The sequence below is a fragment of the Alteromonas sp. IB21 genome, from assembly GCF_016405965.1.
GTDB lineage: Bacteria > Pseudomonadota > Gammaproteobacteria > Enterobacterales > Alteromonadaceae > Alteromonas.
The window spans coordinates 1-115,343 of record NZ_JAEFCD010000008.1 but is presented as its reverse complement, the minus strand read 5'-3'; the positions used below and the strand labels follow the sequence as shown (position 1 = coordinate 115,343).

Here is a 115,343-nt window from a genome sequence, read left to right as displayed (position 1 = left end):
GTTGACCGTTAAACGTCCATTTAATCTCATATTCTAGTTCGTGTGCATCTAAAATGGCAGTAACCCGTTCAATAAGGATTTGATCAGTCACCTCGGTTGAAAAGCGGAAGTTAAAACATACGTGGAGTTCACCAGGTATAACATTACCCGCACCTGTACCTGCGTGAATATTAGAAATTTGGAAACTTGTAGGTGGGAAAAAATCGTTGCCGTTATCCCAGTGAGATTTAGCTAACTCATCAAGGGCTGCCATTGCGCTGTGCACCGGGTTTTTTGCCAAATGAGGGTAGGCAACATGGCCTTGAATGCCATTAACAACCAAATCACCCGTTAACGACCCCCGACGACCGTTCTTAACGATATCACCTACTTCATCAGTAGACGACGGTTCGCCAACAATACACCAATCAATTTTTTCATTGCGTGCTTCAAGGGTATCGATAACGCGAGTGGTACCGTTGATAAAAGGCCCTTCCTCGTCACTGGTAATCAAATAGGCGATACTGCCTTTGTGGTCGGGGTATTTATTTACAAACTCGCGAGTAGCTACCAGCATTGCCGCAAGGCTACCTTTCATATCGGCTGCGCCGCGACCATGCAAATAACCTTCTATCTCTGTTGCGGTAAACGGCGGCGTTTTCCACGCATCTTCAGGGCCGCTCGGTACTACATCAGTATGCCCAGCGAAACAAAAAACCGGGCCCTCCTTTCCTCGGCGAGACCAAAGGTTGGTTGTGTCCTCAAACACCATGGATTCATTGTTAAAACCCAGTGCGCCCAAGAATTCCCCCATCGCTTCTTGGCAGCCAGCATCCTCTGGGGTTACAGAGCGGCGATTAATTAATTGCTTAGCAATATCAATAACAGAGTCGTTTAACAAAATATTTCCTCATATTGTGCCGGTTTGAAGCCAATGTGAAAGGTGTCGTTGTGCAAAAGAATAGGGCGCTTCACCATTGCTGGGTGCAGTTCAAGCAAAGCGAGGGCTTTATCTTTATCCAGAAACGCCTTTTCTTGTTCGTCTAATTGACGATAAGTGGTGCCGCGTTTGTTTATCATAGCTTCCCAGCCCAACTCGGCTTCTGCTCGTACTAGAAAATTGTTATCAATACCGTCTTTGCGATAATCGTGAAATGAAAACGTAATCTCATTCTCGGTTAACCATTTTTTCGCTTTTTTTATGGTGTCGCAGTTTGGGATCCCGTAAAGGATAGTGCTCATGATGAATTCTTCCGTACTACTTAGTTGTATTTACAAAGAAGGCACTATTTTCAACAGTGCCTATATTGGGCGCTAATCTAAAGATGACTGATACTGTATAGAGATAACAAAGCTCCTTCTAAAGCAGCGCACCGAAAATTCGTTTACCTTTTGCTACATCATACAAGCTGTGAGTACGTTGATAAACTTACTTACCATGTATTTTTAACGCAGAGGCATTAAGACATGTTGAACTTTGCGTTACGAATTTACGACTTAATGGACTGAAAATATCAACACGCACTAGAGGTAGAGGGTGAAAAGAACGTCGGTCCCGGCTTCTACAAATCGTTGTCTGGTAGGCACCACACCGAGAAGTGCTTGTGAATTAAGCACGGTTAGCACACATATATTGCTTACGCCCCGTTGTTTTAGCCACGCAGAATTTACAGTAAAAAGGGGATGTTTGTTCGAAATGGCGTCACCTGGTTTTAACGAACAACCAAATTGCGCGCCGTGAAGATGACTTGTGTCGCCGCCATATTTCACTCTACATTTAAGACCCGCTTTTGACTGTATATCAATAGCGTAGTCTAAGGGAGTCACGCTCAGCACTTTTCCATCAAATGGTGATACTACGGTATTAGAAGTAGAAGTTACCGCAGCGCCAGGTCCCATGTAACCTTTTTTGAAAAAGGGCTCATCTACTTGTGAAATAGGTACAACCTGACCAGAAAATGGGCTTAGGGTATGAAATTCTTTGGTGAATTTATCTGGTGCGTTCTGAAGTTGTTTGGCGTTCACAGATCTAATGGTCCTCATTTACCGAGTAGCCCGCTTCTTTTAACGCACTTATCGCGACGCTTAACTTTTTATCTTTAACAAGAAAAAAGTCAGTTTCGAAAGTTGATACAACAAATATTGCCACTTTCGCCGAGGCAAGTACCTCACCAATTTGCGCCATTATGCCTACCATAGATAGTTGTAACGGACCCAAAAGCTCTAACGCTCGCCAACCCTCGTCACTATCAAGTGAATCAACTTCGACGGAGTCGGGAACCACAATTGATAGCTCGTCCTCTGTTTTCCCCAAGAAAAAAAGCGGGCTATTGAGAACAGAAGCTGGAATATTACTTTGGGGATCTAAGCTATGAATAGTGAATAATGATTCTCTGACTAAAAGTGTTTGTTTGGGCATGAGAAACCAAGAAAATGAAAACGTCGAAGATGTTCACATTAAACCACTAACTGTGGCTAACTTCTACGTGTTATCCACTTAATCTGTGGATAAGTTTGTTGAGTAGTTTGGGGTCTTATTGTAAGTGTTTGTTATTAAATGATAATTTAAACTGTACAAACAATGCGCAGTGGATAACATTCTTGATTTTACAAGCATTTTCCACAGGCTGTGTCTACCATTAAAATAAAAAATGTTTAGTCTTTTTGCAATTTCTTCCCTTGACAATAGTCGCTTTTTTCAAAAAATCGAGCTAGAAAAAAACCAGATGCTTTATTGATCTAGATAAAAAACACCTGCCAGGCCGTCGTCAATTGTAAAAATTGCTAAGTGCGATCTGATAATAGTGACTACACAGTGAATATTTGTTGGCTTATGCAATTTTTCACTAAAGGCACTTTAAATATTTGCGAAGCGCTAGTTCAAAAACGATTGCCATTGTTTGCGCTATATTTATATCTTGAACTCTTACTGTTTATCTGAGGAATGCAAATTATGGCCGATTCATCATGGTGCGATATCACCACAGAAAACGCAGCCGAACTTGTGGGCTTTTATGAAGCCGTGATGGGCTGGACAAAAGAAGCAATAGACATGGGAGGCTACAATGATTATGTAGTGATGAAACCTGATGGCACGCCAGTAGGGGGAATCTGTCATAAGCAGGGCGTAAATGCCGACTATCCTAGCGGGTGGATAAATTATTTTACCGTTGAAAGTTTAGAGATCGCTCTGGCTGCAGTAGTGGAGAATGGCGGGGCCCAAATGGGTGAAATTCGACATCATGGGAACGACAGCTTTTGTGTAATTGCAGATCCAAGCGGGGCAGCCTGCGCGCTATATGAGAAAGGATAAAACTGAGGGCAGGACAACGTAGCCAAAAACTACTTGTCCTTCCTTCGATATTTTCACTCTCTAATGAAGGTTACTTGTTTAATACGCCGCGGTTAACCTGGTCGCGCTCAATTGATTCAAATAACGCTTTGAAATTACCTTCTCCGAAACCTTCATCTTGTTTACGTTGGATAAACTCAAAAAACACCGGCCCGAACACTGTCTCAGAGAAAATCTGAAGCAAAAGGCGTGGCTCGCCATTTTCTGTCGTGCCGTCTAACAATATGCCTCGTTTTTGAAGTTCATCGACATTTTCACCGTGCCCTGGAAGGCGCTCTTCAAGCATGTCGTAGTAAGTATTCGGCGGAGGCGTCATAAATTTCATGCCTTTCGCTCTGAGCTTATCTAAGCACGCCACTAGGTCGTCACAGGCGAAGGCAATATGCTGGATCCCTTCACCGTTATACTTCATCAAGAATTCTTCAATTTGACCACCACCACCCATGGCTTCTTCGTTCAACGGTATACGAATTTTGCCATCAGGCGCTGTCATCGCTTTAGACAATAGCCCTGTATATTCGCCCTTAATGTCAAAATAACGAATTTCTCTGAAGTTAAATAGCTTTTCATAGAATCCAGCCCAAAAGTCCATACGCCCACGATATACATTGTGAGTAAGGTGATCGAGCGTATGAAAACCACAGCCTTCAGGATGACGGTCGACGCCTTCAATCCAGTTAAAATCAATATCATAAATGGTATTTTCGCCTTGATACCTATCGATTAGGTACAGCATAGCGCCGCCAATACCTTTAATGGCCGGAAGTTTTAACTCCATCGGGCCAGTATGTGTGTCCATAGGCTGTGCGCCACGTGAAAGGACTTCCTTATAGGCGTGCTGAGAATCTTTTACGCGAAACGCCATGCCACACGCAGACGGTCCGTGTTCTTCCGCGTAATACCCCGCATGGCAATTTTTTTCGTAGTTGCTTAGTAAGTTGATATCACCTTGACGCCAAAGCTCTACATCTTTCGACTTGTGGCGGGCAACGCGAGTAAATCCCATTGCTTCGAAAATAGGTTCTAACATTCCTTTCTTAGGCGCCGTGAATTCCAAAAACTCAAAACCGTCTAAACCGATGGGGTTTTCAAATAAATCAGCCATAGCGTTACATCCTCAACGTAAAACACATTTTATAATTGTTACCTGATTGTAAGTGTGCAGTGAAAAACCAAGCAATAGCGGGTACGACAACGGATTTTTATGCTGGAAAGTACAACTGTAACGATTAGTTTTCAGTTGCTGCCTTAGCGCGCGTTAACGTATTCATAGTTTTATCTAAGGCTATGACAAAGCTTAGAAAATCTCTATTTGGCTTGCAGTCGAATGTGTTCATAAAACAATACATCTAACGGTGATTTTTACTTCTCACCGTCATAGTACTTTTTAAGGCCTTTCCAACAGGCTAGATAATCGCGCTGGCGTAAATCACTGTTCATGGCAAACTCGGTTGGCGCTATGGCGTATCGAGACTCGAACATAAACGCCAATGTATTCTCATAACGCTGAGGAGCTAGCGAGGCATTTGACGCTTTTTCAAAAACCTCTGCTTCTGGGCCGTGAGGGGTCATGCAGTTGTGCAGGCTCATACCGCCTGGCAAGAAACCGTGTTCTTTCGCGTCGTACGTCCCCTCTATCAACCCCATAAACTCGCTCATAATATTTCTATGATAATAAGGAGGACGGAACGTATGCTGTGCAACCATCCACCTTGGCGGAAAAATTACAAAATCTACGTTTGCCGTACCCTCAAGTTCCGAAGGTGAAGTAAGTACAGTAAATATAGAAGGGTCGGGGTGATCAAAACTTACGGTGTTCATAACGTTGAACCGCGAAAGATCGTACTTATAAGGCGCAGAATTTCCTACCCATGCCACTACGTCGAAAGGTGAATGGTCAAGCTGTGCTTCAAACAGATTGCCACAGAATTTATTGATCATGGTATGCGGCGTATCGTTATCTTCAAACCATGCGGTGGGGTAGCAAAAATCTCTTTGATTAGTGTAGCCATTTGCGCCAACGGGGCCGCGTTCTGGTAAAACAAAAGGGTGCCCGTAGTTTTCACAAATATAACCTCGTATGGGACCATCTAGCGGATTGATAGCAAAGCGCACGCCGCGAGGAATAACCGCAATTTCACCTACCGAAACATGTAGCTTTCCAAATTCGGTCGTCATTTCCATCTTGCCAAGCTGGGGGACGAAAAGCATTTCACCGTCCGATGAATAAAACACGCGATTGTGCATGTTGGCGTTGGCGCTGTAGCAGTGAATGCCCATTCCTACTTGAGTTTTGGCATCGCCATTGGTGGCAATGGTAACGAGAGAATCAACAAAATTAGTATCTTGCTGTGGAAGAGGAATCGGGTCCCATCTAAGCACATTAGGAGGACAGGGAATATCAGTCTCAGGTGCTGTACGAACTAAGCCATTGTCTATTCTAGTAAAGTCTCCCATGGCGATAGATGGGCGCAGTCGGTATGTCCAGCTTCGGCGGTTTTCAGCTCTTGGTGCAGTGAAAGCAGTGCTGCTGAATTGTTCAGCGTATAGCTTATAGTTGACCTTCTGTGGGCTGAATTGTCCTTTAGGCAGCGCCCCAGGCAAGGCTTCGGTTTCATGTTCATTATTAAACCCGGTTAAATACGATAAGTTTTCCATAAAGCTTTCCACTGTTAGGCCAAGAAGGCAGCTATGCGCTGAAATTAGTTACAAATGAAACTATATGAACTAGGCTAGAGGTAAATGAAATGTAAATCAATAATGATGGGCAGGCAGCTTCTGGGTTTACCTTAGGTATTGGTAAGTTAGGTTTACAAAGATATCAATCGTGAAGTGATATCAATCAGTGCTTCGCTCAAACCAAAGACATGGAAAAAATGGTTAACGCCCAGTGTTGTTGCGGTTATATGGCTCAAAGGCTCCAAGGTTCTGGAGCTCTAGGGAGCGTGAGCAATTATTACTGCAAAACATACCTAAACGTCAGTCAGTGGATTAAAAAGTCAGGGGTAACACGGTGCAGTTAAATGACATGCTTGCCTACAAGGTCGCTATGTTGGCTAGCGACTTAAGCGGGTCTCTTGCGAGAGAATATGAAGCCTATCAACTTACCATGCCAGAGTGGCGAGTTATGGCAACGCTAGGTGCATGCCTTGAGGACTCTCAAAATCAGTATAAAACGGCGAAAGAGATAGCCCATGCTACCCGCTTAGACAAAGTGCAGGTATCTCGTGCAATAGAACGGTTAAATAAGAATGGCGCGGTGATAAAAAAGCTGAGTAAAAAGGACAAAAGGTCTAGCCTAATCGCGCTATCAAAGGATGGAAAAGCAATGTATGGGCAGATAATTCCTCGCGTAGTGGAATGGCAAAACAAACGACTAGAAAATATCACTGATGATGAGTATCGCGTATTTCTAAAAGTGATAGATGCGCTCACTCCTTAGTTTACCGTGTATAGGCTTTATCGATGTGGTCTGAGCAGGGTATGAGGAAAGGCGTTGACGGTTACTTTTGCCCATTTTACTGTTAAATTCCACCGGATTAGATAAAACAACAGGTTTTCTAGCCTGTTAGCAGCAAGGAATGTAAGTGGCACCTTTAGACATATATGCAGGAAAAACAGCACGTGAAGTAATAATGAAAAACGGCTTTCGTCCGGAACTATTTAATTACTTTTTAGGCGCTTCAGGTGGACCGAAATGGTTTTCTCTTGCAGGTTTAGACCGTGTACTGTTTCCCGAGTGGTTTGCTAACATCGAACATCAAATTCACGTGATAGGTTCATCTGCTGGCGCGTTTCGTGCGATCTGCGCGGTGCAAAATGACCCACTTGCCGCAATTAACCGTCTGGCATCGTCTTATTCAACCACCACGTATAGCGATAAACCAACGCCAAGGGAAATTACCGCTAAAGCAGAAGACCTGTTGAAAGAAATGGTAGATGAGAAAGGAAAGCAAGAGGTATTGTCGAATCCCCGATTCAAAGCTCACCTTATTGTGGCAAAATGTTTAGGCGCCACCCGCTTTGAAAGCAAATTTAGGCAACTTTCCGGCCTTGCAATGAGTGCCGCAGCTAACACGGTAAGCAGGAAGAACCTTTCTCGCTTGTATACGCGATACGTTTTCTCTACGCCCGATACAGACTTTGCCATAAAAGACCCTTACGGGCTGCCCACGCAATACCACGATTTAACCATAGGCAATATTCATAGCGCTTTATTGGCATCAGGCTCAATTCCGGTAGTTATCGAAGGGGTTCAAAATATTGAGGGCGCCCCACCTGGGATGTATAGAGATGGTGGGATAGTCGATTATCATTTTGATCTGTCGTTTGGGCCAGATGAAGGTTTAGTTTTATATCCCCACTTCTACGATAAGCCGATCCCGGGTTGGTTTGATAAGGGGTTAAAAGGCAGAGTGCCACACCAATCTAGCTACGACAACGTGGTCATGCTAGTTCCGTCCGCGTCGTTTGTTGCTAATTTACCCTACAGTAAAATACCTGATCGCAAAGATTTTGAGGTGCTTGACGCAGACACCCGCATTAAGTATTGGCAAACGGTGTTAAAAGAAACCGATAGGTTAGGGGAATACTTTATGCGCGCAGTAAATGACGGCACGCTGGTTGATTCAATTAAACCATTACCTTTTAAGATGAGGTAAATAAAAGCCTCAAACCAGCAAAAAACAACCGAATTGCTGTCAAATTAGTCACTTGAACGTTGTTTTGTGAAGTTTTCCTTGCAGGTGGTGCCTGCGCTAAGTATTATACGCGGCGTTGTTAGGCATTCGCCTACCTCTTCGGTGTGACAACATCCAATGCGTCTATAGCTCAGTTGGTTAGAGCGCTACCTTGACATGGTAGAGGTCGCCTGTTCGAATCAGGCTAGACGCACCATCTATGTCATAGCTTTACAAGCACAAATATCAATCAAACACATACTTTGTAACACTTCCGCAGCACTGATTTCTCGAATTCCAGCTCTCATTTTAAAGCTCAGTTTCTGCTAGTTAGTTATTTATAGACTACACTTAATCCATAACAGTTACTTTTTTCTTCAGATGCTGTTGCGTTGTTCAGTACGCGAGGGAGTAAGATGAGTTTAACGGAATATAGAGAGCCCGCTCCATTTTCAGAACATGATTCAGCCGAAAGACGGTTCTTACAGCTTATTAGTGCTCTTCCAAAAGTTTCAGTTCAAGGTTATGACAAAGAACGTAACGTCATCTACTGGAATAAATCCAGTGAAGATATTTACGGCTACAGCGAGTGTGAAGCCATAGGCCGCAAACTTGAAGACTTGATCATTCCAGATTTTATGAAAGCAGATGTGATTAATTTGCATCAACGCTGGATTGAATTCGGTGAAGCGATACCTTCCGAAGAATTGGTGTTGAAAAAAAAGGGAGGGGAGCCTGTACACGTTTTTTCGTCTCACGTGATGCTAAAAGAAGATACCGAATCCCCCGAAATGTATTGTGTCGATATCGATTTAAGTGAGCAGCATGCTGTGCGTCAAGAGCTAGAGCGCATGGCATCGACAGATTTATTGACAGAACTACCAAACCGCCGACTACTAAAGCAATTCCTTGCAAATGCAATAAGTGAAGCATCGACAAATAACTTAAGCTTTGCGCTGTTTTTCATTGATTTAGATATGTTTAAAGAAATCAATGACACCCTCGGGCACACATGGGGAGATGAACTTCTGCGCGCTGTAGGAGAGCGTTTATCTGACTGTATAGACGGTGAGGGTTTGCTGACTCGGTTTGGGGGAGATGAATTTGTTTATGTTGCTATCAACATAAATGATGAGAGTGATTGTGAAGATATCGCAAAAAACCTTTCTTATTGTTTTAAACAAAGCTTTCAGCTAAGCACTGAAAATATTCATATTACCTCTAGCATCGGCATCAGTTTGTATCCTAAACATGGCCAAGAAATTGATGACCTGCTTAAAAATGCAGACGTCGCTATGTATCAAGCTAAGGCTGAAGGGCGTAATCGCTATCACCTCTTCACCCATGCATTAAGTCAGCAATTGCGTCAGCACAGAAGTATTGCGGCAAACCTACGTACATCGCTAAGTCATAACGAGTTTGAACTGCTTTACCAACCTCAGTTCGATTTAAAGACAGGTAAAGTGGCTTCATGTGAAGCGCTATTGAGATGGCGACCACAAAATGAAAAACTGGCAGTGCCGCCTAACATCTTTATTCCTATTGCTGAACGCAGTGATTTAATCGTGCAGATTGGTAATTGGGTGCTAGAAAATGCTTGTCAGCAGGCGAGAGCATGGAAAGAAAAGGGGATTGAGGTTCGTATTGATGTAAATGTTTCTGGTAAAGAGCTAGAAAAAACAGCGTACTTTGAGCGCCTTGCGGATTGCCGAAATCAATATCATTTATTGCCCAAGGATATTGGTTTAGAGCTCACTGAAAATATCCTTATAAAGTCAGACAATGCAATACTAGAAAACCTTCGACATCAACGAGACTTAGGCGTTGAGATTTCTCTAGACGATTTTGGTACAGGTTATTCATCGCTTAGTTACTTAAAGCACTTTCCCGTTAGCCATTTAAAAATCGACCGCTCCTTTTTAAAAGGCGCGCCGGAAAAAGCCTTTGACAGTGCGTTAATGGAAGCAATAGTGAATGTTGGTCATAAGCTGGATTTGTTCATCGTTGTTGAAGGTGTTGAAACAGAAAAACAGTCCAACTATTGCAAATCGCTAAATGTAGAGTTTGTGCAAGGCTATTTGTTTTCTAAGCCTATAAGTGCTGACGCGATGGAGGCGTTACTTAAAAAGCAAAGATAGTATGCTAGCGCTTCTCATATTCTTCGCTACATCATATGTCGCAATGCTAATGAAAAGCGCCAGGGCGACTTCGTTAGATGAAGGCTGTTTAAAGGTTAGTAAACATTCCAAAGCGCTGGTTTAGCAAAATAATAGCCCTGCTGATGTTCAACACCCAGCTTAGTGAGCGCTATCGATTCAGCTTCGGTCTCTACCATCTCCGCAATGACTTTAATATTGAGGTTCTTCGCTATGCTGATAAGGCTAGAAACAAAGAGTTGATTATCTTTATTAGTGTGAATGCCCTGCGTAAGCCTTCCAGAAAGTTTAACGAATTGAGGTTGAATTACCCTTAATCCAGAAAGCGATGCGAAGTTATCGCCAAAATGCTCTATGGTAATTCTGCATCCAAGTCCCATCAGATGGCGGCAAAGCAACTCTGTGTACTCTCTTTGCTGTATCAAGGCTGCATCTTCAATTTCAAAGAATAACTTGGAGCAGAGATTTTCTCGCAGTGTTAATTCTTTGACCAACCACTCTCTGAACTCACGATTAGCAATGGACGTGATACTTAGATTTATCGCAACTTGTTGGGAAGTCACTTCCATCTTCTTAAAAACGATATGTGCCACTAGCTTATCGACTTGCGGAATGAGATCTAACCGCTCAGACGCGGGAATAAGCTGGGACATAGGTATAACATCGTTTGTCTTTTTATCTTTAAACCGCCCTGACGTCTCATAATAAGCGGGCATATTTTTTTCGATATCCATTACGGGCTGTATCATGATATCAGCATACTGCTGCGAAACGATGTGATTAAGTCGCTCACGCCACTGCGAATTACTGTGTACATGGGCAATGTCAGAAGCCAATTGCCAGCCACTTTGGGTCTTCATCGAAGCAATTAGTGCGCTATCAACACTTTCCATGACCTGTTGCATAGTCATCGAGCCGGTAAACCGCGTAACGCCAATCCATGTAGCCTTGGTGCCGTCCCTAAGTGGAGTAACGCTTGCGCATTGCGTAGAAATGTTCGTGAGGACCAAGTCTCTTGTTGGCTTTTCCATTGGCTCGCTAATTAGCGCAAAATCGCCGCCTGATAAGCGAAAAACGAAACGAATACTGCTGTTATTCTTTGTTTCTTCCATCAGTATATTGGTTATGGCTTTGACATAGTTGTCTCCGGGCACCATACCTAGCTTGCTGTTTATGCTGGCGAGTTGTGCTAACCGAACAACGATGAGTTCTTTTTCTTGCGACGTTGCGTTTTCATTTAGCAGCGCTCGCATGTGGCGTTCAAAAGCACCTCTATTTGAAAGCCCGGTTAATGCGTCTTTGCTTGCTTCTTTTTTAAATAGTTCAGCTTGGCGTGTTAAGTCGTCAAACTTCGAGGCGAGGGTGGCTGCAAGGTTATTAACGGTAATGCTCAGCGATTCGAAATCTTTAGCTTTAGTTTCGGCGTCAGGTGATGTGAAGTTATGACTGCCCATGTCATTGAGCTTTCGAATAATATCGTTGATAGGACGCAATGCCGATTTGGCTAACACCGTGACGAGTAGATAAACGAGAAAGGAAAGCGCTACAAACATAACGGCATTTTTAACCACAACCGCAGAAAACTTGGTGTAAACAGCGTGCTTATCTGATGTGACAACTAAATAATCATCATTATTCGGTAAAGCGACCCGTTTATTAAATGCAGGCGTTGTGTCGATTAACGCAAACCAAGATGGGATAACGTTTGTAGATGCGTTTTCATGTCTAACGCTAACATTGCCTTGTTTGTCCACAATGTTGGCAGATGCGATGTAGGGGCTGTCTGCTAAATTCTCGGCCAAAGCATTTAATATCACCGAACGCGTTTGCGAAGAGGCGGACGTCGTATTTACTGCTTTCGTGTAGCTAGCCAGGGCTTTCTCAGTATCATCGCTAATTAACGTTGACGTGTCTGACTGAAGTACACGTAATTCGGCCACAGACAACGCAATAAACGCAAAAAACAAGAGGGCAATAATGCCCCAGTTAATTCGACTAAATAGCTTCATTGTTAGCAGTCATCTCCTTTAACTGAGATATTGATATACGGCTTTAAAAACACGAAGAGCTAAGTGATGTCTCTATTGTAGCTATTGCAAAGCTCGCGTGCTATTTACTCTAGCGCTATAACAAATGTATAGCAAAACATGATGTTAAGCGAGTGATAATGACGCTGTAAACTCAAGTTGTCTAATTTAAATCACACCCTGTGTTAACGCTTAAAAAGAGGTATTTATTGAGCGAGATGTAACGACAAAGCCAGCGTCATGAAGTGACATCAGTACGCTGGCTTCAGTTTGTGTTTTTTGCTTTCGCATCCACTTCAACCGCGCGTGGAAGCTTATAAGCAAATGCTCATTCAGACTTAATACCATGAAATGTACAGTGCAGCACAGGCAAAATAAGCAGTGTCAGCACTGTCGCAACGGTTAATCCAAATACAATGACGACCGCCATTGATGCGAAGAACGCATCTGAAAATAGCGGGATCATACCTAAAATAGTGGTAATGGCCGCCATCGAGACGGGGCGTACACGGGATACTGACGCGGTAACAACTGCTTCAAACGCGCCGCTATCGCCCTTAGCCTGCACATTTATTTCTTCCATTAATACGATGCCGTTTTTGAGCACCATACCAATAAGGCTTAAGCTGCCTAGCAGTGCCATAAAGGTAAAAGGCGCACCAACCAACACTAAGCCGCCAATGATGCCGATAGTGGTAAGGGGAATAACGCCCCAAATGGCTAACGCTTGGCGAAGCCTGCCAAAGAGGAGTACCGTAATGATAAACATGCCTAGTATACCCATTGGCATGCTTGCGAAGAGGGCGCTTTGTGCATCGCGGGATGTTTCGTATTCGCCGCCCCATTCAATGCGGTAACCGTCAGGCAGCTTAAGTTCTTCCACTAAAGGGCGAACTTTAGCTTGCACGCTAGCTGCGGTCTCGCCCGATAAGGGCATGGGTTCGGCATAAACCGCGAGCATACGCACTCGGTTACGGCGCTTGATAATGGGGTTATCAAGAGACACATCAACGTTACTGATCACGTCGGCCATGCTGATGTATTTACCTTGTTCTTGGCTCCATACGTTAAGCGAGGCAAGATTATCGATATCATAACGTTGGTTTGGATCGTTGCGCATCACGATTGGGATCAAATCGCTACCTTCGCGATAAAGCCCAACCGTTTCACCCTCGTTGTTAAGTAGAAATGCAGTGTGAACAGCATCGCGTGTAACGCCAATACGTCGGGCTTGCTCTTCTAAAAATACAGGTTCGACAAAAGGGACTTTATTGCTCCACGACAGGCGCACGCTGTCCATGGTTTTTTCAGCTTGAAATATGGCTTCAATGTCGCTGCTGATTTCACGTAAAACCTCAGGCTCAGGCCCGTATATTCTTGCTTCAATCGCCGCTTTTGCAGATGGACCTACTTGAAGCGCTTTTACTTTGTACTGAACGTTAGGGAAGTCTTCACGCACTAACTCAATGATTTCTCGCATACGCGCATCGCGAGACTCTACCGTATTTGTCTCAATAATGAGCTGACCATAACTGGCATATCTATCCTCAGGTGCATAGGTAAGAGTAAGCCGCTGTGCACCACCGCCTATTACGCTTGTTACATTGGCGATGTCCTTCATGTCTAACACTTTGGACTCTAAGCGTCGTATTGACTGCTCGGTGGTTAAAATATCGCTACCTTCAGGCAACCATAAATCAACAAAGAAAAGCGGAGTTGACGAATCTGGAAAGAACGCGTTTTTCACGAATTTGCCTGATGCCATGCTGCCAACTAACGCAACAAGTACCAGCGCGATAGTAATGTAGCGGTGATTAATCGCAGCAGTCAGTACACGCTTGTATACCGTGAAAATAATGCCCTTGTATGGGTCTTCATCACTAGCGCCACGCTCTTTTTCAGTTTTAAACAGCAAGTCGAAAAAGAAGGGGGTAATCGTTAGCGCGGTGATCCAGCTTAAGAAAAGCGAGAAGCACAGGACCCAGAAGAGGGAGCCAACGAATTCCCCCGTGGCATCTGGCGATAGACCAATAGGGGCAAACGCCGTTATGGCAATGACAGTCGCACCTAAAAGCGGCAAACCGTTTTGCGAAACTACGTCTTTGGCTGCTTGAAGTTTAGTTTGCCCTTTTCTAACCCCAATTAACATGCCTTCCGTTACTACAATGGCGTTATCCACTAACATGCCTAAGGCAATAATAAGCGCACCAAGTGATATTTTCTGTAACTCAATGCCTTTTACAGACATCAAAATAAAGGTGCCAAGGATGGTTAAAACTAAAATAAGGCCCATCAGCACGCCACTGCGCCACCCCATGAAAAGCAGTAATACAAAAATAACGATGGCCACTGCTTCCACAAGATTGATGAGGAAGCCAGTAACAGAATCGTCTACCACGGTTGGCTGGTTATATACGGTGTTTAGCGTCATCCCTAATGGCATACGCTGCTCGAGTTCCGCAATCTTAGTATCTAATCGCTTACCTACATCAACCACGTTTACTGCTGAAGCGAATGAAACACCGATAGATAGGGCGAGTGTGCCTGAACTGTGATAAAGAAGAGATGGCGTGTCGTTGAGTTTTCGCTCAATGGTCGCGATATCTGTTAAGCGAATAAGGCCACTTGCAGGTGAGCCAATCACTACCTGGCCCAAGGCGTCTAAGTTGTTAAACTCGCCGGTTGGCTGAATGGACAGGCGTTTACCCTGTACTTTTATTGAACCCGCATTGCCTACCACGTTCTGCGCGGTTAAAAGCCCAGCAATTGACTCAGCCGATACGTTAAGGGCTTTCATTTTATCGTGATCTATCGAAACAGTAATTTGCTCGTTAACCGTGCCTGCAATAGAGACTTTTTTTATCCCTTCAACCAGCTGTATTTCACGCTGCATTAAATCGGCAAAGTCTTCCATTTGCTCAAGCGAATAATCTTCACTTTTTAAAGTAAGTAATAAACCAAATACATCGCCAAAGTCGTCGTTCACGATGGAGGTACTCGTCCCTGGAGGCAGCGACGCTTGTGCATCTCCAACTTTGCGGCGCAAATTGTCCCAATACTGTTCTAAATCTTTTGCCTGAACACCGCTTTTAAGCTCAACAGTGATCTGTGAAAGACCTACCATGTTGACTGAACTGATGCGCTTAACATTAGGTATCCGCTGAATAGCTTTTTCAAGTTGCAGCGTGACTTCCTCTTCAACCTGTTCAGGTGTCGCGCCCGGATATTGCGTAATAACAAGGGCATTTCGAATAGTGAACTCTGGAAATTCAAGCTGACCTAAGCCTAAAAAGGTAACTACGCCGCCCACACCCAAAATGATGGCGACCATCCAGCTAATAACCTTTTGACGAAAAAAATACTCGACCATGATTTACAGGCCTCCTTCTTTCGTCCACTCCGTAACAGCCTGGCCCTCTTTAACGAGGTGAGCACCAGCGGCGACGATTTTATCGTCATCGTTTAGCGGACCTTCCACCAATAAGCCATTAGAAATGCCGCGGGTTATCATCACTTCAACGGCTTCAACCGTTCCCTTTCTGCTGTTGTTATTGTCGGGTTTAAAACGCCATACTATTGCTTTATCTGGCTCTGCGTTATCGGTAACCACTGCGCCAAAAGGCACCAGCCATAGTTTTGTATCAGACTCGATAAGCTTAGACATGTCCAATAACACGGTTGCACTCATACCCGATAATACGTTGATGTCGTCAGGCTCAGGCAGAGTAATGGTGACTTCGTAGCTAAGTTCGCCTTGTCGTGTGGTGCTTTCGTGATCTTTGTACATGGCCGGATAGCGGTTTTCTGGCATGCCGGAGAATGTAACCCACGCCATCTCTGATGCACTGTTTTCTCTTGCGCGAGAGCGGTCAATCATACGCATTTTTTGTTCTGGCAACTGAAACGTCACGTCAATAGCGCCGGGCAAGTGAAGCTCAGCAATGGTTTGTTGAGGCACAATGACCTGATAGTTTTCCACGGGCACTGACGCAATGAGACCGGCGAATGGAGCGCGAAGTTCAGTGTAGCTTAACTGGTCCTGTGCATTGGTAAGGCTGGCTTTAGCGGCCAAAAAGTTTGCTTTGGCTTCATCAAAGGTAGAGCGGCTTACCGCCCCTTTTTCAACCGAGGCCTCCATGCGTTCAAACATGGCTGAAGTCACGTCAAACTGAGATTGTGCTGTAGCAAGTTGGGCTTTGGCGTCTCTGTCATCAAGTCGCGCTATGAGCTGATTTTCCTTAACCTCTTCGCCCGCTTTTACGTTGAGTTCTTGAAGCTTTCCGCCAATACGAAATGAAAGATTTGAATATTCCGCAGCTTCCACTTGGCCGGGGAATTTAGCGATAGTTTCGTCTGAATGTTTTACGTTATAAAGGGTTACCGGTGTCGAGGAAGCCGCTTTAGGCGGGGTTGGCGCATCTTGACAGGCACTCAATCCTGCAAGGGCTAAGAAAGCAATCACAGCGGGTATGGCTAGGCTGCGACAACGGCTTTTTTCAGACAACATGGTACTCTCCATTCAAATAAATTACGTTTGCTTCAGCTGCATTTCTCGAAGGGATATTAATGTGTATCGATCAATCCCTGTTCAATCCACGCAAGCGAGTAATAGACGATACACGCTGCGCTATTTGTACATACAGGTTATAGCGTTATTTTCCCAATTCGATCAGGTGAAAATTAACTTTTATTCACAGCTTCGATATTTTCGTTATTTTCAATTTGCCTTTACGTTCTAACAATTCTCTCTTAACGCCCTTCAGTGTCATCCGGCTTTTCATCTGGCGCACGCTTCTCCGCATAACCTTCAGGCGGAGGTGTCCAGCCACGCATCCTAGAATGTTTGTCGTGTAAGTTTGCTTTGAGGGCTTTTTCGATAAGTGATTCAAGCTCAATAAAGAGTTTAAGGTAGTTGTTATCAACTCGTTCACCGCTGGCATCGTCTGCCCAGGCATGATAAAGCACGTCATTTTGCTGAGACTCGATATTTTTATAAGCCATTTTTTGACGCTCAACATGAAAAGGGTGAATGTTGAGAGAACGCAAAGCTTCAGCGCCCATTTCCAGCGCACTATGATAGGTTTCTGATACCACATAGTCTGCACCGAGTTGACGCAGTCGATAACCGTGACCACGGTCGAAGGCGCGGGCAAGGACTTTTACATTCGGGTAAGCATGTTTGGCGTATTTCACCATCTCTGCTGCCGTTTCCCGGTCATCAATAGCAATCACTAATAAAGCGGACTCGTGCGCTCCTGCGGTATGTAAGATATCGGGTTTAGATGCATCGCCAAAAAACGCTTTGGTACCAATACGACGAATAAGGTCTATTTGCTCAGAACGAATATCGAGTACAACGGTTTTGACATCGTTTGCAACGAGCAGACGGTTGATTATTTGACCGAAGCGTCCTATCCCAGCAATAACAACGGTACCTTTTTCATCAATCTCATCGTCAGAGCGCGTTGACTTCGCATTTTTATAGCGGGGAATAATCGCCTTATCAAACAAAATGAAGAGCCCGGGCGTTAAGAACATAGAGATGGCGACAACCAACGAAAGGATCGAAATGATATCACTGGGTAGCACGTAATTTTGAGAAGCAAAACTGAGTAAAACAAAGCCAAATTCCCCGGCTTGAGCAAGACTCAGTGTAAACAGCCACTTGTTGGTGCCTTCAATCTTAAAGATTAGTGCAACGATAAAAAGTACAATGGCTTTAGATAACATTACCGCTATTGTTAACCCTGCTATCAACATGGGGTTTTCAGAAAGCACAGAAAAATTGATGCCGGCTCCAACGGTTATGAAGAAAAGCCCCAGTAACAACCCTTTAAATGGTTCTATATTGGCTTCCAGTTCATGTCGGAACTCACTGTTAGCGAGTACTACACCCGCTAAAAAAGCCCCAAGGGCAGGTGATAAGCCAACAAGCCCCATTAACGCCGCAATGCCGATAATGAGCATAAGGGCAGTGGCGGTAAATATTTCCCGTAAGCCCGAAGCCGCAACATACTTGAAAAGTGGGCGGCTTAAGTAATGAGCGCCAATAGTGAGAAATGCGACAGACCCGATAATAACAAGCCCCGAGGCCCACGGGGCAAGCCCTTCAACCAGATTAAAACTGTCGTGGGAGCTAGCGTTACCTCCATGTTCAGTGCCTGCGTTTATCAGTTCGGGAATGGCAAGGAGCGGAATAAACGCGAGCATGGGAATAACCGCAATATCTTGAAACAATAAGACGGAGAAGGCGCTTTTACCCCCTTCAGTCTTTTGAAGCCCTTTTTCTTGAAGTGTTTGTAAGACAATAGCGGTTGAAGAAAGGGCAAAAATAAGGCCAATGGTGAGCGAAATACCGAATGGCTGGTGCAACCACATGGCTGTTGCGGTGATGAGGGCTGTTGTCAGACCTAATTGCAAGCCGCCTAAGCCAACCAACTTAGACTTCATCGCCCAGAGAGAGCGCGGTTCAAGCTCAAGACCCACCAGAAAAAGCATCATTACAACGCCAAATTCAGCAAAGTGTTGAATGGCGACCGTTTCATCGCCAACAAGGCCGAATATTGGGCCTATAACGAGCCCTGCAATGAGATAACCTAATACAGACCCTAATCCAAGGCGTTTCGCAATGGGTACGGCTATTACAGCGGCAACCAGGTAGATAAATGCGTATAAAAAATAGCCCGTCACGTTATTCTCCCTGCGAGGTACAAAGGTCAGCAAGATTTTCGATATGCTGTGCTTTTTCTATATCAAGGCTATTGGTTGTCAGTTTATTCAATAGGGTGGTCCACTTGCCCCTATGCTCATAAACTCGCGCCTCTTCTTGAGCGGTTCTAGAGCCGAAAAGTGCAAACGGAGCAACATAGGTCATTTGCGTGATCTGAGTCATTTGTTCGAGGGGTTGAAGCAATTGCCTTATCGTGTAGTGATTAAAACCATCGCTTTGATAGGCTTCTTCTTTTCCGCCAGCGCTAAGCGCGCAGAGAAATATTTTGTCTTTAAGTGCGGTGCCTTCATGGCCGTAAGCAAAACCATATTCTAACACCAAATCCTGCCACTCTTTCAAAATGGATGGCGTTGAGTACCAGTAAAGGGGAAAAAGAAATACGATCACATCGTGATCGATTAAGCGCTGCTGTTCTCGCTCAATATCAATATTAAAGTCGGGATATTCTGCATATAAATCGACGGCTGTGACGTGCCTGTTTAATTTGGCCTCGTGAAAAAGGGGAACATTCACCTCAGATTCAGTCTGTGCAGGGTGGGCAAAAAGCACGAGGACCTTTTTACTGCGTTTTGTCTCTTCAATAGTACTTTTGTCGCTCATAAACTGCACTCGATATTATTCAACTTAAACGGCCTAGTTTACCGGCCTTGTACGTACGCCAAAGAACGAAACCTTTTGGTGTCTTAATACTATTATCCACATGCAACACAATATTTAGAGCAATAGTGAATGTCTTTTTCTACAAAGTTATAAGATTACTAAAAGTAATTAGGTTGAAAAAAGTAACCTAGTATCCATTATTCAGTTAACGATACATCGACGTCTTAGACAGAACGGTATTTTTTCACCTTTATGAGGACTGTTAGTTTTTCTTAAACATTAAAACGATACAATCTCTGAGAACAGTATAACCATGAAAATGACACTTAAAACACTCACACTTACATTACCTTTAATTTTTTCACTTTTAATTTTTTCGCTTTTCGCGCCTAAAAGTTACGCTTTATCGCAAGGAAGCGAGTTAAAAGCCGGTGCGGCAGTTTGGAACCTATTCGACGATGCCGACCGCTATGCCATTCACGTCGCTTATATCCATAAGCCTCTAGCGCAATTTTATGATTTAAGACCGACGGTACTTTTAATTAATGCAGATCAAGGTCAGCACTATTTTGCAGCGGGCATTGCCAAAGATATTTACCGATACAAGGATTTTTCAATTCGCGCTGCGTTTCACGCAGGTATCGTTGATGAATCTGAAAACTTAGGTGATACCGTCGAGTTTTATTCTTCAATTGCTGGGCTGTATAACGTTTCCGAATTATTGTCATTTGAAGCTGAGATTGGGCATATTTCTAACGGTGGCTTAGGGGATAGAAACCCAGGTTCTGAATCTTTCGTTTTAAGTGCGCACTATCATTTCTAAACTGATCTTCTCGCTTCGCGTAGCTCAAAAAAAACAACCCGCGATTTCGCGGGTTGTTTGATTTACATTCTAGGTACATTGTCTAAAGCACATTGACCGCAGTAAATTGCCAGAAACGCAAAATGCGTGACCGTACCAGTAACATGTTAGGCACTAAGCGCCTCAGTAACATGGGAAGATAACATAGGAAGGTGACGCAAACGCACCCCCACAGCCTGATAAACCGCGTTACCCACAGCAGGTGCGACACCTATAACACCAGGCTCACCTAAGCCCACCGGGAACTCGTCGCTTTCAACGAATTCGATATCCATTTCAGGTACATCTTTCATTCGAAGCGGTTGATAGGTGGTAAGGTTTTTCTTCGCAACATAACCGTTCTTTATTTCGTTATGCTCGAACAGTGCTAGGCTAGTGCCCCATAGTAAAGAGCCTTCCATTTGTGCCATAGCACCATCTGGGTGAACCACGATACCAGCATCAGCCACAACCCAAAGTTTTTTAAGTGTGATTTTGCCCGACGCCTTATCGACATGGACGTGGGCAGCGGTAGCTAACCAAGCAGGCATAGTACGCTCTTGCCCTGCGGTGACGCTATAGCCAATGCCTTCGTTCTCAGCTAGCTTTACATTTGCGGTCTTGCTCTTAAGGATTTCAAGGGTGTTGGCCAACCGTTTAGCTCCGCCAACACTTTCAGGCGCTTTGCCTGCTTGTTTACCTTTACCATCAAGCATGGCAAGTCTGAAATCGACAGGGTTTTGCTTAGCCTCATGAGCCACTTCATCGATAAAGCTTTCCAGTCCCCACACTATCCATCCTTGGCCCACTGAACGTAGCCAGCCGGGAGTGAAGGTGTTTTGCGCTACTTTGTTATTAATAACCCGTGCTCTGTGATGCTCCATACTATACCAGTGGTCTGCGCCGGAAGCTGAAAACGGGTCTACTTTTCCTTTTCCATCCACGCCGTCGGGCATGAAGCTAGGTGCCATAGCGAGAGTCGGCCAGCCAGCGGCTAGCGCATGTTCCATTCCTAAAAACTTGCCAGACTCATCAAAAGCAGCGTTAAAGAGCGATGTAGACGCAGATCTCGGTTGGTCGAACATTGCGTCGTCAGGCCGCATAAACAACATTTTCACAGGTTGACCTGCCGCTTTCGCTGTAAGTACTGTAGGAATAATCCAGTCGCCAAAAAGACGGCGACCAAAGCCACCCCCTAAGTAATATTGATGAATCACAACCTCAGAATCAGAGACACCTGCCGCCTTGGCAACGGCCGGTAGCGTAAGGCCCTGCCACTGATTTCCCGTGTGAATATGCCACTTTCCGTCTTTAAACTCGGCAACGGCGTTTACGGGTTCAAGTTGAAAGTGACTAGCAGTGGATGTGGTGTACATAGCCTCGATAGTATTCGCCGCTTTTTGTTGCGCTTCTACAATATTACCCTCATCGACGAAAAGTGTACCCTCATTACGGTCTCTACAAATTCGCTCGCCTTCTTTTTGAATATCAGCTTCATTGACGTTAACTGTTTTACCGGCGTTGTATGTCACCTTAACCATGTCCACGGCTTTAATAGCAGTAGGGTAATCGCTGGCGAGAATAGCTACCCACCCCTCAACAGTATTCGATGGGTCAGACAACACTTTATAGCCTTTATAGCCAGGCAGTGATTTAGCTTGGCTGTCGTCTACATTCGTTACCGTGCTTCCATATCGCGTAGGCGGAAGGATAGGGCGAGCGTAGAGCATATTGTCGACTTCAACATCAATACCATACACTGCAGTTCCATCGGTTTTAGGTGGGATATCCAGCGCTTTATAATCGTTACCTATGCCAATAAGGTGCTTCTTATTGCCAGGCTTGATTGGTAACGCCGACAACTCATCCGCTGAAAATGTCTTGTCAATATTTCCTTTAGCAACAATATCGCCGTAGCTTATCTTCTTGCTGCCGGACACGATAAACCCTGATTTTGCTTCGCAGCTAGATTCTGGAACACCAAGCAGTTCTGCGCCCGCGCGAACTAACACTTGCCGGCCGGCAGCGCCAGCTTGAGACATGGGTTTATAGGTTTGAAAAACTGACCAAGAGCCGCCTGTGACCATATAGCCCCACTTCGGATCTGTATCAACGTGAACAATAGCAACTTTATTCCAGTCACATTCCAGTTCGTCAGCTAAGATTCGAGCGATGGCTGTGCCAACATGCTGGCCCATTTCTGCTTTAGCAATGTTCACTGTAACTTTGCCGGTGGTGTCCATTTCAAACCATACATTAGGCGCAAAGGTTTTTGATGCTAGCGCTTCTTTTGCAGATAACAAAGAAGGGAGGGCTGAAGCACCAAAAGCCATGAGTAATGAGGTTTTCACCGACCCTACCATAAAAGAGCGGCGAGAAAGGCTAACCATGTCTTTCTTTTCTTTAGAAATATCTCTTATGCTCATGCGTTTTCACCTTCTTTCGGTGCGTTTGGATCAAAATATTCTACAGAAGAGGTTGCGGCGCGTTTTATCGCTTTTTTTATTCGAGTGTAGGCCATGCAGCGACAGTAATTTGAATTCATATGGTTGACAATTTCTTCGTCTGTCGGATTAGGATTGCTTTTAAGAAGGGTTGCAGCCTGCATAATTTGACCAGATTGGCAGTAACCACATTGGGGAACCTGCTCTTCGACCCAAGCAGACTGAAGTGGGTGCTCACCATTCAAGCTTTCTATGGTACTGACTTCTTTGCCATTGGCCGCGGAAACCGGATATGAGCATGAACGAATTGCGTTACCATCAATATGAACAGTGCAAACTCCGCACATGGCAACGCCACACCCAAACTTCGTCCCTTTAAGCCCAAATTCGTCTCGTATTACCCATACGAGTGGGGTATCTGCGGCAGCATCCGTCTGCACTTTATTTCCATTCAATATAAATTCAATCATGATCGTTATTACCGAGAAGTTAGAGTTAAAGGCAGTCTCACCAAGATAGGTTTGATTAGCCCGCTTGGCATACCAAATTACTACAGCGCTTAATGCTAAATTTTTCGTTGTTACCTGTGTTTATTAACAAACGACGCCGGTTTACGGCAAAGCTTGGCTTCAAAATTAAAATGATGTATTGGAGACCGTTACTCTCAAAGCTTTTGAAAAGATCTATTTTCGATGCTTGTGAGGGTTTCAAAGCTTATAAAAAATCTGTGTACTATGGCTTTAAGTTGCTTATCAGGCATGCACCTTTTTAAAAAATACAAGACTAAAAAGCGAAAGGAGTTAGCCTTTGGGTTAGCTTTTAAGCATGGTATAGTTTAGTAACCTTGTTTAATTTAGCAATCAGTATACTTTTGGTTACTGGTCGCTCTTTTAAAGGACATGAATGAAAACTGAGATCAAAACAGATGCCAAGGGTAAAAAAACGGTACTAAATACGTGTACTGAACCCTGTGCTATTGAGCGTGGAATGCGGTTAATAGGTGGAAAGTGGACAGGCTCAATCATCTATCATCTTAAAGATGAACCGGTTCGCTTTAACGACTTGTGCCGAATGCTTGGTGGCGCAAGCCGTAAAATGATCGATCAGCGCCTAAAAGAACTTGAAAACAATGGAATGGTTTTGCGCAGCGTTATTGATACCCGACCCATTGCTGTCACTTATAGTCTTACTGAATTTGGTCGCTCCGCGTTAGACATACTCGAACAGCTTCGCGTGTGGTCTGAAAGTCACTCAGATAATTAAAACGAGTGCCTATGCGGTGCGTTCGTGATGCACCGCTTCTTTTAGTCGTGCTTCAAAGGGCAGATTCTATAAAACGTATCTAAGCCTTTTTCTTAGGGACATTTTTTAGCGGAAAAATAAAACTAATCTATAATTAGTTATACGAAAGTATAATCCGTGATCACATTGTGTGACCACTCACTTAAGAGGCGATGGAATGCAGCCACGTAAAGGGGACTGGCCCCATGTTTGAAAAGACTTTTCACTTCTGTCCTGTGGGGTTAGCCCACGTCAGTGTGGACGGAAGCTTTATACGTGTAAACAAAAGGCTTTGCGATTTCTTAGGGTACGCAGAACATGAGCTTACAACGCTTACTTTTCAAGAGTTAACCGCTCCAGAATATTTAGGTGAAGATTTAGATTACCTTGAAAATTTGTTAAAAGGGAATATCGACAATTATTCGCTTGAAAAGCGATACATAAGACGAGATGGAGAGCACGTTTGGGCGAAGCTTACCGTTTCTCTTATCAGAGACAAAAATAACAACCCCGATTACTTCATTTCTGTTGTAGAAGATATCGACGATAAAAAGCGTATTCAGTCAGAGCTTTTTCAAGTTGATGCGCTGTTTAGCAAAATAGTCAGTGCTTTTTCAGACAGAACGTTCATATGGGTGGCCACGCCTGATCTCAGCAAAATGCAGTACGTTAATGAGGGTTATGAGAACATTTATGGTCGTAATGAGTATGAACTGTACTGTCATCCAATGCGATTCCTCGATTATGTCCACGATGACGACAAAGCCAGAGTATTAAACGTATTCAACCGTCGCCCACTTCAAAATTGGGATATTCAATATCGGATCTATGACTCGAAAGGTGAAATAAAGTACCTTCATGATAGAGGAAGTCTTATTTTCGATGATAGAGAAAGAGAATCCCGTATTCTGGGTACGGCAGATGATATCACGCGAGAGAAAGTTCAACAGCAAGCGCTAATGAGTGCTGTAACCAAGCTAGAGCACCTTTCAAAAACTGACTCCCTCACAGGGCTGGCCAACAGACGAGAAATTTTTAGTCAGTTAAGTGATGAGATAGCGCGAATGGATAGAGGTCAACAAACCTCCACCCTTGTGTATATAGACCTTAATAAATTTAAAGAAATAAACGATAAGTACGGTCACAAACTTGGAGATAAGGCCTTAGTCACATTCTCAGAGTCAATGAGCCAGCTACTAAGGGATAGTGACCGGTTTGGCCGTATTGGTGGCGATGAGTTCGTTATTTTGCTCTATGGAACAAGTGGGAAGGAAGCAGAAGCATTTTTTGAACGAGCTGCACAGTGCAAGTTTCAAATAAAGGTAAGCGAAAGCGAAGTTGTCCCTATCGAATATAGCGTGGGGTGGGTCGAGTGGCATGAAGATATAACTTCGGTTCAGGAGTGGTTAGACCGAGCTGACGAGGAAATGTATGGAAAAAAGCACTGTCGGCAAGCCGAAATAATAATTGATAAAGCGGTATAGGTAAGTAGAGCGTACCTACACCGCTTTTCGGTGAGCCTATCGTTTCTGTGCAAACCATTTAGCGATGTCCTGACGCTCGGCATCAGTCATCTGGGTTTTGTTTAAAAACGGCATATCCTTGGTCACCGTGGTTCTGCGAACCAGCTGCGGTGCAAACCGCTCAATGTCTTCCCATGTATCGAGCACCACGCCCAATGGGGCGACTTTGAAGATATCATCCGTTGGCGTTCGTGAATGACAGCTCACACAGTGTGTTGCTACCAAACTCGCCACCCTCTCATCACTAACCACCATGCTAGTGTGTGAGTCACCGTTTTCATTACTCATTCCATCTCGATTAGATGAGGTATGCATTGCATCGAGCTCAGCATTATTTGGCGAATGGGCAGTGTCATGACCAAACGTTGTCTCTAAAGAAGATTGCGGCCAAGACACCCACAGTGCTATCGCGAGCATCGCTGCTGCACCAGAAACTAAAATACTTGGTTTAGTGGTGCCCACGTGACGCAAATTAAAGAAATGTCTTATCCACGCAGCTGTCGCCATGATGGCAATAAGTACCAGCCAGTTTTGTGGATGCTGGTAAGTCATGGGATAGTGATTGGAAATCATGATAAAAAGCAGGGGTAAGGTGAAATAGTTATTATGCACCGAGCGCAATTTAGCGCTTGCTCCCCAGCTTGGGTCAATGTCTTTTTTATCTGCTACAGCTGCCACCATCTTGCGCTGGTTCGGCATAATATTAAAAAACACGTTACCAGCCATAATAGTGCCGATAAGTGCACCAACGTGGATATAGGCGCCGCGACCGCTAAACCACTGAGTAGACAGGTAGCTAACAACGCAAATAAGCGCAACTAATCCAATGCCGAAGGCGAGTGGGTATTTTGCCAATGGACTACGACAGGCAAGCTCATACAAGGCTAGACCACCAAAGATTAACCCTAACCCCAAAGATATTGCCGTGGCTGGCGACATGGCATTGACCGATGGGTCTATAAGGTAGGCGCTGGCTCCAAAGTAGTAAACGATAATAAGAAGGGCGAAGCCCGATAGCCAAGTCGTATAGGCTTCCCACTTAAACCAATGCAGGGTCTCTGGCATTTTCTCTGGGCCATAAGCGTACTTGGCGACTTCGTAAAATCCTCCGCCATGAATAGCCCATAAATCGCCTTTGATCCCCTTGTCTTGCTTCCACTTTGGTGGCGTACGTAAGTTATTGTCCAGCCAAATAAAGTAAAACGACGCGCCAATCCACGCCACACCTGCGATGACGTGAAACCAACGTACAAATAAACTAATCCAATCTAGCCACGGCATTATTATTCTCCTTATTTAGGGTATAAAGCCCTACTGTAGCCTGTTACTTTAATCTTCTTTTTTATAGCGGCAGGTTCCGTTTATCCACGTTTGGTCGATAGCACGGTCGTCACCTAAAATACTCAACGCAAAAAATACGTCATCAAACTCAGCGTCTTCTTTTATTCTTAAGCGCGTCAATTCATCGAACCTCGGCTCAACAACAATAAAGTCGGCAGTAGACCCTGGATTTAAATTGCCTATTTCATGATCAAGGGCATGAGCCACGGCGGCACCTTGAGTCATCAGATAAAATCCTTCTAACGGGCTGATGGGCTCATTACGTAATTGACTGACCTTATAAGCGTCGCCATAGGTTTTGAACATATTAAATGTAGTGCCCGCGCCCACATCGGTAGCCATAGCAACATGAACATTATTGGCCCGTGCCGCGGTCATATCAAAAAGGCCGCTGCCTAAAAATAAGTTCGATGTTGGGCAAAAGGCAATAGTTGCACCACTTTCACCTAATCGCGCCCATTCAGTTGGCGTAAGGTGAATACCGTGTCCGAAAACGGAGCGCTCTCGCACTAAGTTATATTTGTCATAGACATCTAAATAACCATCAGCTTGAGGGAACAAGCTTTTTACCCATGCAATCTCATCTAAATTTTCAGATAAATGCGTTTGAATAAAAACGTCGGAATACTGCTCGGCAAGTTCACCTAGCGCAGCAAGTTGGGCTTCTGTGCTGGTGGGAGCGAAACGAGGGGTTAGTGCATAACGGCTACGGCCTTTGTTGTGCCAAGTTTCTATGAGCTGCGCACTATCTGCTTGTGCAGTTTCAGCGTTGTCGCGAAGCTCGCTAGGACAGTTTCTGTCCATACACACTTTGCCTGCCACAATCGCCATATCAATCTCGCTCGCTGCGCTAAATAGTGCATGGCAGCTTTCCTTATGTACGGTGGTAAAAACAAACCCAGTGGTGGTGCCATTTCTCAATAGCTGGTTTAAGAAAGCTTTGGCTATAGTTGTGGCGTGTGCACTATCTGCAAACTGCATCTCTGTGGGAAACGTGTAGTTTTCGAGCCAGCTCAACAGCTGTTCTCCATAGTGAGCAATGCTCTGGGTTTGAGGATAATGCAGGTGACTGTCTATCAAACCCGGTAATATCCATTTGCCCGAAAAGTCGGACACAGTGGCGGCTGGATAGCGGTCAGCTATTACGTGAAATTCGCCAATGTCTTGTATTTCGTTGTCATTAACTAACAAACCACCGTCTTTAAAAATAGCGATGTCATTGTCGAACTGAGTAGTTTGTTTTGGAAAGTGCGCAATGCTTGCACGAAAAAGCTGCATATATACTAGCTGCCTCTGTAGCTGCTGAACCCAAATGGAGAAATAAGCAGCGGCACATGATAATGGCCGCCATTCTCAGTAAGTTCAAACGTAATATCAATGTGTGGGTAAAAGCTACTGCCGTGGGTTTCAATTAAATAGGGCTTGCAGTGAAAGCGCAGGGTATAAACACCTGCCGGGAAGCCATTATCATTGTTTAGCGCCCAGTTTTTGAAACGACCGTCATTATCCGTTTCACCCGACAGCGTAGTACCGTCTGGCAGCGTTAACGTTAGCGCAATCCCTTTAGCTGGCTTGCCTAATGTGGTGTCGAGAACGTGGCTTGAAAGCGTATTCATATTTTATTCCTTACTTCTATTTTTCTGCGCGTTTAGCTAGCGTGCATTATAAATCTCGTAGCATCACCAAAGATGAGTTAGATACGCTTTATCATTCCAGCGCTTTGTTAATTCGTAACAAGGTTATTTTAAGTTGCTCTGCTGCGGCGTTACGTATTTCTTCTTGGGTTGAGTTAGGCAGGCGCGCCTGCAGCGCTTCTAGCATGGTGTGCGCAGAAAGACCGGTGGCGCAAATAATAAAAATAAATCCGTGTTTATCTAAATAAGCGTGGTTAGCTTCTTTAAGCTGATGCAGTACAGACTCTGATGCACTGGCTGTCCCCGACTGTTCGCCTGCTGCAATGGCTTTAGTGTTGGCAAATTTTTTGCGAAGAGAATCTACATCACCGATCATAGGATGTGCGGTAAATGCCTCTAAATAGTCATCGTGACTGCATTTTGTCCACGCTTCTTTCGCCTGTTCAGTCAGTGCCTCAACATCTTGATAGGGGCGGGCGTTTACCATGTGGTAAATCCATACGTTTGATGCGCAACACTGTTCAAACCATGAAAATGCTTCATCAGCGGTTAATCCGTTTATATCATTCAACGTCACTGATTGTGCTCCTTTTTTCGCTATTGGGTAGCGCCTGTTCTTTGCTTCTACTAACTTTGTTTACGGTGGCAGACTTGCTATTGACCTGGCTTGTTGTGCTGTCAGCGTTTTTTGAAACACCTGCTGATTTCGCCTTGTTACCATGAAGCTTTGCAATAAGTTGGGCAGCAATGGAAACGGCAACTTCAATAGGTTGTTTACCCGGAATGTCGCGATTGCCAATAGGCGTAACGAGTCGTGATAGTGCACGTTCGTCAAATCCTCGCTGCGTAAGCTTTGTGATAAAACGTTTAGCTTTAGTATCTGAGCCTATTAAGCCTACAAATGACAAAGACGGCAGCTTCAGCGCCTGTTCCGTAATGCGATAATCTAGCTGGTGGTCGTGGGTTAATATGACAAGCCAGCTGTTTTCATCAAGATGTCGCACCTCGCTCTCTGGCGCTTGCTCTACCACTTTTAGTACATTGGCCGGGAGTGAGGCTGGGAACAAATCATCGCGACTGTCTATCCAAGATATGCGCACAGGAAGTTGTGCCAAAATCGGCACTAGGGCTTTCGCTACATGGCCTGCGCCAAAAATGGCGATATGCTGTTGATGCACATTGCAAACGTCAAACAGTACTTTCACCGCACCACCGCAACACTGGCCTAACGCGCTGCTTAATGGATAGCTGTGCAGTTCCGTGCATGGCTCGCCTTTGGCCAGAAATTCCCGGGCTCTTGCAATAGCATCAAATTCAAGATGCCCGCCCCCTATAGTGTCAATACTGGTTGAAGCGGTAACCACCATTTTGCTTCCCGGTTCACGGGGGGTCGAGCCTGCAGTACTTACCACTGTAACTAAGACATAGCCTTCGTTGCGCTCTTGGCATTCGGCGATTCCCTCATGCCAGTATCTAGCGCGAAAAGACGTAGCTGCCGTAGACTTCGTCATACGGCACCGCCTCGGCTATCTGCCTGCTGAATAGCAGCAACAGCGTTTAAAACGCGTTCAGGTGTGGCTGGGGTATCCAGTTGCGGGTCAATAGTGTAGCCCGACAAGCTTGAAATCGCGTCTTTCAGAGCGCACCACACTGAAATAGCCAGCATAAATGGGGGTTCACCTACGGCCTTCGAGTGATAGATGCTATCCTCAGCATTTTTTCTGCCAAATAACTTCACGTTAAATTCCTTTGGCGTATCGCCAATGGCTGGAATTTTATAGGTGGCCATGTTTTCGCTAATTAATTTGCCGTTTTCGCTCCACTTTAAGTCTTCTGTGGTAAGCCAGCCCATCCCTTGAATAAATGCGCCTTCTATCTGACCGATATCAATAGCAGGGTTAAGGCTGTTGCCCACATCGTGTATCACGTTCACTTTATCTACCGTGTATTCGCCGGTAAGCGTATCGATAGAGACCTCGCTCATCGACACACCATAAGCAAAGTAGAAAAACGGTCGGCCTTCGCCGGTATCGCGGTTGTACTGAAGCTTAGGTGTTTTGTAAAAGCCGCTTGAAGACAGCGAAACGCGCGCAAAGTACGCCTTTTGAACAAGTTCCGCAAAACCTATGCGGTGTTCACCCAAAATGACATAACCGCTGCTAAATCGTACGTCTTCCGCTTTAGCTTCTTTATCGAGGCTTGTCGCAAAGCATTCAGCTAAACGGGCTTTAAGCGTAATACAGGCATTTTGTACGGCTTTGCCGTTCATATCTGTGCCGCTCGACGCCGCCGTCGGCGATGTGTTGGGCACTTTGTCGGTTCGCGTGGAGGTCACTTCAATCATATCTAGACCTACGCCGAATTCGTTCGCCGCAATTTGGGCTATTTTTGTATGCAGGCCCTGGCCCATTTCCGTGCCGCCATGGTTTACTTGAATACTTCCGTCGGTGTAAATATGAACAAGCGCACCTGCTTGGTTAAGATGTTTAGAAGTAAAGGAAATACCAAATTTAACCGGCGTTAGTGCAAGCCCTTTTTTAATGACCGGACTTTCGCGATTAAACGCGCTAATCGCTTCTCGACGCTGCCAATAGTGAGCACTTTCTTCTAACTCGGTAATCATTTCTGGCAAAAGGTTGTGTTCTATCGCCATACCATAGGGTGTAGTGGTACCTGTTGTAGGGCCATATAAATTACGTTTTCTAACAGAAAGGGGGTCGCTGCCGATAGTACGCGCTATTTTATCCATCATAGCTTCGGCCATGATCATCCCTTGCGGGCCGCCAAAGCCGCGGTAAGCGGTATGCGATACCATATTAGTTTGAAGACGGTGGCCTACTATGTCGCTATTGCCCAAGAAATAGCCGTTATCAACATGAAACATGGCTCTATCTACAATTGCATCAGACAAGTCAGGAGAATGCCCACATATACCGTTAATGGTCATACGGGTAGCCTCAATTTTACCCGTATTGTCGAACGCCACATCAAACGCATTTTCAAAGGGATGGCGCTTTCCTGTTACATGCATATCGGTAAAGCGGGGGAGACGAAGCTTTACCGCGCACTTGTTGCGCGATGCAAGAAGCGCTGCTATGCAGGCCCACTGCGCCGCCTGCGTTTCTTTTCCGCCGAAGCCGCCGCCCATTCTACGCATGTCTACCATTACGCGATGTAACTTAACGTCAAGCACTTCTGCAACCAGCTTTTGAACTTCACTTGGATGCTGACTCGAGGTATATATTTTCATGCGATCTTCTTCATCAGGGATCGCGAGGCTCACTTGACCTTCCAGATACATATGTTCTTGACCGCCAATGCTGAGCGTACCCGATGCTTGATGATTCGCGTTAGCGATGACGTCATCGACGCGCTCAGAGTGTTGGCCGAATCGATGTGATGGGCGCACGAACGTCTGCTGCCGATGTGCTTCATCTGCACTAAGCACTGGCGCGACTTCAGTAACATCAATTTTGCCCTTTAACGCCGCTTGGCGGGCTAACGTGACGGACGTCGCCAAAACAGCAAACACCGGCTGGCCAAAAAACTTAATTTCGCCGTTAGCCAGTAACGGGTCGCCTTCGAATACGGGGCCTATGTCTTTATGACCAGGAACATCGTCAATAGTCACTACATCAACTACGCCTTCGCTCGCGCGCACGGCATCAAGGTTAATGCTATTAACAGTGCCTCTGGCGCACTGGCTTAGACCAACTGCAGCATAGAGCGTACCTTGTGGCTCAATAATATCATCAACGTAGTTGGCAAGGCCTTGTACCTGGCGCTCAGCACTTTCGTGTTTTCTTGACGTGTGAACAACACCTTGAGTCGTATTTTCCGTTGCTGGGAAAGGGGTATTAATTAACTTACGCATGTTGCACCACTCGTGTTTCTATTTTGCTCACCGACTGCTGTTCTAACCAGAAGCGGTGCCATAAGTTGGCTAACACCGTTTTGCGGTACTCAGCGGTGGCGCGCACATCATCGATAGGCGCGAAGGCATCGAACAGTATTTGTTTCCCTAAATTTAAGCATTCTTTGCTCGAAAATTGTTTGCCTACAAGTGCACTTTCAAGCGCGCTGCAGGTTATGGGTGTTGCGGCAACGCCGCCAAAGCCACTGCTTATCGCCTCTACTTTGCCATTTTCAATGGTGACATTAAACACGGCACATACCGCTGAAATATCATCTTCAAATCGCTTAGAAATTTTATAAGCAGCTAAAGTTTGATTAGGTTGTCTTAGGGGAATTTCTATTGCGCTGATCCATTCACCCTGCGCTAATTGCGTTTCTCTATAACCAGTAAAGAACGCGCTAATGGGAAGGGGGCGCACTTCATTGCCATTGTCTAAATGCAGCGTTGCGCCAAGGGCAAGTAAAAGTGGCGGCATATCGCCTATAGGTGAAGCATTCGCTACGTTTCCACCAATGGTTGCCTGATTACGAATAGGTAATGACGCAAAACGAGTAACGAGTTCTGCCACTTGTGGAAAGGCTGCTAACAATTCTGGTGCGACATCACTGAGCGGAAGTGCTGCACCGAAAATAATAGAATGCTCACTTTTGGTGCGTTGTTTAAGTGCATCAACGTGCGTCAGGCTAATTAATGTATCTACTTTTTTAAGCTGCTGTGTGAACTGCAAACTTAGGTCAGTGCTTCCTGCTACTAACTGCGCATCTGGATAGGCGGTGATCAGCGCTTTTAATTCTTCGCGAGAGGACGGTGTATGAATGTTGCCTGTACCCGTTGGGGCAGCGCTCTCAAACGACACTAATGTCGCCAAGGTTTTTTCTTGAGCCGCGGTAAATTTATCATTTGGCGTGTGTTCGCATACAGCCAGTGTGGCGTCGATAATGGGGCGGTAGCCTGTGCATCGACACAAGTTGCCAGATAAAGCGTGTAGTACATCATCTCTATTTGGTTTGCTATCACTATGATATAGCGCAAACATAGACATGATAAAGCCAGGGGTACAAAAACCGCACTGAGATCCATAGTGTTCAACTAAAGCCTGTTGAACAGGATGCAAGTGTTTACTATCGCTTAAATGTTCAACAAATATAAGTTGTTTACCGTGTACTGCACTCATTAAGGTAATGCAGCTGTTCACCGTTCGGTAATGAAGCTTGGTCTCATCGTTGGTAATCACAGGCTCCGCGAGTACCACAGTACATGCGCCGCAATCACCTGCCGCACAGCCTTCTTTAGTGCCTGTTTGTTTGCGATGTTCGCGAATAAATTGCAGAAGGGTGAGGTCGGCTCGCGCTTCATTAATCTCAACGATATCGTTATTTACTAGAAAGCGAATCATACTCACACCTTCTTTCTATGTTCATTCTTGTATCCATTAATATAGCTGTATTTTTTCAATAAAAGTAGACCACATGGTCAATTTTTTGCTTATAAAAAAAGGCCGGGTTATAAAAGGCCAAGATTTTGCACAAATAAGTAGAGGGTAAATAAACGCTTCAGCAACCCTCACTTTTGCATAGTTAATAAAGACGAGGCAAGATTCGTGCAAGGTTTTAAAAAACTGTACAAGTCGAGCTTTAGTATAATAAACACCTTAGTTGAGTGGCGTGTATACTCTGTAGCATCGCATTGTCAATAAATGCTAACCTATCGAAATACGTGCAGCATTTGCTGTACCTGTGTGCTTGCAAGGTAATTTGCAAAGGAATTGAAAGAATAATGATGAAGGTAAAAAGTGTCGACGCTGGCGTAGGCGCTATGAATAGAAAAAAAATACTCCAGGCCGCCGAGAAGTGCTTTGCGCAATTTGGTTTCAAAGGAACTGCCGTTCAAAAGATAGCCGACGAAGCAGGGCTGCCAAAGACCAATGTTTTATATTACTTCAAAACCAAACAAGAACTTTATGTTGCAGTTCTAGAAGAAACCTTGTCACTGTGGAACTCGCGTTTTGATAAAGCCACGGTAGAAGATGACCCGGCAGAGGTATTAGCAAATTACATTGCTGAGAAAATGGAAGTATCGCGAACCCATCCTTTGGCGTCGAAAATTTTCGCGATGGAAATAATTAATGGTGCACAGAATTTAAGTGGGTACTTTGACGAAGAGCACGCACTTTGGATGAACGGGCGACTTGCCGTCATTGATGCCTGGGTTAACGCGGGTAAGCTTCCTCCCATTGAAGGTGAATATTTACTTTACACCATCTGGGCAAGTACTCAGCACTACGCTGATTTTTCTGCGCAAATCACTCGTCTTCGCGGTAAAAAAATGACCAAAGCAGATTTTGAAGACGCCACAAAGCAAGTCGTCAAGCTTGTGCTTGGCGGTTGTGGATTGTCTGTGCCTGACAGTTTCGAGGTGTAGTATGACAGAGTCTGTATATCCCCGCGATCTCGTTGGATATGGCCAACATGTCCCTCATGCAAACTGGCCAGGCGGAGCAAAGATAGCCGTTCAGTTCGTATTAAACTATGAAGAAGGTGGTGAAAACTGTGTGCTTCATGGTGATGAAGCGTCAGAGATTTTCTTATCTGAAATTATTGGTGCACAAGCTTATAAAGATCGCCATTTAAGTATGGAATCAATTTATGAGTACGGCAGCCGCGCTGGATTCTGGCGTTTGCATCGCTTGCTTAATAAATACCAAATTCCTGTTACTGTATTTGGCGTTACCATGGCGATGCAGCGTCACCCGGATGCGGTAAAAGCCATGATGGATTCAGGATGGGAAATTGCTAGCCATGCCATGCGCTGGATACATTACCAAGACATGAGTGAAGAGCAAGAGCGCAAACAAATTGACGATGCGATTATGCTTCACGAGCAGTTAACAGGTGCAAAGCCTGTAGGCTGGTACACTGGAAGAACGAGCCCTAATACGTTAAAACTTATCGCAGAAAGAGACGATATTTTATATTGCGCTGATTCTTACGCTGATGATTTACCCTATTACGACTGCCATTATAGTAAGCCACTGTTGATGGTACCGTACACGTTAGATACCAACGATATGCGGTTTGCAACACCTCAAGGGTTTAATAGTGGGGAGCAATTTTTCGCTTACTTAAAAGATGCGTTCGACGTGCTATATGAAGAAGGGGATGAAGCGCCAAAAATGCTGTCGATTGGCTTGCACAATCGCATTATAGGGCGGCCTGCGCGTTTGGCCGCGCTGAAACGTTTTATCGAATACATCAAATCTCATGATAAGGTATGGATAGCAACGCGAGAGCAAATTGCTCGCCATTGGCTAGCGACTCATCCTAAAGAGGGGAATGACAACCTGCCTGTTTAGCGTTTAAAGTACCCGGATATATTCGAAGTATACTGAACAAACGTTCGCGAGTTCGGCAGGTCGCTTGCGGATTCGCTTTACAAAGGACAAAAATATGAAAACAAAACTAGCCATTATTGCTTTAAGCGCATTAGCCCTGACAGCTTGCTCAAAGCTGACGAAAGAAAATTACGATAAGTTAGAAATGGGGATGACTCAGGACGAAGTTGAAGCCATTTTAGGGTCTGCCGACAACTGTGGCAAAACAATGGGCACTATGGCATGTACGTGGGGCAACGAAGACAGCAAGCATGTGAAGATTGTATTCATGGGCGATAAAGCCGTTACCTTCACGTATGACGGTCTAAAGTAAGCGTGTAGCCTGCTTTAATTACTACGCTTAAAAAGGTGGCCTTGAAGCCACCTTTTTTGTATCCAACGGGCAGGGTTGCGCACGCTATACCCTGTAAACGAAGGTGACTTATTTCAAATCGAGTAGATATCTAAGTAAGAAAACAATAGCTAATCCGTAGGTGAGCGGCGTAACTTCTTTAAATTTGCCTGTTCCAACCTTAATTCCCACGTAGGTTATAAAACCGAGGGCGATACCTTCGCTGATACTGAATGTGAGCGGCATTGCAATGAGTGCCACTGATGCGGTAGCCAGGGCCCCCAGGTCATCAAAATCGACTTGTCGAATAGACTCCATCATCAAGATCCCCACCATAAGCAGGGCGGGGGTCGTCGCCATAAGCGGAATTACCTTCATCAATGGCGTCAAAAAGAGTGATAGTAAAAAGCACACTGAAACCACCACTGCTGTCAGGCCAGTTCTGCCGCCAGCAGAGACCCCAGTAGCGGATTCTACATAACTGGTTACCGGTGATGTGCCCACTATTGCACCTGCAACACTTGCTGAGGCATCGGCGGTCATGGCCGCACCAATTTTAGGCAGTTTGCCCTCAGGCGTTAAAAGGTTCGCTTTGCGAGAGACACCAATTAACGTCCCAATGGTATCGAACATATTGACAAACATAAGTGCAAAAATAAGGTCCCAGGTCTCTGCCAGGTGATCGATAGGATACCAAAAATCCATTGCCATAAAGGTATTTGAAATAGATTCTGGCATGCCTACAACGGCGGCGGGCGTTGCCGTTAATGTGCCGTTTTCTGTTGGTATAAAGGCGCCAATAAGCGTGAGGGTTACAATTGAAATTAAAATAGCGCCAGTTACGCGCTTAACCATCAACACAATGGTAAATATAATACCTACCAAAGCCAGCATTACAGCGGGTTCTGAAAGGTCGCCAAGCTGAACAAAGGTCGCAGGGTTATCAACGATCAGACCTGCATTTTTGAGACCGATAAAAGCGATGAACAAGCCTATTCCGCATTGAACCCCTATTTTTAGCGATGGCGGGATTGATTCTGCGATTTTAGTTCGAACACCCGTAAGTGAGAGAAGTAGAAAGAGAATACCGTTCCAAAACACAATGCCCAACGCGGCTTCCCACGGCACTTCTCGGCCAAGGCAAATAGTAAAGGCAAAAAACGCATTTAACCCCATACCTGGCGCCAGTGCGATAGGGTAGTTTGTCATGAGCGCCATCATTAGCGTGCCAATACAAGCTGCCAATGCTGTAACCGTAATTAATCCCTCAACGGGCATACCGCTGAGCCCTAAAATGCCAGGGTTTACAACAAGTATGTATGACATGGCTGCGAACGTGGTAAGTCCTGCAATAATCTCTGTTCTTACCGTGGTTCCGTGTTCCTGCAGCTTAAATAGCCGCTCAATAACGTTGTTAGACATCAAGAGTTCTCTGTATAGGTTTTACTAAGTGTTTTGTGCATGGAAAGCAATAAACTGACCAGTTAGTCAACTTGTTGGTGCGTTTTGTGCTAACTTACAATGTAGTACAGTGATCAAGTAATAATCACGTGTGACTTAACGTCACTAGCCAGGCAGCCCAGGAGCAGCCATGCGGTTTAGAAACAACAAAAACAATGTTAAAAAAACCGCAAACAAAACCTAAATGAGCAATAGAACTCGTTTACAGATAGCATTAAAGATAAACTAATACGCACTAAACTAATGCGATTGCATCGTTATAGTGCAATTAAGTGAGGGGCCATGTCGCTGTCATCAATAATTAACAATATTCCAAAGGCCGAATTGCATCTGCATATTGAAGGAAGCTTAACGCCTGAACTCATGTGGCGCCTAGCTAAGAAACATAGTGTAACACTACCCTATGCTAACGTGGAAGAGATAGAAGCGGCGTATAACTTTGAAGATTTACAGAGTTTTCTAGATTTATATTACGCAGGGGCAGGGGTGTTAAGAGACGAAGAAGATTTCTTCACCTTGATGTGGGAATATTTATCGCGATGTTTTGATGACAATATCGTTCATACTGAAATCATGTTCGACCCACAAACACACACGGAAAGGGGCATAGGTTTTGACGTCTTCATGTCAGGGTTTCTGCGGGCAATGGCCAAGGCCAAAGAAGAGTATGGTATCAGTAGTTATCTGATTATGTCTTTTCTGCGCCATCTATCTGAAGACGATGCAATTATAACATTGGAAGAGGCTAAGCCTTATCACGAACACATAACGGCCGTGGGATTAGATAGCTCTGAACTCGGCCATCCGCCTTCAAAATTTGAGCGTGTGTTTAAACAAGCAAAATCTCTTGGTTTTAAAATTGTTGCTCACGCTGGAGAGGAAGGACCTGCGTCTTACATCTGGGAAGCCATTGAATTGCTTAATGTTGACCGCATTGATCACGGTGTGCGTTGTCAAGAAGACGATGCATTGATGGCACATTTAAAAGAAAAGCAGATACCGCTTACTGTTTGTCCGCTAAGCAATCTGAAACTTTGTGTGATAAATGATATGAAAGAGCACAATATTATTGAGCTGTTAAATGCAGGATTGCTAGTAACGGTGAATTCGGACGACCCGACTTATTTTGGGGGCTTCCTTAACGATAATTTTAATGCGTTACATCAATCACTGAATTTGGATGAACACACGGTAAGAACCCTCGCCGCCAATAGTTTTAAAGCGAGCTTTTTACCTGAAAATATAAAAACTTATTTTATTGATAGAGTCTTTAACGGGTAAAGAGTCTTCAACGGCTAAAGAGTCTTTAACGGGTAAAGAGTCTTCAACGGCTAAAGGAACTTCAACGGGTAGGGAACTTCAACGTTTACGCTTTGCCAGCCATCATATGCTTCGCCACATGAGGATGAATTGGAGTGAGTCCAGATTTCATTCCTAGAGGTTTGAACACCTTGTCGATAATACTTTTTACTTGGCTACCTTTGTCTTGTTCGATATCCGTCAACGTACGACGGCTCACTCCGACTAACGATGAAGCTAGCGTTAGCAACTTTATGCCTTCGACTCATTCTGTTTACTACATCTACGTTCAAGCACGCATTACTTCAATCGTTTTCTTGATAAGAGCATCCAAGTCATTCATATCTTCGTGTAGCCCACTGATGTTATTCTGTTTAGCTTTTAGTTCAATTGCCGCCGCTTTGCCGCGAATAGCATCAGCACCCACATCACCAGCTACCCCTTTCATAGAGTGACTATTGAATCGCACAGCCTCTAGTTCCATATCAGCCACCGCTTGCTTTAGTGACTCATGTTTTTGCTCTATTTGCGCTAAAAACATGTCAACGATACGGTTGAGTAATCCTTCATTTCCACCAAGACGACTTATTGCAGCATCTCTATTCCATAACTGCTCTTTTGAAAGGGTCGCGTCATCGCTTAACGTATGCATTTTTATCACCAACCAATTTACTTGTGACAATCTTTCGTTATTTGCATCGTTGAGTCAATGGTTTAGTCGCCAACATGTATTGATTAATAAAGCAAATATACTAAAGGCTAATTTTACTTTACGTATCTCCGATAATAGTTAACATTGACACGCTACGATTGTCTGCGTTGAAGTATGCGCTCATCTAAAATATTGTCTTTTCGATAGATTTGTTAACGTATGATGTTAAACTCAGGCGTAATAGCATTGTATTTTTTTGAAGTAATGTTTTCAGCGAAACCTTACCTTTTCTTCGGTATACGCGACCTAAATTAATGAATTTACAAGAAATAAAGCCCTATACAGAATGTAATGTTCTTATCGTTGATGATGAGCCGATAAGTCGCATGCTGTTAGAGTCTATATTAGAGCATGTGTTCAATTGTGAAACGGCGGACTCAGGTCAAGAGGCGCTTTCATACTGTGCTAAGCATTCACCCGACTTGGTGTTATTAGATATGAATATGCCTGATATAAATGGCTTAGAAGTATGTAAGACCCTTAAACAGTCACCCTTGACCAGCCACATCCCTGTAATTTTTGTCACTTCCACAATGGATGTTGAAAGTGAAAACGCGTGCTGGGAGGTTGGCGCGTCCGACTTTGTTATGAAGCCAGTCAACGCGTCTACGCTAACACATCGCATAAAAACGCATATTCAGAACAAGCTTCGTACTGAGTATTTAGAAAAAATGACGTTTCACGACCAGCTTACAGGTTTATACAATCGTACCTACCTAACCAAAGAAATCCCGTTACTGATAAGACAAGTCGCGCGAGATAATGGCATGGTTGGGGCAATAATGATCGATATTGATTATTTTAAGCTCTTTAACGACAACTATGGGCACCTAGAGGGCGACCTCTGCCTTCAAAAAGTGGCAAAAATTATTTCAGAAACCGTAAAACGCCCCAAAGACGCGGTAATCCGGTTTGGAGGAGAAGAGTTCCTAGTGATTTTGCCTTATATCGATTACCAAGGTACAAAGATTGTCGCACAGCAGCTAGTCGAAGCAGTATCTAACGCTAACATTCCCCACGGCAAAGGCATCGATGAGCGAGTCTCAATAAGCGCTGGGTATGCGGTTTGGAAGGCGACTGATGTTATAGACGACGATTACTCTGCGCTTATAGAAGATGCGGATATTTCCCTTTTTGAAGCCAAAGAGCTTGGCAGAAACCAGGCTAAGGGATAGGTTTACTGAGCGTTAATATGCAACATTGACTTACGGGCTCTAGTAGCAAATAAACATTCTTAAAATGGGTACGATTTATCTATCCTATTGTTTAATTTCCTTCACTACCAAGCCACGCTATCATTACCATAACGTATGAATATTTCATATTTGTCGCATTTTGACGATTGGTGGCTACTTTGGACAACGAGTGTTAGGCGTAGGAATCGAACGATGATTTATTTTGACGAGCAGTCGAGTGTAAATATTAAGTTAGAAGAGCAGCTTAAAACATCTTTATCCAACCTTGTTCAGCGTGGGTGCGATACCTTGGGTGTGTTCCAAGGTTTGCTAGTGCAAATCGAAGATGAGGCCGTAGACGTTATTATTAAAGCGTCATCTGCTTATCCGCCTAATTTTAAAACATTGCCATCGTTTGCATCCTGCATTCCTGTAGAAAATAGTTTTCCAGTTAACAGCATAAAAGCCTCTTCGGGGTTCAAGCAATGGTTTTCAACCTATTTTAACGCTGAAAAGTATATTCGCGGCCGCGTGCATAATTTTGATGGGCACCACATGTTTCTCGTGTTTATTAATGCGTGTCCAGAGCTCCCCATTAACCTTGAGAAAGTCGCGTTATTAGACGATTGCTTAGCTGTCACCTTAGAAAAATTTCAGTTAGAAAAAGGGGAGTCTCACCAGAATACCTTGTATGAAAAGCTACAAAGCGTTGCGAGCATAGGGACGTGGGAGGTAGATCTTCGCAATAATGCGCTCTCTTGGTCATCTCAAACCCGGCGTATCCATGAGGTAAGTGACGATTTCAAGCCTACGATGGAAGATGCAATCAGTTTCTATAAAGAGGGCTTTAATAGAAATGAAATTAATCGCATCGTTTCGCATACTATCGAGACTGGGGAGCCTTGGTGCGCAACACTTGAGTTGGTATCTGCCAAGGGAAATCCAGTATGGATAGAAACTCACGGCATGGCAGAGTTTAAAAACGGAAAGTGTATTCGCTTATTTGGTACCTGCCAAAATGTGAACAAGTCAGTGCAGCTGAGACTGGAACTTGACGCCCGCCGCAAAGAAGCCGAGGCCGCTTCAAAAGAACGAGGGCTGTTGCTTTCAAGGATTAGTCATGAACTAAAGACGCCTCTCAATGGCATCACTGGCATGCTTCAAGCTATTAGGTTTGAAAAGAAAGACAATGTCCGCATAAAAAAAGCGGACATTGCCTTGCACAGCGCTGACCGTCTATTGTCTTTGATTAATGATGTGCTCGACTATACCTCCATAATCAATGGCGAGTTTTCGCTAAGTTACAGTGATTTTTGCGTGCGCTCACTGGCTGAAGATATCGTTGACGTGTTTAAGGGGCGATGTGCGGAAAAAGGAATTAGGCTGTATGCCGTTTTGTCATTTGACGACAAAACTTACGTAAACGGAGATGCCGCAAGGATCAGTCAAGTGCTCACTAACTTGTTGTCAAACGCCGTCAAATTCACGTCTAAAGGCTACATCTCTGTTCAAGTCACGCTTAAGCAGCAAAGCAATATTCCTGTTTTACTCGCCTCGGTGGAAGACTCGGGCGTGGGTATGAATGACGATATTTTGTCGCGGATATTTAGACCGTTCCAGAACGATAGAGCAAGTGCGTCTGAAGAGTTAAATGGCAATGGTTTGGGTTTGTCGATAGTCAACCAGCTCATTGACAAAATGGGTGGGGAGCTAGAAGTTCGCTCAAAAGTTGGTATAGGCACATGCTTCGATATAGCGATACCTGTTGAAATGGCATCGTTAGAAAAAGAGGTGAAAAACGATGTTGAGCTTTCATCTGAGCTTTTAAACATACCGCTCAATATACTGGTTGTTGACGATAACGATATCAATCGCCTCGTGCTGGCCTCAATGCTTGAAAGATTTAACTATGTGCCAGACGAAGCTGACAATGGCGAAGTAGCCGTCGAAATGGCCCGAGCTAAAAGATATGACCTTATTTTTATGGACTGCGCGATGCCAGTGCTTGATGGGATGAGCGCAGCCAAAATCATTAAGCAAGAAGGGCTTTTATCAGAACATGGAAGAATTGTTGCAGTAACCGCTAACACCACAGCTGAAGATAAAATTAGCTGTAGCGAAGCGGGAATGGCTGATTTTCTGTCAAAACCCGTTGTTCAAAATGATGTGACGATGCAGGTTAGAACGACGTTAAACGCAAAATCTATCACCGCTTAATTTAAAGTAGGTTGACATTAAGCGGCTTATACGTTCACTGCACCTTAGGTATTGAATGTTGTACCTCATTCCAGTGCTTAACGATGTAGTCGGTTACTTGAGAGCCCACCCGGTATGCTGCTTCTATCGCTGCGCCCATCGCCGCATAGCCATCCCCTGAACTTTCGCGTTTGAGATTCTCAGCAGCGCTTAAACCTGGTGGCTGCATCGTAAAATTGCTTGCAGTACGTAAAATGAGTAGCCGCTCTTTATCTACAAGCCCTGCATTATCGAGATAAGTTAAGCTTTGAAGCGTGGCGGAATCTTCCATTCCTGACGTAACGAAATTGCCTTTACCTTTCGTCCAATAGGCGACCCAATCATTCGCCCATGCATTAAGTTTCTCGCCGTGCCAAAACGTAGAGGCAGATAAATGGGCGCCCATAGAAACACTTGGTAAAGCCTTTGCTTGCGGTGAATGTGTATACTTTGCTCTTAAACTGTCCATTGCTTCGTTGTTTAAAAGCTTGGTATCTTTTGTAAGCGCGAAAGCCCATTTAGCGAGAGGAATATTAAGCGCGTATACTTCGCCATTAGGACTATTGTTTAAATCTACAGCGTCAGCGTTTTCATAGGGAGCATGGGTAAACAACGGGAAGTATCCCGTTTCCCAGTTATCGGGTATTTCTCGTGCGTCGATTTCATGGGCTAAATCACCATCTACAACATAATCGGTCCAAATAGCACTCCCAATGGTGTTGTCGGCAGGGTCCACGCCCGCAATACCAGCCACCAACCAATAGGCTTGGCTAAGATCGAACCGCTTATCTAAACCTAACGACATAATGGCTGCAGAAGCCCGCGCAATTCCCATCCCTGTCACCAGCCCAATTACACCTGTTTCTTTATTAGCGTAGATATCATGGAAGCCGTGTGGGACAGCATATCGCGTAGCTAGCGCTTGCCTGGTTTTCCATAGCTGAAACTCACCAGGTGCATCGCCTTCGTCCTCACCAATTTCAAACATACTCACGATGACCACCTTCACTTTCAGCGGTTGTGTGGCAGGAGCGTTAACCTCGGTCGACGCTGCGGTAAGCGAAAAGCTAAGCAGTGCGGTAAAAATGATAAGAGGATTGAGGAAATTAACAGGTTTATGAAAAGAAATATGCATGGAGAAAATCCTAAAAAAGAGCCAAGCACCGAAGTGACCTTCAGACAGTGTGCTGGGCTCCCTAGTAAAAGTGAGGAGACAAACTGTAAGTGGTTGTCGCGCTAACGTCTATGCTATAACACGACAACCTTCTCAGTTTTGACTACCTAGAACGAGTACGTGAATTTCGCGTTAAAGTGACGCGGCAATTCAGGAAGTACAATTTGGCTACCAAACAGGTCAGGGAAGTTAGAACGGAAATAACGCTCATCCGTCAAGTTCTTAACCGTTAAGTTTAATGCCCAGTTTTCGGCTTGATAAGATAAGCCTGCATTTACAAGTGTGTAGGCAGGCAAAGTAACCGCAGCAGAGAAGCCTGACGCCACTTCTTCAACATCGACAACACTCACGTTAGCTGCATAGCCATTTTGGAAGTCATATGTAGCTGTAAGTGTGTAAATATTTTCAGGGATACCTGCCTTTCGGCCATCCGTGTTATTGAAACCTTCGCCGATTAGGTTTAAACCAATAACATTACCACCAAAGATCAAAGACGGGTCTTCAAGGTTAACTAGGTCTTCAGCACCCAAGAATCCAAACTGATTACCGTTTTCAAGCGCCGTTAGGTTAATAACTTTGATATTGGTATAACCCGCCGACACAACCAAGTTGTCGTTCACTACCCAGCGAAGCTCAAACTCGGTACCTTTATTGTTAGTGGTGTTGTTAGTAACCGTATTTTGTGCGTTAAAGTCGGTACGTTCCTGTTCAAATGAAGAAAGTGCGAAATATAACGTGTCTTCTAACAATGAACCTTTAATACCGAACTCAATAAGTTCAGATGTGTCAAAGGCGCTACCGTCACCTAGCTGTCCTACTCCAATTTCAGCGCCTTGACCTGCAACTAGCGTCGCTTGCTCAGCCGCAGTGATATATGGAATTAGGCCAAATTCGAACTCGTATGAAATACTCGCATTCCACGACCAACCGTCAACGGTTTCCTCAGCATACACGGGCGTTTCCTCGCCCGTTGCACCGAGCAGTAGATCAGTGCGTGAGGTACTTTCGATGTCAATGGTGTCATAACGTACACCAAGAACAAGGTTTAAGCCCCAATCCCATGTTAAATCGGTCATTGCCGCGATACCTAAATCTAGGTAATTACCCACATCGTAGTTATCGTAGTTTTTGCCTGAACGGGTAGACAATAGGCGACGGTCCAGCGCAGAAGATGGCATCGTTAGGTCGCGACGGTTAAAGTACTCATAAGTAAAATCATCACCGTGCTCAAAATCCGTGTAACGTACTGATGGCGAGAATTGGAACTGAGCGAGTAAGCCGTCGTTTTCATATTCTGTGGCAAAAATAAGCTTGTCTTCTACCACCCAACTATCGTGGAACTGAGAGAATCCATAGGCATTTTCATTGATATTGTCGTATGCATCATAGAAAAGCTGGTTGCGAATTTCCCAGTTATCCGTGTAGTAAATAGTGTCGAAATAAAGTGTAATAGCTTCGTTGCCTAATTGGTCATCAGGTGCAACAAGCACTTGGTTGCCGCTAAGCGTTGTAGTACCTACGTTTTGTAGCTGCATGAGCGCAGTAGCTTCATCATCTGTAAAGCTTGACGCCGGTACATAGAAGAAACTTTCGCCGGCAATGTTTACTGCGCCGTATTCTTCGTGACTAATTTGGCCATCGCCGTCGGTATCTAGCGGTTGCGCTGTACCTGTAATGTAAGTACCGTCATCTACCAGTTCTTGCGTTAAGCGGTTCCAGCCGGCTACTTGGTTGCCATCGTAGTCATGGTACATACCGCCGAATTCAAAGCGTAAGCTGTCTGTGATATCTACGTTGAAAGAGGCTTGAAGCACCGTTTGATCGGTTTGCGTATTATCGTAGTAGCTATCTGAGTTCTCTAGCTCACCATAAATGTAATAGCCCATCTCTTTACCAGCAACGCTTGCTGGGCCGCCAACTTCGGCGGTTAGAATGCTTTTATCCCATGAACCTGTGGTATAAGAAAGGGCACCGGTAGGGGCATCTAAATATTGCCCACCAGATGCGCGAGCAGATTTGGGGTTGAAGTTTAGGTAACCGCCAATTTTAGATGGGCCATAAATAGGAGATGCCGGGCCTCGAACGATATCAATGCGGCTTGAAGCGCCAATAGGGGTAGGGTAGTTACCCGGGTTATCCAAGCGTTTTACACCACGAAAATAGGTTTCACCCGGTGTACCACGTACGTCAAGTGAGCCGGCTACACCGAAGAAAGACTGTGTGAATGTACCTGGTGCAAACGCGACTAGCTCATCGATATCAGAAACGTTGAAACGCTCCATTTGCTCTTGCGAGATAGTTGAGGCCGAACGCGGTGTTTCTAGAATAGATTTACCGAATCCGAATACAGACTCAACGTCTTGGCCTGGTAAGCTGCCTAGCGACCCAGTTACCTGGATTTTCTCGACATCTTTTTCTTTAACCTCTGTCTCTTCTTGCGCAAATGCTTGAGATGACAATGCGACCGCCGTGGTCATCGCAAAGGCTTTTGCAAGAGGAGATAATTTGAATGTAGTGTTTTTCATGGTTTCCTCATTATTTTTATTTGCCCTTTTTTAGGGCTTTATCAACGCGACATTTCTGTTGCGCCTTGCTGTAATGCAAGAGGGTTAGCAGGATAAATGCCAACTACTTAACCAGTTGGTCAGCTTTTATCCTGTTCTTAAGTTGCTGAATTATATGGGTTTAAAAATATAATATTGTTCTTATATTGTTATTTTTATGTTAACTAATAAGGGCTTGACGATTTATGCACTCTTACGGTGATTTTTATCGCGTTTTTGCACTATAAAGGGAAAAGGGGACATCTTGTCGATGGTGATTGCCCAGTATGGCTGTAATAGGTTTGGAAACCGATCGGCTGTTGTTAACCTCGAGGCCCGCATTACCTGTACTGAAAGCGTTCGAGCTTTGTTTATCTTGGCTTATCGCTTTCGAGCGTTTTACATTTTTTAATTGGCTTTCAGACGACGATTCTTTTCCTGATTTTTGGGGAATTTTACCGGGCAAGGTTAAATCTAGTATGACAGCGGTCAGTCCCGCAGACGTAACCGGAGAAAGTAGTATGTTTTCAAGCCAATTGGGTAGTTCAGATAACGCTTGTGGCACCATCATTACGCCAATGGCCATGCCCAAAGCGCAGGCGGTGACCAGGCTACTGCGTCTGTCAAGCGCATAGTTAGCCAGTAGTTTTAATCCGCCTACGGCTACCATGGCAAACATAACGAGGGTCGCGCCGCCCAAAACCGGCTTTGGAATGGCTTGTAAAACGCCGCCGACGATGGGAAAGCAGCCAATAAACACAAATAGCCCTGCTACGAAAAAACCGACTTTACGACTGGCTATCCCAGTGAGTTGAATCACGCCGTTGTTCTGCCCAAATGTGGTGTTGGGAAAAGTATTGAACATACCGGCAAGCAAAGAATTTACGCCATCACCCAAAATGCCGCCTTTGATTCGACGTAAATACACAGGGCCACTTACAGGCTGCTTACAGAAAAGGCTGTTTGCCGTAAGATCGCCTGCCGTTTCTATTGCGCTAAACAAGTAAATGAGCGCGATAGGAAGGAATAAATTGATGTCAAAAGCGATGCCAAAGGCAAACGGAGTGGGAATGGCCAAAATAGAAAGTGAAGATAAGCCGTTAAAATCTAGCCCTTTGGTGAAAGCGATATAAATTGCGCCTAAAGCCATGCCGATAAAAATAGCACTTAACCGAAGCCAGTGATTCGTCGATGCATTTAAAAATACAATAATCAATAAGACACCCAGACCTACAATCAAATTGTCGGTACTGGCAAAGTCCTCAGCATTAAACCCGCCCGCAAGGTCTGTCATTCCTACGTTAATTAAGCTTAGGCCTATTGCCGTAATAACAATGCCGGTGGTAAGGGGGGTGATAATGCGTTGTAGTCGGTTTACAAAAAGACTAAATACAATTTCTACCAGTGCGCCCGCCATCGTAAGCCCAAATAGCAGTGCTAGCACGTCCTCAGAGGTTCCGCCATTTGCTTTAACCTGACTCCCGGCCAAAATTAATGCGCTGATAAATGCGAAGCTGGTGCCTTGAATGGCCACAAGACCACTGCCCACCGGGCCAATTCGTTTAGTTTGAATGGCTGTACCAATGCCGCTTACAAACAGCGCCATACTAATGAGATAGGGCGTGTGTTCAGTCAGACCCAGCGAGGATGTGACAATGAGCGTAGGCGTAATAACCCCAACGAAACTGGCTAATAAATGCTGAAAAGCGGCCGTAAGAGAAGGCAGCAAAGCGGGGCTGTCGTGTAAGTTGTATATTAACTCGCTGTTACTGGAAGACATGCTTCTTCCCTCTCTCCATGCGAAAGGTGGATAAAACGGGAATGTTGCAAGATGCTGACCAAGTGGTCTGTATGTCAAAGGCGTTTTAACTGTATGATTTAACTGTAGTTAAATGATTGGCTTGTTAATGTAAAAGAGCGCTCTTGATTGAGAAGCCCCATCTTGGTGCTAAAACAAAAAAATGCGCCAATCTGGCGCACTTTCGCTATAAGCTAACAAGCAAGTTAGAAGATGCTATTTATTTGAAACGTTTCGAGAAAGCCTATTGGTCGACACGCATTGGTGTCGATGAGGAGTTCACAGCGTAACGCCTTCACCTAAGGTAACAAATATCGAATGGCGCACTTCGTTATACATGGCGCGAGAACAATGGCCTTCACCCTCTGTGTCCTCTAGTAACAATACGTCGCCAGCGCCAAATACGTGGCGTTCGCCATTTGACACAGTAAATTCCGCTCGGCCTTTTAGAATAAAAAGCAGTTGACGAGCAGGGGCCGGATGCCATTTAAAGTCATAGTCTGCCGGCGTTTCGCGAAAGATAATTTTATCTGCACCAAACTTCTCTGAAAGCATCCCAATAGGGCCTCCGTCTTTAAGCGCAATTTCTACTTCACCAAAGTGGCTTTTGCCTGCTTCATCGTTGTAAATCCTTGTTATTTTCATTATTAACCCTTTAAAACTATAGTGGTTCAATATTGAGCAAAAGAAGACCTCACACACCTGTACAAACACAGTCCATGCATTTGATGAGGCAAATCATTGTTTCAAGTTTACAAAATGCTGCTCAACCCATGTTGCAGCTAAGCATGTTGTAACGTGCTAATGGTCTTATAGAGTACAGATAAACTAGCGGCCACATCATCGTGAGTTATCGACTCAGCCGGGTGGTGGCTAATGCCCCCTTTGCAGCGAGTGAACAGCATGGCGACAGGACAAATATCTGCCATCGCCATCGCGTCGTGCCCCGCACCTGATGCAAGTACCCGAGGAGAAATTTGACTTTCCTGAACACCACGCACAAGCGCTTGTTTGAGATATTCATCGCAGTGAACCGCCGGCGCGCTGTGGGTCTGTTCACGACTAAGCGTTAACTGTCTTCTTTGCGCAATCTCATCAAACTTTTGCAATATTTCTGCCAATACAGAATCTCGTAGATTATCGTCTTCACTGCGAATATCTAACGAAAAGCGGGTGCGACCTGAAATAACATTTACGCCGTTGGGGGCGTTTTCAAGTTTACCTACTGTCGCCACTACGCCAGGGCGTTGCAGGCTGATTTTTTCAACCGCTAATAACATTTCTGCACTGGCACAAAGGGCGTCTTTTCGCATCGACATTGGCACTGTGCCTGCGTGGCCGGCCATGCCCTCAACAGTGAAATTAAAACGTTGTGCACCTGCAATTGCACTGACTACGCCCACGGGCAAGTTTTCTTGCTCTAAAACAGGGCCTTGTTCTATGTGTAACTCCAGGTAGCCTAAGATATCAGTACGAGCGATAGCGGCACTGTTTACCGCGTCGAAGTTCAAACCAAAGTTCGCCATGGCTTGTTCAAGGCTTATTCCGTTTTCATCTTTCAAAAAGCGCCACTGGTCTTCCCATTTTCCGGTTAGTGCTCGACTACCTAAAAGCGTGGTGCCAAATCGTGTACCTTCTTCATCACAAAAGCCCACAATATCGATGTGAAAAGGAAACTTGGTTTGTGTGCCATCGAACATGGCGACCAGCGAAATAGCTGCAACAACACCGAGCATTCCGTCGTATTTACCGCCGTTGGGCACGGTATCTAAATGGCTACCTAATATCAGCCGAGGAGCGTTTGGTACGCTTGAAGTGTAGCGCCCCCAAATATTACCTACTGCGTCTTGCCACGTTGTCATGCCAGCTTCAATCATCCAGCCCGAGGTCAGTTGATTGGCAAGTCGATGTTGTTCGGTGAGATAGCGCCTGTCTAGACAGGAAGGGTTTTGGCTTAAGGTGCCTAGTGTTTCGCACCTTGCCATAACCTGAATTGCTAATTCAGCAAATTCACCCATTCGTCACTCCTGCAAACTTGGCATCTGCATATACGGCCAGTGCTGCATCTACTCCTTTGCCTGCTGGCGCCTTGAATCCTTGCATGCGCAGCACGGTTTCAAGAGATTGAAGCGTGTGCAGCACGGCATCTTCTCGGGCGTTGTAGCCCATGGTACCAATACGCCAGATTTTGCCTTTTAAAGGGCCAAAGCTGGTGCCTATTTCAATGTTGAAACGCAATAGGAGGGTTTCGCGTACCTCTTCACCCTGTACCTCGTCTGGAATATATACGCCCACTACGTTGTACATTTTGTGCTTCAAATCGCCAAAAGGTTTAAGCCCCATAGCCTGAACACCGGCTAGCATGGCATCGCCAGCGACCTTGTGTCGGGCAATCACGTTTTGCTGGCCCTCTTCAAGATGTAGGCGAGCGCACTCGCGGGCGCAATACAGCATACTGGCTGCTTCGGTGTGGTGGTTTAACCGCTCTTCACCCCAATAATCCATGATCATGGGCAAATCAAAATAGTTTGAACGAATTTTCGGCCCGCGGGCTGATTCGTGATGCGCGTCGCGAATCCCGGCTTCAACGTGATGACGAGTACGCACGGTTTTCACGAACTTATCGCTAAGCGTAAGAGGTGCACTACCTGATGGGCCGCCTAAGCACTTTTGCAGACCAACGGAGACGGCGTCTAATTTCCATGCGTCGACATCAAGCGGGTTGCCGCCTATAGAAGCTGTGGCATCGCAATAGAACAAAACGTTATGCGCCTCACAAATAGCGCCAATTTCGGCCAAAGGTTGAAGCATGGTCGTAGACGTATCACCTTGAACAATAGCCAAGAGCTTCGGTTTCACTTCTTTTACCGCGGCTTCAATTTGCTCAGGCGTGAATACTTCGCCCCACGGCACTTCTATGGTGTGCACTTCTGCATCGGCGCGCTCGGCAATTTCAGCAAGCAAATGCCCGAAGCGTCCGAAAATAGGCACGAGAACTTTATCGCCCGGCTCTATAGCTGACACCAATACGGCTTCAATGCCAGCGCGCGACGTGCCGTCAACCAAAAAGGTTTGCTGATTTTTGGTGTTAAAAACATCGCGGTAAAGCTGCATGACTTCATTCATGTAGCCGGTCATTACCGGGTCGTATTGCCCCACGAGTTGCGTAGACATAGCGCTTAAAACGCGTGGGTAGCAGTTGATGGGGCCTGGGCCCATGAGTAAACGCGGAGGCGGAGATAGTGGTGCCAAAGCGCCGTAAGATGTTCTTTTAGCCATTTCGTTAGACATTAGAGCACTCCTAGATAAGCACTTGCGCTAACATGCGCAAGCCAGTAATGATTAAAACGACGGCGAAGATTTTTTTAAGTAGCCCCGCATCCAGCTTGTTGGCAATGCTTGCGCCTACCGGCGCAAACAGCACGGTTAGTGGCACAATACAGGCGAAACCCAACAAGTTTACGTAACCGAAGGTGGCATATGGCGCATCTGCAGGAGTTGCACCCACAAAAAGTAAGGTTAACGCCGCAGGAAGGGAGATAATTAAGCCTACTGCCGCGGCTGTACCCACTGCTTTGTGAGCGGGATAGTTACAAAAAGTCAGAGTAGGAACAGTAAGTGTTCCACCGCCAATACCTACCATAGCGCTGAACAGGCCAATGCAGCCGCCCATAATTGATTGCCCGACGCGTCCGGGAAGGCCCTTAAACAACGCGTCTTTTTTCCCAATAAGCATGTTGATAGCGGAAAGCGTTGCAATTACGCCAAACAGTAAAGTGAGAAACCTAGGGTTAACGACGGTTACTAAATAACTTCCCGCCAGTACGCCGATAAGTATGAATACGGCCCATGCCTTAAGTAATCCGAAATCTACGTTGCCTTTAGCGTGGTGAGCGCGAATAGAGCTTACTGAGGTAGGCACAATCGTTGCCAGCGAAGTCGCCGTTGCTATAACCATTGCGCTTTCTGGGGATACTCCCAAAGCTTGGAACAAAAAGAACAGCACCGGCACAATAACTATGCCGCCACCTACACCGAGCATACCCGCTAACAAACCTGCAAATACGCCAGTGCCTATTAAAGACAATATAACCGTAAGGTTATCCATTAAAAACTGCATGAAATTTATTACTCGATTAAATGATTAATTGATATTTCTTACCTAAGCTCATGGACAAAAGTAAGCTGTGCTAGCGATGTCCTAAATAAGCTTTACCGTCGCTACGTGGGTCGCTGGCGCCGGTCACCGTGCCTTCAGTGTCGCGAATAATCGCGCCCGCGTGACCCATTAGCTCGTTGCATGGATCTACCGTCACCATGTCATGGCCACGAGCGACCAGGCTTTCACCTACGTATTCAACAAGGTCTCTTTCTGCTTTTAAGTTGTGACTTTGATCGCCCCAAGTTCTGCCAAGCAGCCAACGGCCCAATGAAATCGCCTTGGCGATAGGCTGCCCATGATAGATGTGGCGAGCAAACAAGGCGGCTTGAGTTTGCGGCTGTCCTTCACCACCCATAGTGCCGTAACTCATTCGGCGACCATCAATGAGCTCAGCGAATGCCGGGTTCAATGTATGAAACGGTTTTAACCCCGGCGCTAGGTACTGATTACTAGAAGGATCAAGTGAGAAAGAGGTGCCGCGGTTGTTCCATACAATGCCGGTTTGCGGGCTGACCACGCCTGATCCAAACTCCCAATAAAGCGACTGAATGTAGCTTACCATCCGCCCTTGTGAATCACAGCACCCCATCCATATCGTATCGCCGTGTTTTGCTTCATGGGGCCATGGCAAGGCTTTATCTAAAGAAATGCGCTTCGCCATTTCCTCTAGCGCATCGTCACTCAATAGGCTTTGTAAACTTACAGGCGTACGCGATGGGTCAGTCACATTTGCGTTACGCGCAATAAACGCTTGCTTGGTACACTCAATGAGTAAATGCACCATATCGGCATCGGTACTGCCAAGATGCTGAACTTTGTCGTAGAGCGCTAAAATAATTAATGAAGCCACACCCTGGGTAGGCGCTGGCAAGTTATACAGCTTACCCTTGCTGGTCGATACCGATAAAGGTTCAACAATTTTTGCTTCGTAATCTTTAAAGTCTTCAAGGCGAATAGGGGAGCCAGCGGCTTCTAAGTCTTCAGCAAGTTGTGCTGCAAGTTCACCGTGATAAAAATCATCTAAGCCCTTTTCGGCTAAATGCGCTAAGGTTTCAGAAAGTTTAGTGAGCTTAAGTATCTTCCCTTTTTTAAGGGCTTTGCCTTTTATCAAAAACTGCGCAAAATTTTCATCAAGACTTAACTCATCGAACGTTTTGTTACTTGCATCAACCAAGCTCTGCGTGACTTCTATTCCCCAATTGGCTTGGCTTATAGCGGTATCAAACAATGTGCTCAACGGCATTCCACTTTGCCATTCGTGGCTTATCTCAAGGGCTTTTTTCCAGCCGGCTACTGCACCGGCCATAGTAAGCGCAGACTTACCGCCTCTGCTTGGAATTGCATCTAGACCCTCGTAAAACGAAGGGGTTGCACCTTTCGCAGCAACGCCTGACGCATCAATGCCAACGGGGGGCTTGCCTGGTTCGCTGATAAGCCAAAAACCATCGCCACCCATGCCATTCATATGTGGATATTCAACGGCTATAGAGGCCGCGGCCGCTACCATTGCTTCAATTGCTGTACCGCCTTTTTCTAATATATTTAATCCGACTTGAGATGCGGCATAGTGTGGGGCGGTAAACGCGATGTTTGGTTTTTCACTCATTGTTATATCCTTTGAAAATTTAGCAACGGCAGTCAACTTGTTATAAACACTGCATAACATTCTTCTTTTTGCTTTCTAAATTAGCGAGAAAGCCCATTAAGCGTGTGCGATACACGTTTAGCCAGTGGTTAGCTTTTTTGCTAACGCGAGAAGTGCAAGATCGTTGCCTTTTTTGCCCACAAGCGATAAACCGCATGGAGCGTTATGTAGGGTGAATAAAGGCATATGTAGCTGAGGTAACCCAGCAAGCCCCGCTATTGCGGTAAGCGCAAGAAGCGCGTTCCTATCATTTGCCAATGTTATTTCATCGGCGTCGCATCGAGGTGCAACGCCTGGTGTTGTGGGAATTACCAATACATCTATATGCTCGAAGAGCATATTTAGCTGGTTAATCAACACTTGTTGCTGCGCTTTGGCTTGTTGTACATCCTGTGGTGTTATGGTTTTACACCAACTCAAGCGCAACATAATATCGTCGGCGATATCGGGTTGAGTTGTCTCAATCCATTCGCCGTGTTGCTGCCAAATTTCAGCACCTTGTAATGTGCGAAAAGTCGCAGCGGTTTGTAATAATTGAAGATCTAACTGATCGGCAGATATCGCCACGTGCTGATTGTTTTCTGCAAGCTTACGTAACCATGTTTTACACAGTGCCTCATGTGCCGAGTTCTCAAATAAATGAGTAGCTACCCCAAAACAGGGGTCATCACCAATTGCTGTCTGCTTTTCGTTATCTATAGAAGCACCAGTTGCAGACGCACCGGCTATGCATACGTCAGCGACCTGTTGCAGTGTATCAAGATCTCTTGTCATCCATCCGATTGTGTCGAATGAGGGTGCAAGCGCGACCATATTGTCGCAAGGTATGAGCCCATGAGTAGTTCTAAGCCCCCATAGACCTTGGTAACTTGATGGAACGCGAATGGAGCCGCCCGTGTCTGTTCCAAGTCCAATGTCTGCTAGGTGAGCGCTAACCGCCACAGCTGAGCCTGACGAAGAACCGCCAGGAATATGGCCCGGTGCAACGGGGTTTACCAGCTTAGAATAATGCTTGTTCTGACCATGTAAACTGTAGGCTAGCTCGTCGGTAATGGTTTTACCTTTGAACTTGGCGCCAGCATTAAGCAGGCGAGCTACACAACAATTCGTAGTTTCTGGTACCGCATGAGTGGCTTCCCAGTCTGGGTTGCCAGCTGCCGTGGGCAACCCTTTTACATGAAACAAGTCTTTTACCGCTAAGCCGAGCCCATTAAGTAATGCGTCGTCTGTGGCAACGTCTTTGGCATTACCGCTGCTCTTAAACAACGAGTTTTCTAATGATTTAATTGCCTGCTCATATTGCTTGTCGCAGGGCTTTATTACAAAGGGTGAGCTCACAGCGCTTTCTTATTATCATGTTTTGAATTTTATTCTTCACTCTATGAAACATATGTTTCATAAAAAAGTCAAGGGGAAACGTTCGTTACTTTGCTCTGCAAGCACCTGGGATAAAATACGATAAATAGGAAAAAGAGCAGACGAGATAGATGGCGAACAAGAAAAAAGTGCTGTTGAGGCGGTGATTAAACCTCAAAAACCGTTAGGCGCGCTCTTTAGAAAGGCGATTTCTTCCGGTGTTGATGTACGACCTAACACTTCGTTTCGGTGGGGATATCGACCAAACCGTTCTATTATATTTTGGTGTTGCTGCTCGAATAGGAACGCTTCTTCAAGACCTTCTTGAGAAAACAATTCTAGCGCCACATCGTGAATAGCGAGGGATTCACTATGCATAAAAGGCATGTAAAGGAATGTACGCTGCTGTGGGGTAAGCACTTTATCGGCTTCAACGCTTACCGCTTCTTGGGCCAATACCAAGGCAATCGTGTCAGCGCTGTAAGCATCGGCATGGCCGCGAAATATGTTTCTGGAAAACTGGTCAAGAAGGAGGATTTCTGCAAGACGACCGGTGGGGGTTGCACGCCAAGGCCAAAGCTCGCCCTTTAACGCTGCTAAACGCAATGTAGAAAACCGAGACGTAATGGTTTTATCAACCGCAGTATCTTCTTTAAACCATTGTTCGGGCGAAAGTTCTCCGAACCAAAAATCTAACACACCGTTAGCTTCTTCCATGATCACTTGTGTTTTATCCATATCTACTCCAACAACACGTCCAAAGCAGCAAAATTAACGTTAATTTCACTTATACCTAATTTTTAGCTAGAAAGTTCCTTTTTTCTTGAAAAGTAAAGAATACCTGCTAAGGAATTTAGTGTTCGGATAGTATTGCTCAAAAAGTGTACGAATGGAAGCGTCAGCGTTTAGGATTTTCTAATTCATCCATCTGGATATAAATGTCGGTAATGGCATCCACTCGGTTTGCAGCTTCACTACCTAATACTTCGTAAGTTAAGTTACACAGCGAGGCCACAAGGCTCATGGGCGCCGCGTAGCTGTCAAAGGGTGAGTCTCCGCCAATATGGGTTATCAGCAGGTGATCAACATCTTGCCGGTAGCCTTGCCCCGTTGGGTCGGTAATAAGTACCGTTTTGCAATGTTTAATACTATTTAGAACATATTTAAACTGGCGCGTCCTACGGCGAAACCCAAATAAAACCACAACGTCATTTTCAGTTAAGTCGATAATATCTTCACTCAACGTTTGACCAGGCTGAGGCAACACGCGAACCGAAGTACGAATTTGTTTTAGCTGTTGTCTGAAATGAAGAGCAATAGGATAGGCGTTTCGAAACCCTATTAATGTGACTTGTTGAGCCGTGGCAAGTATTTCTGCTATCTCGTTTAACGCAGCAGGTGACGTGCCTTCAAACGTGCTCGCCAGATTTTTGCTGTCGCTTTCGTGCTGCAATACGCCACTTGAAGGGCTAACTACGGGAACGCCTTGCTCCCTTAGCTGCACCAGTGCGTCTTTTGCCTGCTGGTGAGAATCGAAACCTAACTGACGAAAAAACCGACTTACCGTTGCCTTCGATGTACCTGTTTTTTCAGCAATAAGTGATATGGATTGGCTAAGCACGGCAATAGGGTTTTGCTGAATATAATGCGCAATAGACTGGCCTGAAGGAGAGAGAGAGGCGTAGTGTTTTTCAATTTGTTCTAAAACGTCGCTAGGGCTGTTTTTTGTCATTAGTTTCGCCTTATACATCTTGTGCAATTATTTCACGACTTTTGTGCGTTATACAAACACTAACTGAGTTTGCGGCTCCTGCTACCTCTAATTATCAGATTTAAATTCAGCGAACAGTGTTTTTTCCAACCTTACCAGCCTTCTCTTAGCTACTATTTAACGCTGTGCGTAATCGAAAATTTAATGAAATTAGAGGCTTACTTATCAGCTCTGGTATATAGGCTAAAGTTGCAATCAATTAATTCACTTTACCTGCCATTTTGGCACTACAATTTCATAGCACAGACAGAATATTCATAAAACTGTCATCAGTTGGTAATCAATTTGTTGTTCTGCACTTGCCTGTTAATAGATTAACAGGGGGCGAACGGCTAGCGTTTTTAGAAGGGGGGGAGTTGTGGCAAAGCTGTGGTCAGAATTGATCTTGCTATTTGTAGCGCTGCCCTTTGCCGTGCTGTACTGGATTAAACATTTCGCGGACTACCTCATGCCAATTTTGGGCATAATGGGGCTTTGCTGTTTGGCTATCTTGTTAGCAGACAAACAATTTAAGCGCATTAAGTTATGGCATTGGGACGACTATAAAATTCATTTGAAAAGCACGCTTAGGCTGTTTTTACCTTGGGCTAGCCTGCTTGCGCTGGTGGTCTATTTTTTAAAGCCAGAACTCTTTTTACATTGGCCCCTGAACCAACCCTGGATGTGGGTGGCCACGCTGCTTATTTACCCGATAGTATCGGTTATTCCCCAAGAAATTATTTTTCGCACTTACTTTTTCCATCGCTATAAGCGCATCTTACCCTCTAAGTATGCACGCTGGGCATTAAGTACTTTTCTATTTGGCTTAGCACACTTGGTTTATGGAAACTGGGTTGCAGTGGTGGTGTCTTGGATTGGCGGCGCTATTTTTGGCTATCGCTACATGCATACCAATTCTACGCCAGTGGTGGTGATTGAGCATGCTATCTGGGGAAGTTTTCTTTTCACAATAGGGTTGGGATCTTATCTCGTCGTAGCGGCGTAAAACGTTTTATAAACGCTTGTGCATTTGCGCTGGGAATTCCTGTTCGCATATCGCTTTGATAGTCAGGCTAAGCGGTGTCCGCCTAGGGTTATTTGAAGCCGCAACAACATGCGAATGCAACAACATCGTACCAAGGAACTAGGTTATGTTATCAACGCTATTATCAATTCAGTGGCTTTCGCCTTTCGCTACGTTTTTGCAAAGTGATGAAGGCGGTGGGGTAACCAGTTTATCTAACGCCCAATCTTTACTGTCAGAGCTCTGGAGTAACTTTGTCTATCGTTTGCCCGGGTTAGCCCTTGGTGTGGTAGTCATGCTGGTGTTTATATTGCTGGCACCTTATGTTGCAAAGGTTCTGGTAAAGCCGCTTACCCGAACCACGACGTCACCGCTGTTGCGGTCAGTTATTCAGCGAAGTATAAGTTTAGTACTCATTTTGCTTGGCATTTATTTGTTTTTGTTTTTAGCAGGGCTAACAGGGTTTGCGATTGCAGTGGTAAGTGGAACGGGCGTTGTTGGCCTTATACTCGGGTTTGCGTTTAGAGATATTGCCGAAAACTTTATTTCTAGCTTGTTGCTTACTATTCAACGCCCCTTCAAAATTGGCGATATTGTTCAGGTTAATGACTTTACCGGCATTGTTCAAAAGGTTACTGCCAGAGCCACAACGCTGGTAGATTTCGATGGGAATCATATTCAAATTCCTAACGCCACTATTTACAAAGGCGTTATCAAAAATCTTACCGCTAACCCGCTAATGCGGGGGCAATTTATTGTGGGTGTCGGCTATGATGCAGACATCCAGCATGCGCAACAAATGGCACGTCAAATCACGATGGGGCAAGAAAACGTACTACGCGACCCCGAACCACAAATACTTATCGATGAGCTTGGCTCATCTACTTACAATTTAAAAGTTTACTTTTGGGTGGATGTAGAGAAAACCAGTGTGGTTAAAATGTCATCGGTGTTAATGCGTAATATTACGCTAGCCTTTCTGGATGCGGGCATTAGTATGCCTGACGATGCGCGTGAAATTATTTTCCCTCAGGGCCTTACCGTAAAAGGGGTGAACACTGCAAAAATCGAAGGCATTAACGAAAAATATGAGAGAAAAGAAAAGCCAGCGTCTCAATTCTCATCACAGAATGATACTTACGGCCAGCCGAATGACGAGATTGAAAAGCGGAAAGGCAATAGCGGAGACGGGCACAAAGACGAGAACATTGACGATAAGGCAGAAGATGCCGTTGCGGTAAACGCAGTTAACGCCGATGCTCACAACAAGAGCAAAGATACGCAGCACGCAGCGTCAAGTGCTGCTAAAAATTTGGTTAAGGCTCAGCAGGGGGAAGACGACGTAACCTCTGACGCGCACGAAATAAGAGAGCAGGCACGAAAATCAAGAGATCCTGAGGCAGGGGAGAATATTCTTTAGCCAAACAAGCCGCTTTCACAGCGGCTTTTCGATTTCTATAGCTGTACCTGTACCTACCGCTTTACCAGTCACTTTACCTTGTGATGCGCTTCTCTGGACGCGTCTGTGTACAGCCTTCCAATGTTTTCTTTAATGTGTTTTGTGCAACATAGCGTCGAGTTTTATCAGACAGGGGCAACAGGCGATAAGTTACAGCGACCTAAAAACTCTTGCCAAAGAGCCACGTGCGCTTGCATCGCCTGGCTGTATTGTTTGAAGCCTTCTTTGCTTTGTGATTCGATATAGGCTTTAAGGTCGACATGCAGCGATGGGTCACTAAGCCACGCATCCCATAAGGGCATAAGCTTGTAGTGATATTGGTTAACTAAGCTCCCTACTGGCTGAATTTGCTCGATGAAGAAGAGATAAAACACATTGCGCAGAATTTCTGCCTGATCGCTGGCTCTGCCATCAGGGCAACTCACAGCAGCAAGCTTGGCGCTCAGTACGGGGGTAAGTTCAGATAGTGCATAGGTCAGAGTTTGCTGTGTTTGCCACAGCGTGGCCGGTAAACGCGCACTGCGTATAATTTGCAATTGCTCCTCTAACTCAGTGCTATCAATGGGGTTTTCGAGGCTTTCTGCGCTGTTTAATGTATCTACGAAGAACAGCGCGTTTACACTTGATAACGCGTCTTTATTGTTTTCAACAGATAGCAAGCGTTCTGGTGTATTAAGGGCCAGGCGCAACTCTTGGCTTGCCTGAATGAGATTTCCCCATGTCTTGGCGTAATCTAACGTTTTTTGTTCGCGCCAAGACGCGATTGTATTGGCGAGTTGAGTAGTGGCATCATTTTCTGTCTCTTTGAGTGCTGCTTCACAGTCTTTTAAAACGGTAAGCAATTTACTTTCATGCACCAACCTTTGTGAAGGTAGCTGACTTTTGCCTAGCGAAGTATTGCGCTCTGCCACCACAGTTCCTAACTCACAGTCTTGTAACGCATAGAACTCCCGTAAGTTTATACTTATGCCTTCAATAGTGTGCTTAAGGGTAGCTGAGTCGGTTAACTTAGGTAATGGCGCTACAATACCCTTCTCGAATGACGCCGGCAGAGGCATGTCGAGTACTCGGGAAATGCGTTCGGCGTAGTCCTCCAAACTGTGTTTGACGGTAGTGCCTCCAAAGCAGCCTATCAGTGATAGCGCAGCAATGCTAACAGCACCGCAACGTATTACCGCGTTAAGCGCAGGTTTTTTCATGCCGATGCTCCTGTGAATAGGCTACGTCCACCGTCTACAAAAATAATCTGGCCGGTGACATAAGATGCCGACACTAAAAATGAAAGCGTTTGAGCAATATCGTCAGGTTTGCCCAGTTCGCCTAAAGGAATACTCGACAACAACTTGTCTTTTTCATCGTCTTCCATTTCCCTCTCTGGCCAGAGTATTGCGCCAGGACCTATACCATTTACACGAATGTCGGGTGCTAAATCTATCGCCAGCGATTGGGTGAGCGAAGCAAGCCCAGACTTCGCCAGTAAATAAACACTGTGTTTAGGCAATGGGCGGTCAATGTGCATGTCTACCATATTAACAATGCAGCCTTTCGTTTTTCTAAGCGCAGGGGCTAACGCTTGAGATAAAAACAGTGGGCCTTTTACATTGCTTCCCACTAACGACAGCCAGTCATCTTCAGAAATGCTGCCAATTGGAGTCGGGTAAAAACTCGACGCATTGTTAACAAGCACATCCAGCTGTCCCCACACGCTTACTGCATTATCGCTTAGGGCCTTTACCTCTTCGCTATCGCATAAGTTAGCCTGCAAGCAGGTGGCAGACTCGGGGCGGATGTCATTGAGTTTTTGTGCAAGGGTGTGTGCATCGTCTTTTGAATGACCATAGTGGATAATCACGCGAAAGCCTTCGCTGTGTAATCGCGATGCCATAGCTGCACCAATACGCTTCGCTGCCCCGGTAATCAGTGCAACAGGGCCTGAGTCTGTCATAATTTAAGTCGCTCTCTATTTCAAATTCGCGTTCGGCGGTTATAGCGTCGTTAGGACCTATAGATATCGTCTAAAAGCTGTTTTGCTTGTGCTATGTAATGCGCGCCGAATAATAACCCGTGATTTAAAATATGGTAAAGCTGGTAGATTGGTTTTCTTAATTGGTAATTTTTTTCGATAGGCGAATGTGTATGGTAGCCATCAAAGAAAGATTGGGGGAAGCCTCCGAACAATTCTGCCATGGCTAAATCCGTCTCGCGGTCCCCTACGTAAACGGCGGGATCATACAAAATAGGCCCTTTACTATTAAAGCCAGCATTTCCCGTCCATAAGTCGCCGTGTAAAAGTGAAGGGTGAGGTTGATGCAGGCTAAGCAGGTGCCGCACGTGAGTAACAATACCGTCAATATCGCCCTCTTTTTTGCTCCAAAGCCCTGCTGAGGATAAGCGCTCGAGCATACTGCCAATGCGCTTTTCCGCGAAAAAGTCTGCCCATGACGCCATTCGACCGTTAGTTTGCACGTTTACACCAATATAATTGTCGTGAGGCCATCCATAGCTAGTGTAAGCGTTCAGGGCATGCAATGACGCTAACTGTTGACCAAGGGTAAAGTAGCGCTCGGCGCTAGGTTCAACAAACCGAATATGTGAAAGCACCAAATATTCCATATTGGGTGTTTCGTTAGTAGTTATGCCGTGGCAAATAACGCGGGGGGTAGCAATAGTTTGTGAGCTTGCTATTGCGTTAAGCCCTTCAGCCTCAAGGAAGAGTTGCTGCGTATCGTCGTAGCGTCTTGTTTTAACAAAATAGCGATGTGTACTGTCTTTAATAATAAAACTGTCGTGGGTATCGCCGCCGCTTACGCGCTCAGCTTTCTGACAGCTAAAAAATTGCTGTGTTTCGTCTGAAATATGCTCGCTAATAAAATGCCACATATAAACGCTCTGTACGCACTGTGTTTAACAGGCTTAGGTTTTTAACAGGTTTTAATTTTCACTGATTTCGTTTTCATAAGTAGTGAGTTCCATTTCACAAATAAGTGCGACCAAGGTATTTCTGCAATCGTCAGATACAAAAAATCACCACATAAGCATAGCGTCAGAAAGACTTTTCGCATTTATTTGAAGTATGGGATAAGAAAACAACAAATGCACAAATCCGAATCCAAAATTTTTATTTTAAAGAGCGAACAGGCATTATTTAGCTAAACACGGCTCTTGAATATTGAAGTTGCCCCTACACTAGTTATAATCCACCCCTTGCTTTTACGTAGAGCAACGTACGAGTGCCAACGCGCACAATTAACTTTTTCAAAAAGATGCATGTGGCGCAGAGTAGGCGTCACCACTGTAAAGGAATTAAAATGCCTGTAATTACCCTTCCTGATGGAAGCCAACGCGCTTTCGATAACGCTGTTTCTGTACTAGAGGTTGCAAACGACATTGGCCCTGGTTTAGCCAAAGCAACCATTGCAGGAAAAGTAAACGGCGAGTTAGTAGACGCCGTTGATATGATTGACGCAGACGCACAACTTCAAATTATCACTGCAAAAGACGATGAAGGTTTAGAAATTCTTCGTCACAGCTGTGCGCACTTGTTAGGCCACGCTATCAAACAACTTTGGCCTAACACCAAAATGGCTATCGGCCCAGTTATCGACAACGGCTTTTACTATGACGTTGATATGGAAGAGAGCCTGACCCAGGAAGATTTAGCCAAATTAGAAAAGCGTATGCTTGAATTGGCGAAAACCAATTACAACGTAGTTAAGAATAAAGTGAGCTGGCAAGACGCTCGCGATGCGTTTGAAGCGCGCGGCGAAAGCTACAAAATGGAAATCCTCGATGAAAACATCAGTAAGGACGACCGCCCAGCACTTTATCACCACGATGAATACACCGATATGTGTCGTGGCCCGCACGTTCCTAACATGAAGTTCTGCCATCATTTCAAACTTATGAAAGTAGCAGGCGCATACTGGCGTGGCGACAGCGACAACAAAATGCTACAGCGTATCTACGGCACAGCGTGGGCTGACAAGAAGCAACTCAATTCTTACTTACAGCGCTTAGAAGAAGCTGAAAAGCGCGACCACCGTAAAATCGGTAAAGCGCTTAATCTGTTCCATTGGCAAGAAGAAGCGCCGGGCATGGTATTTTGGCACAACGATGGCTGGTCTATTTACACCGAGCTAGAAGGCTACGTGCGTAAAAAGCTGCGTGAATATGGCTACGACGAAGTAAAAGGCCCATTAATGATGGACCGCTCTTTGTGGGAAAAATCAGGTCACTGGGACAAGTACGCTGAAAACATGTTCACCACTGAGTCTGAAAAGCGTGAATATGCCGTTAAGCCAATGAACTGCCCAGGCCACGTACAAATTTTCAACCAAGGTTTGAAATCGTACCGCGACTTACCGCTTCGTATGGCTGAGTTTGGCTGTTGTCACCGAAATGAACCATCGGGTGCACTTCACGGTCTTATGCGTGTTCGTGGTTTTACCCAAGACGATGCTCATATCTTTTGTACAGAAGAACAGATCCTAGATGAGGTAAGTGGCTGTATTAAAATGGTGTATGAGACATACGCTGCGTTTGGTTTCGAAAACATCAAAGTCAAATTATCTACTCGCCCAGAAAAGCGTGTAGGTGCTGACGAGATTTGGGACAAATCAGAAGCTGCGCTTGCGGATGCACTTAAAGCCAATGACATCGAGTTCGATTATCAGCCTGGAGAAGGTGCGTTCTACGGACCGAAAATTGAGTTTACACTGCACGATTGCTTAGACCGTGCATGGCAGTGCGGAACCGTACAGCTAGATTTCTCAATGCCAGGTCGCTTGGGTTCAACTTATGTAGCTGAAGACGGTGAGCGCAAAGTGCCGGTAATGATTCACCGCGCTATTTTGGGTTCACTTGAGCGTTTCATCGGTATTTTAACCGAAGAATTCGCAGGCTTCTTCCCACTGTGGTTGGCACCTCAGCAAGTTGTGGTAATGAACATTACTGACAAACAAGCTGAATATGCATCAGATTGTGTAAAAAAACTGCACGATTTAGGGTTTAGAGCAAAGTCTGACTTGCGAAATGAGAAGATCGGCTTTAAAATCCGCGAGCACACATTAAAGCGTATTCCATATATGCTAGTTGTGGGCGATAAAGAAATGGAAGCGGGTGAAGTAGCAGTGCGCTCTCGCCGCGGTGACGACCTAGGCAAAATGCGCCTAGAAGACTTTATTGCCATGGCTCAACAAGAAGTTGTAGAAAAGACAATTAAATAGTTGAGCAATTTGTGTATAATGCACAACAAGGTGTCTGCTTTTGGTTTTATTTTCCGATTCATACGAATCACCCAAAAGCAGGCAGAAGAATTAAATGTTTGGAGGAATAGCACATTAAAGGCGCTAACAATAAGGCTCAGGGCGACAAAGCCCGCATTAACGATGAGATTAAAGCCAGAGAAGTAAGATTAATTGGCAAAGACGGTGAACAGGTTGGTGTGGTTTCGCTAGCAGATGCTACGCGTGCCGCTGAAGAAGCGAGCCTAGATCTAGTAGAAATCAGTCCGAATGCCGAGCCGCCAGTCTGTAAAGTTATGGACTATGGCAAATTCCTCTTCGAAAAAAGTAAAGCTCAAAAAGAGCAGAAGAAAAAACAGAAGCAAATTCAGGTCAAGGAGATTAAATTTCGCCCTGGCACTGATGAAGGCGATTACCAGGTCAAACTGCGCAACCTGCGTCGCTTTCTTGAAGGTGGTGATAAAGCCAAAGTTACGATCCGTTTCCGCGGACGTGAAATGGCGCACCAAGACATCGGTATCGACCTACTAAACCGCGTTAAAACGGATTTAGAAGAAGTCGCTACATGCGAGTCTTTCCCACGTCGTGTGGAAGGCCGTCAGATGATCATGGTGCTCGCCCCAAATAAGAAGTAGTAACGGTCTAAAGTTTTAAGGAATCTGCACCCTTAAACACCTTGCTGCTAAACATTAACCGGTATGACGTGACTGCAACACAATAAATACCGATATTAACAATGCGGAGTTTTAGCAATGCCTAAAATGAAAACTGTAAGCGGTGCCGCCAAGCGTTTCAAGAAAACGGGTTCTGGCCGCTTTAAAAGCAAACAGTCTCACTTACGTCACATTTTGACTAAGAAGAGCTCTAAGCGTAAACGTCACCTTCGTGGCAAAAAACTGGTTCATGACTCTGATACCAAATTGGTTCAGCGCATGTTGCCTTACGTATAAGACTTAGGAGACTGATTAATGGCTAGAGTAAAACGCGGCACTATCGCACGTGCTCGTCACAAAAAAGTCCTCAAGCAGGCAAAAGGTTATTACGGCGCACGTTCACGTGTATATCGCGTAGCGGTACAAGCTGTAACTAAAGCTGGTCAATATGCTTATCGTGACCGTCGTCAGCGCAAGCGTCAATTCCGTCAACTATGGATTGCACGTATTAATGCTGCTGCTCGTCAAAATGGTATGTCATACAGCCGTTTCATTAACGGTTTGAAGAAAGCGTCTGTTGAAATCGATCGTAAGATCCTTGCCGACATCGCAGTACATGACAAAGCAGCTTTCAGCGCATTAGTCGAAGCGGCTAAAGGCGCATTAGCTTAATTATTAACTAATTAAGTTTAAGTTCTTTCGGAAAAAGGCGAGCAGGATGCTCGCCTTTTTTCGTTTTCTCGCCTCTGTTTTCTTCAAACGCTTAGACAACGTCTTTCAAATAGCATCTTTTACAAGAAAATTTGTCAATATCAGCCATATAGGCTAGCCCTTGTATCTGTCACTCGTGTAAACTACCGCTTTTATTTCAGGCAAGCCTTAGCGCACAGAAAAATTCTTCCTATGCTTTGGCCATGCAGTCATCATGTAAATTGAGGAAAACATGGAGCTTGACGCTATTATCAATCAGGCACAAAGCCAGATTGACGCTGCACAAGATGCAGCCACATTAGACCAAGTTAGGGTCGAATTCATGGGTAAGAAAGGTAAACTTACCGACTTACTTAAAGGGCTTGGAAAGTTATCGAACGAAGAACGTCCTGCCGCAGGCCAAAAGATTAACCAAGCTAAGCAGGTTATTCAGCAAGCTATTTCTGCAAAAGGTGAGTTTTTACGCACTGAAGAGCTTAACAAAAAGCTAGCCGAAGAAGCCATTGATGTAACTTTGCCTGGTCGCACTGAAAAGCCAGGTAACTTGCACCCGGTTAGCCGCACTATTGCGCGTATTGAATCTTTCTTTGGTGAGCTTGGTTTCTCTGTTAAAACCGGCCCTGAAATTGAAGATGGTTTTCATAACTTCGACGCACTGAACATTCCTGCGAATCATCCAGCGCGTGCCGATCACGATACCTTCTATTTTAACCCAGACATGATGCTTCGTACGCAAACCTCTGGTGTTCAAATTCGTACTATGGAAGCGGAAAAGCCGCCGTTGCGTATTATCTCGCCAGGGCGCGTTTACCGTAACGATTACGATCAAACCCATACGCCAATGTTCCACCAGGTGGAAGGTTTAATGGTTGATAAGAACGTTAGCTTTACCGACCTTAAAGGTATTTTGCACGACTTCCTACATCACTTCTTTGAAGAGTCACTAGAAATTCGCTTCCGTCCGTCGTACTTCCCGTTTACAGAGCCTTCAGCTGAGGTAGATGTTATGGGTAAAAACGGTCAGTGGCTTGAAGTACTAGGCTGCGGCATGGTGCACCCAAATGTACTTAAAGCTGTGGGTATCGACCCTGAAGAGTACACAGGTTTTGCCTTTGGTATGGGCGTAGAGCGTTTAACTATGCTTCGTTACGGTGTTAACGACTTGCGCGCGTTCTTTGAAAACGATCTTCGTTTCCTTAAGCAGTTCAACTAAGGCAGAGAGTACACATGAAATTCAGTGAAAAATGGTTAAGAGAGTGGGTTAACCCGTCGCTGTCGGCACATGAGCTGTCTGAACAGTTGAGCATGGCTGGCCTGGAAGTAGACGGCGTTGAGCCAGTAGCGGGCGATTTTAAAGGCGTGCTAGTAGGTGAAGTAGTGGAGTGCGGTCAGCACCCGAACGCCGACAAACTGCGCGTAACCAAAATTAACGTAGGTGGCGATGAGCTACTTGATATCGTTTGTGGTGCGCCTAACTGCCGTCAGGGCATTAAAGTAGCGGTCGCGGTTGTTGGCGCTGTGTTGCCAGGCGATTTTAAAATTAAGAAAGCGAAGCTTCGCGGCGAGCCATCATTCGGCATGCTATGTAGCTTCTCTGAGCTAGGTATTAGCGACGACCACGACGGTATTATCGAGCTTCCAGCCGATTCACCTATTGGCGAAGATATTCGCGATTACCTTGGTCTTGACGACAACGCCATTGAAGTAGACCTTACACCAAACCGTGCAGACTGTTTGGGTATTCGCGGTATTGCTCGTGAAGTTGGTGTACTAAATAACCTTGACGTGTGCGAGCCCGAAGTAGCAGCGGTAGAGGCGACTATTGATGATAAATTATCAATTACGTTAAGCGCTGATGACGCATGCCCCCGTTACTTAGGCCGTGTGGTTAAAGGCGTTAACGTAAATGCGGCATCGCCACTGTGGTTAGTTGAAAAGCTTCGTCGCTGTGGTATTCGCAGTATAGACCCCATTGTAGATGTGACTAACTTTGTATTGCTAGAGCTTGGCCAGCCAATGCACGCGTTTAACCTTGCCAGCATTGAAGGCAACATTAACGTGCGTATGGCGAATGAAGGCGAAACGCTGACGCTGCTTGACGAAACCGAAGCTAAGCTGCAAAGCAATACGTTAGTTATTGCTGATGACAACAAAGCGTTAGCGATGGCGGGTATTTTCGGCGGCCTTCACTCTGGTGTAACAGACGAGACTCAAGATATCTTGCTTGAAAGTGCGTTCTTTAGTCGCGATGCGATTATGGGCCGCGCTCGTCAGTATGGTTTGCACACCGATGCGTCGCACCGTTACGAGCGTGGAGTAGACCCACAGCTACAGCGTAAAGCTATGGAGCGCGCTACTGCACTAGTTCTAGAAATTTGTGGTGGTAAAGCTGGCCCTGTGGTTGAAGCCGTGGCTGAAGACAAGCTACCTAAGCAAGCAACGGTTACGCTTCGTCGCGAACGCTTAGCTCGCGTGCTAGGTATTAGCATTGACGATGCAAAAGTAACGGAAATGCTTACTCGCCTTGGTTTAGACGTAACGCAAACCGAAGCAGGTTGGGAAGCGGTTGCGCCAAGCTATCGTTTCGATATTTCAATTGAAGAAGATTTGATTGAAGAAATTGCGCGTGTTTACGGCTACAACAACATTCCAAACGTTGCGCCACAAGCCACCTTGGCCATGTTGCCTTCTCAGGAAGCCAAGCTGCCGCTAAATACCATGAAGTCGTTGCTATTAAGCCGTGGCTACAATGAAGCGATTACTTACTCGTTTGTAGACCCGAAAATACAAAACGCGTTATTCCCAGATGTGAAGGGCATGGTATTACCACACCCAATTTCATCTGATATGTCGATAATGCGCGTTAGTTTATGGCCAGGTTTATTGGGTGCTACTGCGTATAATCAGAAGCGTCAGCAACAGCGCGTTCGCCTGTTCGAAACAGGATTACGCTTTATTCCTCAACAAGATGCGCCAAATGGTGTATTGCAACAACAAGTAATTGGTGGTGTAGTAGCAGGGCGTCGTAATGAAGAACATTGGGACTTGGGCGACAGCCCGGTTGATTTCTTCGATGCAAAAGCAGACGTTGAAGCGCTACTGGCGCTTACAGGTAAAACCGGTGAGTTCCAATTCGTAACAGGGCAGCACAGCGCGTTACACCCTGGTATGACTGCAAAAATTTTGCTTAATGATGAAGAAGTTGGCTATATTGGTGCTATACACCCGCAGTTTACTAAATTGCTTGGTGTTAACGGCCGTGTATTTGTGTTCGAACTGGTGGTAGATGCCATTACTGAACGCAATTTACCGTCAGCCGTACCAGTATCGCGCTTCCCATCAAACCGTCGTGATATTGCTATCACGGTTAAAGATGAAGTGCGTGTAGGAAATGTACTTTCTTACATAGAAAAAATTGGCGTAAATCAACTAGTTGCTCTAAACTTGTTCGATGAGTACAAAGGCAAGGGAATTGAGCCAGGCTACAAGAGCCTTGCTTTGTCACTTCATTTACAAGATCCGGATAAAACCTTGGAAGAAGCTGAAATTCAGCAAGCCGTAGATACTGTGGTTAAAGGTCTGGAATCTGAGTTTGGGGCCGCGTTAAGAGAGTAAACTATGGCATTGACCAAAGCCGAGATGGCTGAACACCTATTCGAGAAACTAGGCATTAACAAGCGTGATGCAAAAGATCTGGTAGAGCTTTTTTTCGAAGAGATTAAAGGCGCTCTGGAATCTGGTGAGCAAGTAAAACTGTCAGGTTTTGGCAACTTTGACCTGCGTGATAAGAACGAACGTCCTGGCCGTAATCCTAAAACCGGTGAAGACATTCCTATTAAAGCGCGTCGAGTGGTAACCTTCCGCCCGGGTCAAAAATTAAAAAGCCGAGTTGAAAACTCTGAGCCTGTCGACCAATAATCTTTAGGTCGTTACAATATTGAAAAAAGAGCGAGGTCTCTCGCTCTTTTTTTGTATTGCTTCTTTTTTAACAGTGCACCCGCACTGAATTTCATATGCAATCTGTTTGGAGGAAAGTGTGAAAAAAGCACTTGTTGTTCTTGCTATTGTTATCGCCGCTGTTTTTTCTTGGTTTGCTTATTTGTCGCTAGATGCCGACCAACGTGACCAGAGCGCAGCTGAAGTGCCATTAATTACGGTAATGGAAATTCTTCACGCCAGCGATTTACAAGAAGGTGTTAAGCAGGCGGTGAAAAACGAAAACGCCGAAGGGGTAGACTCTTGGATGAAACAAGCCCGTGAAGTAGGGCAGGCCGCTAATTTATCTTCAGAAGATATGGACTACCTGCGTTCAGATACCGCGAAAGACTATGTGATTTTCAATGCTAAACGTCAGTTGTATAACGAAGCGTTTGAAGCTCGCTATTACGCATTGGAAGACGTAGAGCCGCTAAAAGCCCAATACCCTGAAGCCAAAGACTTATTCCCTCGCACCGATGCGCTAATTGAGAAGCGCGATGCAATTATTCAGCAAATTGCTGTAGCTATTTCGGGTAGTGAGCAGCCCGATGAAGCAGCACTTGAAGAAGCACGCAAGCAGTGGCTAGCGCAAGCGAGTAAGTAGGCAGCTTTTAGGGCTACTCTTCTCTATAGAGTAGTCTATCTCGCCTTTCCACCGCATTCACAACTCTGCGTTGTAATGGCTGCAACTCGCTGTAAGTAGTTAATCTATAAAACTAAATTTTACCTGCATATCACGGCCTGGCTGCTGGTCGTATTAGAATCAAATTTTAAACCTCTAAAAACTATACCCTAGACCAACTTCATAGTCTTCTCCACTTTCCATACTATATATTTGTTGAAAATTAAATTGAATGTGTACGCTAATTGTCGTACATTGTTGGGTGTCTTATGGGGTATAGGGAAGTAAAGCGGCAGGTCATCGACTGCTTGAATAAGGGACGCATTTCTCATGAGCAGAGAAACGACATCGACGTTAAAAATTTATTGGCAATTGGGCAAGTGTCACTTGAGGAGGTCGCTGTAGTCATAGGTCGAAGTCGAGGGAACGATTATTCTTCCAGCCCTCATCATTTTGATGCCAGTATTACGGTGCACATAATCAAGACCAATCAAGCCGGTCAGAGTTGGTACGTTAAATGGTATTTCGTAGAGCCGAATAGCGTTTTTATAAGCGTTCATCATTGAGGAAAAGGTATGAAAATTTTCAAAGTGGGCGAGTCGCAAAAAGCGGCATGTAATCATTGCCAATCATTTGAAAATGCAACATTTCAGTTAAGGGATGTTCCTTTCAGTGATGGGAGAGGGATAGTGAAAAATGTCTTGGTGGGAGTGTGTGACAAGTGTAACAGCGTGACCGTGTTGCCCCATCAATCCACACCTGCAGTTAAACGCCAATATGAAGCTAAGCGCAAACCTGTTGAAGGGCGATTACCTGCCCATTTGATCGACATACTGAATTTGGCGACCTTGGAAATTGGTGCAACTACAGATTTTGTTCCAAGCATGATGAAATATTACATTCACACATTGTCTGAAGATGAAAAGTCAGCGAAAAAAATAGCGAATTACCTCCAAAGTGATTTGGCAACGGGCAAATCAGAGAAGCGTTTGTCGTTAAAAGGACGCAAAATTTTCGAAGACATTGAGCACCTTAAATCACTAACGCATATAGAAAACACAACTGACTTACTTAAAGGTATTATTTTAAAGATCAACGACGATGTGCTAGTTAAAAAAAGACTAAAACCAATTACGAACCTAAGAAATATAATGGCGGCAGTTGCATAATTAAACGCCTTGAATGTTGGTCTTTGGTTAAGTTGCCAATACACTAAGTGTTGACATTAAATTAACTCAACTAACCTACCGAGATATCCGCAAACTTAGCACCGGTAAGTACTGCTAAGTCGGTGGGAGAAAGCGCCACTTCTAACCCTCGTTTTCCCGCACTAACGTGAATAGTTGAAAGGCTTTCAGCGCTTTTGTGAATAACGCTGGCTAACCGTTTTTTTTGCCCTAATGGGCTAACGCCACCTAGCACATAACCTGTTGCTACCATCACCGCGTTGACCTGCGCCATTTCTACTTTTTTTACACCTAATGCTTTTGCCATTTTCTTTTCACTTAGCTTGGTGTTTACCGGTACAACGGCGACAGCCAGTTTATTAGTGTCTGTGCTAACCACTAAGGTTTTAAATACAGTTTCGGCATCAAGGCTAAGTTTTTCAACGGCTTCTAGCCCGTACGAAGCCGCATTAGCGTCGTGCTCATACTTTAAAACCTTATGGGCAATACGTTTCTTGTTCAGCAGTGTAATTGCAGGTGTCATTCAGTTTCTTTTTTATAAAAAGTGCGGCGGTGAACAGGTTCGCTGGGTAGAAGAGGCGTTGCCGCATGGGTGGCATAGTCGTTAAAGCCTGCTGTAAAAAATTTTGACAGCGGGTGGCCAGACTGGCCGCCGGGTAATGTTAGAATGGCATCGTCTAAATGCCCTGGGCTCACAAAAAACCGTTCAGATGCGCCAAAGCTAGGTGCCTGCACAGCAGGCATGTAGGTATCGCCGAAACCTTCTACTTTTTCCATGTTTAACAAGTTTCCTACCAAGGGAATTTGTTTAGCAAAAGGGTGCTCAACTGAAAGGGCGTTAACCTTGCCCCATGCTAGTGTTTCCATGTCAGCTTCTACAGGCGAGTATTTATCGAGCAGTTTGTGTTTAGCTCGTCTGTAGGCATCAACAAGTAGTTCGTCGAAGGTTTCAGTGTCGGCAGGCAGCCAAGAGTCGGGTTGGCTATAAATAAGTTGCCATGTTGCGGGTTCGATGCCCCGCAGCAGAGTACGGCTGTTTACACCCTTCTCATCTAGTTTTGAGAGTATGTCGCCGAATAAGGTTTGTATTACCTCTTGCCTGAAATGTTTAACCAACGTGTAGCCTACAGAGTCTTCGCAGGCACATTCTTTCCATGTGTTTAAATAAGCAAGGTCTGGCTTAAACTCCACATCTTTCATGTTGAGCAAACCATATAACAGATGTTGCCATGGAATAAGAAAGCGGGCGTGGTTATCAAGTTGAATAGCGTAGAAGTCGGTTTCACTGAACGTGTCTTTTTCAAACAGTCGGTCTCTTATTTGTTGACCACGCGCACCGAGCGCATAGCCGCCGCCGCCCCATGTTTTAAAATCTTCACTTGAGATCACTCGTGCGTTTGCTGTCCATATTCGCCCCGCATCAGGGTTGATAACCTGGGGTAAATTCTCTGCTTGTTTAGGGGAGGTGTTTGCTGAGGCCTCGCTTATTGCTGTAAATGAGGCTTGTTCTCTTGCCATAACTGCGCCCCCAGGCTGCCATGAGGCACTGCCATTTTCATCAACAATCACGAGGTTTTGAGTTGGTATGGCTATACGCTTGGCAACTTTCATGGCAGCTTCAACGGTTTTGGCGGTACCGAAGTTCACAATGCTTAAGTTGGCCGCAAACGGGTGATGTGCAACCCAGTTAAGCGCGTAACGTTTTCCGTTTACCTCTTTTACGGGGCCAAAATCACTGATTTGTAGCGTAAATTCATGTTCGCCGTCGGGAAGGGGAATTCGCTCTGTGATGGTTTTCGTTTTGGTGCCTTCGTCTAACTCAATCCAATCCACATTGTCTAAGTTGGCATTGGTAAAGCCCCACGCAATATGACCGTTGGTTCCTACAACAATTCCAGGAAGCCCGGGTAGCGATACGCCGGTAACCTGAACATCGCTCCCTGACTCTTGGTAATTAAGCTGCGCGCGATACCAAATGATGGGTACTCGAAGGCCCAAGTGCATATCATTAGCCAAAAGGCCGGCGCCAGTTGCGGTATACGCCCCTGTGACTGCCCAGTTGTTGCTGCCGATATCGGGCAGTTCGGTGCCATTGTATTGAGCTCTGGCAATCGCAGTATTTATGGTAGTTGGGCTTTGAGAAATCTCTGGTGTTATACCTTCTTTTGCTTGGCTCTGTTGGCTAGTGTTGCTGTTGCTACTAGTGTCCATGATATCAGTGGGAGAGCGAAGAATAGCCGGATAGATAGGGGCCGCAGCCTCGAGCAGGGGAATTTCACTGGCATCCAACGCTGCTTGGTAATTGCTTGGCTGCGTAATGAAATTATAAACTTCTTCACCAAAGGTATTGAGCAGGGCTTCTCTGGCAAGGTCAAACTCTACCTGGCTACCCTGTAAATCGAGGTACATGCTATAGATAACCAATATGCTATCGGTAGGTTGCCACTGCTTAATTTCAACGCCTGCTGCCAAATATTCGAACGGGGGTAAAGTGAACTCCGAAAGCCCTTCGTTTACGCCGTGTGCATAACGAACAAGTAAGTCCTGCTGTCTTGCCGGTAGATTTTCAAATACGACCTTTGCCCGTTGCTCGAACTGATGAAAGCGCGCTTTTTTGTCGATATCTAGGGCTATTTCTCCTACCCATTGAGACAAATTGCCTGATGCAGCGCGACGCTGAAGGTCCATCTGGAAGAACCTGTCTTGCGCATGAGCAAAACCAAGAGCGTAGGCGGCATCAAAAATATCGTTAGCGTTTATAACGGCCTGACCCAGGTTATCGCGACTTAATTCTGTAGGAGCAACCACGTGATAAGTCGCGCTATTGCCATCAAGTGCGGGAAGACTTAAGCGTAGTGAAATATAAACCGCAATAGCGGCCAGAGAAAGTAGGGTAAAAACACCTAAAACCAACCACTTGATCCAATTAATCACGTGTAAAACTCCTAGTTTTTCTCTATCCTAACCACAGAACCCGAAAAATTAAAGTGATGTTTTATGACACATGTAAAGGTGGTGACGTGGGCCCGTTAATGTTGGATTGTCAGGCCGAAGAACTCTTGCCTGAAGAAAAGGAAAAGCTGGCACACCCTGTGGTGGGCGGTGTCATTTTATTTAGCCGCAATTATCATGATAAGCGCCAGTTATCGGCACTTGTTCAAGATATAAGGCGCTATGCGAAAAAACCTGTGTTGATTGCTGTTGACCATGAAGGCGGAAGAGTTCAGCGCTTTCGTGAAGGCTTTACCGCTATTCCGGCCATGGGAGAGATTTTACGCCAGTCTGAGCATCAAGATGAAAGCGCTGCCTATGCAAAAGCTTGCGGACTTGCGTTAGCTTACGAACTTAAAACCCTCGATATTGATTTCAGTTTTGCGCCTGTGCTCGATATTAACGGCGTGTCACAGGTTATCGGTGATAGAGCGTTTGCGGATAACGCAAATGACGTTATTCGTCTTGCTACCCATTTAATTCAAGGTCTTAAAGCGGTAAACATGCCTGCAATTGGCAAGCACTTCCCGGGTCATGGTAGCGTTGCGCCAGATTCCCATATTGCACTGCCGGTGGACGAACGTGATTTTGAAGAGATTCGAACTACCGATATGGTAGTGTTTCAACGCTTAATTGAACGCAAAATGTTGGAAGGCGTGATGCCAGCACACGTGATTTACAATCAGGTGTGCGGCAAGCCAGCTGGTTTTTCATCAACATGGCTGCAATCTATTCTTAAGGACGATATTGGCTTTCAGGGCGCTATCTTTTCTGATGATTTATCCATGCACGGTGCCAGTGTGGCGGGTAGTTACCTGGAGCGCGCTGAAGCTGCACTTGAGGCTGGCTGTGACATGGTGCTGGCATGCAACAACCCTAAAGGCGCTGAGAGCATTCTTGATGGCATTGAGTCTCGCTACGCTAGCCCCAGTCGCGATGATGAGCTAAAGCAAGAGCGGGTTATGGCTCTATACGGACGCGTGTTGCCTGCTGGGCTTCAAGATAAATACGAAAGCGCAGTAGATTTGATCAAGCGCCTCAGCGAGCGTTAAAACAGGTAATAAGAAGGTAGTGAAAAAGCACCGCTATACCGGTGCTTTTACTTTTAATTCCAATGGATTTTTATATAAAAGCTTACATAAAAGTTTACATAAAAGCTTTCATAAACGCTTGGATACGAATTTTGTAAGAACGAATATCGCGATTTACACCGCTACTTCGTCTACATCGGCTTCAATATTCAAAAAGCGTGCGAAGGTAAACAAAAAGTCGCTCAGGCGGTTTAGGTACGCGTGAACTACCTCAGGCACGTCATAATGCTTTGAAAGGCTGATAACAGAGCGTTCAGCACGACGGCAAACTGCTCGACATACATGAGCTTGTGCCGCCGACTTGCAACCACCTGGTAAAACAAACGATGTATTGGGCGGCATTTGAGCGGTAATGTTATCAATAAGGTTTTCTAGGTTTTCAATGTCAGCCTGCGCCAATGTGGAGCTAGCTGAGATGGCAAACCCTGCCTGAAAAAGATTACGCTGAATGTCATGGAGCATCGGCTGGTGCTGCTCAGCAACATGCGCTGCTAAAAGGCCAATTTGACTGTTTAACTCGTCCATATCCCCATAGCTTTTCACTACTAAATCGTCTTTGTCTACACGAACAGCCTTGTCTGCGTATATTTGCGTACTGCCTTTATCGCCAGTGCGAGTGTAAATTTTCATAAAGCCCTTTGATTTAAAACCTGAATTTGAAGCCTGAATTTGAAACCTGAATTTGAAACAAGGGGGGCAGAGCCGCACTCAAACGCTTTGCTCAACCCCATATTTAACCCGTAACATCAGGTTATCGGCACGTTTAGAGAACTATTCCTCTGCAGACGGGCGATTGTAACGTCTCACCTGCACAATAAACCCAAATAATGGGTGGTCGAAATAATGCAGCTGGGTGCTTATTATCCGACGTTGTTCAACAAGAGGTACCGACACCAGTTTATACGCTTGACCCTCAGAGTTATCAGCCGCGCTGCCTTTTTCGTTGCTAACGTTATTAGTGCTGGCTTCTTCGTTACTAAAATAGTGCAAAGGTACAGGCTGTCGATAATACATCTCACTGTCTACGTGAAGATAAGGCACCCGATTAATGTATTTAAGAAAAACTTTTATTGTGCCGTCTATTTCCCAAATGGGCGTTCTGAACGCGACATCGCTTACGCCGTCTTCGTCTTGCTCTACGATTAATGGCGAGTCCAGTGCTTTAAAATCGTCATAGGATATAGGAGATGGGTTCGCAAGGCGCATTTCAAGGTCTGTGAAAATATCTGAAACGGCGACCAATTCTGAATTGCCTTGTTGTTGCGCCTGGGTGTCATCGTTCGCTAAGCGTTGAGCACTCCTCGTACCAGCGATTTCTTCTTCGCTGTTTATAATCAATGCTTGGTTTTCACCGCCGATAGCGGTCTCGCTATAACGAGGCGCTTCCTCATTGGGCGCTAACTGCATTGAAGGTTGGTTTAATACCTCGCGTGATAACGCGTTTTGCGTTAGCGTTCGCATTTCACCATCTAAATTAAACTGCTGTGCATAGTTTTGACCGCCGTAAACACGCACGTCAAACGCCTTGTTTTTACCAAACATTACAGGCTGACGCCAGGTGGCGTGAAATAAACGCTCTAAATCACGACTGGAGCGAATTTGGCGGGAAATAGACGACAAAGCTTGCTCGTTACTGGTAAGTAAGTGCGCTTTTGATGCCAACGGCCAGTCGTGGCCTTCAATGATGATAGGCAGGCTAACCGGCGCAGGCATACGGTTGTCAGGTTTATTTATTTTCCAGACTATAGCGGGTTGCAGCGTGCTGCTGGCAGCAGAAGGCAAAGCGGCAATTTCGTTCTTACCCATATTTGAAGCCGCCGACGCAACGATTGCAGTAGTAACTTCAGCGCTAAGCCAAGGTTTATCTTCTTCGCAGTATTTGAAAGCGGGAACGCTTAGCGGCGTTGTTTGCTTTACGCCGAAAAACGATGCCCAATAACCTGCAATGGTTTGGGCGTCGGGGGCAGGGGAGATGCCGTCATCAGCATCGTCGACGGTGAACGCGTTAGCAGCAAACGCTTCGGTTTTAGCGTCTTCAGTCAAAAGAGTATCGTTGGGAGAATCAGCAAAACCGTCCACTACATTGGCTAATACCTCACCATTAGTGCGCCTATCGGCTGCGGTTTCAGATGGCGTACCGTCCATTGATTCAGGTAGCGATAAGAAATCCACATCGCTCGATGGAACATTCAATGACCTGTTATCTGGCCACGTTACGGCGTTGTCTGCACCACAAATAGGTAAGCCCTGTTTTAAATAACTAATATCTGGCGCGATAATCTCGCTGATGAGGTCTGCCTGAGCTCGCGGTGCTGATAAGTTATCAGCAAGCGAAAATTGTTCTTCCAACTCAGAAAGCACAACGTTACGCTTAAATGCAATGACTTCCACATCAAACCACCAATCGTCGTTGGCAAGGGCCGTGGTTGACACAGTATTTAAGAAAACGGCGCTTAATGATACGACTAACGGGCACCAGCGGGATAACTTCATGTTATCGCGACTCCTTTGCAAAATCGGCAATAATATCGCTAATAAACGCGATGCGCTCTTTAGCTGTTTCGGTCTTCTTCACCAAGCGAAGCTTTTGGCTACCTTCAAACTTAAACGTGTTTGGTTTGGTTTGTACAAGGCTAATAATATAGCCAGGGTTGACCTTGGTGGTTTCTTTGAACTCTATGGTACCGCCTTGTGCCGACAAGTCTACTTTTAGAATGCCCAATGCCTGTGCTTTTAGTTTAATTTCAGCCACTTCAATTAAGTTTTTAGCCGGTTCTGGCAATAAGCCGAAGCGGTCAATGCACTCTACTTGGAACTCGTCGATATCGTCTTGCGACGTGCAGCTAGCTAGGCGCTTATATAGCGATAGGCGCGTATTCACATCAGCAATGTAATCTTCCGGTAGCAATGCCGGAATACGCAACTCGACCTCGGTGTGCCCGGGTGTAGCGTCTTCAAGCGATGGCTCTCTGCCTTCTTTCAGCGCGTTAACTGCTTTATCTAGCATGTCCATATACAAGCTAAACCCAATGCTCGCTATCTGACCGGACTGATCGTCACCTAACAGCTCGCCGGCGCCGCGTATTTCTAAATCATGGGTAGCAAGAGCAAAGCCTGCACCTAAGTCTTCTAGCTTGGAGATGGCTTCCAAGCGCTTAACGGCATCTTTTGTCATTCGCTTCGGATGCGGCGTTAACAAATAGGCGTAGGCTTGGTGGTGAGAACGTCCAACCCGACCACGTAGTTGGTGAAGCTGCGCCAGACCTAAATGGTCGGCTCTATCCATGATAATGGTGTTAGCGCTAGGCACGTCAATACCCGTTTCAATAATGGTCGTACACACCAATACGTTGTAACGCTGATGATAGAAATCGCTCATCACCGCTTCTAAGTCGCGCTCGCGCATTTGACCGTGACCTACAGCAATGCGGGCCTCGGGCACAATTTCAGCAATTTCTTCGGCCGTTCGCGCAATGCTGTCTACCTCGTTATGAAGGAAGTAAACCTGACCGCCGCGCAGAATTTCACGCATTATTGCCTCGCGGATCACCGCTTTGTTGCGCTGTTGCACGAAGGTTTTAATAGAAAGGCGACGGGCCGGTGCGGTAGCGATAATCGATAGATCGCGCATGCCGGATAGCGCCATGTTCAGCGTACGTGGAATAGGCGTGGCGGTTAGTGTAAGAATATCTACATCGGCGCGAAGGGACTTAAGTTTCTCTTTTTGACGTACGCCAAATCGGTGCTCTTCGTCAATAATAACAAGGCCTAAATCCTTGTATTTTATATCGCTGGAAAGCAGTTTGTGTGTGCCTACAACGATGTCGACTTTACCTTCACCGATGCGCTCTACCACCGACTTTTGCGCTTTACCGCTTACAAAGCGGCTCATCACTTCAATTTCAAAAGGCCAGGCGGCGAAGCGATCTTTAAAGTTCTCGTAATGCTGCTGCGCAAGCAAGGTGGTGGGTACCAATATTGCTACCTGTTTGCCGGCATTTGCGGCTAGGAAGGCGGCTCGCATAGCAACCTCGGTTTTACCGAAGCCAACATCACCGCATACCAAACGGTCCATTGCTGACGGACTGCCCATGTCGTGCATAACCGCAGCAATCGCTTGCGCCTGGTCGGGCGTTTCTTCAAACGGAAAGCTGTCTGAAAAGGCTTGGTAGTCATCCCAGTTTATGTTGTAAGCAAAGCCAGGCTTTGCAGCGCGACGGGCGTACACATCTAGCAGTTCTGCGGCCACGTCTCTCACTTTTTCAGCTGCTTTTTGTTTCGCTTTGCTCCACGCATCAGAGCCTAACGAGCTGACAGGGGCGCTATCGGCATCGCCGCCTGTATAGCGAGAGATCAGATGTAGCGACGCAACGGGGACGTATAATTTTGATTGCTTAGCGTATTCAATGCACAAGTATTCGGTGGTAACGCCGCCCGCATCCAAGGTTTGAAGCCCTAAATAGCGACCAACACCGTGGTCGAGGTGTACCACAGGCTGACCGATGGAAAGTTCGGCTAAGTTGCGGATAATAGCGCTTTCGTCAGTGGCGGAACGCTTATCGCGAAGGCGTCGCTGACTTACTTTCTGGCCGAGTAACTCGGTTTCGGTGATAAACAGCAGTTCACCTTCAGGCGTCTGCCAGCGAAAACTGTTATCAACCATACCAACCGTAATACCAATACTGTCATGACTTGCAATAAAGTCACTAAAACTATCGACAATTTTGGGTTTTATGCCGGCTTTGGCCAGCACCGTAAGCAATCCTTCTCGACGACCTTGGGTTTCGGCACAAAACAGTACTTTCGCCCCGTTGTCGGTTGCTTGTTTAACGGTTTTAATAAGTTGCTCGGCAGGAACTTTTTTCTGCGAGTTTATTGCGATGTCATCAAGTTTTGCGCACTGCAGGTTGGTCGTGCCCGATTTTTCTTCTAGCACTTGGCTTGATAGCGAAGCGCGAGGCCACTGCTTAATAGCACCGAATAATTCGTTAATAGGCAGAAACAATTCATCAGGCGCAAGTAACGGGCGCGCTAAATTGTAACGGTATTGCTCGTAGCGCTCTTGCACATCGGCCCAGAAAAATTCGCTGGCGTCTTGTACGTCACCGTGAAGTAAAAGCAAACTTTTAGGGTGGAGGTAGTCAAATAATGTCGCCGTTTTTTCAAAGAATAGGGGGAGGTAATACTCCACACCACTTGGCATTGTGCCTTTGCTCACCTGCGAAAATACGCTTTCAGAGGCGTTGTTAGCATCGAATTTTTGTAGAAACTGCTGACGAAAAAGAGTGATACCTTCTTTGTCTGTTGGAAATTCGCGCGCGGGTAACAAGCGGATTTCGTTAACCGCTTCGCCAGAGCGCTGAGTTTCGGTATCGAAATAACGAATAGAATCAATTTCATCGTCGAACAAATCGATACGAAACGGCTGGTCGCTGCCCATCGGAAACAAGTCGATAATGCTGCCGCGCACCGAGAACTCGCTGTGGCTCATTACTTGACTAACGTGCAAATAGCCTGCTTGCTCTAAGTTTCGTCTGAACTGGTCTCTGTCTAACGTTTGGCCTTTATTTAGCATAAGTAAGTATTTTGCTAAATAATCAGTAGGCGCAAGGCGCTGCATCAGGGTATTAACGGGAACAATAAAAATCCCATCTACTTGCTGTGTAAAACGAAACAGAGTTTCAAGACGCTGTGAAACAATATCCTGATGAGGAGAAAATGAATCATAAGGCAGCGTTTCCCAGTCGGGGAAAAGTGTAATAGGCGTATTTTTTGTATCTTCGCTTAGGAAAAACGCAATTTCTTTTTCAAGCTTCATGGCCGAGGGCGTGTCGGCGGTGATTAATACAATTGGGCCTTTGTATTGGCTAAGTGCTTGGCTGATGCATAGCGCCGCACTGCTGCCTTGAAGTTGGCCCCAGTGTTTGTGATCTTGTGATGAGGCTTCTTTTTTAGGCGCAGGTAATGGTAGCGATAATAAAGTGGCAGTCATGACGTCCTGTTTTTTACATGCAAGTTTGATTTTACGGCTTATATACTGATGCGAAGGCCTGTTAGGATCCCGCTTTTCTTTCTTTCGACCGTTTTCTTAGCTGTTGGGTTTGAATGTGCAAACTTGCTCGAACCAAAAGCTCCTGATCTTGCTCTCGTATCGAATTAAAAATGAAAGCGATATGGTAACTATCTTCAACCTGCTCGCAAGTAATAACTTCGCCATAACAAAAAATAGCTGCGGCTTCGGCGTCAAGGAAAAGCTTGAGTTCAGCTTTGGTACCTACTTCCATTGCCTCTTTGGATGCGATTATCACACCGCCACCACCTAATTTTACCGTTTTAAAGCGGTGCTCTGGCTCATCTTGTTGATGCAGGACAAATGACATCATCAGGTCTATTTTTCTGGATTGATGATTTAGGTATTCAGCTAAGGTTTCCGCATGATCGCCAAGATTTCGTAGCGGTCGAATTGCCTGGGCCTCTAATGCCGCCATTTCGCTAGCAATACGAAAGGCATAAGGCATCGAATCTTCCAGTGCATCCTCATCGGGTACGGTTTCATCAATATCTAAAGGACGCACGTTTGCATTAATACAATGTGCTATTGAGAAGTATTCATCGAATTGGGCTTGTTTTTGTTCTAGGCTTAGTTCGCTCACATCATTCCTCTGCCACTAATTCTTGTGCAGCCAGTAGCTTACACGTAGTATAGCCACTTTACTATTTTGGGCTTAGCCCGTCATCTCGCCTTTGGGCTACTTATCTGAATTTTTCATTCGTTAAGCATAGCCAAACGTGAGGCAGATTACCGTATTACTGAAAAGCAAGGCGCTATGTTTTATCCTCTTTCTGCATTCATTGCCTATCGTTATGCCAAATCTAGCAAACAAAGCCAAACCAGTTTTGTCTCTTTTATAAATCGCTTCTCGGTGGCCGGCATCGCACTTGGCCTGATGGCCCTTATCATTGTAGTTTCGGTAATGAACGGCCTAGAAGGGCAGTTGAAACAACGCATTTTAGGCATAGTGCCCCATATCGAAATTACAGAGACACCCACTTCAAATATCGACCTTAGCAAGACACCCATCGAAATTACGAAGACACCCACACAAAATAACAACAACGTTGGAAAGACACCCACGCAAAATAGTTCAACCGTCAGCAACTCGACTGGAGTTACAGAGACACCCACTGCAACATCAAGAATTAGCGAGACACCCACGTTTAATAGTGGAAGTCTTAGCGAGACACCCAACGAAAATGTGCCTCAACAGCAGTACGTTACTTTAGATGAAATTAGCAAGACACCCATCGATGGTGTTGTAGCCAGCATGGCTTATAGAGAAGCAGAAGCCGTTGTGCAATCTCGCTCTGAACTGAGAGGTGTGCAAGTACACGGTGTGGAACCTGGGGTGATGTTGGCGCATACCTTGGTTGCAAGCCATATGGAGCAAGGGCGATTTGACGACTTAAAGGAAGGTAGTTTTGCCGCAATAATTGGTCGTGCGCTTGCCATAAAATTGGATGTGAGAGTGGGTGATAGATTACGTGTCATGGTGGCCGGGGCTAGTGTTTATACGCCTTTTGGTCGCATGCCCAGTCAGCGACTTGTTACTGTGGTGGGTGTCTTCGATATGGGGTCGCAAATGGACGATAAGGTGATGTACATGAACCTTCACGATGTGAACCGTTTAATGCGCGACCCTAAAGGAAACGGACAGTCACTTCGCCTCTTTTTAAATGATGCATTTGACTATTTGTCGGTTGTCAATTATCTCACCGATACGATGGGTGTCTTTGCAAACAACGTTAGAACCTGGCGTGAACGTCAGGGGCCACTATTCGATGCGGTTAAGATGGAAAAGAACATGATGACACTCATGCTTTTACTCATTATCGCAGTGGCCGCGTTTAACATCGTGTCTGCGCTGGTAATGGTAGTCACCGAAAAGCAGGGAGATATTGCGGTGCTTCAAACCCAGGGTATGGTGCCAACAACTATTATGTGGATCTTCGTGCTCAACGGGCTATTCAATGGGTTAAAAGGTGCGGGGATTGGATTAATCTTAGGCATTGTCGTCACCTTACAGTTGAATAACTTTTTGGATCTGATCGGTTCGCCTTTGGCGTTAGCTGCGGATGGAAGCGGACTGCCTGTAGAAATGGATGCAGTACAAATTGCTAGCATTACTCTGCTTTCTTTGCTGCTTTGCGTGATAGCCAGTGTATATCCAGCGCGAAAAGCGATGAAAATTGCGCCTTCACAAGCGCTTCAAAACGAATAATTCCTTGAATTAGCCGTGCAAATTAGTGCGAAATTCACTATACTCGCGGTCTTTTAAATTTTGCCCAGTGAGACGTCATGAACAAGAATTTTATCACCTCGCAATCGCTTCTACAGGATTCCTTTCGCTTAGCGGCAAAGGTGTATGAAGATGGCTTCCGCCCTGACTTTATTATCGGTATTTGGCGTGGTGGTGCTCCAATCGGGATCGCAGTTCAAGAATTCTTTGAATTTAAGAACACGTCTACTGATCACATTGCTGTGCGTACATCGTCTTATTACGGTATCAACAAACAATCAAAAGAAATCCGTGTTCACGGTTTGCACTATTTGGTTGAAAACGCGAACGCTGATGACAAGTTATTGATTGTTGACGATGTTTTCGATTCTGGCCGCAGCGTTGATGCGCTAATTAAGCAAATTAATAAGCTTATGCGCTTGAACATGCCTAAAGATATACGTATTGCATGTCCGTGGTATAAGCCCCAGAACAACACCACTGATATCGTACCGGATTACTATGTTAACGAAAGTGACGAGTGGCTTGTGTTTCCACATGAAATCGCAGGGCTAACGGAAGAAGAAATCCGTGAAGGGAAAGGCGAACTTTCTGATGTTATGGATATTTTGTTTGATAAAAAGCCTTAAAAAATTAAGATTTTTCGCCTAATGTATTCGGACCGCACGTTTGTGCGGTTTTTTTATGTTCAATGACGGCTGGGAAGGAAAGGGTAAAGGTAGTGCCAACGTTAACTTCGCTTTCCACGCTAATGGTTCCCCCCATGGCTTCTACGATAGAAAATGAAATATAAAGCCCTAACCCCGTCCCTTTGCCGGTGGGTTTGGTTGTATAAAAGGGCTCAAACATTTTTTGAAGCGCGTGCTTTTCTATTCCACATCCCGTGTCTTCAACAGTAATCACAACACTTTGACTTTTAGCTTCATTAAACGACGTGATAGTGAGCGAATCTCCTTCTTCCATGGCCTGCGCTGCATTGACGAACAGATTAACAAGTACCTGATTTAACTTACCTGTTTTTCCTTTAATTGGTGAAACGTTGCCTAGTTTTTGGTGGATCTTGATCCTGTGCTTAAGCTCGCTGTTTACTAGCCTCAGAGCGTGGTTAACACAGTTATTAACGTCTATTGTCTCGTCATCAGGGATGTCGGCATCGTGGGAGAACGAACGCAAACTCGTTATGATATCCGTCACTCGATTTAATCCATCCTCTGATTCGTCGCAAATATCTTTAATTTCGTCCACTAGAGACGCCAATTTATGCTGCGTTTGCCATGCAATAGCGTCGCTTTTGAGCTTGGCTCTTTCTTCTTCGTTTTCGCTTTTTGCGAGCTTTTCTACAATGTTTTGCATATTCAACAAGGCGGGGATCACATTTTTCAAAAAGTGAATATTGCTGTTAATAAAGGCTATGGGGTTGTTGATTTCATGGGCGACGCCCGCAGCTAAAAGCCCGAGTGAAGCCATTTTTTCAGAATAAATTAAGCTTTTTTCGACCTGCGCTTTTTCTTCTTTAAGCCTGACGGTTTCCAGCGCCATCATCTTAGCCTGCATGCCCATAGCGATTTGTTCTGTAAACGTACGATAGCGGTTAGCCATCTCTACATATTCTTGCGTGTAATACCCCAAGGACTGATGGCAAAATACAATAACGGCTTGCTGTTGATGCACTTTAAACGGGCAGTAAAGTACTGAAGTAATGGGCGAGTCGAAGAGGTCGAGGTGCTGTTGCCACGTAGGCTGGTGCCTAATGTTAAATAATGCGATAGGTGTGCTCTTAACCGCGCGAGAAAGGGTGTCGTCTATGTTCCAGATGGTGTTTAGCAGCGGACTGTGCGTACTATTAATACATTTCATTCGCTTTGGCCCACTGTTTTCAAGCACAAAGCACACTTCGTAATTATAAAGCCCCTTAAATACCTCAAACATTTTCACGTAAAGGTCTTGTTCATTTTCGGCCGTCAGCAACGCATGAGTCCCTTCAAGCAAGGCGTCGGTTTCTTTTTTGTGCGCCTCAGCCTGTTGTTTAAGTCGATAAACAAGGGCTAGGTCTTCTAAAACATTTTCGTAATCTCTGTTCATTGAGAAAATACTATGGCTGATATCATAAGATTACCGTGTCTATTCTTGCCATCAAGAAAGCGACCTTGCTCGCCGAAGGTAAAAGGGCCACATATTGGTAGCGAGGCAAACTCCTTTTGCAGTGAAAAAAGCATCTGTTTGATTTCATCTCCAACCATGAGTCGGCAGCCCGCACAATAAATCATAAGCACACCCACGGGCTTTCTGTTTTCGGGCAATAACATAATGGCATTATTGATAACACGTTGAGCACGAGACGTAAGGCTTGCGATACTCCCCTCCATCAACACTAAACTGTCGTTTTCTTTCACCTCGGAGAACACATTAAGTGCGCCGTTCTCGTTTACCGAATCGGGGTGGCACAAAAGGTAATTTATCGCCCCATTTTCTAACGCAACTGGACGACCTAGAGGGGCTGAAGAGGTAAGCCCTAGAATCTGCCCTCCATTGACTTGTTTTTCAATGAGGTTATTCGTTGCGCTATTGTATGCGTAGCTGGCTGGTATACCGTCGAGTTCCATAAGCTGTCTTCCATGAGCTTTAGATACACAAAACTCAGTATCCGTGGGCTTATAACCTGAACTATAGCTTAGACCTAACGGGGTAGATGGGTACATAGCGACAACTGCGAGGGTTTGTGGGCCCATAGTGTCTAAAGTCACGGTATTCCAGTTACCTTGTACAGTATTGTCGGCCATTGAGCCGCCAAAAATGGGAACATTTTCACCTACCACGCTGGCGAAACCTTCAAGAATTCTCTCTTCTTCTCCTGGGGGAAGGGCGCACCAAATTAAAGCCGGACTTTCGTAAGGACGGCCTGCGCTTTCAAGCGCACTTAGCAGAGCGTTAGCGCCCCCCTTAAAGGGGCTATCTTCAATTAGACTGGCACTGCCTACGCCATACGCGCCTTCATCGTCAAACACGCAGAAAAAAGCAAGATCGCAGTTAGCTTTTACAGTTTGACTGTCGCAAAGCAGGGAGCCTAGGCAAGAGCTAGATACTAGAAAAGGAAATTGATATGGGGTAAGCGACGCTTGTATTTCTGCAAACGGGAGCTGGGAATTACCATAACCAATAACTAATGATGGCTCTCTTTTTTCGAATATTGCAGAGACGTGGGTTCCAAGCTCTGCTGTGTCAGCACATTGAATTTCAAACGTTTCTATCTGCATATTTGCCTACCTTCTCCTCAATAAGATAAGAATAGATGAAAATTAGAAAAGCTTTATTAACTATTAGTCGAATTGATTATATTAACTCGCTCTAGTTATCGAGATAGAATTTATCGTGAAAGGTGTAAACCCAGGTCGGTTGGTAGATTACCAATATGGTTATCGCCATGCCATTAAGTAATGCTTCAGGGAAAACCAAAAGGGGCACAAGCAAAATATAATTGTCAAAGACAATATCCCAAGAATACACCCCTTCTGCGTAATAAAAAGTGCCCAGGGCGAGGGTTTTTAACGCTATGGAAAGTGCTGCGGGGAAGAAAGCGCAAACGAATATATAAACAAACAGCTGCCGCGGTATGCGATGGAAAGACAACATATAAAAGAGGTATGTGATACCTATGGGAAGCACAGTACCGAGTAACCCGTTGACACCGAAATTCTCCCAAGCACCGTACCCAATTGCGCTTGCACCGAGTAACGCAATAAAAGACGCAATAATTGCGTTACGAAAACCTAGCATTAGCGTAAGTACCGACAGGCCCAGAAAATGCACATCTAAGCCTTCGTAAATACCCGCTTTAAAAAGCCACAGCACAAACAAAGAAGCTGCAGTACCAAAAATGAGATGTTGCTGATCTTTATTTTTGACAAAGTGAGCGAAGTCGATTTGTTTAAAAGCGCCCAACAAAAAAGCGCCATAAACTAAAAAAGCTAAGACTTGTAGTGTACTCACATTTACTCCTCGGCTGTGGCTATCACGCGTTTTTCTGGCACCTAGTTTTTATAATCAGCCCAGATAGGTGCGTGATCAGAGGGCTTTTCAATGCCTCTGAGTTCGTAATCAATCCCAGCATCACTGAGATTTGCATGTAAGGGTTTTGAAGCCAAAATTAGGTCGATTCGAAGACCTCGGTTGTCGTCAAACCCTTTTGAACGATAGTCAAACCAAGAAAACCGATCATTGGTTTCTGGGTTTAGTGAGCGAAAACTATCTTCAAAACCCCAGTTTATAACCGTATTCAGCCATTCACGCTCTTCGGGTAAGAAACTACATTTACCTGTTCTTAACCAGCGTTTGCGATTGTCTTCGCCAATACCAATATCTAGGTCGGTATGAGAAATGTTGACGTCGCCCATAACAATAATTTTTTCATCGGGCGTGTGGTTATCGTTTAAATAAGTCATTAAGTCTTTATAAAACTTACGCTTTGCGGGGTATTTCGTCTCGTGTTTTTCGTTTTCGCCCTGAGGGAAATAGCCATTCAGTATGGTAACGGGGTCTCCCGCATCATCCGTGGTTTTTAGGATGATCATGCGACGTTGAGCCTCATCGTCGTCAGTAGGAAAACCCATTGACACAGAAATTGGTGTTTTCTTTACCAAAAACGCAACGCCGTAATGGCTTTTCTGCCCGTGAAAATAAACCTTGTAGCCCATCGCTTCAACGGCATCTACCGGGAATTGTTCGTTATGAACCTTAATCTCTTGTAAGCCGATGACATCTGGTTGATGGGCATCTATAAGTGCTTGAAGCTGGTGCAGTCGCGCGCGGATACCGTTTATGTTAAAAGAAATTACTTTCATGTTTCGTTTGTCGGTTGTTTCAAGTTGATGTGAGTTTACCAGAAAGCCAGGAAGTCCTTAATGCCCAGACACTCATATCTTAATGTATCCAGCAGATTGTATAGATTAAGTTTATTTATAGCTTTCGTCAGAGAGGGGTTTAAAAAGCAAAGCTTGTTAGGTAGAGGTATCCGCTAAAGCGGATCAACTCTAACATTGTTTGAAGAAGGCTTTGCTTGAAACTGCACGCCTAAATTAATTAAGTATTCGAACCAAGCGTTAGCATCCTGCACGATATCATCCACAACGTTTTCATTATTGAGAGCCAGTTCTGGCAGGAATGCATCGACATTTTGTTTGAAAGACACCCACGATTTCGCACATTCGGACATGGCTTGATAGTAATGAGTAGGAATAGCTTGCTCCATTTCGTTTAATCTTCTTGCAATGATATTTGCCCCCATGGATGAGCCGAGCCAAACGTAGATGGCAGCTATCGCAGAGGTTGTTGGCGAATTAAAGGTAGGTGAAAAACTTGAATTAACGTGGGTGTCTTTGTAATTGGCATGGGTGTCTATGTAAAGCGGGTGGGTGTCTATGTAAAGCGCGTCATGTGTTTCACTTAATAGTTGGCTTTTTGCTTCTAGCGTATGGATATCTTCGCTAATAGCCGTCAACACCGTCTTGCTGTCAATCATCGTGACTATTTGAGCTAGCGTTACATCTGTATCTCTTGCTTGCTTTATTACATCAGCGGACGTTTGATGAAATTCCTTCATAATTGAAAGTACCGCGCAATACGCTGTCTTATTAAACCGGTGTTTGTGGTGATAAATCGAAAAGGGGAACGTATTTTCTAAAGCAGTATGGCTTGCTTGGGTGTCTTGCTTAAGAGCAGGGAAAAGATTTCGCATGGCTTACTGTTCTTCGCGTTGTATTGGCAGTTGTGTCATTGATTTTATGTAACGTTACTTTGTATGTCTTTCTTACATGGTAATCGTGGGTGTCTTTGTAAAACGTTGTTCAATGACTTTATCATGGGTGTCTTTACAAAGGGTAGAGCGTGCGGGATTTTTTCGCGTTTATTGCATTGCACCTAATCATGGTGCGGGTATACTTGCGGCAAATTTAAAGATAGGTAAAAACACGTGTTTCCAGAAACCATTGCAGACAAGTTAAGTGATGCTGTCATCGAACAAGCGTTGAAGCTAAGTGCTGAAGAACGACAAGAGCTAGTGGTGAGTTATATCGCTAAGACGAATGAAATCTGGCTGGTGCAAGGCACCGAGGGATTTGTGATGTTCGAAGGGGGGGGAAACGTGCAATTACCCGTTTTTCCACATAAGGATTTGACGCAGAAGTTTGTGAGTATGAACGACATAGTCGGTCAATGTGTCAATATCGCTCTGGACGAGTTTAAGCAAACATGGCTACCCGGTTTGGAGAAAAATGGTGTTGAGCTTGTTATGTTTCCAACCACAAGCGATGTTGAAAATTTGGTGATGACCGCTGAAGACCTGGCCGCGGAATTAAACGTCGATTAATTCGGTTTTTTATGACTTCTGTAGATACGCTATTACCTCTTGCACAATCGCTCGCTGATGCGAAGGGCTGGGATGACTTCACTCGAACACTGATGTTATCGGGTAAAGCGCTAGCGCCATTGCCAGAAGATGCGAGAAACGAAAAAAATGCGGTTGAAGGATGTGAAAGCCCAGTATGGATTGCTTTTTCTCAAACCGAAGTAAGCGTTATGGCTTACTCTCCAAGTAAGGTAATTCGCGGTGTGCTTGCGGTGTTACTGGAAAAAGCGAATGCTTTGACCAAGCAGCAGCGCAGAAATTTTGATTATGAACAGTATTTATCTCGCTGTCAGTTAGAGCGTTACTTAAGCCAATCTCGTGGAAATGGAATAAAGTCGGTAATAGCTAAACTGAAAGCCCTGTAGTGAATAAGCTTATACTTCCTTATCTGTTCTTCGCTTCTATCCACTGACTCATGTACTTACTGGCGCTTAATGTCTGATGCCATAGTAGACTTTGCATAAACAAGGATTTTCTGTGTGCCTCGATATCGTTTTTCAAGCTTATTATTTTATCTGTTAATAACATATCGGGCTGCTTAGCGCTAAACATGTCGAGCACTCTCTTTGCTTGAAGGCTTGCTGATTCCCAGATGTCCTTGTTGGTGTAAAGCGACACAGCTTGATTAACGTAATCCTCAATAACCTCTGGTTTTGAGATATCGGTACTACACAGCGCGCCTGGCCATACATCAGGCTGCTGTCTGCCTTTATCATCCTCACTTTTGCCTGAAGGGATAATTCCTTCTGCACCTACCCAAGTAGTAATCGATGGCGTGGAGCAACGCATTGCGTCGAGTAATTTGCCTTTGATGCCTGCGCCAAAGCGCAAGGGGGCAATCAAGAGTTTTGCGCCAGCCATTAAAGACGTAACATCTTCTGCCCAACCTTTTACTAAGAAACCTTGTTTATCATTGTGAAGCTGAGTCGCCTTTTTAGGGGGATAGGCTCCGTAAATGTGAAGCTCTGCATGGGGAAGTGCTTTTTTAATGGCGGGCCAGATATTCTGTTTAAGTTGCAGAACTGCGTCCCAGTTTGGTGCATGGCGGAAATTTCCGATATGGACAAAATGCGATCGCGCTTCAAAGGGCGCTGAATATGATGGCGATTCCCCTATAACCAGAGGATGGTAATGAAGCTGTGTCTTTGGCACACCATAATATTCCGTAAGAAGTGCCATTTCCGGCTCAGAAATAATCAGTGTAAGATCACTTCGTAGTATGGCTGCTATTTCTCTTTGCGCGAGTTCGCTATTTAACTCTGCATCTTTAGCATCGCCGCTTTGTTTAACGGCGTTATGCCTTGCCTGGCGAAGGCTATGTAAATCTTCGGTATTTAAAATACGTACCGCATCGGGACAGCTTTCTTTCACCCGCCAAGAAAACTGTTCTTCCGTCATATATCGGTCGAAAATAACAACATCAGGCTTTAATTTCTCAATTAACACGTTGAATGAAGTGCAATTTAGTGCAATTGGATAGGAATCTACACCAAACGTCGCTAAGTCTGATTTATGCTCACTTTCAGATGCAGCAGTTAGGAATGACACATTGAATTTATTGGCCACACAGCGGGTAATAATCGATTGCATATTCTGGCCCGCTGCCGATGAATTTGGCTCAGGCCACACGTAGCCAATAATTACAACATTTAACATGATAGTGATTTTTAACTTTATTAGAATTAATGTCGAAGCGACATAGCTGCGATTGTGCACATGCTAGCACAATTTTCTATTCTAACAGGGATAGTGAACAAGACTACACGCCCTAGAAAATCTAATTCTTTTAGGTAATTACCCTAAGTTTTTCTTTGTTTTACAATTATGGGTATGGAATTTAGAACGACAAGTTATAATACGGTACTTAAAGAAATAGTGTTGATATCGGTCGATGGCGACGCCTAATCGGGTAGAACTTTGCTTACAGTTCGAGACAAAGCGTTAAAGATACTCACATTACGAATAATATAGAGTTTTAGTAACGTTATGATATCTATAGAAATCATACTTTTTTACTAGAGAGTTGTTGTTGACCAACCCGTTTTTTAAGCCTATACCTACAAATGAGAAGGCGAATGGAGGTGCCTTGAACGCTACATTGACAACGGCGGCATTAATGAGAGTGCACGAATGAATTTAGAAGAACTAGTTTCGAAAGCGGAAAATCTCTTCGTTTTACCAGACTCGGTTACCCGACTTAAAGCTTGTATGGACGACGAAGCTTCAAGTATTGATGATATCGGCGATATTATCGCTTTCGACCCTTCGCTAGCGACCCAATTGTTACGGGTTGCAAACTCTGCGTTATATCGATTTCCAAATAAAATAGATACTGTGTCGCGAGCGATTCAAGTTGTGGGCACGCGCTCCACTTATGACCTTGCGCTTGCCTATGGCGTAAGTCAGGCGTTTAGCGATATCGACGGTCAGTTAATTGATTTAGACAAATTCTGGGAACAGAGTGTGTCGTGCGGTCTCTTAGCTAAATATTTTGCAGATATGCGCAATATTCGCGAGCCCGAACGGCTTTTTGTCGCTGGTTTGCTGCATAACATTGGCGAGTTGGTAACGGTTTCGTTACTACCGGAGTCAGCAACACGATGTCAGGCCTTTAACACTCGTGTGAGTCCAGCTGAACTGCAGTTCGGTGTTCTTGGTTTTACTTATGCTGAGCTGTCTGCAAAGCTCATAGAGAAGTGGGGCATTCCTAGCTCTATACATACGCCTATTGCTAACATTCATAAGGGTGAAGAGAACGCGACGGGGATTGAAGATAAGATCTTACAGCTTTCTTACGTCTTAGCGCTCGATAACGTTAACCCTGAGATTTATCCAAGCTATCACAATCTGAAGCCTGAACAGCATGAAGCGCTGTCATTAAACCGAGAAGATTTAGAAGACGCATTAGATATTACTAATTTACAGTGTATTTCAGTTATATCTTTGTTTAATCCTAACGCGTTTATGTTGTATTAACTTGAAGCGCACCTTGCGCTTCAAGGAAGTGCGTAGCTGTTAATCGAATACAGCTACGGTCTGTCTGCTTATGGCAATGACTTCGTTGTCCTTGTCCCAAATCGTCGCCTCAGTGTGTCCATATCCGTCAGCCGCCTGTCGAGTTCGCGCCTTATAGCCAAACCAGTCCGTCGGGCTTACAGGTTTGTGAGGATGAATAAATTCTAAATTCCAACTTACCGTGCTGGCTGGCGCAGGTAACTTCATCATCTGCAGAAGGGTCGGCGGCCACGCGTCAATCATGGTGATAATGTGGGCATCAGTAATGGCTTCTGGAGCGTGTTTAAAACGCATAAATCCATCGTAGTGGCTGGTCTTCCTGCGAGTGAAAGGAATGCCGCCATCCTCAATGGCTAAATCGAAGTAACGCAAAAATTTAGGTGTAATCTTTGGAATTTGTGGAATAAATTTAGCTTTAGTGGGAAGAGGTAAGTCATGTTTCTCGGTATTTTCGACGCGAATGCCAGATTCCCTGGCCACACCAAAACACGCCTGAGAAAAAACACAGCTTTTACCTTCTTGCATCGCGTGAGCGGTGAATTGAGAAACGTTTTTACCCGTTCTAAGCAAAGTGACTTCTATAGAAAAGGGTGTTTCTAACGACAAGGGCCCAACAAAATTAGTGGTGAAAGAGCGCAATACTCGATTATCAGTGACTTGCTGCTTTACCGCTGTATAAAGCATACCCGCAGAAATACCGCCAAATGCGGTGCGGCCTTGCCCCCATGTTTTCGGAATAATGAGACCATCGACGCGCCATGTATTGTCTGATGTCTGTGATAATTGGGGAATATTGAGCAATTCGTCTACTGTCATGCTTACTTGTCTGGTCTGATGAGTTGTATAGATATAATCGTACCCTAAGCGCTGTCTGACGGAAAGCCTGACTTAGTAATTTTCGTTATGTTTACAAATAAGTAACAATTAGTTGTCTATTTTTTTACCTGATGCGTAGACTGGACATATCGTCACTTAAAAGGACTGTTATGGCCCATACTCATGTTGAAGGTGTTCCTGCTGCAGAAGCTGGGGTATCTAGAAGTTACCGGAACTACGTTTTATTCATATTGACCCTGGTCTACGCGTTTAACTTTATCGATAGACAGATTATTGGCATCCTTTCCCCGTTCATTAAAGCAGACTTAGGTTTGGATGATGCCCAGTTGGGGTGGCTAAAGGGCATCTATTTTGCTCTTCTCTATACGGTAATGGGTATCCCCATTGCGTGGCTTGCTGACCGTTATAGCCGCGTTAACATTATTGCAATTTCGCTTACGCTGTGGAGCGGGTTTACCGCAGCTTCGGGCTTGGCAGCTAACTATATGCAGCTTGCCATCGCACGAATTGGTGTAGGTATTGGAGAGGCGGGAGGGAGTCCACCGTCGCACAGCATCATTTCAGACCTATTTCCTAAAGAAAAAAGGGCCGGTGCACTCGCTATCTACTCGTTAGGTATACCGTTTGGCGTTATGTTGGCATTTTTTGCCTCTGCCTTCTTTTTGCAAGGTGGCTCAGCTGACTGGCGTACCGTCATGTACAGTGTCGGTATACCTGGGGTCATTCTTGCAATATTACTAAAATTTACGGTAAAGGAGCCTTCTAGAACAGCATCTGCCCCTGGTGGAGATGCGGCCAATAAACCAAGCGTGAAGTCGTCGTTAAAAACCTTGCTTAGAATACCTACTTGGTGGGGAATGGCACTGGGCATTTCATTTGGCTCTTTTGGAAATTATGCCATTTCCACGTGGGTCATCGATTATTACGTTCGCGCCTTCGCAGGGTTGGATATTACGCAGTTGCTTATCGTGTTTGGTATCATCAACGGCACCGCTTATGCCCTTGGTGTATGGTTAGGTGGCTACATTGCAGACCGCTGGGGTAAGCACAACAAAAAAGCGTATGCGCTGCTTCCTGCTATAGCCTTGATAATTGGCGTTCCGGCATTTTATATATCGCTTCAGGTGCAAGATTTATGGATGTCAGTTGCACTAATGGCGCTACTTTTATTCACCAGTGGTTCTTATTTAGGCCCTAGTTTCGCTATGGCGCAAACCCTTGCACCACTAAATGTAAGGGCGATGTCTACTGCACTCTTTTTCTTTGTGCTGAACATAATTGCATTGGGCGGCGGACCTACATTAACAGGTATCATTAGCCAAGCTTTAGTGCCTTCTTTGGGCGAAACAGAAGCGCTTAGACAGGCACTTATCTATTTAGTGATACCCTATGCCATTTCTATTGCCGTGTTTCTATGGACAAGCACTAAAATAGTAAAAGATTGGGAAATGGCAGAAGCTAGGGGCTTGTAGTAGTATCATTACTTTCTCCTAAGGGGCTGATTTAAAGCCCCTTATTTGTTCTACATTTGAGGGAGTCTTTGGTGTCTTCAACAGAATTAAGTTTCCACTTTGCCCATGCAAACGGATTTCCCGCAGGAAGTTATAATGCGATGTTTTCCGCACTGCCGGATAACTTTAATCGGTTGCACGTTGAGCGTTTTGGTCATGATCCCACGCTGCCAGTTAACGGCAATTGGCGAAACCAAGTTCAAGAGCTCATTAAGCACGTAAAAAAAGAAAACAAAGACCCTCGTGGTGTATTTGGGGTAGGACACTCATTCGGCGCCGTCATTACTTACATGGCGGCTTGCGAAGCACCAGAGTTATTTAGAGGGATAATCTTGTTTGACCCACCTTTGGTGGTTGGCCCGCTAAGTTACTTCTTTAGAGTTGCAAAGCATACACCGCTTATCAATAAGTTGACGCCTGCCAAGCTTGCACAAACACGCAAAACGCGGTGGCCAAAAAGCACTGATATGGAGTCGTATTTTCACAGTAAAGCCCTATTTAAAGACATGGATAGGCGGTGTGTAAGGGACTATGTTAAGTCGGTTACCGCAGTAAAAGGTGACGCCATATCACTGACCTTTCGCGCTGACGTTGAGGCTGCGCTGTTTCAAAATATACCGCATGATCTTGGAAAGTATAAAAGGAAGTTGAAGTGCCCGGCTATTTTAGCTACCGGAAGCAAGAGTAGGGTATGCAAGCCAGAAATGGTTTCTCGATTGATAAAGCACAATGATATAGAACACGTTGTTCTAGATGGCGGGCATATGTTTCCTTTGGAGCACCCAGAGAGGGTTGCCGCTTTTATCAAAGATACGCTAACGAAATGGAATTGCTAGTTTATAACTTAATTTTGGCGCTAATGCGCCAAAATCAAGGCTAAGGCTTTTTAATCAGACTTTTTAGTGGGGCTTAGGCCACCAACGGGTTGTCCAAGCATTTCTCTTGTAACAAGAACCACGCCTTTTTCTGATACACGGAAACCACGAGCTCTGTCTTGTTCGTTGTCGTAGCCAATGGTAGTGCCTTCTGGAATAACGCAACCGCGGTCGATTACTACTTTCTTCAACTTGCAGTGACGTTTAATTTCAACGTCGGGAAGGATTACTGCGTCCTCGATGAGACCGTAAGAGTGCACGCGCACATTAGAAAAACAGATAGACGAGCGCAGTGTGGAACCGGAAATTATGCAGCCACCTGAAACCACAGAGTTAATTGCTTCACCCCGTCTATCGTGGTCTTCCCATACAAACTTCGCTGGAGGCAGTTGCTCTTGATAAGTCCAAATTGGCCATTTTCTATCGTACAAATTAAGTTGCGGAACCGGGGCGACCATTTCCATATTCGCTTCCCAGAAAGAATCTATTGTACCCACGTCTCGCCAATAGGCGTTGTCGCTACCACTCTGTTCGAAGGGAAAAGCGTATACGGGATGATCAGCAATTATAGATGGAATGATATCTTTACCAAAATCCCGTTGAGAGCCCATATTCTCTGAATCTACACGTAGTTGCTCGAAGAGAAATTCGGTATCAAAGACGTAATTACCCATTGAGGCCAAGCATCGAGACGGGTCATTGGGAAGAGGGGTGGGATTGGCAGGCTTCTCTTCGAATCCGATAATGCGATAATTTTCGTCTACTGACATTACGCCAAAAGCGCCCGCCGCTTCTTCCACGGGGACTGACATACAGGAAACGGTCATTTTGGCACCAGATTCCTTGTGCTTTGCAAGCATATCGCCATAATCCATTCGATAGATATGGTCGCCGGAAAGGATCATCACATATTTAGGAAGCTCATCTCGGATTATATCGATATTCTGAAAAACAGCGTCGGCAGTACCTTCGTACCAGTTGTCGGAAAAACGCTGAGAAGCGGGTAAAATTTCAACGGATTCACCAAGCTCTTTCTTGAAGTGGCCCCAGCCTCTGACTAAATGTCGGATGAGAGAGTGGGACTTGTATTGTGTGACAACACCTATTCGCCTGATGCCTGAATTAACACAATTCGAAAGAGGGAAGTCGATAATTCTAAATTTACCACCAAAGTAAAGTGCTGGCTTGGCACGCCACGTGGTGAGCTCGTGCAACCTTGACCCTTTACCTCCTGCGAGGATAAGCGCATAGGTATCGCGTGTTAAGTTACTGATGTAACGTGAACTCTGATCTGCCATTTCCTATAAACTCCTGTCAAAAAGCGATAGTTGAATATCGATAGAAATATAAAAAGAAAGCGAAGTGTTGCGATTGATAGCGCTATACATTGAACCTCTAATTCGAGGTACGTTTTGATAACATAACTCCATATTACACAAGATATTTTAGAATGACAGTGTGATTAATAGTCTTTGTGATGAAATAGTAAAATTATTTAAAATTTTGTTTGTTGTTGTATGAGTCCCTGTACGAAGACACCCATTTTAACGCTTGTCGAAGCCAATTTTGTAGTTAGGGGGCAAGTAAAAAAGTGTAGCGAGACACCCAATCGAAGCTTTTGTAAATTGAGCGATTACCAGCCACTTGCCGAGACACCTACGATAGGAAGTTGCTAGTAAGGAGTTAGCAAGACACCCAACCTTCTATTTGTCGAGGTTGGGTGTCTTGCGATAGATATAAGGATTTCATGTGTTCCAAGGAGCTTAATCTTTAGGTGACAAATGTTAATCAAATGTTATATTTGGATGGCTAACTTGGATTGGGATTCTCAGATGAGTGTATTGAAAAAACTTTTAGTGGTAGTGGGCGTGCTGATTACACTTTTCGTAATCACAAGCTTCTTTATTTCGAAAGACTACAGCGTTGAAAGAACGATTGTTATTAATGCACAGCCATCCGAAATTTACCCCTATGTTGTTGATTTAAAAGAATGGAGCAAGTGGGGGGTATGGTTCAAACGAGACCCAGATATGGAACTCGATTTTTTTGGGCCTGATAGGGCTATAGGCATGCGATCTGAGTGGAAAAGTGAAACTGAGGGTAATGGTGAAATTGAGATAACCCAGTTGGAGCATAACAAAAGGGTTCTTTATCGTATTTATTTTCCAGATTTTGATAGGGGCTCAAATGGCGCAGTAGAAATTAAGCCTACCGCAAACGGTTCAATCGTTACTTGGCGGGATGAAGGGACAGTAGACAATAATCCGATTAATCGTTACGTTGCTCTTATGATTGATAGCATGATAGGACCAGACTTCGAGATGGGTTTAGAGAACCTGAAAATTCTTGCAGAAAAGAGCTGAGATAAGCAACACGATCTGATCTTAAAAGAACGTGACGTAGTAACAGTGATAAAGAGTCTCCTTCTACTAACTATGAATCAAAAAAAACGACTCATCTTAGGCTTATCGCTCAACAAATTAGCCGACCTTTTAATATCCGCCAAAACTACGCTGACAGCACTTCTAGTGAGTGTTGGCGCCCCTGTTTGGATGATCGGTTGGTTGGTGCCAATACGAGAGTCTGGCGCGCTTCTTCCTCAGGTGCTCATAAGTATTTACCTTCGAAATCATGCGGATAGACACAAAGTTTGGCGTGTAGGTATGCTCATTCAAGCTTTCTCAATCGTTGGAATTATAGTATTCGTGATTCTGTTTTCTGGATTTAAAGCTGGGATAGGTGTTTTACTGTCCCTTGTCATTCTCAGTATAGGTCGTTCGGCGTGTTCTTTAACGGTCAAGGACATTGAGGCAGACGTAGTAAAAAAGGGGCAACGAGGTAATTTAATTGGAATTGCTTCGACTATTTCGGGGCTGGTAACTTTATGTATTGCTATACCTCTCGTTGTTTTTGAAGGAGCGTTTTCTTCAAACACGCTTTTAGTCATCTTGTGTGCGAGTCTGCTATCGTTTAGTTTGACTTTAGTCTGTGTATGGCCTATCAAAACGCGTGTGTATACTGGTGATAAGTCACGTAACTCTTTCAGTGTTAATTTCGACTCTACCGTCTATAAATTTATTTTTGTTAGAGGGTTGTTCGTTCACTCTGCGTTGGTTGCACCCTACTTCATGACTGAGCGCAACGGCGATGTGCAAGAATTATTGCCGATTTATATTGGCGCTGAAGCATTGGCAGCGCTGCTATCGTCGATAATCTGGGGCAAAATAGCAGATAAGAGTGCAAAGCTCACCCTTCAGGTTTCTGGGGTTCTAGCGTTAATCGCATGCATTGGACTACTTTCCTTAGAGGCGACGCCTATTTTCATATCGGCGCTTTTATTTTTTGTGTTATCGATAGCGCACGCGGGAGTTAGAACAGGAAGGAAAACATATAGCCTGGATGTGAAGGAAGGGCATGAAAGAACTGAACTTGTTGGCTTCTCTAACACGGCGATCGGGCTTATTCTCCTTGGTTTTGGCGCGATTTACGCATTTTTGTCATCCGTTCTAGCTTTTACAGTCGTCTATATAATGGCGGTAATGCTTTTATTAGCGATTTTAGCCACGGCGATACTACCCAATGAAAAATAGCAGGCTAACCGTCGAAGCATGAAGCTGCAGACTTGAGTTTTGCTATTCTTTTTCTATTTGTGTTTTGCTTGAAAAGCATCATGGATTCACGATCTCCCGCGGCAAAGGAAAAAGTGTTTTCAAAGTTTGTAATTATTTGGAGCCAGTTGGGTTGATTTACACCAAGCATTGTCAACGTGCTGTTGAGTTTGGTTACTTTGGAAGATGAAAGACTGCCATGCATTATGTCTATTGAGGACTTAAGTAGCTCACGATAATCTGCCAAAGTAAAATTAATGATGCGATTAGTGTTAACGAGTGCGGGATGTTTAAACGGCATTAGTACTTTTATGCGCTCACTTTTAGCGTTGTATCGCAATCTTCTGTTTATACTAGTGTAGAAGGAATCATGCAGATTAGTGGCCGCTTTCGCTCGTATTGGATTCAAATCGACATAGGCCATGCAAGACAATACCGCCTTTTCAGTCAACAGGGCTTGAGAACGGAATCGGCCCTCCCAAAATCGCCCTGTACAGCCATCTTCTGTATTGGCTTTCCTGGCAATATACTCGTTAAGGTTCCTCATGAACCAGCTAATATCGTGGAGTCTTTTCCTGTAAATTTCAGCAGTGTTTTGTATTGTTTTTAGTTCACTCTCACTTACCGATTCGCCTTTTAAATACTTTCTGGTAAGTAGCGTTCCTTTATGCATTTTATGCCATTGCAGCAATACATTATCCAAAGTCCAGGAGAGGGCCATTTTTTTGCCGACACATAGCACTATGTGCACATGGTTACTCATAACGGCATATGCACAGATATCAATTGCGAATATTTTACCTAGAAACAGGAGCCTTTTTTCTACCCACGACTTTCTGTGCTCGTAGCTAACATCGCTTTTTGCATCATAGCCACAAAGGTAGCTTCGACGAACGCACCGTGAAATGCAGTGATAATAGGGAGTGTCTTCAAGGCTTATTAAAGATTTTCTACTTTGAGCCATTTTACATTATCAAATAAACATAGGGTCGCATGACCATAGCAACGTTTAGTGCGTCTTGTGACCTGACTGAAAGCACAGTTTAAGTACAGATGTAACGAGAAAAAGCGTAAAGAAGACACCCACTATTGTTTGAGCGTAAAGAAGACACCCACTATTGTTTGTGTTGTCTGAGCGACGTTGCGTGATAAAGCAAATAGAAGCTTTTAATGCATCCAATGTTAGTGAATTACAATGACATCCATTGCTAGTAGTAAAGAAAAGAAACATTAAAGACACCCAGCGTAACGTCGTTTTAACTGCTTTTATAGAACAGAATTCCATGTCTTACATGTGGAAATTTCCAACATACCAAAAGCACTAATAACACCAGAGCGACTATACAGTGGGTGTCTTGTAAAAAATAAATTTGTGTTGGGTGTCTCTTGACCCAGTGTTTTTTGCACTGGCTTGCTTGTAGGCTCTTATATGATTGAGGAGCGTGCGTTTTCAAGCACGCAATCCCCAACAACTATTTCGCGAGTAGAGCATTAGCAACCTTTGAAATAGGCGCGCGGCCCAGTGTGTCAGAGATGTATGAAGATGCCTTAAGCAAGCTTTTCATATCAACTCCTGTAGAGACACCCATGCCATCAAGCATATAGAGCACATCTTCAGTAGCAACATTTCCACTCGCTCCTTTTGCATATGGACAGCCGCCAAGGCCTGCAACAGCAGAGTCAATAGTTGATACACCATACTCAAGTGCAGTGTATAAATTTACGAGTGCCTGTCCGTATGTGTCGTGAAAATGTGCTGCCAGCTTGTCGACAGTGACCTCATTCAATACGCTCTCTAGCAAGAGGCGCGTTTTTAATGGTGTGCCTACACCAATGGTGTCGCCTAAAGAAACTTCATAACATCCCATATCAATCATTGATTTGCTTACTTTAGACACAGCTTCGGGGGAAACTTCACCCTCGTAAGGGCATCCCATTACGCACGAGACATAGCCTCTCACTTTTATGTCATTTTCGTTAGCCATGCTGAACACGGCCTCGAAACGCTTTAAGCTTTCGCTTATTGAGCAGTTAATGTTTTTCTGTGAAAACGACTCAGTTGCTGCGCCAAATACCGCTACCTCCTTTACTCCTGACTCAATCGCAGCCTCTAGCCCTCTGAGATTCGGTGTGAGGGCAGAATACTGAATTCCTTCTCGTGCATTCAATGCTTTGAATACTTCACCGGAGTTGGCCATCTGAGGCACCCATTTAGGTGATACAAAACTTCCGGCCTCTATGCGCTTCAAACCTGTATCTGAAAGTAACTCAATAAGTTTAATTTTTTGAGAGGCAGTTAATGCCAATTTTTCATTTTGCAAGCCATCACGTGGACCCACTTCAACAATGCTTACTTTTTTTGGAAACATGCTGCTAGCCCTCGTCAGCTTCTTTCGAAGAAAAAGCCAATAAGGTTGAACCTCCGTCAACGAGTTCGCCCGGTTGAAAGAAGAATTCCTCAACTGAGCCATCGTAAGGTGCGGTAATGCAATGCTCCATCTTCATCGCTTCCATTACCAATATAGGTTGTCCTTTTTTAACCGCCTGATTCTTTTCTACCAAATGAGCAACAATGGTCCCGTTCATTGGGGCGCTAAAGTTCGCATCATCATCTGCGTTACTTTCATCGCCTAGGGAAGGGGAAATGACGGTGAACTTAGAATGGGTGTCTTTGTTAAAAAGCGTATATTCGTCATCGTTTTCCGAAAATGTATATGCCGTTTTATACCCATCGATGGTGGCATGTAAAACGCCATCAGCAATCGAACCAGTTACGTTATAATTGTTGTCGTCTAAGGTTAAATCGAAACTGTATGTTACCCCTTCACTTTGATGCTTAACGTCAACATTCATTTCTTTCTGATCACACAGTAAGGTAAGGGATTCAGAATGTTGACTGTTTGCTCTCCAAGCACCTGCTCCTGACCATACAGATGGCGTCTTAGCTGCATCCTTGGCATTTTTCTTTCTGTGTAATAATGCTAGTAACGCCATCACTGGAATATTTTCGTGGGTGTCAACGCTTGCGGCTGAATAAAACAAGGAATCATGATGTTTTTCTACAAATGTAGTTGTAAGTTCAGCAGAAACGAAGGCAGGGTGGCCAGCTACTCGCTTTAGGAAGTCGATATTTGTACTAACGCCATCAATATAGTATTCGCTCAGCGCACTAAGTAAGCGCTTTAGTGCGATTTCTCGGTTCTCGCCCCATACAACAAGTTTCGCAATCATGGGGTCGTAGAAAACGCTCACGTCATCGCCTTCAACCACGCCGGTGTCAACTCGGACAACATCGGTCTCTTTCGGCGTACGAAGTAACGCTAGGTTGCCTGTAGAAGGCAAGAACTCGTTACTTGGATCTTCAGCATAAATACGGGCTTCGAATGCGTGTCCTGTTAATGTAAGCTCATTTTGTTTTTTAGGTAATGGCTTACCCTCGGCTATGACTAACTGCCAATAAACCAAATCCTCGCGAGTAATCATCTCTGTAACAGGGTGCTCAACCTGCAAACGCGTGTTCATTTCCATAAAATAGAAAGATTCGTCTTCATCCAATAAAAACTCGACGGTGCCTGCACCCACATAATTTATTGCTTTTGCAGCTAAGATTGCTGCTTCACCCATTTTTTCTCTAACTGAGGGAGACATATTAGGAGCAGGCGCTTCTTCTATAATTTTCTGATGTCTGCGTTGCACTGAACAGTCGCGCTCAAACAGGTATACACCGTTACCATGGGTGTCACAGAAAACTTGGATTTCAACGTGGCGAGGACGAGTGAGATACTTCTCAACCAGCATATGATCGTCGCCAAAGCTTGCCATTGACTCACGTTTAGCTGCATTTAACGCTTGCGAGAATTCATCTGCGTTCCAGACTTGACGCATTCCCTTACCACCGCCGCCTGCAGCTGCTTTTAGTAGTACCGGGTAGCCCATGTCATCAGCCGCGCCTTTTAACACAGCTTCGCTTTGCTCATCTCCATGATAGCCCGGCACTAAGGGAACGCCGGCTTGCTCCATGATGTGTTTCGCAGCAGATTTAGACCCCATAGCTTCGATCGCAGAAGCTGGTGGGCCCACGAAAATAATATCGTTCTTAGCACAAAGGTTCGCAAACTCGGCATTTTCAGAGAGAAAGCCATACCCTGGGTGAATGGCATCTACACCGAGTTCTTTGGCTTTTTCAACGATTAACTCGCCACGTAGGTAACTCTCTTTTGACGGTGAGGGCCCCAGAAAAACAGCCTCATCTGCCATTTTTACGTGTTGCGCGTTTTTATCTGCTTCGGAGTAAACAGCAACTGTTTTGATGCCCTGAGCGTTGGCTGTCTTGATAACGCGGCAAGCAATTTCACCGCGGTTTGCGATTAATAGTTTATTTATCATTTTTCACCTCTACCCACGAAGCACTGCGTTTCTCTAGGAAGGCGGATAAACCTTCCTGACCTTCTTCAGACGTTCTCACTTCAGCAATCAGCTTGCTAGTTTCTGAAAGAAGCGAGTCGTTAATTTCTTGCGTAGACACCCATTGAACTAAACTCTTAGCTTTCGCCACTGCTTGAGGGCCATTTTTGAGAATGTTTGATAAAAGGTTATCGATGGTACTGTCGAGTTCATCTTCGGTCACTGACTCACTAAGTAGACCCAGTCGTCGGGCCCGACGGGCAGAGAATACTTCTGCTGTTTGGAAATAGCGTCGGCTAACGCGCGTTCCTATCGCCTCTACCACATAGGGGCTTATGGTCGCAGGGGTAAGGCCAATTTTTACTTCACTTAGACAAAACTTACTGAGCTTGCTTCCAATGGCGATGTCACAACAGGCGATTAAACCTACAGCACCACCGAAAGCGGCACCTTGAACCCTGGCGATGGTTGGTTTTGGCATTTCGTAAAGTGTCTGCAGCATTACCGCTAGCGCTAAAGCATCACTTTCGTTTTGCTCTTTGGTAAAACTGGCCATTCTTTTCATCCAGTTCAGATCTGCACCAGCGCTAAAGCTTTTTCCTTCAGCCCTAAGAATAAGCGCTCGTACTGTTGAATCTTCCCCTGCTTTTCTAAACACACGGGTGAGTTCATTGATCATTTCATCGTCAAAAGCATTATGCTTTTCTGGTCTGTTTAATGTGACCGTGGCTACGTTTCTTTCATCTACGCTATAAATAACTGATTGTTCCATAATCTGTACTCCTACATTCTGAATATGCCAAATTGGGTGTCTTCAATAGGCTTGTTGAGCGATGCCGAAAGAGACAGCCCAAGCACTAAACGCGTATCCGCAGGGTCAATGACGCCATCGTCCCAAAGCCTTGCCGATGCGTAGTAGGGGTGACCTTGCTTTTCGTAGGTATCGATTACAGGTTGTTTGAATGTCCTTTCTTCTTCATTGCTCCATGTTTCACCAGCACGCTCTTTTTGGTCGCGTTTGACTTGAGCTAAAACTCCTGCCGCTTGCTCACCACCCATAACCGAGATACGAGCATTAGGCCACATGAATAAAAACCTCGGGTCGTAGGCTCTTCCACACATCCCGTAGTTCCCCGCACCAAAGCTACCGCCGATAAGGACAGTGAGTTTAGGCACGTTCGCGCAAGCTACTGCTGTAACCATTTTTGCGCCGTGTTTCGCGATGCCACCGTGTTCGTATTGCTTACCCACCATAAAGCCGGTTATGTTTTGCAAAAACACTAAAGGTATTTTGCGCTTAGCGCATAGCTCAACAAAGTGCGCGCCTTTAAGCGCACTTTCACCAAAAAGAATGCCGTTATTAGCCACGATGCCTACAGGGAAACCGAAGATACGTGCAAAGCCACAAACGAGCGTTGTGCCGTATAGAGATTTGAACTCATCAAAATCAGAGTCATCGACGATGCGAGCAATGATCTCACGTACATCATAGGTTTGACGGCTGTCAGCAGGCACAATGCCATAAATCTCTTTAGTGTCGTAACGAGGGGGCTTAACGTCTGCAACATCGGCGCATTCAGGCTTTTTCCGATTAAGCCGAGAGACCGCATTTCGGGCCAGTGAAAGGGCGTGATGATCGTTATTGGCAAGGTGATCTGCAACACCAGAAATGCGCGTGTGCACATCACCACCACCGAGTTCTTCAGCGGTGACTACTTCGCCGGTGGCAGCTTTCACCAGAGGCGGGCCTCCAAGGAAAATAGTCGCTTGCTCTTTTACAATGATGCTCTCATCAGCCATGGCGGGAACATAAGCACCGCCAGCGGTACACGAGCCCATGACGACCGCGATTTGAGGAATGTTCTTCGCTGACATATTGGCTTGATTAAAGAATATTCGGCCAAAGTGCTCTCTATCTGGGAAAACCTCATCTTGACGGGGTAGATTAGCGCCCCCCGAGTCTACCAAGTAGATGCAAGGTAGATTGTTCTGCTCGGCGATGGTTTGCGCTCTAAGGTGTTTTTTAACCGTAAGAGGGTAGTAGGTTCCGCCTTTCACCGTGGCATCATTGGCAACAATCATACACTCAATACCAGCAACGATACCTATACCTGCAACAACGCCCGCACAGGGTACGTAGTCATCATACACTTCCCATGCGGCGAGCTGTCCTATTTCTAAAAATGGCGTGTCGTCATCAATGAGTGCATTTATTCGGTCACGAGGTAATAACTTTCCTCGTGATACGTGCCGTTCGGCGGCTTTTTCGCCGCCACCCTTGCATATTTGTTCAATTTTTTCGAGGAGATCATTCACCTGTGCCTGCATATGCTCGGCGTTAGCGATAAATGTTTCAGATTTCGTATTTATACTTGAGCGAAGAACGGGCATAACCCCTCCTTGTGTTGGGCATCGGCGACGTTGCCGCATCAACCATTGTTAGCATGACACCCATGCCAAAAGATGCTGTTGCAGTGGGTGTCTTTGTAATTTCGTCTTTCTAATTGAGTAATGCTTTAGGTTTGTTAAACGCTTTAAAGCGTGGGTGTCTTGCTAAGTTGTTTTTAACTCATATTAAAAACAACCCAGCTATAAAACTTAGGTCGACACCGTTTAATCCTGCTATTTAGATTCGTTAAATAGCTCGCGTCCTATAAGCATTCTGCGGATTTCAGACGTACCTGCTCCAATCTCATATAGCTTTGCGTCTCGTAATAAACGCCCTGTGGGGTATTCGTTGATGTAGCCATTACCGCCAAGTAGCTGGATTGCGTCGAGTGCCATCTTGGTAGCAAGTTCTGCTGAATAGAGAATAGCGCCAGCGGCGTCTTTTCGCGTTGTTTCACCGCGATCGCAGGATTGTGCAACCGTGTAGACATAGGCACGAGCAGCATTCATTTGCGTGTACATATCAGCGACTTTGCCTTGAACAAGCTGGAATTGGCCTATTGATTGACCAAATTGCTGGCGGTCATGGATATAAGGAACGACAATGTCCATACACGATTGCATGATACCCAGCGGGCCACCCGATAGAACAAGTCGCTCGTAATCCAACCCGCTCATCAATACGCGCACGCCTTCACCTTCTTTACCAAGGATGTTTTCTGCAGGCACCTCGCAATCTTCGAAAACTAATTCACACGTATTCGAAGATCTCATGCCGAGTTTGTCTAATTTTTGTGCGCGGCTAAAGCCTGGAAAATCTCGCTCTACTAGAAACGCCGTGATGCCTCTAGCGCCTGCATTAGGGTCAGTTTTCGCATAAATTACAAAGGTGTGCGCGTCTGGACCATTTGTGATCCACATTTTGTTACCGTTTAGAATATACTTGTCACCGCGTTTTTCGGCTTTTAATTTCATGCTGACAACATCTGAACCTGCATTAGGCTCACTCATTGCTAGTGCACCAATATGCTCGCCGCTAACCAATTTAGGGAGATACTTTTCTCTTTGCTCATCGTTTCCGTTTTTGTAAATTTGGTTTACGCAAAGGTTAGAATGTGCGCCATAACTAAGACCAATACCGCCAGACGCTCGGCTAACTTCTTCCATCGCGATGGTGTGCGCGAGGTATCCCATGTCAGAGCCACCGTATTGCTCTGAGACTGTTACGCCTAGAAGGCCCATATCACCAAGTTTTTTCCATAACTGGTTCGGAAATTGATTGTCAGCATCGGCTTGTTCAGCAAGAGGTGCAATTTCGTTTTGGGCAAACTGATAGACCTGGTCACGCAGCATTTCAATGTCTTCGCCAAGTCCAAAATTTAATGTAGGGTAGGAGGTATTCATGCAATTTTTCCTCGTTTGAGTTCTGCGAGTTCTTCTCGGCAGCGGGCTTCGACGTCGTCCAGTTCTGTCATTAACATCTGGATGTCTTCTAATTGTTGCTTCAGCACCGCTCTTTTTTGTTCAGTCATTTCAAGCATTGCTTCTAACTGAACAGCCGAATTTGGATTAGTGTCGTACATGTCGAAAAGTGTTTTCACCTCTGCCAACGAAAAGCCTAGGCGTTTTCCTCGTAGAATAAGCTTCAATCGCACTCTGTCTTTATTGAGATAAACACGGTTCTGCCCTGTTCTTGAGGGAGACATCAGCCCTTGCTCTTCATAAAATCGGATGGAGCGAGGAGTAATGTCAAACTCTCGAGCGAGTTCGCCTATTGCATACGTTTGTTCTTCGTCGCACTTGCTCATTACATGTACCTTGTCTTTAGCGCTGTTTAACAGCTGGTATTTAACTTGGGTGTCATTGTAATTTAGTTCTGTAGATTAAGAGGGTGTCACTGCAATAGCACTTTGGTTCTAGCGAAGAAGCTGGTTTATCCCGCTATAGTTAAACGTAGTGTTTGGTTGACACATACTTCGTACAGGTTTACGTTAACGTTAATTACATTTTACGTTAAGGTAAAGTAACATTTTGCTAACGTCAATTTTTCACGGTGAAGGCAAGACGTTACAACTAATAGTGGTGTTTACTTTTGTATACATCTGAGAGTTTTTATTCACTTAACGTTATGATTTTTAATAATTTGAAGGGCATGAGTATGAGTAATGAATCAGTAGTGATTGTCGCGGCTAAACGCACTCCTATGGGCGGTTTTAATGGTAGCTTGTCTTCGTTGGCTGCGACCAAACTTGGAGAAGTTGCGATTAAAGCCGCCTGTGAAGGGGTGGATGTCTCTGCAATTGATGAAGTTATAATGGGATGTGTTTTACCAGCGGGTCTTGGTCAATCACCAGCACGTCAAGCATCATTGGGAGCCGGGCTTCCGCTTAGCGCTGGTGTAACAACCATAAACAAGGTGTGCGGGTCAGGCCTGAAATCAGTCATGATGGCACATGATCTTATCAAAGCGGGCAGTGCTACTGCGGTTGTTGCGGGTGGTATGGAAAGCATGAGCAACGCACCTTATATGTTACCCCAGGCAAGAACGGGGTATCGAATGGGTCATGGACAAGTGCTCGATCATATGATGCTTGATGGTCTCGAAAATGCCTATGACGGTAAAGCGATGGGGTGTTTTGCACAGGATACCGCGGATGAAGAGAATATCTCTCGCGGGGAAATGGACGAGTTTGCATTGAGCTCACTTTCTAAAGCCCACGAAGCGATAAACAGCGGCACTTTTACTGACGAAATAGTACCGGTTACGGTTTCTTCTCGTAAAGGTGATACTGTTGTTGACACTGATGAAGGCCCAGGCTCTGCACGCCCTGAAAAAATTCCTACGCTACGACCGGCTTTTAAAAAAGATGGAACAGTAACGGCTGCAAACTCTAGTTCAATATCTGATGGTGCTGCCGCTCTTGTTGTTATGAGTGAGAGTAAAGCGAAAGAATTAGGTTTAACCCCGCTTGCGAGAATCGTTGCGCATGCAACACACAGCATTGAACCGGAAAACTTCACTGTTGCCCCTGTTGGAGCAATGGAAAAGGTATTAGACAAAGCAGGCTGGAAAAAAGAGGACGTTGATCTATTTGAGATTAATGAGGCGTTTGCCATGGTCACTATGCTGGCGATTAAAAAACTAGGGCTTGATGAAAGCAAAGTGAATGTAAAAGGCGGGGCATGTGCATTAGGCCATCCAATTGGTGCATCAGGCGCGCGCATTCTTGTAACGCTTCTTCACGCTTTAAAACAAAAAAATGCTAGTAAAGGTATCGCATCTCTATGCATTGGCGGTGGCGAAGGGGTTGCCCTTGCTGTTGAAATGCTATAGCTCAAAATTGGCTTACATGAAAAACATTTAATCGTAGGGTGCCGCTATTTTTGCGGCATCCTGTGTTTTAATAAGAGAAAAAATTATAAGTCATGAAAAGTATAGCCAAAACGTCTAAGCATTTGGGGTTTTCAATAGCGCTTTGTATCGTTCAAAAGTCTGCTGTTGCTTTACCGCAGATGTCTCCGCATCAATCCATGGTGACACAATCTGATGTGAACGTAGCTAATCTCGCAGATATTCCTTCTTTTACCATTTCACAAACACTACCAGCAATGTCGTTTTACAATGACACCCAACGCACGGGCTCAAACAGTTTATTAGGTCATAGCAGAAATGACGCATCGGTGAAGCTTTCGAACGTTGCATACCACACAAATGCAGACAGCAGGTCATCGGCTTTTTCTACAAAAGACACCCACGATAAAGCTAACTATAAAGAAGACACCCACTCAAAAAGCCTCAATGTTAATAGCGAAGAAAAAGCGGCCGTACAGAACGAAAAGTTAACGCAAGTGCCCTATGCAGCGTTGGGTGTCTTGCCAATGCGAGAACATGATGAGCAATTTACCTATGGCTCAGAAACCTTGCAGCGTGTTTATGTTTGGCATGGGCGTAATGGGCTAGACACGGGCTTAAGCGGGAAAGCAATGGTGTTTGTGCATGGAGGCTGTTGGCTAAATGCATATGGCTACGAGCATGCTAAGGGTATGTATAGCGCGTTGGCGGATTTAGGGATGGGTGTCTACGTAATGGAATACCGGCGAGTAGGCGATGAAGGTGGTGGCTGGCCGGGAAGCCTTGATGATGTAGTTAATGCAATAAATACTTCACTTGAACGTATTACGTTACAAGGTGACTATTCAGAAATATTTATCGTGGGCCATTCTGCCGGTGGCCATCTTGCCTTGCTCGCTGCGCAACGTATGTCAGAACAGTTGGCACGCTATAAAGTGCAACAAGTCATTGGATTGGCGTCAATAACCGATATCCGCTCATATGCTCTTGGCACTAACAGCTGTCAGACGGCGACCGAAAAGTTTATGAAGAGTGAGCCGCTTGAAAATCCAGACGCTTATCAGAAGGCGACGCCAAGCGCGACGCTCATTCATACGCCGGTTGTATTGCTTCAAGGTGATGCAGATAGCATTGTGCCGTTACAGCACGCTACAATGGCGGGGGCAGAAAAACGAATAATAAATAATGGTGGCCACTTTGATTGGCTACACCCTGAATCCACGTCTTTTGATGCTTTACTTGAGGTTATTGGTGAACATGATTAACAAGGTTTTTTCCGCAGAGCAGCTTGATAACAAAGATCCGCTTGCTAAAAAAGTAGGCGCGTTCTCTCTGCCAAATGACACCATTTATCTTGATGGGAATTCGCTTGGTCCTCTACCTAAGTCAGCTGAAGCGCGCGCAAGCGAAGTAGTGAAACAGCAATGGGGGCAAGACCTCATCACAAGCTGGAACAAGCATCAGTGGATTTCTTTGCCGCAGCACGTGGGTGACAAGATTGGGTATTTAATTGGCGCTAGGAGCGGGCAGGTTATTTGCTGTGACTCAATTTCTATTAATTTATTTAAAGTACTTAGCGCTGCGTTAAAAATGCGGCCCGAGCGAAAAGTCATTGCTACTACGCGTGATAATTTTCCAACTGATATCTATATGGTCCAAGGGTTGCTCGAACTGTTAGGCGATGAATACAGTGTTCGCTATATCGATGAATCGAATATCGGCTCTCAGCTATCTGATGATATAGCAGTCCTCATGCTCACGCAGGTAAATTTTAGAACTGGCCTTAAACTAGACATGCAAAGCATTACAGCGCAGGCACACGATAAGAACATTTTAACGTTATGGGATCTCGCCCACAGTGCCGGTGCGTTTCCAGTTTTTGTTGACGAGTGTGAAGTCGATTTTGCAGTAGGATGCACCTACAAATATTTAAACGGCGGTCCAGGCGCCCCTGCATTTATTTACGTTGCCGAGCGCCACCAAGCACAGTACAAGCAACCATTGTCCGGTTGGATGGGACATAGCGCTCCTTTTTCATTTTCTCCAGACTACGCACCAGATAGCACGGTAAAGCAGAATTTATGTGGAACGCCAGGTGTTATTGGGATGAGTATTTTAGATGCGGCGTTAGATGTGTTTGACGGCGTGTCGCTCAAGGCTGTCGATGAAAAATCAAAGAAGCTTCAGGCTTTTTTCATTGCAGAGGCAAAAAGGGCTGGCGTGTTAGAATATTTCAGCCTGGTTAGCCCGCCTATAGATGTAAGGGGGAGTCAGCTTGCCCTTGCTCATGACGAGGCATACGCGATTTGCCAAGCATGGATAGCGGAGGGCGTTATTGCCGATTTTAGAGCGCCTAATATCTTACGTATCGGGTTTGCTCCTCTTTACCTTAGCTTCACTAATGTAGAAAAAGCAGTAAAAACGCTTAGCGACATCATGGTCGAAAAACGCTACGAAAACGCTACTTTCCAGCAAAGACAGAGTGTTACCTAAGCGATTAGACGCGTTCGTCCGCTTATTAATTGCAATTTAAGCAATAACGCTTAATACTTCGCGATTGTCGTTGTTTTTGGTCAATATTGGGTGTGTGGTTGAAAAAAATAGAAAAGCGTCTTTGGATTCATTTTTTCTGTGTAGGAGCAAGCTTTTTCAGTGCGCTTTTACACGCTGCGCCCGAAGAGCAAGCTCCATCCGCATCCTCCAAAGAAGTTACTTACTGTATCGACCCAAACTGGGCGCCCTATGAAGCCATAAGAAATGGAGTGCACGTTGGTATTTCGGCGCAATATATGAAATTAATTGCCGATATTACCGGCTTGGAATTCACCCTGGTTCGAACCGACAGTTGGCAGCAAAGCTTAGAATATGTTCAACGAGGGGAATGTCAGATTATTCCTATGTTGAATACTTCCGACTACCGAAAACAATTTTTAGATTTTAGCATTCCCTATTTTGAAGCGCCCAATGTACTTGTGGCAAAGGCCGGTACGCCTATGCTGCAGGGGTATTCAGGTGTAGGAAATCGCAGTGTTGGCATTGTTCAAGGTTACAGGCAGGTAGAATATATTTCTCGGCATTATCCAGGGCTTCGTTTAAAGCTTATTCCGTCAGAAGAGGAGGGCTTAAAACAACTCGAAAACGATGAGTTCGATGTCATGGTGGGGTCATTGATGAGCGTTAATATGCACATTAATAATTTGGAATTAGAGGACTTAAATATTGTTGGTTATGCGGAGCCATTTGACTCTTTAGCCTTTGGCGTCAATAAATCTTACGGTCATTTGGTCGAAAAATTGAATTTTGCTATTGAGCGTATTCCTGAAGCTCGGAAGGTGGAAATATATAAACAATGGAACAATGTTCAAATTCGCTACAGCCGCAATTATTCTGTGATGATATTGACCACTATCATCGTGTTAATAAGCTTACTTTGGCTGATATCACGAAATCGGCACGTGGGTGGCTATAAACGGATAATAAGCCAGAAAAACGAAGAAATAGCCGCACTACAGGCGACGCTGCTGGAGAAAAACAGAACGTTGGGCTTCCTCACCGCTCACGACACGATTACTGGATTGTATAACCGCAACCATATGATCCAGCGGGCAGAGGAAGAAATTTCTCGGTTCAATCGTTTTCATACCACCGCTTCACTCATTATCCTAGAGTTAACGCCAACCCAAGAGGGAGGGCTTCCTCTTGACGCGTCGGCGCGAGAAGAAACACTGAAAGTCGTCGCTAATCACTGTTTGAATACGGTAAGAGAAGTAGATGTGGTATCTCGGTTTAACGGAGAGCAATTCATCATTCTTTGCCCGCAAACTGAGTTAGACGCGGCGAAAATACTTGCAGATAGGTTGCTTGCCTGCCTCACGGGTCATTACCAGCTAAGTGAAAATTTCAGCGTGGCGATCGGTATGTCTGAACTCAAAGAATCTGAAGAATTTCCCGAATGGATGGAACGCACTATTAAAGCTCTGTATCAGTCAAAACGCCAGGGTTTCGGAACCGTAAGCATAGCGCAGTAAAAAAGCATCCCCACTGCAAGACTTACTGCGGTGATTCAACGTGAACGCTCAGCAATACTGCACGCACCTACTGTTGAATTGTAAGCGTCCGGTAATCCCACCTAGCGCTTAGCAAACAACCATGGTAGCAGTTG

At 45.0% G+C, this 115,343-nt stretch carries 97 protein-coding genes and 1 tRNA gene (1 of these 98 running past the window's edge); 40 read left to right on the top strand and 58 right to left on the bottom strand.

Annotation, left to right across the window (positions count from 1 at the left end; genetic code table 11):
• The 4 genes from dapE to JC525_RS07660 all read right to left on the bottom strand — a co-directional run.
• A protein-coding gene (gene dapE / locus JC525_RS07675; protein ID WP_198815293.1) for a succinyl-diaminopimelate desuccinylase crosses the window boundary here: on the bottom strand, window positions 1–880 show its 5' portion. It extends 257 nt beyond the left edge of the window; the window shows 880 of its 1,137 coding nt (coding positions 1–880); the start codon lies at window positions 878–880; its stop codon lies beyond the left edge, outside the window.
• On the bottom strand, window positions 874–1,221 hold the full coding sequence (locus JC525_RS07670; RefSeq protein ID WP_198815292.1) for an ArsC family reductase: 348 nt from the start codon (window positions 1,219–1,221) through the stop codon (window positions 874–876). The genes dapE and JC525_RS07670 overlap by 7 nt, the downstream gene beginning before the upstream one ends.
• 282 nt (window positions 1,222–1,503) lie before the next feature.
• Window positions 1,504–2,004: a PTS sugar transporter subunit IIA gene (locus JC525_RS07665; protein WP_198815291.1), complete on the bottom strand. Its 501-nt coding sequence runs from the start codon at window positions 2,002–2,004 to the stop codon at window positions 1,504–1,506.
• 4 nt (window positions 2,005–2,008) lie between these two features.
• A complete protein-coding gene (locus tag JC525_RS07660) occupies window positions 2,009–2,398 on the bottom strand; it encodes an ACT domain-containing protein (RefSeq protein WP_198815290.1) in 390 nt (129 codons plus the stop codon).
• Window positions 2,399–2,932: 534 nt separating this feature from the next.
• Here JC525_RS07660 and JC525_RS07655 point away from each other — a divergent pair.
• A complete protein-coding gene (locus JC525_RS07655; RefSeq protein ID WP_198815289.1) occupies window positions 2,933–3,292 on the top strand; it encodes a VOC family protein in 360 nt (119 codons plus the stop codon).
• Window positions 3,293–3,362: 70 nt separating this feature from the next.
• Here the strand turns inward: JC525_RS07655 and hppD are convergent, their stop codons facing one another.
• Both hppD and hmgA read right to left on the bottom strand, forming a co-directional pair.
• The gene (hppD, locus tag JC525_RS07650; protein WP_198815288.1) at window positions 3,363–4,436 is read right to left on the bottom strand and encodes a 4-hydroxyphenylpyruvate dioxygenase; all 1,074 of its coding nucleotides are present in this window, start codon (window positions 4,434–4,436) and stop codon (window positions 3,363–3,365) included.
• Between the two features lie 257 nt (window positions 4,437–4,693).
• Window positions 4,694–5,989, bottom strand: coding sequence for a homogentisate 1,2-dioxygenase (hmgA, locus tag JC525_RS07645; protein WP_198815287.1), 1,296 nt, complete (start codon window positions 5,987–5,989; stop codon window positions 4,694–4,696).
• Window positions 5,990–6,344: 355 nt separating this feature from the next.
• On the opposite strand from hmgA, the gene JC525_RS07640 reads away from it, so the two are divergent.
• From JC525_RS07640 to JC525_RS07625, 4 genes are all read left to right on the top strand, one after another.
• A complete protein-coding gene (locus tag JC525_RS07640) occupies window positions 6,345–6,773 on the top strand; it encodes a MarR family winged helix-turn-helix transcriptional regulator (RefSeq protein ID WP_198815286.1) in 429 nt (142 codons plus the stop codon).
• Between the two features lie 145 nt (window positions 6,774–6,918).
• Window positions 6,919–7,992 (top strand): patatin-like phospholipase family protein, encoded by a 1,074-nt coding sequence (locus JC525_RS07635; protein ID WP_198815285.1) that lies wholly within the window; start codon window positions 6,919–6,921, stop codon window positions 7,990–7,992.
• Window positions 7,993–8,150: 158 nt separating this feature from the next.
• A tRNA-Val gene (locus JC525_RS07630) sits at window positions 8,151–8,227 on the top strand.
• Window positions 8,228–8,426: 199 nt separating this feature from the next.
• Window positions 8,427–10,148, top strand: coding sequence for a sensor domain-containing protein (locus tag JC525_RS07625; RefSeq protein ID WP_198815284.1), 1,722 nt, complete (start codon window positions 8,427–8,429; stop codon window positions 10,146–10,148).
• A 95-nt stretch (window positions 10,149–10,243) separates the two neighbouring features.
• Here the strand turns inward: JC525_RS07625 and JC525_RS07620 are convergent, their stop codons facing one another.
• The 5 genes from JC525_RS07620 to JC525_RS07600 form a co-directional block, all read right to left on the bottom strand.
• Entirely contained in the window at window positions 10,244–12,175 is a 1,932-nt protein-coding gene (locus JC525_RS07620; protein WP_198815283.1) for an EAL domain-containing protein, read from the bottom strand.
• Between the two features lie 346 nt (window positions 12,176–12,521).
• Window positions 12,522–15,563: an efflux RND transporter permease subunit gene (locus tag JC525_RS07615; RefSeq protein ID WP_198815282.1), complete on the bottom strand. Its 3,042-nt coding sequence runs from the start codon at window positions 15,561–15,563 to the stop codon at window positions 12,522–12,524.
• Between the two features lie 3 nt (window positions 15,564–15,566).
• Complete coding sequence (locus JC525_RS07610; RefSeq protein WP_198815281.1) at window positions 15,567–16,700, bottom strand: efflux RND transporter periplasmic adaptor subunit; 1,134 nt, start codon at window positions 16,698–16,700, stop codon at window positions 15,567–15,569.
• A gap of 242 nt (window positions 16,701–16,942) precedes the next feature.
• The gene (locus JC525_RS07605; protein ID WP_198815280.1) at window positions 16,943–18,883 is read right to left on the bottom strand and encodes a monovalent cation:proton antiporter-2 (CPA2) family protein; all 1,941 of its coding nucleotides are present in this window, start codon (window positions 18,881–18,883) and stop codon (window positions 16,943–16,945) included.
• Between the two features lies 1 nt (window position 18,884).
• Window positions 18,885–19,523: an NAD(P)H-dependent oxidoreductase gene (locus JC525_RS07600; RefSeq protein ID WP_198815279.1), complete on the bottom strand. Its 639-nt coding sequence runs from the start codon at window positions 19,521–19,523 to the stop codon at window positions 18,885–18,887.
• Window positions 19,524–19,836: 313 nt separating this feature from the next.
• Between JC525_RS07600 and JC525_RS07595 the strand changes: the two genes are divergently transcribed.
• Window positions 19,837–20,346 carry an acyloxyacyl hydrolase gene (locus tag JC525_RS07595; protein WP_198815278.1) on the top strand — a complete coding sequence of 170 codons (510 nt, stop codon included), beginning with the start codon at window positions 19,837–19,839 and terminating at the stop codon, window positions 20,344–20,346.
• A gap of 146 nt (window positions 20,347–20,492) precedes the next feature.
• Here JC525_RS07595 and JC525_RS07590 read toward each other — a convergent pair whose 3' ends face one another.
• Both JC525_RS07590 and JC525_RS07585 read right to left on the bottom strand, forming a co-directional pair.
• On the bottom strand, window positions 20,493–22,790 hold the full coding sequence (locus JC525_RS07590; protein WP_198815277.1) for a xanthine dehydrogenase family protein molybdopterin-binding subunit: 2,298 nt from the start codon (window positions 22,788–22,790) through the stop codon (window positions 20,493–20,495).
• A complete protein-coding gene (locus JC525_RS07585; protein ID WP_198815276.1) occupies window positions 22,787–23,278 on the bottom strand; it encodes a (2Fe-2S)-binding protein in 492 nt (163 codons plus the stop codon). The genes JC525_RS07590 and JC525_RS07585 overlap by 4 nt, the downstream gene beginning before the upstream one ends.
• 433 nt (window positions 23,279–23,711) lie before the next feature.
• Here JC525_RS07585 and JC525_RS07580 point away from each other — a divergent pair, with 433 nt between their 5' ends.
• Both JC525_RS07580 and JC525_RS07575 read left to right on the top strand, forming a co-directional pair.
• A complete protein-coding gene (locus tag JC525_RS07580; RefSeq protein ID WP_105930922.1) occupies window positions 23,712–24,071 on the top strand; it encodes a winged helix-turn-helix transcriptional regulator in 360 nt (119 codons plus the stop codon).
• Window positions 24,072–24,295: 224 nt separating this feature from the next.
• Entirely contained in the window at window positions 24,296–25,573 is a 1,278-nt protein-coding gene (locus JC525_RS07575) for a diguanylate cyclase (RefSeq protein ID WP_198815275.1), read from the top strand.
• Window positions 25,574–25,609: 36 nt separating this feature from the next.
• Here the strand turns inward: JC525_RS07575 and JC525_RS07570 are convergent, their stop codons facing one another.
• The 7 genes from JC525_RS07570 to xdhA form a co-directional block, all read right to left on the bottom strand.
• Window positions 25,610–26,893 carry a urate hydroxylase PuuD gene (locus JC525_RS07570; RefSeq protein ID WP_198815274.1) on the bottom strand — a complete coding sequence of 428 codons (1,284 nt, stop codon included), beginning with the start codon at window positions 26,891–26,893 and terminating at the stop codon, window positions 25,610–25,612.
• 48 nt (window positions 26,894–26,941) lie between these two features.
• Entirely contained in the window at window positions 26,942–28,231 is a 1,290-nt protein-coding gene (gene guaD, locus JC525_RS07565; protein WP_198815273.1) for a guanine deaminase, read from the bottom strand.
• A 5-nt stretch (window positions 28,232–28,236) separates the two neighbouring features.
• Window positions 28,237–28,569, bottom strand: coding sequence for a hydroxyisourate hydrolase (gene uraH / locus JC525_RS07560; protein ID WP_198815272.1), 333 nt, complete (start codon window positions 28,567–28,569; stop codon window positions 28,237–28,239).
• A 91-nt stretch (window positions 28,570–28,660) separates the two neighbouring features.
• Window positions 28,661–29,164, bottom strand: a complete 504-nt coding sequence (gene uraD, locus JC525_RS07555; protein ID WP_198815271.1) for a 2-oxo-4-hydroxy-4-carboxy-5-ureidoimidazoline decarboxylase — start codon at window positions 29,162–29,164, stop codon at window positions 28,661–28,663.
• Window positions 29,151–30,098, bottom strand: a complete 948-nt coding sequence (gene xdhC, locus JC525_RS07550) for a xanthine dehydrogenase accessory protein XdhC (protein ID WP_233095045.1) — start codon at window positions 30,096–30,098, stop codon at window positions 29,151–29,153. The genes uraD and xdhC overlap by 14 nt, the downstream gene beginning before the upstream one ends.
• Window positions 30,095–32,461, bottom strand: a complete 2,367-nt coding sequence (xdhB, locus tag JC525_RS07545) for a xanthine dehydrogenase molybdopterin binding subunit (protein ID WP_198815270.1) — start codon at window positions 32,459–32,461, stop codon at window positions 30,095–30,097. The genes xdhC and xdhB overlap by 4 nt, the downstream gene beginning before the upstream one ends.
• Window positions 32,454–33,899: a xanthine dehydrogenase small subunit gene (xdhA, locus tag JC525_RS07540; protein ID WP_198815269.1), complete on the bottom strand. Its 1,446-nt coding sequence runs from the start codon at window positions 33,897–33,899 to the stop codon at window positions 32,454–32,456. The genes xdhB and xdhA overlap by 8 nt, the downstream gene beginning before the upstream one ends.
• A 380-nt stretch (window positions 33,900–34,279) precedes the next feature.
• Between xdhA and JC525_RS07535 the strand changes: the two genes are divergently transcribed.
• From JC525_RS07535 to bamE, 3 genes are all read left to right on the top strand, one after another.
• Window positions 34,280–34,924 carry a TetR family transcriptional regulator C-terminal domain-containing protein gene (locus JC525_RS07535; RefSeq protein WP_198815268.1) on the top strand — a complete coding sequence of 215 codons (645 nt, stop codon included), beginning with the start codon at window positions 34,280–34,282 and terminating at the stop codon, window positions 34,922–34,924.
• A 1-nt stretch (window position 34,925) separates the two neighbouring features.
• On the top strand, window positions 34,926–35,855 hold the full coding sequence (puuE, locus tag JC525_RS07530; protein WP_198815267.1) for an allantoinase PuuE: 930 nt from the start codon (window positions 34,926–34,928) through the stop codon (window positions 35,853–35,855).
• A gap of 94 nt (window positions 35,856–35,949) precedes the next feature.
• The gene (gene bamE / locus JC525_RS07525; RefSeq protein WP_105930933.1) at window positions 35,950–36,207 is read left to right on the top strand and encodes an outer membrane protein assembly factor BamE domain-containing protein; all 258 of its coding nucleotides are present in this window, start codon (window positions 35,950–35,952) and stop codon (window positions 36,205–36,207) included.
• 108 nt (window positions 36,208–36,315) lie between these two features.
• Here the strand turns inward: bamE and JC525_RS07520 are convergent, their stop codons facing one another.
• On the bottom strand, window positions 36,316–37,647 hold the full coding sequence (locus tag JC525_RS07520) for an NCS2 family permease (protein ID WP_198815266.1): 1,332 nt from the start codon (window positions 37,645–37,647) through the stop codon (window positions 36,316–36,318).
• A gap of 321 nt (window positions 37,648–37,968) precedes the next feature.
• Between JC525_RS07520 and JC525_RS07515 the strand changes: the two genes are divergently transcribed.
• Window positions 37,969–38,967, top strand: coding sequence for an adenosine deaminase (locus tag JC525_RS07515; RefSeq protein WP_198815265.1), 999 nt, complete (start codon window positions 37,969–37,971; stop codon window positions 38,965–38,967).
• Window positions 38,968–39,052: 85 nt separating this feature from the next.
• On the opposite strand, the gene JC525_RS07510 is transcribed toward JC525_RS07515, so the two are convergent.
• Together JC525_RS07510 and JC525_RS07505 are read right to left on the bottom strand one after the other, a co-directional pair.
• A complete protein-coding gene (locus JC525_RS07510) occupies window positions 39,053–39,235 on the bottom strand; it encodes a hypothetical protein (RefSeq protein ID WP_198815264.1) in 183 nt (60 codons plus the stop codon).
• 39 nt (window positions 39,236–39,274) lie between these two features.
• Window positions 39,275–39,637, bottom strand: coding sequence for an Hpt domain-containing protein (locus JC525_RS07505; protein WP_198815263.1), 363 nt, complete (start codon window positions 39,635–39,637; stop codon window positions 39,275–39,277).
• 314 nt (window positions 39,638–39,951) lie between these two features.
• On the opposite strand from JC525_RS07505, the gene JC525_RS07500 reads away from it, so the two are divergent.
• Window positions 39,952–40,872, top strand: coding sequence for a diguanylate cyclase (locus JC525_RS07500; RefSeq protein ID WP_198815262.1), 921 nt, complete (start codon window positions 39,952–39,954; stop codon window positions 40,870–40,872).
• A 213-nt stretch (window positions 40,873–41,085) separates the two neighbouring features.
• Window positions 41,086–43,089, top strand: a complete 2,004-nt coding sequence (locus tag JC525_RS07495; protein ID WP_198815261.1) for an ATP-binding protein — start codon at window positions 41,086–41,088, stop codon at window positions 43,087–43,089.
• Window positions 43,090–43,123: 34 nt separating this feature from the next.
• On the opposite strand, the gene JC525_RS07490 is transcribed toward JC525_RS07495, so the two are convergent.
• The 11 genes from JC525_RS07490 to JC525_RS07440 form a co-directional block, all read right to left on the bottom strand.
• Window positions 43,124–44,242, bottom strand: coding sequence for a purine nucleoside permease (locus JC525_RS07490; RefSeq protein WP_198815260.1), 1,119 nt, complete (start codon window positions 44,240–44,242; stop codon window positions 43,124–43,126).
• A gap of 146 nt (window positions 44,243–44,388) precedes the next feature.
• Window positions 44,389–46,806: a TonB-dependent siderophore receptor gene (locus JC525_RS07485; protein WP_198815259.1), complete on the bottom strand. Its 2,418-nt coding sequence runs from the start codon at window positions 46,804–46,806 to the stop codon at window positions 44,389–44,391.
• Window positions 46,807–47,050: 244 nt separating this feature from the next.
• On the bottom strand, window positions 47,051–48,604 hold the full coding sequence (locus JC525_RS07480; protein ID WP_198815258.1) for a uracil-xanthine permease family protein: 1,554 nt from the start codon (window positions 48,602–48,604) through the stop codon (window positions 47,051–47,053).
• Window positions 48,605–48,901: 297 nt separating this feature from the next.
• Window positions 48,902–49,267: an AraC family ligand binding domain-containing protein gene (locus JC525_RS07475; RefSeq protein ID WP_159494636.1), complete on the bottom strand. Its 366-nt coding sequence runs from the start codon at window positions 49,265–49,267 to the stop codon at window positions 48,902–48,904.
• A 137-nt stretch (window positions 49,268–49,404) separates the two neighbouring features.
• Window positions 49,405–50,640, bottom strand: a complete 1,236-nt coding sequence (locus JC525_RS07470; RefSeq protein ID WP_198815257.1) for an allantoate amidohydrolase — start codon at window positions 50,638–50,640, stop codon at window positions 49,405–49,407.
• Complete coding sequence (locus JC525_RS07465; protein ID WP_198815256.1) at window positions 50,633–51,913, bottom strand: pyridoxal-phosphate-dependent aminotransferase family protein; 1,281 nt, start codon at window positions 51,911–51,913, stop codon at window positions 50,633–50,635. The genes JC525_RS07470 and JC525_RS07465 overlap by 8 nt, the downstream gene beginning before the upstream one ends.
• A 10-nt stretch (window positions 51,914–51,923) precedes the next feature.
• Window positions 51,924–52,742 (bottom strand): sulfite exporter TauE/SafE family protein, encoded by an 819-nt coding sequence (locus JC525_RS07460; protein ID WP_198815255.1) that lies wholly within the window; start codon window positions 52,740–52,742, stop codon window positions 51,924–51,926.
• 70 nt (window positions 52,743–52,812) lie between these two features.
• The gene (locus tag JC525_RS07455) at window positions 52,813–54,390 is read right to left on the bottom strand and encodes a gamma-glutamyltransferase family protein (protein ID WP_198815254.1); all 1,578 of its coding nucleotides are present in this window, start codon (window positions 54,388–54,390) and stop codon (window positions 52,813–52,815) included.
• Window positions 54,391–54,507: 117 nt separating this feature from the next.
• A complete protein-coding gene (locus tag JC525_RS07450; RefSeq protein ID WP_198815253.1) occupies window positions 54,508–55,767 on the bottom strand; it encodes an amidase in 1,260 nt (419 codons plus the stop codon).
• A gap of 192 nt (window positions 55,768–55,959) precedes the next feature.
• On the bottom strand, window positions 55,960–56,523 hold the full coding sequence (locus JC525_RS07445; protein WP_198815252.1) for a DUF924 family protein: 564 nt from the start codon (window positions 56,521–56,523) through the stop codon (window positions 55,960–55,962).
• A 160-nt stretch (window positions 56,524–56,683) separates the two neighbouring features.
• Window positions 56,684–57,517 carry a MurR/RpiR family transcriptional regulator gene (locus JC525_RS07440; RefSeq protein WP_198815251.1) on the bottom strand — a complete coding sequence of 278 codons (834 nt, stop codon included), beginning with the start codon at window positions 57,515–57,517 and terminating at the stop codon, window positions 56,684–56,686.
• A 397-nt stretch (window positions 57,518–57,914) separates the two neighbouring features.
• Between JC525_RS07440 and JC525_RS07435 the strand changes: the two genes are divergently transcribed.
• The gene (locus JC525_RS07435; RefSeq protein ID WP_198815250.1) at window positions 57,915–58,541 is read left to right on the top strand and encodes a CPBP family intramembrane glutamic endopeptidase; all 627 of its coding nucleotides are present in this window, start codon (window positions 57,915–57,917) and stop codon (window positions 58,539–58,541) included.
• 145 nt (window positions 58,542–58,686) lie between these two features.
• The gene (locus tag JC525_RS07430; protein WP_198815249.1) at window positions 58,687–59,979 is read left to right on the top strand and encodes a mechanosensitive ion channel family protein; all 1,293 of its coding nucleotides are present in this window, start codon (window positions 58,687–58,689) and stop codon (window positions 59,977–59,979) included.
• Between the two features lie 164 nt (window positions 59,980–60,143).
• Here JC525_RS07430 and JC525_RS07425 read toward each other — a convergent pair whose 3' ends face one another.
• From JC525_RS07425 to JC525_RS07415, 3 genes are read right to left on the bottom strand one after another with little or no spacing between them, the layout of a single operon-like run.
• The gene (locus tag JC525_RS07425) at window positions 60,144–61,217 is read right to left on the bottom strand and encodes a DUF3080 family protein (RefSeq protein WP_198815248.1); all 1,074 of its coding nucleotides are present in this window, start codon (window positions 61,215–61,217) and stop codon (window positions 60,144–60,146) included.
• On the bottom strand, window positions 61,214–61,963 hold the full coding sequence (locus JC525_RS07420; protein WP_198815247.1) for a pteridine reductase: 750 nt from the start codon (window positions 61,961–61,963) through the stop codon (window positions 61,214–61,216). Before JC525_RS07420 ends, JC525_RS07425 begins: the two co-directional genes overlap by 4 nt.
• A gap of 50 nt (window positions 61,964–62,013) precedes the next feature.
• On the bottom strand, window positions 62,014–62,898 hold the full coding sequence (locus JC525_RS07415; protein WP_198815246.1) for a fructosamine kinase family protein: 885 nt from the start codon (window positions 62,896–62,898) through the stop codon (window positions 62,014–62,016).
• A 428-nt stretch (window positions 62,899–63,326) separates the two neighbouring features.
• Between JC525_RS07415 and thrS the strand changes: the two genes are divergently transcribed.
• The 10 genes from thrS to JC525_RS07365 all read left to right on the top strand — a co-directional run bounded on the left by thrS (window position 63,327) and on the right by JC525_RS07365 (window position 72,394).
• Complete coding sequence (gene thrS, locus JC525_RS07410) at window positions 63,327–65,243, top strand: threonine--tRNA ligase (RefSeq protein ID WP_198815245.1); 1,917 nt, start codon at window positions 63,327–63,329, stop codon at window positions 65,241–65,243.
• Window positions 65,244–65,356: 113 nt separating this feature from the next.
• Window positions 65,357–65,896 (top strand): translation initiation factor IF-3, encoded by a 540-nt coding sequence (infC, locus tag JC525_RS07405; protein WP_105930956.1) that lies wholly within the window; start codon window positions 65,357–65,359, stop codon window positions 65,894–65,896.
• A gap of 117 nt (window positions 65,897–66,013) precedes the next feature.
• A complete protein-coding gene (gene rpmI / locus JC525_RS07400) occupies window positions 66,014–66,211 on the top strand; it encodes a 50S ribosomal protein L35 (protein ID WP_012518091.1) in 198 nt (65 codons plus the stop codon).
• An 18-nt stretch (window positions 66,212–66,229) separates the two neighbouring features.
• On the top strand, window positions 66,230–66,586 hold the full coding sequence (gene rplT, locus JC525_RS07395; RefSeq protein WP_012518092.1) for a 50S ribosomal protein L20: 357 nt from the start codon (window positions 66,230–66,232) through the stop codon (window positions 66,584–66,586).
• Between the two features lie 271 nt (window positions 66,587–66,857).
• Complete coding sequence (gene pheS / locus JC525_RS07390) at window positions 66,858–67,838, top strand: phenylalanine--tRNA ligase subunit alpha (protein ID WP_015066912.1); 981 nt, start codon at window positions 66,858–66,860, stop codon at window positions 67,836–67,838.
• Between the two features lie 14 nt (window positions 67,839–67,852).
• On the top strand, window positions 67,853–70,240 hold the full coding sequence (gene pheT, locus JC525_RS07385; RefSeq protein ID WP_198815244.1) for a phenylalanine--tRNA ligase subunit beta: 2,388 nt from the start codon (window positions 67,853–67,855) through the stop codon (window positions 70,238–70,240).
• 3 nt (window positions 70,241–70,243) lie between these two features.
• Entirely contained in the window at window positions 70,244–70,543 is a 300-nt protein-coding gene (gene ihfA, locus JC525_RS07380) for an integration host factor subunit alpha (protein ID WP_012518129.1), read from the top strand.
• 118 nt (window positions 70,544–70,661) lie between these two features.
• Window positions 70,662–71,207 carry a hypothetical protein gene (locus JC525_RS07375; protein ID WP_198815243.1) on the top strand — a complete coding sequence of 182 codons (546 nt, stop codon included), beginning with the start codon at window positions 70,662–70,664 and terminating at the stop codon, window positions 71,205–71,207.
• Between the two features lie 287 nt (window positions 71,208–71,494).
• Window positions 71,495–71,791 carry a hypothetical protein gene (locus JC525_RS07370; protein ID WP_198815242.1) on the top strand — a complete coding sequence of 99 codons (297 nt, stop codon included), beginning with the start codon at window positions 71,495–71,497 and terminating at the stop codon, window positions 71,789–71,791.
• 9 nt (window positions 71,792–71,800) lie between these two features.
• Window positions 71,801–72,394 (top strand): hypothetical protein, encoded by a 594-nt coding sequence (locus tag JC525_RS07365; protein ID WP_198815241.1) that lies wholly within the window; start codon window positions 71,801–71,803, stop codon window positions 72,392–72,394.
• Between the two features lie 70 nt (window positions 72,395–72,464).
• Here the strand turns inward: JC525_RS07365 and ybaK are convergent, their stop codons facing one another.
• Both ybaK and JC525_RS07355 read right to left on the bottom strand, forming a co-directional pair.
• Window positions 72,465–72,935 carry a Cys-tRNA(Pro) deacylase gene (ybaK, locus tag JC525_RS07360; protein WP_198815240.1) on the bottom strand — a complete coding sequence of 157 codons (471 nt, stop codon included), beginning with the start codon at window positions 72,933–72,935 and terminating at the stop codon, window positions 72,465–72,467.
• Window positions 72,932–75,346, bottom strand: a complete 2,415-nt coding sequence (locus JC525_RS07355; RefSeq protein WP_198815239.1) for a penicillin acylase family protein — start codon at window positions 75,344–75,346, stop codon at window positions 72,932–72,934. The genes ybaK and JC525_RS07355 overlap by 4 nt, the downstream gene beginning before the upstream one ends.
• Before the next feature lie 98 nt (window positions 75,347–75,444).
• Between JC525_RS07355 and nagZ the strand changes: the two genes are divergently transcribed.
• Window positions 75,445–76,455, top strand: coding sequence for a beta-N-acetylhexosaminidase (nagZ, locus tag JC525_RS07350; protein ID WP_198815329.1), 1,011 nt, complete (start codon window positions 75,445–75,447; stop codon window positions 76,453–76,455).
• A gap of 153 nt (window positions 76,456–76,608) precedes the next feature.
• Here the strand turns inward: nagZ and JC525_RS07345 are convergent, their stop codons facing one another.
• From JC525_RS07345 to JC525_RS07330, 4 genes are all read right to left on the bottom strand, one after another.
• Window positions 76,609–77,124, bottom strand: coding sequence for a cob(I)yrinic acid a,c-diamide adenosyltransferase (locus tag JC525_RS07345; RefSeq protein WP_198815238.1), 516 nt, complete (start codon window positions 77,122–77,124; stop codon window positions 76,609–76,611).
• A 141-nt stretch (window positions 77,125–77,265) separates the two neighbouring features.
• Window positions 77,266–78,987 (bottom strand): CsiV family protein, encoded by a 1,722-nt coding sequence (locus JC525_RS07340; protein WP_198815237.1) that lies wholly within the window; start codon window positions 78,985–78,987, stop codon window positions 77,266–77,268.
• A 1-nt stretch (window position 78,988) separates the two neighbouring features.
• Window positions 78,989–82,486, bottom strand: a complete 3,498-nt coding sequence (mfd, locus tag JC525_RS07335) for a transcription-repair coupling factor (protein WP_198815236.1) — start codon at window positions 82,484–82,486, stop codon at window positions 78,989–78,991.
• Window positions 82,487–82,547: 61 nt separating this feature from the next.
• Window positions 82,548–83,147, bottom strand: a complete 600-nt coding sequence (locus tag JC525_RS07330) for a PilZ domain-containing protein (protein WP_198815235.1) — start codon at window positions 83,145–83,147, stop codon at window positions 82,548–82,550.
• 174 nt (window positions 83,148–83,321) lie between these two features.
• Here JC525_RS07330 and JC525_RS07325 point away from each other — a divergent pair, with 174 nt between their 5' ends.
• Window positions 83,322–84,773: an FtsX-like permease family protein gene (locus JC525_RS07325; RefSeq protein WP_198815234.1), complete on the top strand. Its 1,452-nt coding sequence runs from the start codon at window positions 83,322–83,324 to the stop codon at window positions 84,771–84,773.
• A 77-nt stretch (window positions 84,774–84,850) separates the two neighbouring features.
• Window positions 84,851–85,420 carry a phosphoribosyltransferase gene (locus JC525_RS07320; RefSeq protein WP_198815233.1) on the top strand — a complete coding sequence of 190 codons (570 nt, stop codon included), beginning with the start codon at window positions 84,851–84,853 and terminating at the stop codon, window positions 85,418–85,420.
• A 4-nt stretch (window positions 85,421–85,424) separates the two neighbouring features.
• On the opposite strand, the gene JC525_RS07315 is transcribed toward JC525_RS07320, so the two are convergent.
• The 5 genes from JC525_RS07315 to JC525_RS07295 form a co-directional block, all read right to left on the bottom strand.
• Window positions 85,425–86,873 carry a GAF domain-containing sensor histidine kinase gene (locus JC525_RS07315; protein WP_198815232.1) on the bottom strand — a complete coding sequence of 483 codons (1,449 nt, stop codon included), beginning with the start codon at window positions 86,871–86,873 and terminating at the stop codon, window positions 85,425–85,427.
• Window positions 86,870–88,045 carry an FIST signal transduction protein gene (locus tag JC525_RS07310; protein WP_198815231.1) on the bottom strand — a complete coding sequence of 392 codons (1,176 nt, stop codon included), beginning with the start codon at window positions 88,043–88,045 and terminating at the stop codon, window positions 86,870–86,872. Before JC525_RS07310 ends, JC525_RS07315 begins: the two co-directional genes overlap by 4 nt.
• A 91-nt stretch (window positions 88,046–88,136) precedes the next feature.
• A complete protein-coding gene (locus JC525_RS07305; RefSeq protein ID WP_198815230.1) occupies window positions 88,137–88,778 on the bottom strand; it encodes an energy-coupling factor ABC transporter permease in 642 nt (213 codons plus the stop codon).
• A 41-nt stretch (window positions 88,779–88,819) separates the two neighbouring features.
• Complete coding sequence (gene xthA / locus JC525_RS07300) at window positions 88,820–89,629, bottom strand: exodeoxyribonuclease III (protein WP_198815229.1); 810 nt, start codon at window positions 89,627–89,629, stop codon at window positions 88,820–88,822.
• 173 nt (window positions 89,630–89,802) lie between these two features.
• Window positions 89,803–90,522, bottom strand: coding sequence for a hypothetical protein (locus JC525_RS07295; protein WP_198815228.1), 720 nt, complete (start codon window positions 90,520–90,522; stop codon window positions 89,803–89,805).
• Window positions 90,523–90,756: 234 nt separating this feature from the next.
• Between JC525_RS07295 and JC525_RS07290 the strand changes: the two genes are divergently transcribed.
• Both JC525_RS07290 and JC525_RS07285 read left to right on the top strand, forming a co-directional pair.
• On the top strand, window positions 90,757–91,152 hold the full coding sequence (locus JC525_RS07290) for a DUF2750 domain-containing protein (RefSeq protein WP_198815227.1): 396 nt from the start codon (window positions 90,757–90,759) through the stop codon (window positions 91,150–91,152).
• 11 nt (window positions 91,153–91,163) lie between these two features.
• Window positions 91,164–91,556 (top strand): SufE family protein, encoded by a 393-nt coding sequence (locus tag JC525_RS07285; protein WP_198815226.1) that lies wholly within the window; start codon window positions 91,164–91,166, stop codon window positions 91,554–91,556.
• A 19-nt stretch (window positions 91,557–91,575) separates the two neighbouring features.
• Here the strand turns inward: JC525_RS07285 and JC525_RS07280 are convergent, their stop codons facing one another.
• Window positions 91,576–92,847 carry a glycosyltransferase gene (locus JC525_RS07280; RefSeq protein WP_198815225.1) on the bottom strand — a complete coding sequence of 424 codons (1,272 nt, stop codon included), beginning with the start codon at window positions 92,845–92,847 and terminating at the stop codon, window positions 91,576–91,578.
• 474 nt (window positions 92,848–93,321) lie between these two features.
• Here JC525_RS07280 and JC525_RS07275 point away from each other — a divergent pair, with 474 nt between their 5' ends.
• Window positions 93,322–94,167: an HDOD domain-containing protein gene (locus tag JC525_RS07275; protein WP_198815224.1), complete on the top strand. Its 846-nt coding sequence runs from the start codon at window positions 93,322–93,324 to the stop codon at window positions 94,165–94,167.
• 39 nt (window positions 94,168–94,206) lie between these two features.
• Here JC525_RS07275 and JC525_RS07270 read toward each other — a convergent pair whose 3' ends face one another.
• A complete protein-coding gene (locus JC525_RS07270; protein ID WP_198815223.1) occupies window positions 94,207–95,022 on the bottom strand; it encodes an acyl-CoA thioesterase in 816 nt (271 codons plus the stop codon).
• A gap of 170 nt (window positions 95,023–95,192) precedes the next feature.
• Between JC525_RS07270 and JC525_RS07265 the strand changes: the two genes are divergently transcribed.
• Together JC525_RS07265 and JC525_RS07260 are read left to right on the top strand one after the other, a co-directional pair.
• Complete coding sequence (locus tag JC525_RS07265) at window positions 95,193–96,515, top strand: spinster family MFS transporter (RefSeq protein WP_198815222.1); 1,323 nt, start codon at window positions 95,193–95,195, stop codon at window positions 96,513–96,515.
• A gap of 71 nt (window positions 96,516–96,586) precedes the next feature.
• Window positions 96,587–97,390 carry an alpha/beta fold hydrolase gene (locus tag JC525_RS07260; protein ID WP_198815221.1) on the top strand — a complete coding sequence of 268 codons (804 nt, stop codon included), beginning with the start codon at window positions 96,587–96,589 and terminating at the stop codon, window positions 97,388–97,390.
• 50 nt (window positions 97,391–97,440) lie between these two features.
• Here the strand turns inward: JC525_RS07260 and glgC are convergent, their stop codons facing one another.
• Window positions 97,441–98,727 (bottom strand): glucose-1-phosphate adenylyltransferase, encoded by a 1,287-nt coding sequence (glgC, locus tag JC525_RS07255; protein WP_198815220.1) that lies wholly within the window; start codon window positions 98,725–98,727, stop codon window positions 97,441–97,443.
• Window positions 98,728–99,210: 483 nt separating this feature from the next.
• On the opposite strand from glgC, the gene JC525_RS07250 reads away from it, so the two are divergent.
• Together JC525_RS07250 and JC525_RS07245 are read left to right on the top strand one after the other, a co-directional pair.
• Window positions 99,211–99,792, top strand: coding sequence for an SRPBCC family protein (locus tag JC525_RS07250; RefSeq protein ID WP_442859528.1), 582 nt, complete (start codon window positions 99,211–99,213; stop codon window positions 99,790–99,792).
• Window positions 99,793–99,864: 72 nt separating this feature from the next.
• Window positions 99,865–101,019 carry an MFS transporter gene (locus JC525_RS07245; protein WP_198815219.1) on the top strand — a complete coding sequence of 385 codons (1,155 nt, stop codon included), beginning with the start codon at window positions 99,865–99,867 and terminating at the stop codon, window positions 101,017–101,019.
• 4 nt (window positions 101,020–101,023) lie between these two features.
• Here the strand turns inward: JC525_RS07245 and JC525_RS07240 are convergent, their stop codons facing one another.
• From JC525_RS07240 to JC525_RS07210, 7 genes are all read right to left on the bottom strand, one after another.
• Complete coding sequence (locus JC525_RS07240; protein ID WP_198815218.1) at window positions 101,024–102,001, bottom strand: transposase; 978 nt, start codon at window positions 101,999–102,001, stop codon at window positions 101,024–101,026.
• A gap of 508 nt (window positions 102,002–102,509) precedes the next feature.
• On the bottom strand, window positions 102,510–103,406 hold the full coding sequence (locus JC525_RS07235; protein WP_198815217.1) for a hydroxymethylglutaryl-CoA lyase: 897 nt from the start codon (window positions 103,404–103,406) through the stop codon (window positions 102,510–102,512).
• A gap of 4 nt (window positions 103,407–103,410) precedes the next feature.
• A complete protein-coding gene (locus JC525_RS07230; protein ID WP_198815216.1) occupies window positions 103,411–105,423 on the bottom strand; it encodes an acetyl/propionyl/methylcrotonyl-CoA carboxylase subunit alpha in 2,013 nt (670 codons plus the stop codon).
• Window positions 105,413–106,213 (bottom strand): enoyl-CoA hydratase/isomerase family protein, encoded by an 801-nt coding sequence (locus JC525_RS07225; RefSeq protein WP_198815215.1) that lies wholly within the window; start codon window positions 106,211–106,213, stop codon window positions 105,413–105,415. Before JC525_RS07225 ends, JC525_RS07230 begins: the two co-directional genes overlap by 11 nt.
• Before the next feature lie 11 nt (window positions 106,214–106,224).
• The gene (locus JC525_RS07220) at window positions 106,225–107,832 is read right to left on the bottom strand and encodes a carboxyl transferase domain-containing protein (RefSeq protein WP_198815214.1); all 1,608 of its coding nucleotides are present in this window, start codon (window positions 107,830–107,832) and stop codon (window positions 106,225–106,227) included.
• A gap of 231 nt (window positions 107,833–108,063) precedes the next feature.
• Entirely contained in the window at window positions 108,064–109,233 is a 1,170-nt protein-coding gene (locus tag JC525_RS07215; protein WP_198815213.1) for an isovaleryl-CoA dehydrogenase, read from the bottom strand.
• Window positions 109,230–109,637 carry a MerR family transcriptional regulator gene (locus tag JC525_RS07210; protein WP_198815212.1) on the bottom strand — a complete coding sequence of 136 codons (408 nt, stop codon included), beginning with the start codon at window positions 109,635–109,637 and terminating at the stop codon, window positions 109,230–109,232. The genes JC525_RS07215 and JC525_RS07210 overlap by 4 nt, the downstream gene beginning before the upstream one ends.
• Window positions 109,638–109,987: 350 nt before the next feature.
• On the opposite strand from JC525_RS07210, the gene JC525_RS07205 reads away from it, so the two are divergent.
• From JC525_RS07205 to JC525_RS07190, 4 genes are all read left to right on the top strand, one after another.
• Window positions 109,988–111,163, top strand: coding sequence for a thiolase family protein (locus JC525_RS07205; protein ID WP_198815211.1), 1,176 nt, complete (start codon window positions 109,988–109,990; stop codon window positions 111,161–111,163).
• A gap of 92 nt (window positions 111,164–111,255) precedes the next feature.
• The gene (locus JC525_RS07200) at window positions 111,256–112,446 is read left to right on the top strand and encodes an alpha/beta hydrolase family protein (protein WP_233095044.1); all 1,191 of its coding nucleotides are present in this window, start codon (window positions 111,256–111,258) and stop codon (window positions 112,444–112,446) included.
• Entirely contained in the window at window positions 112,439–113,674 is a 1,236-nt protein-coding gene (gene kynU, locus JC525_RS07195; protein ID WP_198815210.1) for a kynureninase, read from the top strand. The genes JC525_RS07200 and kynU overlap by 8 nt, the downstream gene beginning before the upstream one ends.
• Window positions 113,675–113,772: 98 nt before the next feature.
• The gene (locus tag JC525_RS07190; protein ID WP_198815209.1) at window positions 113,773–115,209 is read left to right on the top strand and encodes a diguanylate cyclase; all 1,437 of its coding nucleotides are present in this window, start codon (window positions 113,773–113,775) and stop codon (window positions 115,207–115,209) included.
• Window positions 115,210–115,343 lie beyond the last annotated feature (134 nt).

What these genes read in the sequence shown, in the direction of transcription:
- JC525_RS07670 (WP_198815292.1), bottom strand. Translation starts at nt 1,221, where the DNA reads ATGAGCACTATCCTTTACGGGATCCCAAACTGCGACACCATAAAAAAA.
- JC525_RS07660 (WP_198815290.1), bottom strand. Translation starts at nt 2,398, where the DNA reads ATGCCCAAACAAACACTTTTAGTCAGAGAATCATTATTCACTATTCAT.
- JC525_RS07655 (WP_198815289.1), top strand. Translation starts at nt 2,933, where the DNA reads ATGGCCGATTCATCATGGTGCGATATCACCACAGAAAACGCAGCCGAA.
- hppD (WP_198815288.1), bottom strand. Translation starts at nt 4,436, where the DNA reads ATGGCTGATTTATTTGAAAACCCCATCGGTTTAGACGGTTTTGAGTTT.
- hmgA (WP_198815287.1), bottom strand. Translation starts at nt 5,989, where the DNA reads ATGGAAAACTTATCGTATTTAACCGGGTTTAATAATGAACATGAAACC.
- JC525_RS07625 (WP_198815284.1), top strand. Translation starts at nt 8,427, where the DNA reads ATGAGTTTAACGGAATATAGAGAGCCCGCTCCATTTTCAGAACATGAT.
- JC525_RS07620 (WP_198815283.1), bottom strand. Translation starts at nt 12,175, where the DNA reads ATGAAGCTATTTAGTCGAATTAACTGGGGCATTATTGCCCTCTTGTTT.
- JC525_RS07615 (WP_198815282.1), bottom strand. Translation starts at nt 15,563, where the DNA reads ATGGTCGAGTATTTTTTTCGTCAAAAGGTTATTAGCTGGATGGTCGCC.
- JC525_RS07610 (WP_198815281.1), bottom strand. Translation starts at nt 16,700, where the DNA reads ATGTTGTCTGAAAAAAGCCGTTGTCGCAGCCTAGCCATACCCGCTGTG.
- JC525_RS07600 (WP_198815279.1), bottom strand. Translation starts at nt 19,523, where the DNA reads ATGAGCGACAAAAGTACTATTGAAGAGACAAAACGCAGTAAAAAGGTC.
- JC525_RS07595 (WP_198815278.1), top strand. Translation starts at nt 19,837, where the DNA reads ATGAAAATGACACTTAAAACACTCACACTTACATTACCTTTAATTTTT.
- JC525_RS07590 (WP_198815277.1), bottom strand. Translation starts at nt 22,790, where the DNA reads ATGAGCATAAGAGATATTTCTAAAGAAAAGAAAGACATGGTTAGCCTT.
- JC525_RS07585 (WP_198815276.1), bottom strand. Translation starts at nt 23,278, where the DNA reads ATGATTGAATTTATATTGAATGGAAATAAAGTGCAGACGGATGCTGCC.
- JC525_RS07580 (WP_105930922.1), top strand. Translation starts at nt 23,712, where the DNA reads ATGAAAACTGAGATCAAAACAGATGCCAAGGGTAAAAAAACGGTACTA.
- JC525_RS07575 (WP_198815275.1), top strand. Translation starts at nt 24,296, where the DNA reads ATGTTTGAAAAGACTTTTCACTTCTGTCCTGTGGGGTTAGCCCACGTC.
- JC525_RS07570 (WP_198815274.1), bottom strand. Translation starts at nt 26,893, where the DNA reads ATGCCGTGGCTAGATTGGATTAGTTTATTTGTACGTTGGTTTCACGTC.
- guaD (WP_198815273.1), bottom strand. Translation starts at nt 28,231, where the DNA reads ATGCAGCTTTTTCGTGCAAGCATTGCGCACTTTCCAAAACAAACTACT.
- uraH (WP_198815272.1), bottom strand. Translation starts at nt 28,569, where the DNA reads ATGAATACGCTTTCAAGCCACGTTCTCGACACCACATTAGGCAAGCCA.
- xdhC (WP_233095045.1), bottom strand. Translation starts at nt 30,098, where the DNA reads ATGACGAAGTCTACGGCAGCTACGTCTTTTCGCGCTAGATACTGGCAT.
- xdhB (WP_198815270.1), bottom strand. Translation starts at nt 32,461, where the DNA reads ATGCGTAAGTTAATTAATACCCCTTTCCCAGCAACGGAAAATACGACT.
- xdhA (WP_198815269.1), bottom strand. Translation starts at nt 33,899, where the DNA reads ATGATTCGCTTTCTAGTAAATAACGATATCGTTGAGATTAATGAAGCG.
- JC525_RS07535 (WP_198815268.1), top strand. Translation starts at nt 34,280, where the DNA reads ATGATGAAGGTAAAAAGTGTCGACGCTGGCGTAGGCGCTATGAATAGA.
- puuE (WP_198815267.1), top strand. Translation starts at nt 34,926, where the DNA reads ATGACAGAGTCTGTATATCCCCGCGATCTCGTTGGATATGGCCAACAT.
- bamE (WP_105930933.1), top strand. Translation starts at nt 35,950, where the DNA reads ATGAAAACAAAACTAGCCATTATTGCTTTAAGCGCATTAGCCCTGACA.
- JC525_RS07520 (WP_198815266.1), bottom strand. Translation starts at nt 37,647, where the DNA reads ATGTCTAACAACGTTATTGAGCGGCTATTTAAGCTGCAGGAACACGGA.
- JC525_RS07515 (WP_198815265.1), top strand. Translation starts at nt 37,969, where the DNA reads ATGTCGCTGTCATCAATAATTAACAATATTCCAAAGGCCGAATTGCAT.
- JC525_RS07505 (WP_198815263.1), bottom strand. Translation starts at nt 39,637, where the DNA reads ATGCATACGTTAAGCGATGACGCGACCCTTTCAAAAGAGCAGTTATGG.
- JC525_RS07500 (WP_198815262.1), top strand. Translation starts at nt 39,952, where the DNA reads ATGAATTTACAAGAAATAAAGCCCTATACAGAATGTAATGTTCTTATC.
- JC525_RS07495 (WP_198815261.1), top strand. Translation starts at nt 41,086, where the DNA reads ATGATTTATTTTGACGAGCAGTCGAGTGTAAATATTAAGTTAGAAGAG.
- JC525_RS07490 (WP_198815260.1), bottom strand. Translation starts at nt 44,242, where the DNA reads ATGCATATTTCTTTTCATAAACCTGTTAATTTCCTCAATCCTCTTATC.
- JC525_RS07485 (WP_198815259.1), bottom strand. Translation starts at nt 46,806, where the DNA reads ATGAAAAACACTACATTCAAATTATCTCCTCTTGCAAAAGCCTTTGCG.
- JC525_RS07480 (WP_198815258.1), bottom strand. Translation starts at nt 48,604, where the DNA reads ATGTCTTCCAGTAACAGCGAGTTAATATACAACTTACACGACAGCCCC.
- JC525_RS07475 (WP_159494636.1), bottom strand. Translation starts at nt 49,267, where the DNA reads ATGAAAATAACAAGGATTTACAACGATGAAGCAGGCAAAAGCCACTTT.
- JC525_RS07470 (WP_198815257.1), bottom strand. Translation starts at nt 50,640, where the DNA reads ATGGGTGAATTTGCTGAATTAGCAATTCAGGTTATGGCAAGGTGCGAA.
- JC525_RS07465 (WP_198815256.1), bottom strand. Translation starts at nt 51,913, where the DNA reads ATGTCTAACGAAATGGCTAAAAGAACATCTTACGGCGCTTTGGCACCA.
- JC525_RS07460 (WP_198815255.1), bottom strand. Translation starts at nt 52,742, where the DNA reads ATGCAGTTTTTAATGGATAACCTTACGGTTATATTGTCTTTAATAGGC.
- JC525_RS07455 (WP_198815254.1), bottom strand. Translation starts at nt 54,390, where the DNA reads ATGAGTGAAAAACCAAACATCGCGTTTACCGCCCCACACTATGCCGCA.
- JC525_RS07445 (WP_198815252.1), bottom strand. Translation starts at nt 56,523, where the DNA reads ATGGATAAAACACAAGTGATCATGGAAGAAGCTAACGGTGTGTTAGAT.
- JC525_RS07440 (WP_198815251.1), bottom strand. Translation starts at nt 57,517, where the DNA reads ATGACAAAAAACAGCCCTAGCGACGTTTTAGAACAAATTGAAAAACAC.
- JC525_RS07430 (WP_198815249.1), top strand. Translation starts at nt 58,687, where the DNA reads ATGTTATCAACGCTATTATCAATTCAGTGGCTTTCGCCTTTCGCTACG.
- JC525_RS07425 (WP_198815248.1), bottom strand. Translation starts at nt 61,217, where the DNA reads ATGAAAAAACCTGCGCTTAACGCGGTAATACGTTGCGGTGCTGTTAGC.
- JC525_RS07420 (WP_198815247.1), bottom strand. Translation starts at nt 61,963, where the DNA reads ATGACAGACTCAGGCCCTGTTGCACTGATTACCGGGGCAGCGAAGCGT.
- JC525_RS07415 (WP_198815246.1), bottom strand. Translation starts at nt 62,898, where the DNA reads ATGTGGCATTTTATTAGCGAGCATATTTCAGACGAAACACAGCAATTT.
- thrS (WP_198815245.1), top strand. Translation starts at nt 63,327, where the DNA reads ATGCCTGTAATTACCCTTCCTGATGGAAGCCAACGCGCTTTCGATAAC.
- rpmI (WP_012518091.1), top strand. Translation starts at nt 66,014, where the DNA reads ATGCCTAAAATGAAAACTGTAAGCGGTGCCGCCAAGCGTTTCAAGAAA.
- rplT (WP_012518092.1), top strand. Translation starts at nt 66,230, where the DNA reads ATGGCTAGAGTAAAACGCGGCACTATCGCACGTGCTCGTCACAAAAAA.
- pheS (WP_015066912.1), top strand. Translation starts at nt 66,858, where the DNA reads ATGGAGCTTGACGCTATTATCAATCAGGCACAAAGCCAGATTGACGCT.
- pheT (WP_198815244.1), top strand. Translation starts at nt 67,853, where the DNA reads ATGAAATTCAGTGAAAAATGGTTAAGAGAGTGGGTTAACCCGTCGCTG.
- ihfA (WP_012518129.1), top strand. Translation starts at nt 70,244, where the DNA reads ATGGCATTGACCAAAGCCGAGATGGCTGAACACCTATTCGAGAAACTA.
- JC525_RS07370 (WP_198815242.1), top strand. Translation starts at nt 71,495, where the DNA reads ATGGGGTATAGGGAAGTAAAGCGGCAGGTCATCGACTGCTTGAATAAG.
- JC525_RS07365 (WP_198815241.1), top strand. Translation starts at nt 71,801, where the DNA reads ATGAAAATTTTCAAAGTGGGCGAGTCGCAAAAAGCGGCATGTAATCAT.
- ybaK (WP_198815240.1), bottom strand. Translation starts at nt 72,935, where the DNA reads ATGACACCTGCAATTACACTGCTGAACAAGAAACGTATTGCCCATAAG.
- nagZ (WP_198815329.1), top strand. Translation starts at nt 75,445, where the DNA reads ATGTTGGATTGTCAGGCCGAAGAACTCTTGCCTGAAGAAAAGGAAAAG.
- JC525_RS07345 (WP_198815238.1), bottom strand. Translation starts at nt 77,124, where the DNA reads ATGAAAATTTACACTCGCACTGGCGATAAAGGCAGTACGCAAATATAC.
- JC525_RS07340 (WP_198815237.1), bottom strand. Translation starts at nt 78,987, where the DNA reads ATGAAGTTATCCCGCTGGTGCCCGTTAGTCGTATCATTAAGCGCCGTT.
- mfd (WP_198815236.1), bottom strand. Translation starts at nt 82,486, where the DNA reads ATGACTGCCACTTTATTATCGCTACCATTACCTGCGCCTAAAAAAGAA.
- JC525_RS07325 (WP_198815234.1), top strand. Translation starts at nt 83,322, where the DNA reads ATGTTTTATCCTCTTTCTGCATTCATTGCCTATCGTTATGCCAAATCT.
- JC525_RS07320 (WP_198815233.1), top strand. Translation starts at nt 84,851, where the DNA reads ATGAACAAGAATTTTATCACCTCGCAATCGCTTCTACAGGATTCCTTT.
- JC525_RS07315 (WP_198815232.1), bottom strand. Translation starts at nt 86,873, where the DNA reads ATGAACAGAGATTACGAAAATGTTTTAGAAGACCTAGCCCTTGTTTAT.
- JC525_RS07310 (WP_198815231.1), bottom strand. Translation starts at nt 88,045, where the DNA reads ATGCAGATAGAAACGTTTGAAATTCAATGTGCTGACACAGCAGAGCTT.
- xthA (WP_198815229.1), bottom strand. Translation starts at nt 89,629, where the DNA reads ATGAAAGTAATTTCTTTTAACATAAACGGTATCCGCGCGCGACTGCAC.
- JC525_RS07295 (WP_198815228.1), bottom strand. Translation starts at nt 90,522, where the DNA reads ATGCGAAATCTTTTCCCTGCTCTTAAGCAAGACACCCAAGCAAGCCAT.
- JC525_RS07285 (WP_198815226.1), top strand. Translation starts at nt 91,164, where the DNA reads ATGACTTCTGTAGATACGCTATTACCTCTTGCACAATCGCTCGCTGAT.
- JC525_RS07280 (WP_198815225.1), bottom strand. Translation starts at nt 92,847, where the DNA reads ATGTTAAATGTTGTAATTATTGGCTACGTGTGGCCTGAGCCAAATTCA.
- JC525_RS07275 (WP_198815224.1), top strand. Translation starts at nt 93,322, where the DNA reads ATGAATTTAGAAGAACTAGTTTCGAAAGCGGAAAATCTCTTCGTTTTA.
- JC525_RS07270 (WP_198815223.1), bottom strand. Translation starts at nt 95,022, where the DNA reads ATGACAGTAGACGAATTGCTCAATATTCCCCAATTATCACAGACATCA.
- JC525_RS07265 (WP_198815222.1), top strand. Translation starts at nt 95,193, where the DNA reads ATGGCCCATACTCATGTTGAAGGTGTTCCTGCTGCAGAAGCTGGGGTA.
- glgC (WP_198815220.1), bottom strand. Translation starts at nt 98,727, where the DNA reads ATGGCAGATCAGAGTTCACGTTACATCAGTAACTTAACACGCGATACC.
- JC525_RS07250 (WP_442859528.1), top strand. Translation starts at nt 99,211, where the DNA reads ATGTTAATCAAATGTTATATTTGGATGGCTAACTTGGATTGGGATTCT.
- JC525_RS07245 (WP_198815219.1), top strand. Translation starts at nt 99,865, where the DNA reads ATGAATCAAAAAAAACGACTCATCTTAGGCTTATCGCTCAACAAATTA.
- JC525_RS07240 (WP_198815218.1), bottom strand. Translation starts at nt 102,001, where the DNA reads ATGGCTCAAAGTAGAAAATCTTTAATAAGCCTTGAAGACACTCCCTAT.
- JC525_RS07235 (WP_198815217.1), bottom strand. Translation starts at nt 103,406, where the DNA reads ATGTTTCCAAAAAAAGTAAGCATTGTTGAAGTGGGTCCACGTGATGGC.
- JC525_RS07230 (WP_198815216.1), bottom strand. Translation starts at nt 105,423, where the DNA reads ATGATAAATAAACTATTAATCGCAAACCGCGGTGAAATTGCTTGCCGC.
- JC525_RS07225 (WP_198815215.1), bottom strand. Translation starts at nt 106,213, where the DNA reads ATGGAACAATCAGTTATTTATAGCGTAGATGAAAGAAACGTAGCCACG.
- JC525_RS07220 (WP_198815214.1), bottom strand. Translation starts at nt 107,832, where the DNA reads ATGCCCGTTCTTCGCTCAAGTATAAATACGAAATCTGAAACATTTATC.
- JC525_RS07215 (WP_198815213.1), bottom strand. Translation starts at nt 109,233, where the DNA reads ATGAATACCTCCTACCCTACATTAAATTTTGGACTTGGCGAAGACATT.
- JC525_RS07210 (WP_198815212.1), bottom strand. Translation starts at nt 109,637, where the DNA reads ATGAGCAAGTGCGACGAAGAACAAACGTATGCAATAGGCGAACTCGCT.
- JC525_RS07205 (WP_198815211.1), top strand. Translation starts at nt 109,988, where the DNA reads ATGAGTAATGAATCAGTAGTGATTGTCGCGGCTAAACGCACTCCTATG.
- JC525_RS07200 (WP_233095044.1), top strand. Translation starts at nt 111,256, where the DNA reads ATGAAAAGTATAGCCAAAACGTCTAAGCATTTGGGGTTTTCAATAGCG.
- kynU (WP_198815210.1), top strand. Translation starts at nt 112,439, where the DNA reads ATGATTAACAAGGTTTTTTCCGCAGAGCAGCTTGATAACAAAGATCCG.